The following is a 112,251-nucleotide window of genomic DNA, read 5'->3' as shown; positions in this document are numbered from 1 at the left end:
TCGCGCAGCCAGCCCCGGCACTGGGTGGACGCCTGCGGGTGGGCGGCCACGCCGCGCACGTCGGCGAGCGTGGTGCCGGGCCGGGCGGCGAGCACGAACTCCACCGGCAGGACGACCTCGCGGGTGATCACCAACGGGTCGCCCTCGGCCAGCTCGTCGAGCGTCACGCCGACGGCGCCGCCGATGGAGTTCTCCAGCGGCACCAGGGCCGCATCCGCGTCGCCGGCGCGTACCGCGTCGAGCGCCTCGCCGACGCTGCGCGCCGGTGTGCGCTCCCCGCGTTCGGCGGCGGGCACCGTTCGCAGGGCCTGTTCGGCGAAGGTGCCCTCGGGGCCCAGGTAGACGAAGCGGGTCGGCGGTGTTCCCGGCATGCCGACCAGCCTACGCACCCGGCGTGCCGTCGCAGGCCAGGGTACGGATGCCGGGCGGCGCGAGGGTCCGCACCTCGACGCCGCACACGTCCGTCCCGGCCGTCACCAGCGTCGGCGTGCCGCTGCCGCCCCGGGTGACGACCTGCAGCTCCTCGTGTCCGGCGACCGCCAGCACGGTGTACTGCCACCCTTCGGCGCAGAGCGGACCGGTGGCCACTGTGACCCGGACGTCGCGGGGCAGCACTCCGGCGGACCCGCGCAGCAGCGCGACGATCCGGTCGCCGGACGGCCGGCCCCGGCACGGCGTCGCCGTCACCGGCGTGGACGGGGAGAGCACGGGCGCGGACGGTGTGACAGGTGCCACCGTCGTGGCGCTCGGGGTGGGCGTGGCGGACGTCGACGGGACCGGCGCGGGCGTGGCGACGGCGGGCGGCGTGCGCAGCTCGGGCGGCGCGCCGCAGGCGGCGAGGGCGAGCACCGCCAGCAGCGCCAGTGGGCGGTGCCGGCGACCGGGGTGGGGGGTGCGGAGCACGGTGGGCGTCCTCGGCATCGAGGGATGTCGTCGTACGGCGGGGGCCGAGCCCATCGTAGGAGGAGGCCGGGCCCGGGTGGAAGCGTGCCGGTCAGACCGCGGAGAGGAAGGTGAGCGAGCCGGCCACCACGCCGTCGGTGAGCACCGGGGTGGAGATCGCGTCGACCGTGCGGCCGGCGTCGGAGTTGGGCCCCTGCACGCGGAGCAGACCCCGGGCGAGTCGCCCGGAGTGCAGCGCGAGCAGCGGCGGGATCTTGTCGGTCTCCTGCTCGGTCAGCTCGCTCGGGCTGGCCGTGAAGTCCACCAGGCGCAGGCCGCCCTCCAGCAGCGGCAGGCCGATCACGTCCCCCGGCGCGCCCAGGCAGAGCAGCGCGCAGCCGGACGAGGAGATCGCCACGACCGTGGTGCCGGCGTCGATCAGCAGGCACGGCTCGGCGGCTCGGGAGACCATGCCGGACCACTGCCCGAAGTTGTCGGACTCCTGCTCGGTGGAGCCCGCCGGGGGCGCGAACACGTCCGAGAGTGAGAGTTCGACGTGGGCCACCGCGCCTCCTATGTACACCGACGGTCTGTCCACGCTAGCCGGTCGGTGCGGCGGGAGCATCGGCTGCCGGGCGGCCGGCGACGACGCGGACCGACGGAACCAGTCGGGGGCGGAGCCGGGGGCCGCGTGGCGTCGCCGGAGACGTTACCGGCGGGCGGCCCGCTTGTCAGCGGCCGTTCGGCCCTCGTCGTACCACCGGTAGTCGGCGGTTGGACGGTACGTGTCGTTGAACCACGTCGACGGCGCCTGGGCCACGCGGGACAGCTTCTCGGCGGTGGCCGGGCTGATCCGGTTCCCGCCGGCCACGAGCAGGCGGTCCAGCTCCCGGTGGGTGGCCATGAGGCAGTCCTTCGGCAGCCCGTAGACGCTGATCACGCCGGAGCCGACGAACGTCAGCACCGGCGTGACCGGGATCGGCAGGCCGACCGCGTCGGAGAGGGCCTTGCTGGCCCGCTTGGCGTCCCGGCGCGCCTCCGCCACGTACGGCGGGCGCTTGCCGTTGATCTGCACGACGTCACCGGCGACGAGCACGCGCGCGCGGCCGTGGTCGGCGATGGTGACCGCGAACAGGCCGCTCGGGCCGATGGCCAGGAACCCGGCCCGGTCGTCGCGGACGCGGTCGAGCAGCATGTCGGCCGGGTCCGTCCGGGGCCACTCGATGACGTGCCAGGCGGGCCCGAGGTGGTCGAGCTGGCCGAGGGCGCGGGCCCCGGCGGCTTCCAACCGGCGGGCCCCCCGCTCCGCCCGGCGACGCCGGGCCCACTCCAGTGGAGTCGGTCGGGCCGGTTCGAGCACCGACGTGGGCTCGACCCGGGTGTGCGGCACCGTGCGGGGCGGCAGTGCCCTGCTCGGTACGGCTCGACGAGCGGGAAAGACAGTCATCGCGACCTCCGGCAAAAGGTCTCTCGAAGTTATGTCTCCACTACCCTACGTTGCGCCCCCGGGGGCTCGGCAAGCCGGGGCGCCGGAGTGAGTGTGGATGAATGCCATATTCATCCACGCTTCTTTTCCGAATGGTGCGCAAGCCTGCCCTAGGCTGCGGGGGTGACCCACTATGTGGACAGCGAAGTCGCCCGGCTCGGGACGGTGTTGCTGCACCGCCCGGGACCGGAACTCGCCCGCCTCACCCCACGCAACAACGACTCGTTGCTGTTCGACGCCATCCCATGGGTGGGACGGGCGCAGGAGGAGCACGACGCGTTCGCGGCGGCGCTGCGGTCCCGCGGGGTCGAGGTGCTCTACCTGGCCGACCTGCTGGCCGAGGCGCTCGCCGTGCCGGACGCCCGGGCCGAGCTGACCGAGCAGGTGCTGCGGTCCCGCCGGCTCGGCCACACCCTGCGGCGCCGGGTCGCCGACCACCTGGCGTACCTGGACCCGGCCGGGCTGGCCGACGTGCTGATCGCCGGCCTCGCCCACGAGGAGCTGCGAATCGGCGGCGACCGACCCGGCGGTCTCGTGTGGACCCTGATGGACCGGCACGACTTCGTCATCGACCCGCTGCCCAACCTGCTGTTCACCCGCGACTCGTCGGTGTGGATCGGGGACCGGGTCGGTGTCACCAGCCTGGCCATGCCGGCGCGACGGCGGGAGACCACGCTCACCGACGCCATTTACCGCTACCACCCCCGGTTCGTCGGCACCGAGTTCGTCTACCACCCGCGGCTGGAGCATCTGGAGGGCGGCGACGTGCTGCTGCTCGCCCCGGGGGTGCTCGCCGTCGGCGTCGGCGAACGCACCACCCCGGCCGGCGCGGAGCGGCTGGCCCGGCAGGTGTTCGCCGCCGGCCTGGCGCACACCATCCTGGTGGTCCCGATCGCGCAGGAGCGCGCCACCATGCACCTGGACACGGTCTGCACGATGGTCGACACCGACGCCGTGCTGATGTACCCGAACATCGCCAACGAGCTGTCCGCGTACACGGTGATCGTCGGCGCGGACGGCGACGACCTGCGGGTCGACGGCCCGGCGCCGTTCCTGCGCGCCGCCGCCGACGCGATGGACCTCGATCAGCTCCGGGTGATCGACACCGGCCTCGACCCGGTCACCGCCGAACGCGAGCAGTGGGACGACGGCAACAACACGCTCGCGCTCGCGCCCCGGCTCTGCGTCGGGTACGAGCGCAACGTGGAGACCAACGCGCAACTGGAACGGGCCGGCATCGAGGTGATCGCGATCGCCGGATCGGAGCTGGGCTCCGGGCGCGGCGGCCCGCGCTGCATGTCCTGCCCGCTGGTGCGGGAGAAGGGCGGGGCCGCCTGACCCGGAACGTCAGCGCAGCGTCAGCTGGCGGCCGAGCAGCCCCTGCCGCGACCGGCGGCCGGCCGCGTCCAGCGGCGCCTGCTCGGCGACCGCCTCGGCGTAACGCTTGGCGAACTCCGCCAGCGGCGCCTCCCACTCGGCGGCCGGGGTGTCCTCCGGCAGGTCCCAGACCGGCGCGAGACGCCCGTGCGCCCGGAACATGCCGGCGAACTTCGTGTCGTCGCCGAGCGTCAGCGCGCCGGCCGCGCCGAGCCGGGACAGCGCGTCCAGCGCGGCGTCCTCGTCCTCCGGCAGGACCATCCGCACGTGGGCCTTCTCCGGCACCTGGCACCAGTACGCGGCCCGCGCGGCGGCCAGCTTCACGGTCGGGTAGATGGCCGAGTTGGCCCGCTCCAGGGACGCCTGCACGTTCGGGTCGTCGGCGGCGCCCGGGTCGAGCCAGAAGTCGAACCCGTCGTGCATGGTGATCTCCAGCGGGCCGTCCACCAGGATGTCCTGGAGGCGGGGGCCGGGCCCGGGCAGCGGCGGCACGCTCACCTGGCCGCCCGGCTCGGTGCGCAGCGCGGAGATCAGCGCGTCGGCCAGGTCCCGGGAGACGTCGCCGGACTGCTGGTGCCGCTGCAGACCGATGAAGACGCGCCCGTCCGGCTTGGTCATCGCCGGGGCGGCCATCGGCAGCACGGTGGCCAGCGTGACCGGGCGGTCGCCGTACTCCTCGATCAGTTCCGGGGTGAGCCGCAGCGGCGCGGACGCGGCCGGGACCAGCTCACGCAGGGCGATCCACTCCGGCTCGTCGACCAGGCCCTCGAACGGCCGGGGCACGAAGACGTCGCGCACCTTCTCCCGCTTGGGGGTGCTCTCGCCGACCCGCTGGTTCTTCCGACGCTTGCTCATGGCGAGACAGCCTAGATGCCGGGCCGCGCGGGTGGGGGCAGGACCCGCCTGCCCGTGCGTTCAGCCGGCCGCGACCAGGCCCGGCCGGTGCGCCGGGGCCGGATCGAACCGTGCCCAGACGCTCTGGCCCAGGCCGTCGCGCTCCACACCCCAGCCGCTGGCGAGCCCGGCGACGATGTGCAGGCCCCGCCCGTCGGCGGCGTCCGGCGAGGCGGCCCGCATGCACGGGCCGGCGCCGGAACCACCGTCGGTGACCCGGAGCTGGATGCTCGGCCCCTCCTCGGTGACGCGCAGCCGCCAGGCCACCCGGACCACGCCGCCGGGCAGCGCGTCGGCGTGCCGGACCGCGTTGCCGACCAGTTCGGCGAGGACCGCGACCAGGTCGGCCAGCAGAATCGGGGGTACGACGCCGGTCAGCTCGTCGGCGAGCCGGTGCCGGGCCAGACGCGCGCCGGTCGGGTCGTGGGGCACCACCACACACCACGACCGTTCGGGCGGACCAGTCGACACGTCGTTCCTTCCCCGTCTGCGAGCGCCGGGTCAACCCCGCGGCAGCCGCACCTCTGCGACCGTACCGCCACCGGCTCTGGGCCGGAGGGATACCCATCCATTCTGCTGTTCAACGATCTGGCGGACGAGATAGAGACCGAGTCCAGCGCCCGGATACCGCCGGCGGTCGCCGGACTCGCCCTGCCAGAACCGGTCGAAGGCCCGCTCCACGTGTTCCGGGCGGATGCCGATGCCCCGGTCGGCCACCCGGAACGAGACGGTCCGCTCGTTCGCCTCGGCGGTGACCTCGATCGGGGTGTCCGGCAGTGAGTACTTCCCGGCGTTCGTGCCCAGCTCGGTGAGCACTGTGGCGAGGCTGTGCCGGTCGCCGAGCGCCTTGGGCAGGTCGGCCGGCAGGTCGAGCACGACCCGGTGCCGGATGTCGGCCGGCAGGTCCGTCGCCGCCGCGCGCAGCGCGTCGACCAGGTCGAACGGCGCGGCCGGTTCCCCGCCGGGACGGTTCTCGGTGGCGGCGGTCAGCAGCCTGTCGACCAGGCGGGCCAGCTCGTTCGCGCGCTGGCCGATGATCCGCGCGGCCTGCCGGCGGTCGTCGTCGCTCAGCGAGTCCCAGTGGTCGGTGAGGGTGTCCGCGTACCCCTTGATCACGGTGACCGGGGTCCGCAGCTCGTGGCTGGTCACCGCCACGAAGAGATCGCGGTCGTGGTCGCGCCGCTGCTGGTCGGTGACGTCGCGGAAGGTGACCACGCGCAGCGCGTTCGGGCCGGGCAGCTCGCCGGAGGTGATCCGCAGCCAGCGCCCGTCCGGCATCCGGTGGTCGAGCACCTGGCCCGGCGGCGGCAGCGGGAACGGCAGCGGGCGGCTCAGCGCCTCCTCCGCCGGACGGCCGGTCACCTGGACCGCCGCCGGGTTCCAGAGCCGGATCCGCCCGTCGCGGTCCACCACGGCCAGCCCGTCGGCGAGCGCCGCCACCACCGGGCCGTCCCCGTGCACCGGCAGGCCGGTCTGGTCGCCGTACATGTGCGCGACGCACGCGGCCACGTAGCCGATCACGGCGCGTTGCGCGGCATCCGGCGGCTCGCCCAGCGGGTAGAGCGCGTGCAGGCTGCCGACGGTGAGACCGCCGATCTCGGCACGCGCCACGATCATCCGGCTGAGCCCCCGGCCGGCCACCTCGTCGGCGAGCGCGCCCGGGATCGCGTCGACCCGGACCTCCCGCACCGGCGGCCCGGCGAGCAGGCAGACGGTGGCCGGGTCGGTGGCGGGCAGCGGTCGGCCGAGCACGAACTCGGCGCGGCCGGTCGCCGCGATCACCCGTCCGCCGGCCGGGGTGAACTCCACGAAGACCAGACCGGCCGCGCCCACCGCCGGTCCGACCTCGTGGAGCAGGCGGTTGAGCACTGCGGGACCGGACTCGCCCGCGTTGATCATGTTGATCACAGTCGTGTGGCCGGCGATGAGGGCGGGGTAGTCGGTTCGCTCCGGCATGTCCCGAGTGTGCCGCGCGGCAGCCCTCCCGGACACCCCCGGCCGGTCGACTGTGGCCGATACCGATCGACCGGACTCACCGGCCCAACCGGGCCAGCGCACGGGCCGGCCGGTCCGTGATCACCCCGTCCACGCCGGCTTCCAGCACGAGTTCCAGATCCTCCGGCTCATTGACGGTCCACACGTACACCGAGTGGCCGGCCGCGCGCAGCGAGGGAACCAGGCGCGGGCGGGCCCGGACCAGGTCCACGCCGGGACCGGCGATCCGGGCGCCGAACGGCAGCCGGCCCAGCGGCAGCAGCCGCGGCAGCACCTCCAGCAGCAGCACCGTGGGCAGCGCCGGGGCGAGTTCCCGCATCCGGCGTACGGCCAGCGGCGAGAACGACATCACAGTCACCTGGACCCGATGGCCCGGGCGGGGCTCGTCCAGCCCGTACCGGCGCAGCAGCGTGACCAGGCGGCGCTCGACCTCGCCCCGGTAACGCGAGGGGTGCTTGGTCTCGATCAGCAGCCGGACCGGCCGCCCGGCGTCGAGCACCGCGTCGAGCAGCCGCTCCAGCGTGAGCAGCCGGGTGTGCGACTCGTCCAGCGGCTCGTCGTCCTCGGCGAGCGTCGCGGCCCGGTGCCAGGAGCCGAAGTCGAGCGCGTCCAGTTCGGCGAGCGTACGCGCGCTGACCAGCCCGTGCCCGTTGCTGGTGCGGTCCAGCCGGCGGTCGTGCACGCAGACCAGGTGCCCGTCACGGGTCAGCCGGACGTCGCACTCCAGCCCGTCCGCGCCCTCCTCGATGGCACGGAGGTAGGCCGCGAGCGTGTGCTCCGGCAGGTCGTACGAGGCGCCGCGGTGGGCGAAGACCAGGGGGACGGTCATGACCGCCTCAGGCGACCCGGCCCGGCTGCCCGTCGTCGGTGACCACCGGGCGGCCGGCGGCGGCCCAGTCGCCCATCCCGCCCTCGACGTTGCGCACCTGGTCCCAGCCGTTACGCAGCAGATAGCCGACGACCTGGGCGGAGCGGCCGCCGGAGCGGCAGATCACCGCCACGTCGCGGTCCTGCGGGATCTCGGCCAGCCGGGCGGGCAGCTCGGTCATCGGCAGGTGACGGGCGGCCGGCGCGTGGCCGGCGGCCCACTCGTCGTCCTCGCGGACGTCGAGCAGGTAGACGTCGTCGGGCACGGCCGACGCGGGGACGCTTGGTAGTGAGGCTCCGAACACGGTCACCAAGCCTAGCCGCCCGGACCGCTCACAGCCGGTTGACCCAGCGCGGATTCGCGCCGGCCCACTGCGGCATCCGGGTGTCGCGCAGCGCGGTGAACAGACCGCCGCCGCCGTTGTCCAGCACCACGTACGAGACGCCGTCGATGGTCTGCGGGTACGAGGGCACCTGGACGCCGCGCAGGGCGTCCGCCGGTAGCCCGCGCAACGCGAACAGCAGCTCGTCCAGGGGTACGCCGTTGGTGTCCACGGTCAGCGCTCCGCCGGCCGCGCGCAGCACCCGGTCGAGCTTCACCGGATCGGTGCGCAGGTGGGTCTCGCCCGCCCGGTCGAGCACCGCCCGGAGCATCTGCTGCTGGTGGCGCTGCCTGTCGTAGTCGCCGCCGGGCAGGTCGTAGCGCTGGCGGACGTAGTCGAGCGTCCGGGCGCCGTCCATCTGCTGGCAGCCGGCGTCGAACTGGTGCTTCGTGTGGATCGAGCGCACCGGCGTGTCCACGCACATCCGGATGCCGCCGAGCTCGTCGATCACCTGTTTGAAACCGGAGAAGTCGACGAGCGCGGCGCCGTCGAAGCGGATGCCGGTGAGCCGGGTCAGCGTGGTGCTGAGCAGCCGGGCGCCGCCCTCGCCCCCGCCGCCGTGCTCGTACGCGGCGTTGACCTTGTCCTGGCCGCCGGGGAAGCCGGGCGCCGCCGGGAGCGCCACCAGCAGGTCGCGCGGCACGGAGATCAGGTACGCCTGCCGCATGCCGGCCGGCACGTGCACGATCAGGATGCTGTCGGAGCGCTGGTCCTCGGGGTTCGCGCCGGGCCGGTGGTCCGAGCCGATCAGGAGGTAGTTGAGCGCGCCGTCCAGGTCTGTCCGCTTGTTCCGGGCGGCCGGGTCGAGCAGTTGCTCCTTGGCCACAGTGCGGTCGTAGCGGTGGGTGAGCCAGTTCAGCCCGGCCACGCCGAGCGCGGCGAGCAGGACCAGGACGAGTCCGGTGCCGAGCAGGAACCGGGCCCAGCGGGCGGGTGCGCCCCGCCCGCGTCGGTTCCGTGCTGGCCTGGACGTGACGATCCCCCCGTAGCCGCGACATGAGACCCGCTCACGTCAGGCTACGGGGGGATCGGCCGACCGATGGCGCTTTCGCGCAGGTCAGCAGGTCATTTACGGGTGGAGAGGACGTCCGGGTTGCTCACCACGAAGTCGGCCAGCTTGTCGTTCTTGACCGCCTGGAACATGTCCATGGTCGTCTCGTTGAACGTCTCCCGGCCGTTGCTGTTGCCGGCGAACGTGCCGCCGTTGGTCCGCAGGGTGACCAGGTCGTTCCCGTTGAGGTTCTTGAGCGTGAAGATGAAGTCCGCGATCGGCACGCCGCCGGTGTCCAGGACGAACGCCTTGCCGGCGGCCTTCATCAGCGAGTTCAGCTTGATCGGGTTGGTCAGCATGCCGCCCTCGGTGGCCTTCTTGGCCATCGCCTTGATCAGCTGCTGCTGGTTCTGCTGCCGGTCGTAGTCGCTGTTCGGCAGGCCGTAGCGCTGGCGGGAGTAGTCGAGCGCCTCCCAGCCCTGCATCTCCCGGCAGCCCTTCTTGTGCACCACTGCCTTGTACGGCTTGCCGGTCTTCTTCGCGTCGGCGTTCCACATCGGCTTGCCGTCGACGTACGACATGTGGTGCGACTTGACCTCGTGGCTCACGCAGATGCGTACCGAGCCGAGCGCGTCGATCACGCTCTTGAAGCCGCCGAAGTTGATGATCGCGGCGCCGTCGAAGCCGATTCCGGTCATCGACTTGATCGTCTTGGCCATCAGCTGGGCGCCGCCCTCCCAGCCGCCGCCGTTCTGGGCGCCGTGGAAGAAGGCCGCGTTGATCTTGTCGGTGCCGCCCTTGTAGCCGCTCTTCTCGAACGCCGGAATACGCGCCTCGGTGTCCCGGGGGATCGAGATCAGGTACGCCTGGTCGTGGCTGGCCGGGATGTGCAGGATGATGATCGTGTCCGACCGGACGTCGTCGGCGGCCCAGCGCTCGCGGGCGTCCACGCCGAGCAGCAGCATGTCGATCGGGCCCTCGAGGCTGTTGCCGCCCTCGGCCTCGCTCTTGCCCGCCCCGCCGAGCAGGTTGCGCTGGGCGATGTTGTCGGTGGCCTGACCGATGACCGCCTTGCTGCCGACGATCGCGACACCGCTGGTCACCATCAGCACCGCGCCGAGCACAAGTGTGAGCTTCGCCCAGAGCGGGTCCTTGCGCTTGGTGCGCTTCTTCTTGCCACCACCGGGACCGCGACCGCCGGAACCGGGTTGTGTGGGGATGACCGGAGGGACCCGCCCGGATGATCCGGGTGCCGGTGACTGCGGGCGACGGCTGGTCTGGACCGACATGCGTGCTCCAGCTCGGTGATCGGGGGCGGGACCACTTTACGTATCTGTTCCCGTATTCGCGACCTCGTAGGCTCGCAATTCCCGTCAATACCGGCCTACATCCTCGGGTTGTGGCCGAACGGGCAGGGGTAAGGAGCCGGTCGGCGGTTGGCCTCCGTGGTGGTGACGTCCTAGCGCTCGTTCCCGGTCATGTCGTGCCGGCGTCAGCCGCCCGTGTCGTCGCCCGAACCCTTCTGGTTGGCCTGCATCCACTCGGCCATCCGGTCCGCGGCGATGGCCTTGTACATCGCCAGCGCCTTCTCCCGGTCGGAGACCACCACCGACTGGCCGTCGATGGTCTGGCCGCCCAGGTGCGGGCTGGTGACGAACGTCAGGTTCTCGCCCCGCAGGCTGCGGAACTGCACTGCCATGTCGGTCAACGAGAATCCCTGGTCGACCGTGACGGCGGCGGTCACCGCCTTGAGGAAGTCGTTCAGCTTCTTCGGGTTCGTGAGCGTCCCGGTGCTCGCCGCCTTGTCCATCAGCGCCTTCAGGAACTCCTGCTGGTGCCGCATCCGGGCGAAGTCGCCGTCCGGGAACTGCTTGCGCTGCCGGACCCAGTCCAGCGCCTCGGCGCCGTTCATGTGGTTCACGCCCTTGGTGAACGTCCGGTACGGCTTGTGGATCGACGTGATGGTCCGCTCCACCTTCAGGTCGACCCCGCCCAGGGCGTCGGTGACCTCCTTGAAGCCGCCGAAGTCGATGGCCATCACGTGGTCGATCCGTACGTCGGTGAAGCACTCCACGGTCTTCACCGCGAGCGGCAGGCCGCCGAACGCGAACGCTGCGTTGATCTTGTTGCGGGAGCCGGAGTCGCAGGACGCGCCCGCGCTCTCCGGGATCGGCACGTACAGGTCACGCGGCACCGAGACCAGGTAGGCGCGCTTGTGGTCGGCCGGGATGTGCATGACGATCAGGGTGTCCGCGCGCCACTTGCCGGAGCCGTCGACCGGAGCGTCCGGATCCCGCGAGTCGCTGCCCACGAGCAGGATGTTGAACGCGCCGTCGACCTGCTTGGCCGGGCGCCCGCCGGTGATCCCGGCGAACGGGTCCGTGCGGGCCAGGTCGTCGTCGAGGTTGCGGGCGTAGAACCAGGCGCCGAGGCCGCCGAGCAGCGCCAGCACCAGCACCGCGACGCCGGCCACCAGGCCGATGCGTCCCCAGCGCGGTCGCGGGCCGCGCCGGCCCGGACCGCCCGGACCGCCGTCGCCCGGGCCGCCGGGTCCGGTCGGCCCCACCGGACCGCCGGTACGCCCCGAGCGGGGCGCCTCGTCGTGCGGGGGATACCAGCGGGCATCCGAGGTGCGGGCGCGCCCGGTGGCGCCCCGGCCGGAGCCGGGAACCGAAGCGCGGCCCGCGTCCCGGTTCAGGGGGTGCGGGAACGGAGAGCCGGCAGACGAGGTCGCTGACATGTAACCGAGGGTAGGTCGGCCGGGCCACCGACGCCCTCGTACGCGCGCCGATGTCAGCCGCGTCCCGGGCGGGTTCAGTACCCGAGCCGCCCGCGGAAGTACTCGATCGTGCGCCGGAGTCCGTCTTCGGGCGTGACGCTCGGCTCATATCCGAGCAGTTCGCGGGCGAGGGTCAGGTCCGGGCGGCGCATCTCCGGGTCGTCCGAAGCGCGAGTGATGTAGCTCACCTCGGACGTGCTTCCGGTGAGTGACACGATCGTCTCGGCCAGTTGCCGCATCGACATCTCGTGCTCGGTGCCGCAGTTGATCGGACCGGTCTGCGTCGAGTCGAGCAGCAGCAGGATTCCGCGCACCAGATCGTCGACGTAACAGATCGAGCGGGTCTGGTTGCCGGTGCCGTGCACGGTGATCGGCTCGCCGCGCAGCGCCTGGGAGATGAACGTCGGGATGGCCCGGCCGTCGTCCGGGCGCATCCGCGGGCCGTACGTGTTGAAGATCCGCACGATCGCGGTGTCGGTGCCCCGGCTGCGGTGGTAGGCCATGGTGGCCGCCTCGGAGAAGCGCTTCGCCTCGTCGTAGACGCTCCGGATGCCGATCGGGTTGACGTTGCCCCAGTACGTCTCCCGCTGCGGGTGCTCCTTCGGGTCGCCGTACGCCTCGGAGGTGGAGGCCATCAGGAATCGCGCGCCGTCGTCGGTGGCCCGCTCCAGCAGCGCCAGCGTGGCCACCGAGCCCACCCGGAGGATCTCCACCGGCAGCTTCTCGAAGTCGGTGGGACTGGCCGGGGACGCCATGTGCAGGATCGCGTCGAACCGCTCGGTCATCGCCGGGTGGTGCGGCAGGCCGTCGGAGATGTCCGCCTCGACCAGCGTGAAGGTCGGCTTGTCCAGCAGGTGGGCCACGTTCTCCTTGGACCCGGTGACGAAGTTGTCCAGCACCACTACCGTGCAGCCGCGCTCGACGAGCCGGTCGACCAGGTGGGACGGGACGAAACCGGCGCCGCCGGTGACCAGGATGCGGTGTCCGCTACCGAAGCGGGGAGCGACCTTCATGGCGGTCAGCCTATACACGCGAGGCGGGGCCCCCGCGTACGGCAGGGGCCCCGCTCGACGTGCCGATCAGTGCGCGCCGGCTCCGGTGAGCGAGCGCACCTCCAGCTCCGCGTACTTCTCCTCGTCGCTCTCCTTGGACAGGATCGTGCCGAGCCAGCCGCACAGGAAGCCGAACGGGATCGAGATGATGCCCGGGTTCGACAGCGGGAACCAGTGCCAGTCGTGGTCGGGGAACATCGCCGTCGGCGCGCCGGAGACGACCGGCGAGAAGAAGACGAGCAGCACGGCGGAGAGCAGGCCGCCGTAGATCGCCCAGACCGCGCCCGAGGTGTTGAACCGCTTCCAGAACAGGCTGTAGAGGATCGCCGGCAGGTTGCCCGAGGCGGCCACCGCGAACGCCAGCGCGACCAGGAACGCCACGTTCAGGTTCTGCGCGAAGATGGACAGGACGATCGAGACCGCGCCGATCACCAGCGCGGAGATCCGGGCGACGTTCACCTCCTGCCGCTCCGACGCCTCACCCTTCTTCACCACGTTGGCGTAGAAGTCGTGCGCCAGGCTGGACGACGACGCCAACGTCAACCCGGCGACCACGGCGAGGATCGTGGCGAACGCGACCGCCGCGATGATCGCCAGCAGTGTCGCCCCGCCCAGGTTCCCGCCGAGGAAGTCCACGCCGAGCGCCTCGGCCAGCTGTGGCGCGGCCGTGTTGCCGGCCTTGTCCTGCTCGGTGATCGCCTGCCCGCCGACGATCGCCGCCGCGCCGAAGCCGAGGGCCAGGGTGAGCAGGTAGAACGCACCGATGATGCCGATCGCCCAGAGCACGCTCTTGCGGGCCGCCCGCGCGGTCGGCACGGTGTAGAAGCGGATCAGGATGTGCGGCAGGCCGGCCGTGCCGAGGACCAGCGCGATGCCCAGCGAGAGCAGGTCCATCTTGCTGTAGAACGTCTTCAGCGCGTCGCCGGGTGTCTCCACGCCGTAGCGCAGCCCGGGTTCGAGGAACGCCGCTCCCTTGCCCGAGGCGCTGGCCGCGTCGCCGAGCAGCGAGGACAGGTTGAACTTGTACTTGGCGAGCACCAGCAGCGTCATCACCAGCGCGCCGCCCATGAGCAGGAACGCCTTGACGATCTGCACGTACGTGGTGCCCTTCATGCCGCCGACCGTCACGTAGATGATCATCAGGGCGCCGACCATGATGATCGTGGCGACCTTGGCGGTGTCGGCGTCCATGCCGAGGAAGGTGGTGCCCGGCTTGATGCCGAGCAGCAGCGCGACGAGCGCGCCGGCGCCGACCATCTGGGCCAGCAGGTAGAAGATCGACACGGTGATGGTGGAGACCGCCGCCGCGGTCCGGACCGGCCGCTGCCGCATCCGGAACGCCAGCACGTCCGCCATCGTGTACCGGCCGGAGTTGCGCAGCAGTTCCGCCACCAGCAGCAACGCCACCAGCCAGGCGACCAGGAAGCCGATCGAGTAGAGGAAGCCGTCGTAGCCGTAGAGCGCGATGATGCCGGCGATGCCCAGGAAGGACGCCGCCGACATGTAGTCGCCGCCGATCGCCATGCCGTTCTGGAAACCGGAGAACGACCGGCCGCCGGCGTAGAAGTCGGTGGCGGTCTTGGTCTGCCGGCTGGCCCAGACGGTGATCGCCAGCGTGATCGCCACGAAGACCAGGAACAGCGTGATGGTGAGGTTCCGGGCGGTGGTGCTGCCCGCCTCAGCCGCGAGGACCGTGTTCATGGGTCACCTCCCCGATCTCGTCGCGGATCCGGTCGGCGACCGGGTCGATCCGGCGGTTGGCGAACCGGGAGTAGAGCCAGGCGATGACGAACGTGGAGACGAACTGGAGCAGGCCGAAGACCAGGGCGACGTTGATGTTGCCGATCAGCTTCGTGCCCATGAATCCCCGCGCGTACGCGGAGAGGATGACGTAGAGCGCGTACCACAGGAAGAACGCGACGGTCATCGGGAAGATGAAGCCGCGCAGCGCGCGCCGCAACCCGGCGAACTCGTCGGACCGCTGGACGGCGAGGTACCGTTCCGCCGCCGACTCGGCGGGCGCGGACGCGGGTGTGTCCGTGGACATCTGTGGATCACCACCTTCGCAGGCGTGGGGGGAGTTTCGCGCACGGTAGAGAGCGCGCTCCCCGCCCGGGAAGGCTCCGCCGCCCGGCGGCGAACGGCTGCGCCGAACGGCGCCCCGGCTGCGCCGAGTGACCCACGTCACTCCGCTAACCGGTCACCCCGACCGCCGGGTGGGTCAGTCGGTCAGCTCGCGGTAGCGGCCGCGGTAGTGCAGCAGGGGGAGGGTGTCCTCGGGGAGGTCGACCGACTCGATGGTCGCCTCGACCAGCAGGCCCCAGCCGTACTCGCGGGCGGTGTCGAGCCGGCACCCCGCCCACCCGCCGGCGTCCGCCGGCACCGGCCCGTACGGCGTCTCGGTCCAGGCGTCCAGCGCGAACAGGCCGCCGGGCGACGGGAACAGGCCGGCGAAGCGGTCGGCGAGCTGCCGGTGCTGCGGGCCCAGCGGGACCACCGCGAACCGCCCCGCCTCCTCGATGGCCGCCCACAGGTCCGACTCCGCGTCGACCAGGCCGAGTAGCCGGTCCGGCTCGCCCTCGGCGACCAGCGTGGACGAGACGGTCAGCCCGGCCGGGCCGGGTGCGGTCCAGAGCGTCACCGGGGCCGCCAGCCGGCCGCGCAGCCGGCGTGCCGGCGAGCGTTGCCCGGCCGGCGCCGCGAACGGGTCGGTGGAATGGATCTGCGCGCCCGGCTCTGGATTCACGTGAAACATTGTGCCGCCCGCTGCCGGGCGGGGTTCGACGCAACGCCATACCCTGCCGGGCATGAGTCTCATCCCCCCGCAGCAACTCGCCCAGGAACGGGTCGTCGCCGCCGACGCCGTCCTCGGCGGTCAGGTCGACCTGCGTGCCTATCCACACCGGCACCTGCTGGTCCGGGCGAACAACACCTGGGGCCGCCGGGCGTTCCAGCCGCTGATGGAAGCGGTCGAGCACCTGTCCAACTACGGCTGGGAGCTGGTCACCATGACGAGCGTCGGCGACGGCCACCACGTTTACGCGGCGATGCGCCGCACCGCGTAACCGGGATCAGCCGTCGGCGAGCAGGCGGCGGGCGGCGGCCAGCACCTCCGGGTCCGCGCATCCGGCCGCGTACCCGGCGATCCGGCGGCGGATGTCGCGTCCGAGCAGCCACACCCCGATCCGCTCGGCCACCGGGCGCAGGAACGCCGGGCGGCAGCGGAAGTTGTATCGCCAGGTCGCGATCGTGGTGCCGGCCTCGGGGCCGGGCGCGAAGCGCCAGCCGCCGCCGAACCGCTCGAAGAACCACGGCCCGCGCACCATCTTCATGCCGACGTTCGTCGGCGGTGACCAGGAGACGTACTCGCTGACCATGACCAGGCCGTGCCGGGAGCGGGTGTACGTGCGCACGCCCCGGCCGGGCGCCGTCGCGCCGTCGACGAAGTGCTGCTCACGGACGAACGGATCCCAGCGGTAGCGGACCGGCGCGACCGTCTGGGAGACCGCGAACGCCAGCTCCGGCGGGATCGGGACCGTGGTGACCGCCTCGACGACCGGCATCAGCGCCTCGGCGTGACGGTGGCCAGCAGCTCCGGCTGCCGACGGTCCAGTGTGTCCCCCGCGAGGTACGCGCCGAGCAGCGCCGCGCCCACCCCGTACGCCAGTCCGATCGGCAGCGCCAGCCACAGCCACACGTCGCCGAGCAGCGCGGCGGCCACCACGAACGGCACCGCCACCACCGCGGAGGCGACCATGGAAACCAGCGTGAGCAGGCCCTTGGTGAACCCCGCGCCGCTGTTCATGGCGAACGGGTTGCTCGACTCGGGCAGCGAGTAGGCGCCGAGCACCGACACGAACCCGTTGATCGCCAGCCCGCAGCCGTACGCGGCGGCCAACGCGCCACCCATCACGCCGAGCCAAGCGGGACGCCCCAGGAAGAGCGCCAGCGCGACCGCGATCACGACGAGCATCGGCACCACGTAGATCGAGAACGCGGTCATCCGGGCCCGCAGCTCGACCCGCCCGGGCACTCCGGCGACCAGGTTCGCGGCGTACGAGCTGCCGTCGAAGCCGAACTGGTTGGCCAGCGTCAGCGACGCGAGCACCCCGACGAAGATCATGGAAAGGCTGACCAGCGCCGGTGAGGAGTCGCCGCCACCGAACTCCGCCCCGCCCTCGGTGGAGAACGAGACGCCGCCGAGGTTGACCATCACCGGTACGAACACACCGACCACGGCGACCGTGATGAGGTTGGCCCGCCGCCGCGCGTCCCGCCACCAGTAGCGGCACTCGCGGGCGACGAGCGCCCCGAACCGGTCCCGCCGCGCCCAGCCCACCGCGCGGGGGAACAACTGCGTGACCGCGCCGCCGGCCACGCCGCGCGGCGCGCGCGAAGGGCCGGCGCTCGCCGCGCCCACCATCGCCGACTCCAGCGACCGCGACCACCAGAACAGGAGTACGCCGAGCGTCGCGACCGCGATCAGCAGCTTCGCGACCGCCGCGCCGGGCCGGCCCTCGGCCACGTCGACGCCGACCGTCCACGGCGCGCCGAACGGCGTCCAGCCGACCACCCGGGCCACCCCGTCCAGCCGGTCCCAGTCGGTCTGCTGCACCGCGGCGAGCACCAGCAACTGCAACGGCCCGAGCAGGGCGGCCAGGACGGCGAGCAGCACCGCCGCCAGGTCGCGTACCCGGCGGGACCGCAGCATCGTGGCGAACGCGCTGGTCAGCGCGCGGGCCCCGGCCAGGCAGACCAGCAGCCCGGCGACCACGCCGAGCGCGCCGACCACTGCGGCTGACCAGCCGCCCAGCAGCCCGGCGGTGACCACCAGACCGGCCGCGGTGAGCGCCGTCGCCAGCGCGGGCACGCTCACCAGGGCGGCGGCGAGCAGGCCGGTGACCAGGGTGCGGCGGGACAACGGCAGCAGCGCGAACCGGGCCGGGTCGAGCGTCTCGTCCACGCCGAAGAAGACGAGCGGCAGGAGCAGCCAGCCGAGCGTGAGCAGACCACCGCCGAAGGCGGCCACCATCAGGGCGTACCGGGGCTCGTCGGCCAGGCCCGGCGTGGCGAGCAGGAAGAACCCGACGGCGGCGAACCAGAGCCCGAGCAGCAGGCCCAGCACGAACAGCGCGATCCGCCACTTCTGGCCCCGGAAGTTGTTGCCGAGCACCCGCAGCTTGAGCCGGACGAAGTGCCGGGACGACACGCGCCGGGCCGGCCGCTCGGGGACGGTCACCGGGACAGCCACGACAGCTCCTCCCCGGTGGCGGTCCGGCCGCCCACGACCTCCACGAACACGTCCTCCAGTGACCGGTCGCCGCGCACCTCGGTGAGCGTGCCGACCCGCTTGATCCGGCCCTCGGCCAGGATCGCCACGTGCGAGCAGAGCCGCTCGACCACCTCCATCACGTGACTGGAGAAGATCACCGTGCCGCCGCCGCTGACGTACCGGTGCAGGATGTCCCGGATCAGCGCGGCCGAGACCGGGTCGACCGCCTCGAACGGCTCGTCCAGCACCAGCAGGCGCGGGCCGTGCAGCAACGCGCAGGCCAGGCCGATCTTCTTCTTCATGCCGGCCGAGTAGTCGACGACGAGCGTGCGCCCGGCGTCGGAGAGCGCCAGCACGTCGAGCAGCTCCGCCGCCCGCTGGTCGACCACCGCCGGGTCCATGCCGCGCAACAGACCGTGGTACGCGAGCAGCTCCGCCCCGCTCAGCCTGTCGAAGAGGCGTACGCCGTCCGGCATCACGCCGAGCAGGCTCTTGGCGCGTACCGGGTCGGCCCAGACGTCGTACCCGAGCACCCGCGCCTCACCGGCGTCGGGCCGCAGCAGGCCGACGGCCATGGAGAGCGTGGTGGTCTTGCCGGCCCCGTTCGGTCCTAGCAGGCCGTAGAACGAGCCGGTCGGCACGGCGAGGTCGACGCCCGCCACCGCGATCTTGGTGTCGAAGCGCTTGGCCAGGCCACGAAGGGAGAGCGCGGGGTGCTGGTCGGTCATGGTCCGACCGTATCGGTCCCCGCCCAACGGCTGCTCGGACGGCAGGATGATCTCGCCTCATCCCTGAGAGGTACGAGTCGGATCGCCGACGGCGTGCAACCGCCCACCACGGCGGGGGGTGTCAGGCGTACGAACGGCAGCGGGGAGAGAGATGGATCCGGACAGTGGGTTCGAGGAGTTCTACCGGAACAGCAGACAACGCGTGGTGACAGTGCTGTACGCGCTCGGCGGCGACCGGAGCGAGGCGCAGGACGCCGCCCAGGAGGCGTACGCGCGGGCCTGGCAGCGCTGGTCCCAGGTCGGCACGTACGACGACCCGGAGGCGTGGGTGCGCACCGTCGGGCACCGCCTGCTGGTCAACCGGTGGCGCAAGGTCCGCAACAGCGTGGTCGCCTACCGGCGGCACGGACCACCACCTCCGGTCCGGCCACCCTCCGAGAACACTGTCGCGCTGGTCAGCGCGTTGCGGCAGTTGTCGGCGGACCAGCGGCAGGCGATCGTCCTCTACCACCTGGCCGACCTGTCGGTCGCGGAGATCGCGGCGCAGATCGGCGTGCCGAGCGGCACCGTCAAGGCCCGCCTGGCCCGGGGCCGCAAGGCTCTCGCCGCCCTGCTCGACGTGAACTTCCCGGAGGAGGTCCGCAATGCCTGACCCGATCTTCTCCGACCTCTACCAGGACACCGAGGACCTGATCTGGGCGCCAACCGAGCAGGTGCGCCGCCGAGGGCGGCAGCGTACCCGGCGTACCCAGCTCGCCGCCGGCCTGGCCGCCGCGGTCGCCGTCGCGGTCGTGGCGACCGGTGTGGTGCTGGCCCGTCCGGACGCCGCACCGCCGCCGGTGCCCCCGGCGACAGTCGAACCGATCACGCCGACGCCGGCGCCCACGCCGAGCACCACGCCGTCGGCCGAGCCGTCGGCGAGCGGGGCGCCGACGCCGAGTCGCACCGCGGGAGAGCCGGCCGCCAGCATCGGCGGCGGGCCGACCAGCCGTACGCCGAGCCGGACGATTCCGGCGGCGGCGACGCTCCAGCTCGCCGACCTGCCGACGGGCTTCACGATGCAGACGGGAAAGGTGGACGGTGACTGGTCCCTGGAGTTCATGTCCTCCTTCTGCGTGAACGAGTCGCCGACGCTGTCCGACGGGGAGGTGGCCGCCCGGTCGGTGGCGTTCAACTCGCCCACCGACTGGATCGTCCAGCGGGTGACCCGGCACTCGGGCACGTCCGCCACCACGGTGATGAAGAATCTCCGCAAGCTGGTCACGGGCTGCGAGATGGAGCAGCCAGGCGACTCGCTGTCGATCATGGCGGAGTCGCTCGGCGGTGACGACGGCGTGCTGGTGGGCAGCGACGTCGGAGGGCGGCCCGGTCGCTGGCTCGTCGTCCGGCAGGGCGATCTGGTGGCGCAGCTCCGCCTCGACTCCCAGACCACGCCCACCGAGGCCCGCCGTACCGCCCGGTCGGTGGCGAACCGGCTGTGTGCCGGCACGGACACCTGCTGACGGGTGCGCGGAGGTGAGGTGGGGCCGAGCGAGCGCGGCCCCGCCTCACAGGCGCAGCGACTCCGGGGTGTGCAGGCGGAGCATGGTGGCGCCGACGTCACGCGGGAGACGCCGCCGGCTGGCCATGGAGACGAGCACCATCACCGCGAACGCCAGCGGCACCGTCCACGCGGCCGGCTGCGTGGTGAGCGTCGCCGGCCATCCGGTCAGCGGCGGGCCGAGCACGGTGAGCAGGACCGCGCCGACCGCCGCGCCGCCGCCGACCAGCACCCCGGCGGCGGCGCCCAGGTCGGTCAGGCCGCGCCACCAGATGCCGAGCACCAGCAGCGGACAGAAACTCGACGCGGCCACCGCGAACGCCAGCCCCACCACCTGCGAGACGTCCAGCCCGGAGACGTTCAGCGAGAGCAACGCCGGCACCCCGCCGGCGATCACCGTGGCGAGCCGGAAGCCGCGTACCGAGCCGCGGCCCAGCACATCCGTGGAGATCACCCCGGCGACGCTGGTGAGCAGGCCGGACGAGGTGGACAGGAACGCCGCGAACGCGCCGGCCGCGACCAGCGCGGCGAGCAGCCGGCCGGTGGTGCCGTCGCCGAGCGCCGCCCCGGGCAGCAGCACCACCACCGCGTCGGTCTGGCCGCTGACAAGCAGTTGCGGCGTGTAGATGCGGCCCAGCACGCCATAGACGGTGGGCAGCAGGTAGAAGACGCCGACGAGCGCCAGCACCACGAGCGTGGTGCGGCGGGCGGCGGCGCCGTCGGGGTTGGTGTAGAAGCGGACCAGCACGTGCGGCAGGCCCATGGTGCCGAGGAACGTGGCCAGGATCAGCGAGTACGTGGCGAACAGCCCTCTGTCGTTCTCCCCCGCCGTGTCCGGCAGCAGCCACTCGGCGGGGCCGGTCGCCGCGCCGGACACCTCCGGCACCGGGTCACCGGCGGCGAATTCGAGGCGGTCGCCGGGGCGTACCTCCCGGATGTCGCCGTCGGGCAGCGTGAGCGTCGCGCGGTGCTCGACCACGACGGTGGTCGCGGTCCGGAACGTCGGCCCGTCGGGCGGGGTCACCGCCGGGCGGGCGTCGGCCTGCCACTGCAACGCCAGGAAGATCGCGGGTACGGCGAGCGCAGTGAGCTTCAGCCAGTACTGGAACGCCTGCACGAAGGTGATCGCCCGCATGCCGCCCAGCGCCACGTTCGCGGTCACCACCACGGCGACCAGCAGCGCGCCGAGCGGGTACGGCGAGCCGGTGAGCGTGGCCAGGGTCAGCCCGGCGCCCTGCAACTGCGGCACCAGGTAGAGCCAGCCGATGAAGATCACGAAGACGGTGGCGAGCGTCCGCAGCCGCCGGGAGCCGAGCCGTACCTCGCAGAAGTCGGGCAGCGTGAACGCGCCGGAGCGGCGCAGCGGCGCGGCCACGAACAGCAGCAGCGCGAGGTATCCGGCGGCGAAGCCGACCGGGTACCAGAGCACGTCCACGCCGTACTTGAGGATCAGCCCGGCGACGCCGAGGAAGCTCGCGGCCGACAGGTACTCGCCGCCGATCGCGGCGGCGTTCCAGGTCGGGCTGATCGCCCGGGACGCGACCAGGAAGTCCGACGTGGTCCGGGCCAGCCGCAGCCCGTAGAAACCGATGCCGACGGTGACCAGCGTGACGGCGACGATCGCCGGGACCACGTACCCGTTGGACATCAGCGTTCCGGCCGTCGGATCAGGTCGACGAAGTCCTGCTCGTTGCGTTCGGCCAGCCGCACGTACGCCCACCCGACCACGATCAGGAACGGGAAGGACACGACGCCGAGCAGCAGCCACGGCAGGTTGACCCCGAGCACCGTGACCCGGCCGACCGAGGGCGCGATGGCGAACAGCCACGGCAGGCCGCCGAGCCCGATCATCACCAGCAGGCTGAGCCGCAACGCGAGCGAGAGCTGGGCCCGCATCAGTCCCTGCACCAGCGTCTCGCCCACAGGGGTCTGCTGGGCCAGTTCGGAGCGGGTGCGGTCGGCCGGGCTGCCGGCCCGGGAGACCTCGGCCAGCACGATCCGGGTCCGCTGCGGGGTGGCGGCCGGCTGCGGGCTCTCCGGCTGCCGGGGGGCGGGCGCCGGCGACGCGCGCGGGCCGGGCACCGGGGCGGTCTCGACGGGCCGCCCCGGTGGATGCTGTTCCTCGGCTCCGGTCACCCCCGGCAGTCTCGCCCGCTGAGCCGAATTGTCAAGACCGCGCCGTTGCGCCCTGTGCACAACCTGTGGATAACGCTTCACCCCTGTGGATAACCCGGTGGACGGCGCGGAGTCGTTGTGGACGACCGGGCGGGGTGTCAGGGTGAGCCGGTAGAGAGGAGGTGTGACAGTGACCAGCCCGGCACGACCCGGCACCGGCGACGTCTGGACGGTGGACGACCTCCAGGACCTCCCCGAGGACGGCCAGGACTACGAGATCTTCGACGGGAGCCTGCTCGTGTCCCCACACGCCGACGTCCGGCACGGCGCGATCGCCAACCGTCTCCGCCGGCTCCTCGACCGGCAGGCTCCGGCCGGTCTGCTCGTCGGGCAGGACGTCGGCGTCAGCGCGAAGCGCTCCTCCTACTTCGTGCCGGACGTCTTCGTCGCCCGCGAGGAGGCACTGGAGCGGGGTGGCCCGGCCCTCGCCCCGGCCGACGTGCTGCTCGTGGTCGAGGTCGTCTCGCCGGGCAACGCCGGTCGTGACCTGGTCCTCAAGCGCCACGAGTACGGCGTGGCCGGCATCGCGCGTTACTGGCTCGTCGAGCCGCGCAAGGAGACCCTGACCGTGCTGGAGAACGTCGACGGCCGCTACCGCGAGGCGGCGGTGCTCTCCACCGCCGACGTGTGCCGCGCCGACCAGCCGTTCCCGCTCGTCCTGCCGGTCGCCGAGATCTTCTGAGCGCCCTGATCCCGCCTGGGCGTCAGCCGAGTCCCATCCGTACCGGGTTCGCGGTCGCCGAGCCCAGCCAGGTGTGCGGGTTGCCGAACCAGCACCACCCGAGCTTCGGCGCGCCCTGACTGATCCAGAGCGCGGGCACCCGCCGGTCACCGCAGCGCGAGCCCACCAGCGAGAAGCACCTGTTGCTCGCCAGCGCCGCCGGGTACAGCGTGACGAACGCCAGACCCTCGTCGATGGTGATGGGGAGCCGGTCCTTCGCGGTCATGTCCTCCAGCGCGGCCGACGGCGCCACGTTGCGGTACTCCTCGCCCCGATCCACGTCGAAGAGCAGGTACGCGGGACCGGCCGGCACCTCCAGCTCCTTGATCGGGTGGAAGGTGGGCAGGTCGTCGGCGGGGAAGTTCCGGTCGAGGATGCCGGTCTTGCGCTTGCCGGCGAGCGTGGTGAGCGCGATCCGCTCCGGCACCGGCACCAGTTCCCGCGTGGTCACCAGCAGGAACGGCACCCGCCCCTCGGTGGGGCCGCGCAGCCCGGCGGAACCGGTGACCGCCGCGTCGCGCAGCGGGCTGAGCAGGGCGCGGAACGTCTCCTCGGTCTGCCCGGCCAGCGCCGGATAGCCGAGTTGAACGAGGCGGTCGAGCTGGCTGTCGAATTCTGCGGCGGCGTCGAAGCGGTCGTCGGACATGCGGTCCCCCACCCTGTCGTACGGTCTGCCGTACATTGTACGCCAGGGTTTGCGGTGACCCCTCCCTCAGCGACTCCAGTCCTGCTTCGCGGCACGGACCAGCTTGTCCTTCAGCTCCCGGGTGTGCCGGCGGCTGACCGGCAGCTCGGATCCGTCGATCACCACCACGTAGCCGGAGTTGACCAGCCGCAACTCGGCGATGAGCCGCAACTGCACCAGGTACGAACGGTGGATCCGGACGAACCCGGCATCGGCCCAGCGCTCGGCCAGCGTCGCCAGCGAGACCCGGACCAGGTGCGACCCGTCCGCCGTGTGCAGGCGCGCGTAGTCGCCCTGCGCCTCCACCCACCGCACCGCCGAACGGGGCAGCATCCGGGTGGTGCCCGCCAGCTCGATCGGGATGGTCGGATCCTCCTCCGCCCGGGCCAGCGCGGCCGGGTGCGACGGCACCACCCGGGAGCCGATCACCCGGCGCAGCGACTCGGCCAGCCGCTCGGCGCGTACCGGCTTGCGGACGTAGTCGGTGGCGCCCAGGTCGAACGCGTCCACCGCGCCGTCGTCGTACGCGGTGACGAACACGATCGCCGGCGGACGGGCGAACCGGCGCAGCACCCGGGCCAGTTCCATGCCGTCCAGCCCCGGCATCCGGATGTCGAGGAACACCACGTCCACGTCGTCGTCGCGGAGCACCCGCAGCGCCTCGGTCGCGTCCCCCGCCGTGTGCAGCCGGGCCACCCGGGGATCGGCGCGCAGGTGGTACGCCAGCTCGTCCAGCGCGGGCGGCTCGTCGTCCACCGCCAGCACCCGAAGGAACCCCGTCACGAGGAAACCCGTACGCCGGGGTGGAACTTCGGCACCCGCATGCTCACCTTCGTACCCGAGCCGAGGCCGGTCTCGACGACCAGGCCGAACCCGTCCCCGAAGACCGACCGGAGCCGTTCGTCGACGTTCGAGAGGCCGACGTGCTGCCCCGGGTCGTCGGCCGGGTCGCTGCCCGCCCCGGACAGCTCGGCGATCCCGGCGGTCAGCGTCGTCGGATCCATCCCCACCCCGTCGTCCTCCACCGTGATGTGACACTCCGCGCCCGCGTCCCGGGCCTCGATGCTCACCATGCCGGTGCCCGGCTTGCGGGACAACCCGTGGCGGACCGCGTTCTCCACGAGCGGCTGCAGGCAGAGGAACGGCAGCGTCACCGGCAGCACCTCGGGGGCGATCTGCAGGCGCACCTGGAGCCGCTCGCCGAACCGCGCCCGCTCGATGGTCAGGTAGCGGTCGATCGAGCGCAGCTCCTCGGCGAGCGTGGTGAACTCGCCGTGCGCCCGGAACGAGTAGCGGGTGAACTCGGCGAACTCCAGGATCAGCTCCCGGGCCCGCTCCGGGTCGGTACGCACGAACGAACCGATCGCGGTCAGCGCGTTGTAGATGAAGTGCGGGCTGATCTGGGCGCGCAACGCGCGCACCTCGGCCCGGGCGAGCCGCTCCCGCGACGACTCCAGCTCGGCCAGGGCGAGCTGGTCGCCCGCCCAGTGCGCGGTCTCCAGCGTGGCCTGCACCAGACCCGGAGCCGGCCGCTCGCCGGCCACCGCCACCAGCGCGCCGACCACCCGGCCGTCCGCGCGCAGCGGCGCCACCACCGCGCCGCGGACCGGGCAGTCGACCAGGTCGCAGCGCAGCTCCGACTCGCCCAGCACGGTGGAACGCCCGCTGCCGACCGCGCGCCGGGCCGCCGCGACCAGTTGATCGCCGTGGTGCGCGCCCTGCCCGTCGACGGCGAGCAGCGTGTCCCGGTCCGTCAGCGCCAGCCCGGCCGCGCCCACCAGGGCCCGCAGATGGCGTACGGCCTTCGCCGCGTCCGCGGCGGTCAGCCCGGCGCGCAGCGGCTCGGCGGCGAGCCCGGCGGTGTGCAGCACCTCGTACGTGGCGCGCTGCGTCGCCGTGGCGATGCCCCGTCGGCCACGCAGCCGCAGCACCGCCCAGAGCGCCGCCGCCAACGCGGTCACGAGCGAGACGACGGCGAAGACGGCGGAGAGGTTGCCACCCACGCAGCGATCCTGCCGGGTGCCGGCCCGGTAGCGCTAGTACGCGCCCTTGCGGGCCAGCACCACGCCCACGGTCCGCCACAGGATGCTCAGGTCGTACGCCAGCGACCAGTTGTCGACGTAGTAGAGGTCGAGCCGGACCGCCTCGTCCCAGGACAGGTCGGAGCGGCCGGACACCTGCCACAGCCCGGTCATGCCCGGCCGGACCAGCAGCCGGCGGCGTACGTCGCCGAGGAAGTCGCCGTCGTCGGCGGGCAGCGGGCGCGGGCCGACGAGCGACATCTCGCCCCACAGCACGTTGATCAGCTGGGGCAGCTCGTCCAGCGACGTGGCCCGCAGGAAGCGGCCCACCGGGAAGACCCGGGGGTCCTGCTTCATCTTGAACAGCATGCCGTCGGTCTCGTTCCGGTCGACCAGACCGGCGAGCCGCTCCTCGGCGTCGACGTACATGGTCCGGAACTTCCAGACCCGGAACGTCCGCCCCTCGTGCCCGACGCGGGGCTGGCGGAAGAAGACCGGCCCGGGGTCCGAGATCCGGATGGCCAGGGCGATGGCGGCGAAGAGCGGGACCAGCATCAGCAGGCCCAGGCCGGCGGCCACCCGGTCCATCAGGTTCTTGACCAGCAGCGCCGGCCCGGACAGGGTCGGCTCCTCGACGTGCAGCAGCGGCAGGCCCTCGATCGGGCGGATGTGCACCCGGGGACCGGCGATGTCGGTGAGCTGGGGCGCGACCACCAGGTCGACGCCGGAGCCCTCCAGCTGCCAGGCCAGGCGGCGCAGCTCGCCCGGCTCGGCGCTGGCCGAGCCGCAGACCGCGATGGTGTCGCCGCCGACCTCACGTACCAGGGCGAGCACGTCGCGGCCCGCGTACACCGGCACCGGGGTCTCCAGGCCGCGGGCGGCGGCGTACCCGTCGGTGAGGTGGATGGCCACCGGGATCAGGCCGACCGACGGGTGCCGGGTGACCGTGGTGTAGACCTCCAGGCACTCGGGCAGCGTGCCGACGAGCACCATCCGGTGCCCGGCGTGCCCGAACCGGCGGCGCAGCCCGTGCAGGGCGGCCCGGGCGATCATGCGGCCGAGCACGATCAGCAACATCGCGCCGAGCAGCGCGAAGCCGACCGTCCACCGGGACAGGGAGTAGGTCTTCGTGGCGAAGGCGATGAACGAGACCGCCGCCGCCACCGCCACGCCGGCCCGGATCACCCGCTTGAATTCGTCCGGGCCGAGCCCCAGGTAGCGCCGGTCGTAGGCCCGGTTGCCCCAGAGGAAGAGCAGCCAGCCGAGCGGCAGGAGCACGAACGCCACGGTGTAGAACCAGGCTTGCGGGGAGTTGCGGAAGCCCGAGTCGGCCTGCTCGAAGATCTGCACGGCCAGGAAGCTGGCCAGAGCCGCCGCGCCGAAGTCGAGCAGCAGCAGGAACAGGATGTAGGGCCGGTGCCACCGGGAGACCCGGCGCCGGGCGCGGGCCCACGCCGACCGGGGTACGCCGTTGTGCGACGGCGGAGTCGGCGGCTGGATCTCAAAGCTGTCGACGTGCCGCACGCTCTTGCTCCGGCCTCTGTCGGTTACCGGGCGCTGGAGGCTTGTCGTCACCTCAACCCATGTCCTCCCGCATGACCCGCACCCTCACTCGCCGTGAGGATCCGGGTCGCTCACCGTCCCAGTCTCCCACGCGGGCCCGGCCCGGACCGGCCCCCGCGAAGAAGCCGTGCCGCTGGTGCTCGGTGAGATCTGGCCGGCTCCGAATCAGTTGTGAAGCCGGGGACCGAGCCACTATACCGATGGATGACCACTCGGGTAGAGGGGCGGACCCGGACCTTCGGTGATCCCGGGTCGATTCCACTCAGTAATCGCCGGGTGCGGTTACTCACCGTACGAGACGGGACAACCTTCGGTCAGCCAGCGGCTTCCCGCCGGTCTGACATGTGGGGCAGTACTGGAGGCTCGAATCGGCGAACGAGACCTCACGCACCGTGTCGCCGCAGACCGGACACGGCAGGCCCTTGCGGGCGTGCACCTTGAGCCCGGAGCGCTTCTCGCCCTTCAGCTCCGCCGCCCGCTGGCCCATCGACCGGCGTACCGCGTCGCCGAGGACCGTGCGCGTCGCCGCGTGCAGGCCGGCGAGCTGGTCGTCGGTGAGCCGGTCGGTGATCGCGAACGGCGACAGCCGCGCCGCGTGCAGGATCTCGTCGGAGTACGCGTTACCCACCCCGGCGAGCACCGACTGGTCGGTCAGCACGCCCTTCACCTGGCCCCGGCGACTGCGCAGCCGCTCGGCGAAGGTCGGCAGATCCGCCTCCAGCGCGTCCGGCCCGAGCTTCGCCACACCCGGCACCAGCGCCGGGTCGGTGACCAGATAGGCGGCCAGCTTCTTCTGGGTGCCCGCCTCGGTCAGGTCGAAGCCGGAGCCGTCGTCGAGGCGTACCCGCACCGCGATCGGGCCCTTGCCGGGCCGCAGCGGGGTCGCCGCCGGGAACGCCTCCCGGTAGTGCAGCCAGCCTGCCCGGGCCAGGTGGACCACCAGGTGCAGTCCCTCGTCGAACCGGACATCGAGGAACTTGCCGTACCGGCCGGCACCGGTGACCGTACGGCCGGCGACAGTGCTCGGCGGCGGGTCGTACGTCTTGAGCGCGCTGATCGCGGCGACCTCGAACCGCTCCACGCGGCGGCCCACCGCACGCTCGCGCAGGTAACCGGCGAGCGCTTCCACCTCCGGAAGTTCGGGCATCGTCCAACGGTAGCCTTCTTTCCCGTGAGAATCGTGGTGGCGCACAACCGGTACCGGGAAGCCCAGCCCTCCGGCGAGAACACCATCGTCGACGCGGAGATCGCCCAGCTCACCGCCGCCGGCGTGGAGGTGCTGCCGTTCCTGCGCAGCTCCGACGAGATCCCGTCGATGTCCAAGCCGGCCAAGGCGCTGCTGCCGATCTCGCCGATCTGGGCCCCGAAGGCCCAGCACGACCTCGACCGCCTGCTCACCGAGCACCGGCCGGACGTGCTGCACCTGCACAACCCGTACCCTCTGCTCTCGCCGTGGGTGGTGCGGACCGCGCACAAGCGCGGGGTGCCGGTGGTGCAGACGGTGCACAACTACCGGCAGGTCTGCTCCTCCGGGCTGTACTTCCGTGACGGCGTGATCTGCCAGGACTGCCGGGGCCGGGCGCTGGGCGTGCCGGCGATCGTGCACCGTTGCTACCGCAACTCGCGGGCGCAGAGCGCGCTGATGGCGACCACGCTCGCCGTGCACCGCCCGACCTGGAAGTCGGTGGACCGGTACATCGCGCTCACCACGGCTGTGGCTGATCATCTGCGCGACTACGGCATCCCGGACGAGCGGATCGTGGTCAAGCCGAACGCGGTACCCGACCCGGGCACACCGGCGCCGGTCGGGAACGGCTTCCTCTTCATGGGGCGGCTCAGCCCGGAGAAGGGGCTGGACCTGCTGCTCGCCGCGTGGCGGCGGCATCCGGTGGGTGCGCTCGGCCCGCTGCGCATCGCCGGTGACGGCGAGCTGCGCCCGCTCGCCGAGGCGGCCGCCGCGGAGCGGCCCGACGTGCTCTACCTGGGCCAGCTCGACCGCTCCGGGGTACGCGCGGCGCTGGCCGACAGCTCCGTGGTGCTGGCCACCTCCACCTGGCACGACGTGCTGCCCACCGTGATCATCGAGGCGCTGGCGTCCGGGCGGCCGGTGCTCGGCACCGCGCTGGGCGGCATCCCGTACCTGGTGGGCGCGGACGGCCCGCGCGAGCCCGCCGGCACCGGCCCGGCCGAGGTGGCCACCGCCGCGCCCGGCGACGGGCTGGTCGCGTTGCCGGTCGGGGTGCAGCGCGGCGAGGCGGGTTGGGTGGTGGCGCCGGAGGCGGACGCGCTGGCCGCCGCGCTGCCGCTGGCCGCCGCCGAGGCGGGGATGCTCGCCGGTCCGGCCCGATCCCGCTACGAGCGCACGTTCCACCCCGACGTGATCACCAAGCGCCTGATCGACATCTACGCCGGCCTGGCCGCCCCCGGAGGCCGCCCCGCGCGCTGAGCCCAGGTGTGCTGAGCCCAGGTGTGCTGAGCCCGGGTGTTAGGAAGGGCCCCTTTTTATGCACGAGGCGTTAAGAAGGGGCCCTTCCTTACCGCAGGGAGGCGCGGGCGGAGAAGGCGATGCTCGCCAGCAGGAAGCCACCGTTGACGATCGTGAACGCGACCATCACCCAGAACGCCAGCGCGGGCGCGAAGGCCAGCACCAGACCGGCCACGAAGATCACCGCACCGTAGTCGCGGACCAGCTTCACCAGGCGTACCGGGAGCGACGTCGAGGTGACCATGCTGGCCGCGTTCGGCCCGGACTGCATCACCGACGTCACCAGGTTGACCATCCAGGTGCCGGCGAACACCGCCACCAGCCACACCGGCGTGGACGGGCGCTGCGCCACCGCCGTCGCGCCGATGGCCGCGACCAGCGCGATCTGGGCGGCCACGTCGCAGAGCACGTCGATCCGGGCGCCGGCCGCGCTGCCCTGCCCGGTCACCCGGGCGAGCTGCCCGTCGGCGCAGTCCAGCGCGTACGCGATCTGCCACGCGACCAGCGCGAACAGCCCGACCGCCCAGGCCGCAACGGTGCCGGCGGCGACGTCGTCGGCGAGCGCCACCACGGTGACCGAGGCAGCCAGCCCCAGCACCAGGTTGGCCAGCGTCAGCGCGGTCGGGCGCAACCCCAGGCGCTGGGCGGCAAGCGCGAAGGCCGCCCCGATCCACTGACTGATCGACTCGCTGAACAAGCCGCCTCCCCGGTTGACCCGGTGGAAGTCGGCGACTGTGGGACGGGGCTCAGCCAATGTGGTCGCGGAGGGCACCGGCGTAGTCTGCCAGCCGCTCCCGCGTCTCGGTAGCGGACATCGCGAGGTGTTCGAGGATGGTGTAACGGTCCGGCCGGGTGGCCGGCGCGAACTGCACCGCCTCCACGAACTGGTCGTCGGTCAGCTCGACCTCGGCAGGCAGCCGGGGCAGCCCGTGCCGGGTCAGGCAGGCCGTCATCTCGGCGAACCGGCGCTCGTCGCCGCGCAGGTACGTGCAGAACAGCGCGCCGAGCCCGGCCAGCTCGCCGTGCGAGGCGGTGCCGGGGAAGAGCGCGTCGATCGCGTGCATGATCTCGTGGCAGCCGCCGCTGCACGGCCGGCTGGTGCCCTCGATCGCCATCGCCAGGCCACTGGAGATCAGCGCGTCGGCGAGCACCGTGACGAAGCCGTCGTCGTTCATGTCACCCGGGTGGTTGAGCACCGCCTCGGCGCCCGCGCGCGACAGCGAGGCGGCCAGCCCGTCGACCCGCTCACCGCGGACCCGCCGGGCCAGTTCCCAGTCCGCCAGCGCGCTGATGTTGCTGACCACGTCGCCGATGCCGGCCCGGTTGTGCCGCTCCGGCCCGGCCTCCACGAAGTCCAGGTCCACGATCACCGCGATCGGGATGTGCACCCCGTAGGACCCCTTCAGGCCCTCGGTGATCAGGCTCGCCACCGGGGAGGCGATGCCGTCGTTGGCGAGACTCGTCGCCACCGACACCATCGGCAGACCGCGCCGGGTCGCCGCGTACTTGGCCACGTCGATCGTCTTGCCGCCGCCGATGCCGACCACCGCGTCGTACGACCGGGCGCGCAGCTTCGTCCCCAGGTCGTCGGCGGCGTCCAGCGTCCCCCCGGCCACGGTGAACACGTCGGCCGAGCGCAACGACGGCCGGATCAGCTCGGCGATCCGTTCGCCCTGCCCCGGCCCGACCACCACGGCGACGTCGCCGCCGGCGGAGATCCGCCCGTCGGAGAGGATCGCCGCCAGGTCGGCCACCGCGCCCCGCCGCACGTCGATGTGCAGCGGGGTGAGGACGCTGCGGGCTAGTAGCGGCACGCGATCTCCCGCGCCCGGGCCAGATCGGCGTGGTTGTCGACCTCGACCCAGGAGACGTCACCGATCGGGGCCGCCCGCACCTCGCCGCCGCGCTCGGCGAACTCCTGGTAGCCGTCCTCGTAGTAGAGGTTCGGGTCGCGCCGCCAGGTCGCCTCCAGCGCGTCCGCGAGCGGCTCGGCCACCTGCGGCTCGATCAGCGTCGCGCCGATGTACTCGCCGTACGCCTCGCCCGGGTCCATCAGCTTGGTGATGCGGGTGAGCTGGCCGGCGGCGTCGAAGGTGGTCTTCATCTCCTCCTCGGCCAGCGGCTTGAGCGTGTCCACGGCGAGCAGGATGCCCGGCCCGCGCTCGGCCAGCAGCGTCTTCTCCACGCTCACCGGGTGCACGGTGTCGCCGTTGACGAGCAACACGCCCCGGGAGAAGTACTCGCGCGCCAGCCAGAGCGAGTACGCGTTGTTCCACTCCTCGGCCTTGTCGTTGTGGACCAGGGTGATCGTGACGCCGTACTTCTCCTCCAGGGCGGCCTGGCGCTGCCGCACCGCGTCGGCCGCGTAGCCGACCACGATCACGACCTCGTTCAGCCCCACCTCGGCGAGGTTGCGCAGCGCGATGTCGAGGATGGTGGTCTCCCCGTCGACCGGCACCAGGGCCTTGGGCAGGGTGTCGGTGTACGGCCGCAGCCGGCGCCCCGCTCCCGCGGCGAGCACCATCCCGATCATGCCGACACGCTCCTCTTCTCGACCCGATTCCACCCGGCGAGGATATCGCCGGGCGCCGACCGGCAGTGGTTCAGCCCGTCAGCCCGATCGAACGCAGCGCGGCGAAGCCGTCCTCGGCGATCCGCCGGATCAGCCCGTCGTTGACGTCCCGGTGCTCGTCGAGCAGGTCGACGTCCGACTCCGCCAGCCAGCGGAACTCGGTGTGCTTGCCGGCCTCCAGCCGAGGGCGGCTCAGATCGCCGTCCACCCGTACCAGGAAGTCGGTCTCCACCCGGGTCAGCCCGTCGTCGGCGGTGTAACGGTATTCGCCGACCAGGCCGAGCACGTGCGACACGGACCAGCCGGTCTCCTCGGTGACCTCCCGGCGCAGCGCGTCGTCGATCTCCTCGCCCGGTTCGAGGTGGCCGCCGACGATGTCCCAGCAGTTCGGGAAGAGGCGTCGGTCGGGGGATCGGCGTTGGATGAAGATGCGGCCGTCGTCGTCGACGATCAGCGCGCCGGCGCAGCGCAGGGGCTCGGTGGGCACCCTCCGACAGTAGCCATCCGCGCCGCCTCCGGCGATGCCCGTCCTTGTCCCGGTACGCATAGAGGGCCCACCATGTCCGTACTCAGTCGCCGTCCCACAGGGGTGATGTGTGATGCAGGTACGCGAAGCGATGTCCAGCGAGGTACTCGTGGTCGGGCCGGAGCACACGCTCCGGCAGGCGGCCCGGATGATGTCGGCCCGCGGTGTCGGGTCGGCGGTCGTGATCGACCCGGACTCCGAAGGGGTCGGGATCATGACCGAACGCGACGTGCTGAAGGCGATCGGTGCCGGGCTCGACCCGGATGTCGAGCGCACCGGCGCGCACCTGACCTGGGACGTCGTCTACGCCGGCCCGGACTGGACGGTCGAGGAGGCCGCCGCGGCGATGGCCCGGGGCGGTTTCCGGCACCTGGTCGTGCTCGACGGGCGTGAGGTGGCTGGAGTGATCTCGGTACGGGATCTGATGCGGGTCTGGGCGGGGCAGCACGCGCCGACCCGGAGCTGAACCGGGCCGGCGCGACGGGCGCCGGAGAAGGGCGATGGCCCGGCCGATACCGGCCGGGCCATCGTCGTGTGTGTTCTGTTTCGGTCGTGCCGCCCGTCAGGGGCCGACGAAGACCGAGGTGCCGCGCCAGTCCACGTCGTCGACGCTTGGACCGCTGCGCACCGTGGCGGTACCGGTCGGCACGCCGCCCGACCACGCCATCGAGGCGAGGTTGCCGGTGCTCCGGGAGACGACGTAGAGCGTGTCGCCGTCCAGGAACAGGCCGCCCGCGTCGGCGAAGCCGGTGGTGCCGGTGACCGTGTTGCGCTCGGCGCCGACGGTGCCGGTGTCCGGCGCGAACCCGCGCCAGAACAGCGTGCTCTGACCGGCCAGCGAGTAGTAGACCCGGCCCTTGGAGTAGAACATCGCGGTCACGTTCGGCAGTTCGGCGGAGAAGTTGCCGGTCATGCCGGCGTAGGTGGAGCCCTCCGGCGCGGAGCCGGTGACGACCAGGTCCCACTTCGCGTCGTGGTACGGGTCCAGCTTCTTCGCGGTGCCGAACTCGGTGCCGTCGAACGAGCGCTTGTAGAGGTCGCCGCCGACGCCGTAGAACAGGTCACCGCCGACCCAGAACGCGCCCTTGATGTTCGACCAGCCGGTGTTGTCGCCGTTCGGCACCGACATCGCGTTGCCGACCGAGGACGCGCCGTCGTACGTCCGCTTGGTGATGCTGTCCACCGTGGTGGACGGCGGCACCGGCGGCAGCTTGACGATCTCGATGGCCTGCACCAGCGGGTTCTCCAGGACGCGACCGAAGTCGATGTCGATGTTGCCGTCACTGGTGACCGGGAACGCCCGCATGGTGCCCCGGTTGGTTGCGCCGATCGCCGTGATCGGGTCGAAGTTGCTCAGCTTGACGACGCCGTCGATGCTGACGTTGAACTTGCGCTTGCCGGCGGTGGCGGTACCGGCGTAGCGGTTCGCCAGGTAGAGGCGCACCTGCACCGGCGTGCCGGCCGGAACCGGGAAGTCCCACTGCATGTCCGGCGCGGTCGACTCGTCCCACCGCTCCGAGTTGAACAGCTCCACCGGCGTGCCGGCCGGCACGGTGGCGTCGAGCGCGGCGTTGGTGGTGTAGCTGGTCACCTGGCTGCCGGTGTTGTGGTAGGTGCTCGGCGCGGCGGCGGTGTCCGCAGCCCAGGCCGGCCCGCTCGGCGCGGCCATCTGGTCGCCACCGGCGTTGACCCGGTAGAGCACGTCCGAGGCGTCCGGGGTGGGCGCGGTCTTGACGATCTCGATGCCGTGGACCAGCGGGTTCTGGACCACCCGGCCGAAGTCGATGTCGACCACGCCGTCGCTGACCAGGGAGATCGACTGCATCGTGCCGCGGTCGGTGCCACCGGCGGCCACGACCGGGTCGAAGTCGTTCAGCTTGAGCACGCCGTCGACGCTGACGTCGAACTTGCGGTTACCCGGCTTGCTCGTGCCGGACCAGCGGTTGGCCATGTAGATCCGGACGTCGATCCGGGTGCCGGCCGCGACCGGGATGTCCCACTGCATGTCCGGCGCGGTCGACTCGTCCCACCGCTCCGAGTTGAACAGCGTGGCCGGCGTGCTCGCCGGCACGGTGGCGTCGAACGTGGCGTTCGTCGGGTACGTGGTCACGCTGTTGCCGGTGTTGTGGTACGGGCTCGGCGAGGCCTCGCTGTCGGCGGCCCAGTCCGGCCCGCCGTCGGTGGCCGGGATGGCCGGACCGCCGGCGTTGACCCGGTAGAGCACCTCGGTCTGCGCCGCGCGACCGGCCTGGTAGACGTTGCCCGGCAGGCCCTTGGTGCTGGTCGAGTGCGGGGCGTTGCCACCGGCCAGCGGGAAGAACGCGAGCCGCTTGCGCTGGTAGTCGAAGTCGCCGATGTACTCCTGGTCGCTGCCCAGCCAGAGCCCCTCCGGGGTCACCAGCATCTCGGTTACGCCGTAGCCGCGCGGGTGGCGGCCCGGGTTCCAGGACAGCGGCAGGCCGCTGACCGGGTCGAGGGCGGCGATGCTGGCACGCGGCACCGCGCCCGGTCCGGCCTTGTCCCGGGCGAGCGGGTTGTTCGACCAGCGGAAGTGGCCGCCGACGTAGATGGCCTTCTCGCTGATGCCGACGGAGAGGAAGGTGTCGCCGCCGCTGAAGTTCGTCCAGGTCGGCTTCTGGCCGGCGCCGGTGGCGTCGGTCTCCCAGCGGGCTGCGGAGTCACAGAGCGTGCCGGGGTAGGACGCGCCGGTGGTGACCACCACGAAGTACTTGCTGTCCGGGGAGAACTGGACGTCGCGCACCCACGAGTCGAACGCGGTGTACTTGCAGGCCGCGGCGTAGCTGTCGGTGTTCCAGTCGGCGATGGTCGCGGAGTTCTCACCGAGGTTGATCCGCACGATCTGGTCGTGCACGACGCCGTCGGCCTTCTTGAAGTTGCCGATGACCACGAGGTGCTTGCCGTCCGGCGAGACGGTGAACTTCTCCACGCCCACACCGGCCGAGGCCCCGTTGTTGGTCGGGGTCCAGTTGTGGTTCTCGGTCAGCGCCACGGTGAGGTAGTCGTCCACCGCGCCGGTGGTCGGGTTCAGCGAGGCCAGCCCGTTGCGGTTGGTCGTCGCGGTGACGGTGGTGAAGATGCCGCCGACGAGCAGGTGGCCGTCGACGAGCGCGATGTCGCTGACGGTGCCGTTGAACGCCGGGCCCTTGAACCCTTCGACGGGGGTGCCGTCGGCGACGTTCAGCAGCGCCAGCTTGCGGAAGTTCTTGTCGCCGACCTTGTTGAACTTGCCGGCCACGTAGACGGTGCCCGGGGTCGGGCCGGCGATGATGGCGGTGACGTCGTTGTCCAGCACCGGCGCGAACGCATTGTCGATCTTGCCGGTGGCCTTGTCGAAGGCGAGCAGCCCGCGCCGGTCGACCGGAGTGGGTGAGGAACCCCGGTTCTGCGCGTTGGTGAACGAGCCGCCGACGATCACCTTGCTGCCGGCGTCGTGGATGGCCACCACGTTGCCGTCGTTGATGTTCGGCGTCTTGTCCGACGGCACCTCGCCGACCATCGTGCTGTGGTCGGGCGCGGGCGCGGTGGTCGGCGCGGCGAGCGCCGGCACCGGTGTGAACAGGGTGGCGATGCCGAGTACGGCAGCGCCGAAGGCGGACACCGAGCGGTGTCTCAGGATCGAGGAAGCCACAGGCTACTCCGGGGGGAATACGTCGGAGGCGCTGCGATCGTGGCCGGTGCCGACTTGAGGCGGGGCGTCACTCGACCGACCGCAGACGTGAGAGCAATACCTTCTCGCATTCGCCGGTCGCGCGTCCACCCGGGATCGGCCTTTTTGGCCGAGGAAACGGCCCGGGTCGCACGAAAAGACGAGCGACTATCACTCGCCGGACACGGAGGGTGTCCCTGAGGGGACGCTCAGGTCGGGCATCGGCGGCTGGAAGTACGGATCCGTCGCCATCTCCCGGAAGACCTTCTCGCTTTCCGGGTCGTCGCCGAACGTGCTGTCGTAAATCGGCTTCTGCGTCTGCTTCGCCGCGAAGTAGACCGCCGCCTTGATCTGCGGGTGCTTCTTCAGGTACGGCCCGACCTCGCGCATCCAGTCGGCCCGCTGGCCCGGACGCCCGTCCTGGGTCAGGCCGAACTCGCCGATGACGACAGGCCGCGGGTGCTTCTTGGCGAACGCCATGAAGTGGTCCATGCGATTGGAGAAGCTGTTCCACTCCGGGCTGGGATAGACGTCGGCGCAGAGCCAGTCGACCTGGTCGTCGCCGGGGTAGTAGGCGGCGGCCCGGCGCTGCGGCTCGGCGAAGCCGTCCGCGTGCGGGCACCACACCCAGGCCGCGTTGGTGACGCCCATCTCCGTGAAGATGCCGCGGACGTGCTTCCACGCGGCGACGTAGTCCTCCGGCGAGTGCATGCTCGCGGCCAGGTTCGGCCGGTCCATCTCCCACCGGTAGCGCAGCAGCACCGGAACGCCGAACTCCTTGACGTCGCGCGCGCGTTCCCGGATCAGCGTGTCGTAGATGCCGCTGACCGTGGAGCGGGTGTCGGTGCCCTGCCAGGAGATCATCTGGAGCCTGCCCCGGGCCTGGAACGCCCGCTCGCTGGCGCCCGGGAACGGCTCGTTCCACTCGTGGAACATGTGCGCGATGGCGAGTGTGCCGCCGGCGGCCCGGTTGAACTCGTCGAACGCGGCGGCCCGCCCGGTGGCGGTGTGGTACTGCGGCTTGACCCAGGTGCCGAGCCAGGCGCCCTGCTCCGGCGGCTCCGGCCCGCGGCCGGTGGTGCGGACCGGCGCGGTCCGCGGCGTCACGGTCGGTGGAGGCGGCGCCGCCGTGGTCCCCTCGTCGGACCGTTCGGAGCCGATCTCACAGGCCGTCACGGCCGGTGCCAGCAAGGCCAGGCCCAGCACGGCAGCCATCGTCAGTCGTAACCGTCGTACCACCGCAACCTCTCCCCAGGACGGTCGCCGGCCACGGTGGGGCCCTGACGGATCCGCGTGAGCGGAGAGGCACGCCGGGCCGGGCGGGCGACCCCTGGCACTCTACCCGGGGAGGAGCGCTCAGGCGGGGTAGCCGAGCTCGGTCAGCAGCGGTCCGGCCTGCGCCAGCACATCGGCCAGATCCTTTTCGGTCAGTCGCTGCCGCCAGCGCCCCACCGAGCCCGGCCGGGCCTTGGCGAAGCGGGCGTGCAACGCCGCCCGGCCGGCCGGGTCGCGTACCTCCAGGAAGTCGGCGACCACCTCGGCGGCCTCCGCCGGCCGGGTGACGACCTCCTCGTAGCGCAGGTGCCGCACCCGGTCCGCGGGCAGCTCGGCGAGCTGGGTGAGCGCGCTGCTGGTGAAGCGCCGCCACATCCAGGCCGACCGGCCCAGGTCGGAGACCTGCGTGAACTCGTCGCGCCGCTCCGGCTCCACCCAGAACCGCGGCGCGGCGCCCCAGGGCGTACCGCCCCGGCCGCTGCGACCGGTGCCGGTGGACGCGGCGTTCAGCCAGGGCTGCTCGGCGTGCGACACCGCCACGTCCCGGCCGTCCCGGTAGACGTGCAGGAAGACCGCGTCCGGGAAGACCTCGGTCAGGAACGGCACGATGAAGCAGTTCTCCGGGTCCTTCTCGGCGAAGCGCAGTCCACCGTGCCCGGACGCGGCGAGCAGCGCGCCGTAGTAGCCCCGGAAGTAGCGGGCCGCCCGCTGCGGCGTCCAGCTTCCCTCGTAGACACAGCGGGCGACCGCCTTGGTCAGGCGCGGCTCGAAGTGGTACGACACGTCCGGCAGCGCGCCGACGCAACTGCCCAGGAACGTGGTGCCGGAACGCGGGGCCCCCAGGATGAAGATCGGGCGCTCCACCTTCAGCGTGAGGCGGCGGTTGCCCGCCTCCACCGGCCGTTCCAGCTCGCGGCGTTCCTTGCGGTCCGCCAGCAGGCCGACCGCGGCGAGCTTCGCGGCCTTCACGGTGGACAGCCCGGAGTGCGGGGCGAGGGGGGAGTCGCTGGTCATCGAAGGTCCCATCGGTGCGCAGGATCGGTCAGGACTGGGCGGCCGGGTCCGACCCGGCGCGGTTGCGGCCGCGGCGAAGGGACCGCAGCGCGTCGAGGTTCAGCGTGCGCCGCCAGCGCCAGACACCCGCCGCGTACGCGGCCAGGCCGACGGCGCTCACCAGCGCGAGCACCGGCGGCGTGGCGTCGAGCAGGCTCGCCGCGCCCAGCGGCAGGCCCAGCGCCACGACGGCGAGCGCCATCGCGGTACGGGTGCCGGCGCCGAACGGGTGCAGCCGCATCGACCACCAGAGCTGGGTCAGCGGCACCAGGTTGGTGACCAGGATCGAGATCGTCCAGGCCAGAGCCGCGCCGAGGATGCCGAACCGCGGGATGAGCAGCAGGTTGCCGACCACGTTGAGCACGGTGCCGGTCATCGCGTTGTAGAACGTCCACGCGGTGCGCCCGGCCATGTTGAGCACCATGTCGACCATGCCGCATCCGGTGGCCAGCAGCATGGTCAGCGCCAGCAGCACCACGACCCGGCGGCCGTCGGCGTAACCGGCGCCGAAGAGCGCCAGCATCGGCGTCGCGAAGGCCGCGAAGATCAGGTACGCGGGCCAGGAGAGGATCACCAGCCAGCCGGTGGCGACCTGGTAGAGCTGGCCCGCCTCGGCCCGGTCGTTGCGGGCGAACGCGGCGGCCAGCCGGTGCTGCACCGAGCTGGACAGCGCGACGCTGGAGAGCTGGCCCAGCGCCAGGAACCGGGTCGCCGCCGTGTAGATGGCCGCCTCGGCCGGCCCGCGCAGCGCGCTGAGCAGCACGATGTCCAGCCGCTGCACCACGATCGCGGCCAGGCTGCTGACCGCGCGCGGTCCGGTGAAGCGCCAGAACGGCCCGGCCAGCTCACGCGCCGGCACCGGCCGGGTCACCTGCCGCCCGGCCCGGCCGACGAGCCGGCTCAGCCAGAACAGCGCGACCACCGCGGCGAGCAGGTACGGCACCACCCAGGCCAGCGGCAGCGCGACGGTGGCGGACAGCCCGAGCCAGGCGGCCACCGCCACGGCCAGGAACTGCACCAGCGTGCGGCCGAGTCGCTCCACTGTCAGCAGCGGGCGCATCTGGCCGAAGCCCCGGCAGGCGGCGAGCGCGTAGTCGTTGAGCGCGGCCAGCGGCACGAACGCCAGCAGGATGCGCAGCGCGGTCACCGCCTCCGGCCCGGCCTCCGGCATGGTGGCCCGGGCCAGCGCCGGCGCGGCCAGCCAGCCGGCGAGGCCGAGCAGCGCGCCGACCGCGAGCACCGGCAGCAACCCGACCAGGATCGTGCCCCGGATCTGGTCGCGGCGGTCCAGCGTGCGCTGGCGGCTGACGAAGTAGACGGTGCCGACGTCGGTGCCGAGCCGGGCCGCCGACGCGGCGATCATGAACGCGCTGGTGGCCGCGAAGAACATGCCGGCCTCGCGGACGGACCAGCCCCGGGCGATGACGATGTTGAGCCCGAACCCGGCCACCGCGGCCAGGCCGACACCGACCAGGTTCGCGAAGCCCTGCCGGGCCGCGCCGCCGAGCCCCGCGCCCGGCCCGGGCGGCGGTGCGGTGAGCGTCGGGGTGCCGCCGGCGTCCGGCCGGGTCACCGCCGCCACGACGGCACGCGTCCCCACCACGCCGCCAGCCGCTCGTCGTACGGGGCGAAGTGGTCCTCCAGCCGGGCCCGCAGCTCCGCCGACATGGGCGAACGGGACCGCGAGTTGTGCTTGCCGAACGCGATGTCCGCCCAGCGGGGCAGCCCGAGGAAGTCGCAGACCGCGTCGAAGGACGGGCGCGGGTCGGCGAAGAAGTCGTCGCTGTCGATGACGTGCATCCGCTCCCGCCCGACGAGCGCCTCCAGCCGCTCCAGCTGCTCGATGTAGCGGCCCCGGGCCAGGTACGCGTTGTGCTGCAGGTGCTCGCTCGCGTACGCGGCCGAGCGGATCATCCGCTCCCGCTCGCCCGCGGTCCGCTGCTCCTCCAGCGCCAGCGCCCGCTCGAAGTCAGACTCGGTCTCGTAGCCCCGCGCCAGCTCGTGCGAGTGCGCCGAGTACGCCCGCTCTACCGGGTCACGCAGCAGCACCAGCAGCTTCACCGAGGGCAGGTCCTTGGCGATGCGCTGCCCGGCCAGGGGGTGGAACATGTAGTACGGGCTGGACTCGCCGGTGATCCCGCGTACCCCGATCTGGGCCTTGACCGCCTCGGCCTTGGCCGTGGTGGGGAAGTGCCCGAGGTACCAGTTCATCCCCCGGTGGTAGTCCATGTCGAAGTAGTGCACGCCCTTGTGGTACGCGGGCGGCAGCACGCCGGGGTGCTGCGAGAGCGTCTTGAAGAGCGAGGTGGTGCCGCAGCGCTGCGCCCCCACGATCAGGAATCCCGGCACCATCCGTGAACCGGCGGTCAACCGACCGACCGTCCGGCTCACCGACTTCACCGCGCGGAGCGCCTGCTCCCTGGCCACCGTCACGTCCCCACTCCTCACTCTCACCGGGCCCGGCGGGCCAGGTGTTCCTCCACGGCGGGCAGCAGCCAGGTGTCGACGTGCCCCAGTCGCGCACCCGCCTCCGCCTGCCGGTCGCGCAGGTAGCGCGCAGCCAGCTCCACCAGGTAGAGCACGGCGACCAGATCGGCGCCCCCACCGGTCTGGTCGAACGGTGCCAGGGTTGCCCCGGAGCCGGCGATCAGCGCACGCGCGGCCTCGACCGGTTCCACCCCGTCGTGGCTCATCGCGCCCTGCACCGCCAGGTGCAGCGCGTCGTACCCGGCCGGCACGTCCGCCTCGAACCGCTCCCAGTCCCAGACCAGCACCCGGCCGTCGGCGAGCACCGCGCTGTTGCCGCCGTTCCAGTCCCCGTGCCACGCGCCGAAGGCGACCACCGGGTCGGCGTCCGCGACGGACTTCAGCACCGCGCGCAGCCGCCCGGCCTCCGGCCGGGGTCCGAGCGCGTCCACCGCGGCGGTGAGCCGGGCCGCGTGCCCGCTGGCCGCCCACGACTCCCGGCGTACGCCGAGACAGCCGGCGACCGCCACCATGGCCGCGCGTTCGGCCGCCTGCGCGGCGGCCGGGGCGGCCCGGGGCAGCCGCACCGGCAGCGCCTCCTGCACGAGCAGCGCGTGCCCGTGCCAGTCGCCGTGGTGGCGTACCCCGGCCAGGACCACCGGGCCGAGCGGCACCTCGGCGAGGCGGCGCAGCGCGTCCGCCTCCGCGTGCACGAGCGCGCGGGTCAGCGGGTCGACGCCGAGTTTCGCGTACCCGAGGGCCCGGCCGTCCGGGGCGAGCAGTTGCAGCACCGGCTTGCGGTTCGCGCGGGCCGGCCCGATGTGCAGGCTGACCAGCGCCGGCTCACCCAGCACCTCGGCCAGGTGCGCGTCCAGCCCGCCGCCGTCGACGACCAGCCGGTCGCGGAAGACGAGCGGCCCGAGACCGAGCCGGAACGCGGTGGCGAGGCCCTGCCGGACCAGCTTGGCCTTGCGGCCGACGGCCTCGGTGGAGTGCCGGACCGCGCTCGCCGCCGCCCGGCCGGAGCCGGTGGGCACGAGCAGCCGGGGGCGGGCCGCCGAGGGCACCACCACCCAGCCGGCGCCGCCGCGGCGCAGGCTGGGCTCGGCCGGCGCGGGCCAGATCAGCCCGGCCAGTTCACCGAGGTACGCGGCACGGCCGTCGCCGTCCGGGGGTACGCGGAACACCATCAGCGGTCACCGGTCGCTTCCAGCCGGGCCCGTAGCCCGGCGATCGTGCCCTGCGGTGGCGCGGGCGCGAGCGACCGGCGGATCCGGTCGTTGCGGGCCAGCAGGGCGACAGTGATCAGGGCGTAGGCGAGGGTTGCTTCCATCGCACCGTAGGTGAACTGGAAGAAGAGCATGAGGATGAGCACGAGCGTGCCGGCGATCCCGATGGCGCTGTGGTCGCGCCGGTAGCGCCAGATGCAGTAGATGAAGAACGCGTTGTAGCAGATCGCGCCGACCCAGCCCTGCCCGACGAGCAGCGCCCAGACCTGGCCGTTGCTGCCCAGCTCCCGGTTGCCGCACTGCTTGCAGTCCTCGGACTTGCCGATGGCGATCGACCGGTTGCTGCCGATCAGCGCCCGGTTGCCGCCGTAGCCGAGGATCGGCGACTGGTTGGCCGCCCGGACCGCGCCCTGCGACAGGGTGGTGCGGATGTCGTCGCTGTGCCCGTTCTGCAGGCGTTCGTCGAAGGTGCGGCCGAGCGGGGTCGCGACGATCAGCACGCCGATCAGTCCGACCGCCAGGGCGAGCCCGCCGAGCACCACCATCCGGCCGCGCAGCGCGAGCCGCAGCGCCACGTACGCGGCGGCGATGCCGAGGCCGATCCAGAGTCCGCGGTTGAGGGAGTAGACGATCGGGAAGATCGCCGCCAGCGCGATGGCCACGCCGGCGGTACGGCGCAGCGGCTTGCCCAGCACCACCCAGCCGACGATCAGCCAGACCAGCAGGATCGCGGTGTTCTGGCCCCACGAGTTCGTGTAGGTGAACGGCGCGGACGGGCGGGGCGAGCTGGCCTCCCCCTCGATCACCTGCTGCACCTGGGCGAACTTGATCTCCATGAGCGAGGTGACGTACGGGTGGCCGGCGATCGACTGCGGCAGCACGAACCGCAGCGGCGCGACGAACCTGAGGTTCGGGAAGAGCGAGCCGATCCAGCCGCCGAGCACCACGACCACGCCCATGAACCCGAACAGCCGCACCATCCGCCGCTGGGACAGCTCCCGTTCGCGCAGGTTGTAGACGTAGAGCATGGTCACTGTCATCGCGACGTAGTTGGCCAGCCGGATGCCCCAGCCGATGTACTTGCCGCTGCCGCCGGGCGGCAGCGTGTTCGGCGCGGTGAGGTCGAGGGTGAGCACGGACAGGAACACCCAGAGCAGCAGGACCATCCAGATCCCGAAGCCGGGCGGCACCCGGACCGGGCCGCGTTTGCGCATCTGCGCCACCATCGGCACCGCGAAGATGACGAACACGAAGCTCGACACGCCGAGCACCCACCACAGCGGGTACAGCAGGAAGACCGCGATCAGCGGCCATGCCGTCGGCAGCCGCCACGACCAGCCCTCCGGCCGTACCCGCACCGGGCGGAGGCGGTTCCCGCCGGGCGACACCGCGGCGAGCGGAACCGACCCGCGCGCGGTACGGGGCGGGGTGGCGGTGCTCATTTCACGGAGACCTTGGCGGTGGTCGGCGCGTAGATGACCCACGCGTTGCCGGGCTGGGGGCGCAGCAGGTCGCCGCCGGTGTCGGCGAGCGTGCAGAGCAGGGGCAGGCCGGGCTTGCGCCACCGGCCCTTGGCGCTGTTCGGCCCGGACACGGCGAGCACCGCGCCCTCACCGAAGACGTTCGCCGAGGGCAGCGAGCGTGGGGACGGGTTGCGTACGTCGAGTGTGCGGTACTCCATCGTCAGCACGATGACGGAGGCGGCGGTCACGGTGACCTTGCCGATCTTGCCGGCCCAGACGGACTTCGCCTGGTCGTACCGCCAGACCATCGGCGGACCGCCGGAGACGGTGACGGTGAGTTCGGTGGCGGGCGCGAGGTCGCGGGTGGCGAGCGCCTCGCCGTCGGTGGCGTGGTCGATCGGCGCAGGGGGCGGCTGGCCCCCCTTCGGGGCGGCCTTGAGCAGCGCGGCGGTCGACGTGTAGTCGCCGGAGAACACCTTGCTGTCGTCGTCGGGCGTGACGCCGTTGAGGTCGGAGTTCTCGAACTGGGTGAGGAAGCCGGTGGGGCCGCCGTTGTAGCCGACGAACGGGCGCAGCACCGTGAGCGACCGGATGTCGACCGGCCGGATCTCGGTGACCGGGCCGATCTTGGTGGCGTCCTTGGAGTGGAACACCGCGGTCAGGTGCAGCGTGTCCGACTCGGCGAACTCGGCGTAGACCAGGTCGGCGGCGTCCAGGCCGGCCGGTGTGGTCGCGGGGCTCACCCGCAGCGGCACCGCGACCGCCTGGCGGGTCGTCGCGGCCGGGGTGCTGACCGGAGCGCCGGTCAGCGGGCCCTTGGGCAGGGTCGGCGAGGCGCTGGCCGCGGACGGCGAGGCGGTGACGTCGCCCGGGTCCACCACCTGGACCTTGCCCGGCTTGGGCTCGGGCTCACTGCACCCGGTCCCGACGCCGAGGACGACGGCGGGGGCGATGGCGGCGCGGAGCATCTGCCGACGGTTCACCCCAGGTCCTCGCCGGAGTCGAGGGCGTAGCTGCGGCCGTCGCCGTCACCCCGGGAGCGGTAGGTGCCGCCGGTGCCGTTGAGCGGCACCGGCTTGCCTCCAGCGGCGGGCGGGGTGGCCTTGCCGGGCATCTGCGGCGCCGGAGCGGCCGGCTTCGCCGGGGCGGGCCGGGACGACTGCATGCGCGGCAGCACCATGGTCGACTCGGCGGACGGGCCGGGGCTGGGCCGGGGCTTGGGCCGGTTGGCCGGGGCAGCCGGGGCGCTCGACGCGTTCGACCCACCGGACGTCGCCGGGCGGGTGGCGCCGGCGGGCGGTTCGGGCAGGCGCGGAGCCAGCACGGCGCCGATCACCGGCGCGTTCACCTGCTCGAACTGCTGGAGGGCGGCGGTGATCTCACCGCTACGGGTCTTGCCCGCCTCGGCCACCATGATCACCGCGTCGACGTACCGGCCCAGGGCCTGGGCCTCCACGGCGAACGTGGGCTGCGGGGTTTCGATGATCACGTGGTCGAAGCGCGCGGACAGCTCGTGCAGGATCTCCAGCAGCCCGGCGACCGGCAGTTCGACATCGGCGTCCAAGTCGCCCGGCACCAGCACCCGGAGCTGGCCCAGCCCCGGCACCGGCGCGAGCGCCTTGAGCGGGGGCACGTCGCGGCGCAGCACCGAGGCGAGGCTGTGCCGCCCCTCGGCCACGCCGGTGATGGCGCCCACCGCCGAGTCGGGCTTGGTGGTGATCAGCGCGACCTGCTGGCCGGTACGGGCGTACGAGGCGGCGAGGTTGGCGGCGACGAACCCGGCGGCGGCGCCGGACGAGGCCTCACAGAGCAGCAGTTGGCGCCCGCGCCCGCCCTGTGCCGCTTCGGGCACCGCGGAGAGCAGCACGTTGCGCAGCCGGCCCAGCTCGCGGGAGGCCCGGTGGGTGGCCGGCAGGACTGCGAGCGACAGCGCGCGCGAGGGCAGTTCCACCAGCAGCGGCAGGCCGACCCGGTCGGAGATGTCGCGTCCGCGGCGGATCCGGGTGTCGAGCCGGTCCAGCACCAGCGCCAGCACGATGCCGAGCAGCAGGCCCGCGCCCATGCCGCTGGCGAGGTTGAGCGTGCGGTTCGGCGAGCTGGGCCGCTCCGGCAGCCGGGCGTCGGAGATGATCTCGCCGGGGTCGGAGCCGGCCGCGGTCAGCGGGTTGAGCCGGTTGTACAGCTGGCCGATCTGGTTGGTGACGAGCTGGCGGTCGGCGTCGGCCCGCTCGCGCTCGGGCGAGTTGGACGGCGCCGCCGCGATCCGCCCGGCGATCGCGCTCAACTGCTTCTGCAGGTCGGCGATCTGCTGCTTGAGCGCGTTGGTCTCGTTCTCCAGCGACTTCTGCGCGGTGGCCTTGCGCAGGTCCAGGTAGGCCTGGGCGAACGCGTGCGAGCCCGACTGGGCGCCCTCGGGGCTGTTCGCCTCGTACGCCACCTGGAGGATCTGGCTGTTCGGCGGGACCTTGACGGTCACCGACTTGACGAGCTGGTCGGCCCCGGTGTCGACCTTCATCAGCGCCTTGGCCCGCTCGGCCACCACGAGCGAGCGGACCACCTGGGCCTCGGTGTCGAGGTTGACCTTGGCGTTGGGGTTGTTCTCCGCGCCCGAGCCGAGCGGGCGCACCAGCAGCGAGGTGGTCGAGGTGTAGCGCGCCTCCTGGATCTGGCTCAGCGCCACCCCTCCGCCCAGGCCGAGGACCGCGGCGAGCAGCAGGATCCACCAACGGCGGCGCAGCCAGCCCAGGTAGGCCATCAGGGCAAGACCGTCGGCGTCGCTCTCGGCCAAATGGGGTGAGGGCATCAGAGTCTGTCGCTCCCTTTCGACCGAGCCGGGCAGTCCACGGCACAGCTGGACCTGACCGTGGCCTTGAGTGTCCCCGATCCGAACGACGAGGGAAAGTCTGCTCACGTTCCGGTAAGCCTGCCCGGGTGTGGGCAGCCCGCGTAGAAATGGCCGATCGGCGCTGACCATTCGGCGGGTTTCCCGGTGCCGGGCCCGACTTGCCCCCGGTAAGCCGGCGTCGTCGCCGGCTCTCGCGCGGAGCGGTGACGGAATCCTGACACATCTCACTTCGTCCGGGTGTCCCGGCCCGTGGTCCGGGCGCGGCCGGGCTGACCTGCCCGACGGCCGGTCGACGCGCATCCCGTTGACGGGAATCGCGAGGTGAGCCGACCGGCGAGCCAGGATCCGTCCAATGGCCCCTTCAGTTGCCCACGGGCCCGCCAGTAGGTTGTCAGGACGCGTCCGAGGGGCATTCACAAAAATCCGGACGCGTCATCCGCGTACGGGAGGACGTTTGTGGTGAGCGGGTCAACCGAGGACTCGGGACAGGTCCTGCTGGTGGGTTCCAGTGGCGGGCACCTGGCCCAGCTCCTGGCCCTGGAACCGTGGTACCGGGATCGGCGCCGCGCATGGGTAACCTTCGACACCCCGGACGCGCGCTCGCTGCTCGCCGGCGAGGACGTGGTCTGGGCGCACCACCCCACCACACGCAACGTCAAGAACCTGGTACGCAACGCGTTCCTCGCGCTGAAGGTCATCCGCCGGCGCCAGGTCGACGCGGTCGTCACCACCGGCGCCGGGGTCGCCCTGCCGTTCGTGGTGGCGGCCCGCATGCGCAAGATCCCCACGGTCTACATCGAGGTGTACGACCGGATCGACAGCGCGACGCTCACCGCCCGGCTCTGCCGTCCCTTCCTCTCCGCGATGCTCGTGCAGTGGGAGGAGCAGCGCCGGATGTACCCGGAGGCGACCGTCGTGGGGAACCTCCTCTGATGGCGCACATTCCCCAGCAGCGGGACCGGCGGTCCAGGCCGTTCGTGCTGGTCGTGGTCGGCACCGACGTGCACCGCTTCGACCGGCTGGTCGGCTGGCTGGAACGCTGGCACGCCGCCCGGCCCGAGGTCCGGCTGGTCCTCCAGTACGGCCACAGCCGCACCCCGGCCCTGCCCGAGGCCACCCCGTTCCTCGGCCACGAGGAACTCCAGCAGGCGATGGCGGAGTCCACGCTCGTGGTCAGCCACGGCGGCCCGGCCACCATCACCGAGGCCCGGCGCACCGGCCACCTGCCGATCGTGGTGCCCCGCGACCCGGCCCACGACGAGCACGTCGACAACCACCAGCAGCTGTTCTCCCGCCGCCTGGGCGCGGCCGGCATGGTGCGGCTGTGCGAGTCCGAGGCCGAGCTGGTCGCCGCGCTGGACGAGGGCCTGGCCGACCCGAGCCGGTTCGTCCTGGCCGCCGACCCGGGCCGTCCGGACCCGCGCGCCGAGGCGGTCGCCCGGGTCGGCGCGGTGATCGACGGCCTGGTCGCCGGCCGGGTACGCCAGCGGACCGCCGGGCGGCGCGGATGAGCGGCCCGGACCCGGCTGCGCCGCGGGTCCTCTTCGTCGGCGGCCTCGGCCGCAGCGGCTCCACGCTGCTGGAGCTGCTGCTCGCGCAGAGCGCCGACGTGTGCGCCGTCGGTGAGGTCGTGCACCTGTGGGAGCGGGCGCTCGGGGCCGACGAGCGGTGCGGCTGCGGCGAGCGGTTCACCGGCTGCCCGTTCTGGCGGCAGGTCGGCGACCAGGCGTTCGGCGGCTGGGACGCGGTCGACCGGGACGACGTGCTGGCGCTCAAGGACCGGGTCGACCGGACCCGGCACATCCCCCGGCTCGCCAAGGAGGCGCTCCCGCCGGAGCAGCTCGCCGACGTGCGCCGCTACGCCGACCTGTACACCCGGATCTACCGGGCCGCGCTCGCGGTGACCGGCGCCCGGGTCGTGGTGGACTCCAGCAAGCACGCCTCGCTCGCGTTCGCGCTGCGCTGGGCCGAAGGGCTCGACCTGCGGGTCCTGCACCTGGTCCGGGACAGCCGGGCGGTGGCGTACTCGTGGGGCAAGCAGGTGCGCCGCCCCGAGGTGGTCGACGGCGAGGACTTCATGCCGACCTTCTCGCCGTTCGAGGTGAGCAAGCTGTGGACCGCGCAGAACGCGGCGTTCCACCTGCTCGCCTCCCGGGCCAAGGTGCTGCGGCTGCGGTACGAGGACTTCACCGCCGACCCGGCCGGCACCGTAAGCCGGGTGCGGGACTTCGCCGGCCTGCCGGACGACCCGGCCGCGCTGCGGATCCTCTCGGCGGACGCGGCCGACGCGGCGAGCGAGCCGGCCGCGCCGTTCCGCGCGCACAGCGTCGCCGGCAACCCGTTGCGGTTCAGCGGCGGGCCGTTGACAGTGCGCCGCGACGAGGCATGGCGCGACCGCCTGCCGCGACGCAGCCGTGCCGTGGTCAGCCTGGCCACGCTTCCCCTGCGGGTCCGTTACGGCTATCTGGGCCCGCGGGGATCCGACGAGTCCGTGGAGAGAGCATGAGTGGGCCGAGCATCTCGGTGGTCGTACCGACGCGGGACCGTCCGGAGCTGCTGCGCGCGGCGCTCGACGCGATCCTCAGCCAGGCGCACCCGGGCCTGATCGAGGCGATCGTGGTCTACGACCAGTCCGAGCCGGACCGGTCGCTGGAGACCGACCGGGGTGACCGGCGGATCCGGGTGATCACCAACACCCGTACCGCCGGGCTGGCCGGGGCGCGCAACACCGGCATCGAGGCGGCCACCGGCGACTGGGTGGCGTTCTGCGACGACGACGACGAGTGGCTGCCCGGCAAGCTCGCCGCCCAGTTCGGGGCGCTCGACGCGCACCCGGACGGCGCGCTGGTGAGCTGCGGCATCCGGGTCAGCTACGACGACCGTACGGTGGACCGCTCGCTGGACCGCGCCCGGATCTCGCTGGAGGCGCTGCTGCGCGACCGGCTCACCGAGCTGCACCCGTCCACGTTCCTGATCCGCCGGGCCGCGCTGCTCGACGCGATCGGCCTGGTCGACGAGCAGATCCCGGGCAGCTACGCGGAGGACTACGAGTTCCTGCTCCGCGCCGCCCGGTACGCGCCGCTGGTGAACGTGGAAAGCCCGTACGTGCTGGTCCGCTGGCACAAGCGGTCCTACTTCGCGCAGCGCTGGGAGACCATCTCGACCGCGTTGCAGTGGCTTCTGCGCCGCTACCCGGAGTTCGCCACCGTGCCGCACGGCGAGGCTCGGGTGGCCGGTCAGATCGCGTTCGCGCAGGCCGCCATGGGTAACCGGCGGGACGCGGTCCGCTGGGCGCGGCGCACGCTGGCCCGCAACCCGAAGGAGCCGCGTGCCTACCTGGCGCTGGCGGTGGCGAGCCGGGCGGTGCAGGCCGACCGGGTGCTGCGCACGCTGCACAAGCGCGGCCGGGGCATCTGACGCGTACGCGGAACGGGCGGGCGACCGAGGTCGCCCGCCCGTTCTCGTCCGGTCATCAGGTCAGGCCGTGCAGAAGGACTTCCACGCCTGAATGCTCGGCTGGTCGAGCAGCCGGAAGTCGCCCTGGCTGACGGTCTGGTTGTAGTACGCGACGAATTCCGGCCGCTGGCCGTTGAGGAAGTTCGTCATCGACCGGATCCAGGCCGCCCGGCCGGTGCCCGGGTCACCCGGCACCAGGTCGCTGCCGGTCTCCGCGACGCCCCACGGCTTGCCCAGCGCCTTCGACTTGCTGATCATCGGGCCGTAGATCTCCTGCGGCGGGGCGTACCGCTTCCACTTCTTGCCCCAGTTGTAGCAGTCCCAGCCGAGTGTCTCGATCACGTCGGAGCCGGGGTAGAACGCGTCGAAGCTGCGGCCGGACTTCGGGTCGAGCGTCCAGCACATCAGGATCAGCGTGTTGATCAGCTTGGGGTTGTTCGCCCGGTCGGCCAGCCCGGCCACCCGCTTCCACGCGGTCCGGTACGCCTCGGTGGTGAAGGCGCCGCGCTCGACGTCGTCCTCCGGCTCGTGGAAGTACGACCAGTAGACGTTGTGCTCGCGCGGGATCGAGGCGAACCAGGAGGTCAGGCGGGAGTCGAACTTGCCGGTGTTGATCTCCTGCGGCGCCGCCTTGAAGGACACCACAACGGTCCGGTCCACCACGTCGGCCCGGCTGCCGGACCAGGCCGGCGGCAGGCCGGGGAAGAAGATCCGGGCCATCCGCAGCTTGCCGAACGTCCGGTCGGAGCGGGCCAGCGCCTGACCGAAGGTCTCCCCGTTCTGCACGCCGATCGAGGCGCCGGGCAGCGTCAGCCGCGTACCGCCGAAGGCCGGGCCCGCGTTCTCGGAGGCCGACGGGCGGGCCGAGGGTTTGCCACCGAGGCCCTGGTCGGCGCTCGGGGACGCACCCGGCGTAGCCGGCGCGCCCGGGCCCATCGAGGTCGCCGGGCCGACCGATCCGGGCGCCTCGCCTGCTTGCGGGTTCGCGGAGTCGGGCCGCAGCGCGGCCACCGCGACCCCGCCGCCGGCCACTGCCAGCGCCAGCGCCGCCGCGACCGCCACGCGCCAGCGTCGCCGGGCGCCGCCGGGCGGCGGAGTCGTCCCCGGTGCGAGCGGCGGAGCGGGCGGGCGGCCCGGCCCGCCGGTGGCCGGATCGTGCGGGGCGTCCACCGGAGGCGGCCCGGTCAGGGTGGCGGTCGCCGCCGCGCCCGCACCCCGTACCGCGTCGCCTGCCGGACCCGGCCCGGCCCAGTTGGCGTCGTCGTGCGGCGCCCAGCCGGGGTCACCGTGGACCGTCGGCTCGTCCTGCGGCCAGGCGGCGTCCCGGTGGCCGGCGTCCGGCCGTTCCGGCCACGGCAGGTCGCCGCCGCCGGTCCGGGCCGGTGGCGGCGGAGACGAGGTGACCTCAGCCTCCGGCCAGGGCAGCGACGGGCCGCCTGCCTGGCGTGGAATGTCCTGACCCGGCCACAGGCCGGTCGGCTGCCCGAAGGCGTTGTGCGGCTCTCGATCGGCCGGCATGACCCTCCCTGGCTGTCGGCGGCCCGTGTCCGGGCTCAGATCGCCACGCATACCTGCCCGACGATAACCCTCATTCACCTGGCCGTATGTACCGTGACACTCAGCCGAACGCCTGACCGGGGGTGTCGGTGACGGTCGAAGCGGGCATCTCGACCCCGGTCCGCGCGATCGCGTCGAGCAACTGGTCGGCCAGCTCCGGCCGGCAGACCAGCAGATCGGGCAGGCGCGGGTCGGCGCGGTTGTAGCGCAGCGGCGAACCGTCGATCCGGGACGCGTGCATGCCCGCGCCGAGCGCCACCGCGACCGGGGCGGCACTGTCCCACTCGTACTGGCCGCCCGCGTGGACGTACGCGTCGACCTCGCCGGTCACCACGGCGCAGACCTTCACACCGGCCGAGCCCATCGGTACGGCGGTCGCACCGAGCATCTCGACCAGCTCGCCCACGAACGCGGGCGGGCGGCTGCGGCTCACCGCGATCCGGATCGGCCCGTCGGTCGGCTTCGGCGGCGGGCAGGTGGTGCCGAGCACGAGCGGCGTACCGTCCACAGTGGTCCGCGCCGGCATGCCGACGGCACCGGCGACCAGGGCGCCGTCGGGCGCGGCCGAGCGCTGCCAGAGCGCCACGTGCACCGCCCAGTCGTCCCGCCCCTCCTCGGAGAACTCACGGGTGCCGTCCAGCGGGTCGATGATCCAGACCCGGTCCGCCTCGTGCCGGGGCGCGCGCTCGCCGTCCGCCCATGCGCGGCGGGCGTCGGCCTCCTCTTCGGAAAGCACCGCGTCGGCCGGCCGCAGGCGGGCCAGGGCCGCCGTCATCAGCTCGTGCGACGCGCGGTCGCCGGCGTCCTTGAGCGCCTTCGGGTCGGCGAAGCCCTGCCGGTCCCGCAGCGCGGTGAGCGCCTTGCCGGCCTCGGTCGCCAGCCACTGCGCGAACCGCTGGTCGTCGAGCCGTCCCGCCTCGTCCTCGGTCACGAGCCTCATCCCTTGTTCTCCCGGGTCTGCCGCGACCCGTCATCCTTCGGCGTCCGGTCGGACCGGCGCCAGCGTCCGTCGGATCGTAGACAGTCGCGAGGTGCCCTCGGATCCCCCGGACGCACCCGGTGCCCCGCCCGGCCGCCCGCATGTTGAACTTCGCGTGTATCGCGGTCGGACCCGCCGGGCCAGGCCCTAGGCTCTGCGCATGACCGCCGAGCAGCTGATCTCGTTCGCCCGTGGCGCGCCTTCGCTGGACATCGTCGATGTCGAAGGGCTCAAGGCCGCCGCTGTCCGCGCCTTCGACGCCGACCCCGCCGGGGTCACCGCGTACGGCACCTCCGTCGGCTACCCGCCCCTGCGGAAGTGGATCGCCGAGAAGCACGGCGTCGAGGCCGATCAGGTGCTGATCACCAACGGCTCGCTGCAGGCCGACGCGTTCCTCTTCGACCACCTGGTCCGCCGGGGCGACGCGGTGGTGGTCGAGCGCCCGACGTACGACCGCACGCTGCTCAACCTCCAGCAGATGGGCGGCGAGGTGCACGGCGTGACGATCCAGCCGGACGGCCTGGACACCGCCGAGCTGCGCAAGCTGCTGGAGTCCGGGGTACGGCCGCGGCTGGCGCACGTGATCCCCAACTACCAGAACCCGGCCGGTGTGACCCTCTCCCTGGAGAAGCGCCGTGAGCTGCTCGACCTGGCCGCCGAGTACGGGTTCACGATCTTCGAGGACGACCCGTACGCGGACATCCGGTTCCGGGGCGAGCCGCTGCCGTCGATGCTGTCGATGGACACCCGTGGCGTGGTGGTGCACGCGTCCAGCTTCACCAAGACGGTCTGCCCGGGGGTGCGGGTCGGCTACCTGGTCGGCCCGGCCGAGCTGATCGCGACGATCGCGAAGCGCGCCACCAACCTCTACATCTCGCCGGGCATGGTGGCCCAGGCGATCGTGCACCAGTTCTGCGTCTCCGGCGCGATCGAGGAGTCGATCCGGACGGTCCGTACGGCGCTCGGCGAGCGGTCGGCGGTACTGGCCGAGTCGCTGCGCCGGCACATCCCGGAGGCCCGGTTCGTGGAGCCGGACGGCGGCTACTTCCTCTGGGTCGAGCTGCCGGAGGACGTCGAGGTCGACCGGCTCGCGCCGGCCGCCGCCGAGCGTGGCGTGGCGGTGGTGAAGGGCAGCGACTTCATGGTCGACGGCGGCCGGCACGCGCTGCGGCTGGCGTACTCGGCGGTGACCGCGGACCGGATCGACGAGGGCGTCCGGCGTCTCGCGGAGGCGATGGCCGCCGTACGCGGCTGATTTTCTGTCGGGTTTCTGACAAAAAGGCCCCGCTGGCCGGTTCGGCACTCCCGCTGGACCGGCCAGCAGCCCACAATGCTGCGAGTGCCGTTCACCTTTTCGGTGGCCGGGCCGCTCCGGCCAGGGCCGACGGCACGCCCAGCATCACTCCCGCCCCCAAGGGGTGCCGGGTGGGCCGTGTCGCCCCTCACCCCCCTGACGCGGCCCGGCCCGCCCGGCGCCGGGGCGTGACGCCCGTCGCACCGCCCGTCCCGCTCCCGCGCTGCGCCTGCCGCCGGTCGGCGTAACCTGCAAGCCGCAGCTCTAGGGAGAGGGGGCGAGAGATGACGGACCGGGTGGCACGCGACCGAACCGCCGGCGCCGACGGCGGCAGCCGGGCACTGCGCCCCCGCGCCTGGGCGGCCCCGGTACGCGCGATGTCCCGCATCCTCAACGCCGACGGCTCCCCCCGTGCCGCCCAGCCGGCCGGCCCGGAGCGCAGCGGGATCGTCGACTGCGGGCTGTACGTCGACGGCGAGCGCCGCCCCGGCCGCCCCCAGTACGCCGAGGCCCTGGCCGCCGCCCGGCAGGAGCGGGACGGCTTCGTCTGGCTCGGCCTGCACGAGCCCGACCTGACCGAGATGACCGAGATCGCCGCCACCTTCGGCCTGCACGAGCTGGCGGTGGAGGACGCGGTGAAGGCCCAGCAGCGCCCGAAGCTGGAGCACTTCGGCGAGATCGTCTTCCTGGTGCTGCGGACCGCCCGCTACTGCGAGCACGCGGAGCTGACCGAGAACTCCGAGGTGGTGGAGACCGGCCAGGTGATGCTCTTCATCGGGCCGCACTTCGTGATCAGCGTGCGTCACGGCGACGCCTGCCGGCTGGCGCCGGTCCGCGCCGACCTGGAGGCTAAGCGGGACCTGCTGCGGCACGGCCCGTGGGCGGTCGCGTACGCGATCACCGACCGCGTGGTCGACCTCTACCTGGAGGTCGCCGACCGGCTGGAGGACGACCTCGACGTGCTGGAGGCGGACGTCTTCGACCGGCAGAGCAGCGGCCGGATCCAGCGGATCTACCAGATGAAGCGGGAGCTGGTCGAGTTCAAGCGGGCGGTGGCGCCGCTGCAGCGCCCGCTGATGACGCTCACCTCGCAGGTCAACCGCGCGGTGCCGCAGGAGGTCCGGCGCTACTTCCGGGACGTGCAGGACCACCTCAGCCGCACGGTCGAGCAGGTGAACTCCTACGACGACCTGCTGAACTCGATCCTCCAGGCCCGGCTGGCCCAGGTCACCGTCGACCAGAACAACGACATGCGCAAGATCGCCGCCTGGGCCGCGATCGGTGCGGTGTGGACGGCGATCGCCGGCATCTACGGCATGAACTTCGACAACATGCCCGAGCTGAAATGGACGTACGGCTATCCGGGCGTGTGGGCGCTGATGCTCGCGGCGTCCTTCACGCTGTACCGCCTGTTCCGCCGCAACGGCTGGCTGTAGCCGCCCCGTACACGCGGAAGCGCCGGCCACGCGGGTCGCCCCGCGTGCCGGCGCTGATCCGACGGTACGAGGTCAGCGGCGACCGCCGGCCTTCGCGGCGTTCTTACCGGCCTGCACGGCCTTGGTGATGTCGTCGGCCGGACGGCCGGAGACGTCCCGGGCGCCCTCGGCGACGGCGGGGACCTGGTCGTTCGGGTGGATCACCGGCTGGCTGCCGGAGGTGGCGGTCGACGCGCTGCTGCCCTTGGCCACGGCCGAGGAGCCGGCGCCGGTCGGGCCGGCCTGCGTCACCTTCGCGCTCGCGTCCGGGGTCTCCACCACGATCGTGTCCACGTCCTCCCGCATCGGCTCCAGCTTGTCCCGGCCGGTCGCGCCGAGCGTGCCCGTCGTGCCGAGCGTGCCGGTCGGGTCGTACTCGGCCCACTCCTGCTGCTCGCGGCGGCGGCGCATGGCCATCGCCCCGGCCAGGCCGGCGACGGTGCCGGCCACCAGCAGGCCCGCGGTCATGCCCCGCGACCTGCGCTGCTTCTTCTTTCCGGCCTTCATGCTCTTCGCCTTCTTCGTCATCGCGGACTGCTTCGCGGCCATCGCCTTGCGGCCGCCCGACGCCTTGCCGGCGGCCTCGACCCGGGCGTTGCGCACGGCCAGCAGCACCGGCGCGAGCGCCGCGGCGGTCGACGCGAACCCGCTGGACGCCCGGTCCCGGACCATGACCGCGGTCGGCGCGACGGCGCCCCGGGCTGCCTGGACCCGCGGGCCGACAGTGGCGCCGGCACCCTTCGCCGCGTGCGTCGCGGCTTGCCTCAGGTGACCGATGCCCTGGTTCAGCTCCACCTTGGCGAGCTGGCCCTGGGTCTTTCGCCGCCCGATTCCAAACACGGTCCCACCTCCTGGGAGTTGTTCCTTCGTCATCCTCCACCTTCGGATGCCTCCGCATGGCCAGATCGGGCACATGGGAGGATCCGCAAGGAACTGACCAACGAGTGAGGAGTACCCGTGGCCGAGGCTGTCTACGCCACCTTGCACACCAACGCCGGCCCGATCCGGCTGGAGCTCTTCCCGAACCACGCGCCGAAGACCGTCCGCAACTTCGTGGAGCTGGCCGAGGGCACCCGGGAGTACATCGACCCGCGTACCGGTCAGCCGGGCAGCGGGCCGTACTACGACGGCACCGTCTCGCACCGCGTGATCAGCGGTTTCATGATTCAGATGGGCGACCCGACCGGCACCGGACGCGGTGGCCCGGGCTACAAGTTCGGCGACGAGTTCCACCCCGAGCTGCGCTTCGACCGGCCGTACCTGCTGGCCATGGCGAACGCCGGGCCGGGCACCAACGGCTCGCAGTTCTTCATCACGGTGTCGCCCACGCCACACCTGAACAACCGGCACACCATCTTCGGCCAGGTCGCCGACGAGCAGTCCGCCAAGGTCGTCGACTCGATCGCCAACACCCCGACCGGCCCGAGCGACCGGCCGCTGCAGGACGTGGTGATCGAGCGGGTCGAGATCGAGCACAAGCAGGCCTGAGCGACACGCGGGTACCTTTGCTCGCATGACTGAGCGCTCCGGCCAGCCCGGCGACACCACCGGGGACCCGGTGCCGACCACTCCGGTCTGCTACCGGCACCCCGGCCGGGAGACGTACATCCGCTGCTCTCGATGCGACCGGCCGATCTGCACCGAGTGCATGCGGGACGCCTCCGTCGGCCACCAGTGCCCGGAGTGTGTCGCCGAGGGACGCCGCAGCGTGCGGCCGGCGCGTACCGCCTTCGGTGGCGGTGCCGCCGGCCGCCAGGGCAACGTCACGAAGGCGCTGATCGCGCTGAACGTGCTGATGATGCTGGTCTCCATCGCATCGGCCCGCAGCGGCAACGCGGTGGCCGGCGGTGGCCTGGGCGGCCTGATGGGCGACCGCACCCCGCTGACCGACTGGGGCTCGGTGCTGGGGCTGGCCGCCTTCCCCGACGGCACCATCGGCGGAGTGGCCGACGGCCAGTGGTACCGGCTGGTCACCGCCATGTTCCTGCACTTCGGCGTGCTGCACCTGCTGCTGAACATGTGGGCGCTCTGGGTGCTCGGCCGGACGCTGGAGGCGGTGCTCGGGCCGCTGCGTTTCCTGGCGCTCTACCTGCTCGCCGGGCTCGGTGGCAACGTCGCGGCGTACGTGTTCACCGCGCCGAACCGCACCACGGCCGGCGCCTCGACGGCGGTCTTCGGCCTGTTCGCCGCGATCTTCGTGATCATGCGGCGGCTGGGCCGGGACACCTCGGCGATCGTCCCGATCCTGGTGATCAACCTGATCTTCACGTTCACCGTGCCGAGCATCTCGGTGGCCGGGCACCTCGGCGGTCTGGCGGCCGGCGCGGTGGTGTCGCTGATCCTGGCGTACGCCCCCCGGTCACGCCGGACCGCGTTCCAGGTGGCGGGCTGCGCGATCGTGCTGGTCGCGATGATCGGCCTGACCCTGGTCCGTACCGCCGCCCTGCTCGGCTGAGCCTCAGCCCGCGGCGGGGCGGGCCTCGTCCAGCGCCGCCGCCACCTCGTCCAGCGGCGCGTCCAGGTCGCGGCGGCCGAACAGGTGCAGCGACTCCCCGGCGTCGATCTCCAGCGTCTCGGCGGTGATTCCGCGCCGGGCGCGCCGCTCCAGGCGGATCGCCTCCACCGCGTCCCACGGCAGCCGGCGTCGTCCGGCGAACCCCCGCAGCACCGTCAGCCCATCCCTGTCGACGGCGAGGCGGACCGGCGCGACCAGGTCGCGCAGCGCCCAGAGGAGCAGGCCGGCCGCCGCCAGCCCGGCCAGCCCCGGGCGGACCGGGTCACCGCCGGCGAAGAGCAGCCCCAGGGCCAGCAGCGCGAGCGCGCCGAGCGCCTTGAGCACCGGCGCCTCCCGGGGCACCCGCCACTGCCGGACCGGTGGCGACTGTGGATCCATCCGACCAGCATGCCAGCCGTGCCGTCCGCACGCCGGGGGAGGACGGCCGGTCCGGTCAGCACGTACTATCGGGGCAAGCGAGGTTACCCGGGAGTAGACATGAGTGACGCGGTCATCGTCGGCGCGGTACGGACCCCGGTCGGGCGGCGCAAGGGCAGCCTCGCCGGAGTGCACCCGGTCGACCTCTCGGCGCACGTGCTGCGTGCGCTCGCCGAGCGCACCGGCATCGACCCCGGTCTGGTCGACGACGTGATCTGGGGCTGTGTGTCGCAGGTCGGCGAGCAGTCCTGGAACGTGGCCCGCAACGCGGTGCTGGCCGCCGGCTGGCCGGAGTCGGTCCCGGGCACCACGCTCGACCGTCAGTGCGGGTCGAGCCAGCAGGCGCTGCACTTCGCCGCCGCCACTGTTCTCTCCGGCCAGGCCGACCTGGTGGTGGCCGGTGGCGTCGAGTCGATGACCCGGGTGCCGATGGGGTCCAGCGTCGCCGGCGGGATGCCGTTCAGCGCGGCGATCCTGGAGCGCTACCGGGGTGTCGACGGCGTCGCGGCGGATTCTCCGCTGCCGTTCAACCAGGGCGTCGGGGCCGAGCTGATCGCCCAGCGGTGGCGCTTCTCGCGTACCCAGCTGGACGAGTTCGCGCTGGCCAGCCACGAGAAGGCGGCAGCCGCGCAGGACGCGGGCGCGTTCGAGGCCGAGCTGGCGCCGGTGGCGCTCGCCGACGGCGGCAAGTTCTCCGCCGACGAGGGCATCCGCCGTGACACCTCGCTGGCCAAGCTGGGCGAGCTGGCCACCCCGTTCCGCGCCGACGGCGTGGTCACCGCCGGGTCCGCGTCGCAGATCTCCGACGGCGCCGCCGCGCTCGCGGTCACCACCGCCGAGTGGGCCAGCCGGCACGGCCTGCGCCCGCTGGCCCGGGTGCACACCGCAGTGGTCGCCGCCGACGACCCGGTCACCATGCTCACCGCGCCCATCCCGGCCACCGCGAAGGCGCTGCGCCGCGCGGGGCTGGGCATCGAGGAGATCGGCGTGTACGAGGTGAACGAGGCGTTCGCCCCGGTGCCGCTGGCCTGGCTGGCCGAGACCGAGGCGGACCCGGAGCGGCTCAACCCCCGGGGCGGGGCGATCGCGCTCGGTCACCCGCTCGGCGGGTCCGGCGCGCGGATCATGACCACGATGCTCCAGCACATGCGGGACAACGGCATCCGCTACGGCCTGCAGACCATGTGCGAAGGCGGCGGCATGGCCAACGCCACCATCGTCGAGTTGCTCTGAGCCGACCGGCCGCCGGTGTCGCACCTCAGGTGCGACTTGCACGTGTGGAAGTTCCAGAAATCGGGCGTGACCCATATCACCCCTGGTCATCGCGTCGTTGGACCGGGCATGGACGTGTTCTCGCGAACGTTCCTTCCGGCCGCCGCCGAGACCGGCCTGGCGACCCAGACCGTCACCCGGCACATGCCGGTGTTCCGCCGGTGCGTCGGCTCCGGCGACGCCACCATCCTGGTCACCCGGTGCAGCCGCCCGGACGACCCGGTCGGCGGCGACTACCTGATGCTGCTCACCCACCGCCGCCTGGTGGTCACCCGGCAGACCCGGGTGCTGCACCGGCTGCGCCTGCACCTCAACACGGAGCTGCGCGAGCTGAGCAACGTGACGTGGAGCCCCGACCCCCGTGCGCACAGTGTGGAGCTGGCAGCGACCGCCATCGACGGGGCGCGGGAGCGTTTCGTCATCCGTACCCACCACCCGAAGCAGGTGTGGCAGCTCGACACGCTGCTCAACCACGCCTTCCGTACCCGGCTGCGGGCTCCGGCCGAGCGGGTCGTCGCCACGATCGGCGAGCCGCCGGCGAGCGCCCGGCCCACAGTGCTCCGGCCGGCGCCGGCCCGCTGACGCCTTCCTTACCGGATCCGAACATTTCCTGACCGGCCGGGCGGTCGACCGTCGGTCATCATGGGCCGGTGACCACCGCCGCCCCGCCCGGGCTCGTCCTCGTGGTGGAGGACGAGCCCGCCATCGCCGACCTGGTCCGGCTCTACCTGACCCGGGACGGGTTCGGCGTACACCTGGAACGTGACGGCGAGGCCGGGCTGGCCGCCGCGCGGCGGCTGCGCCCGGTGGCCTGCGTGCTCGACATCGCGCTGCCCGGCCTGGCCGGCACCGAGATCTGCCGTCGGCTGCGCGCGGCCGGCGACTGGACGCCGGTCATCTTCCTCACCGCCCGCGACGACGAGGTGGACCGCGTCGTCGGGCTGGAACTGGGCGCCGACGACTACGTCACCAAGCCGTTCAGCCCGCGCGAGCTGCTCGCCCGGCTGCGGGCGGTGCTGCGCCGCACGTCCGGCGTGTCCGCCGAGCAGCCCCGCACGCTCGGCGCCGTCACGCTCGACCCGGCCCGCCGCACGGTGACCGCCGCCGGTACGCCGGTGCAGCTCACCTCCACCGAGTTCGACCTGCTCGCGCACCTGATGGCCCGTCCGGGCCGGGTGTTCACCAGGGAGGAACTGCTGGCCGGCGTGTGGGGGTACGCGGCGCACGCCGGCACCCGGACCGTCGACGTGCACGTGGCGCAGGTCCGGGCCAAACTCGGCCCGGACAGCGTGATCCGCACCCACCGGGGCGTCGGGTACGCCGCCGATGCCTGAGCAGCCGGCCGGACCGATGCCACGCCGCCCCGGGCGGACGCTCACCGCCCGCGCGGTAGTGGCCACCTGCGCGGTGGCGCTCGTGTCGGTGCTCGTCACCGCGCTGGTGGCGGTGCCCCTGGCGGTACGCGGCGCGGAGCGCCGGGACCAGGAGGCGCTGGCCGCCCAGGCCCGGCTCGCCGCCGACGTGCTCCGGGTGCGGGCGGTACGCCAGCGCGACGGCGCCGGGGACCGGCTCATCCGCCAACTGGGTCAGCAGCGGATCGAGGTGTACCTGATCCGGGACGGGCAGGCCGACCGGCCGGGCCTGCCCCGACCGCTCGTGACACGGGTGGCCGGCGGCGACAACGTCTCCGGCCGGCGGCTGGTCGACGGGGAACGCCGGCTGGTCGAGGCGCGGGCGCTGCCCGGCGGGGACGGTGTGGTGCTGACCCGCGCCCGCAGCGCCGCGCCCTGGCGGCAGGTGCTGCGCGGCCTCTGGCTGCCGCTGCTCGCCGGACTCGCCGCCGGGGCGGCCGCCGGACTGCTGCTCGCCCGCCGGCTGGCCCGGCCGATCCGTACCGCCGCCACCGCCGCCGCGCGGCTCCGGGCCGGGGACCGGACGGTCCGGGTGCCGGTCGAGCCACCCGACGAGGTGGCCGACCTGGCGTACGCGCTCAACGGCCTCGCCGCCGCGCTGGCCACGAGCGAGGGTCGGCAGCGCGAGTTCCTGCTCTCCGTCTCGCACGAGTTGCGGACCCCGCTGACCGCGATCCGTGGCTACGCCGAGGCGCTGGCCGACGGGGTGATCGAGGCCGACGCGGTTCCGGCGACCGGCCGGACCGTGCTCGCCGAGGCCGAACACCTGGACCGGCTGGTCCGCGACCTGCTGGCGCTGGCCCGGTTGGAGGCGGTCGACTTCCCGCTGGAACCGGTGCCGGTCGACCTGACCCGGCTCGCCGCCGACGCGGAGCGCGCCTGGTCCGGCCGGTGTGCGGCGCTCGGGGTGCCGTTCCGGCTGGAGACGCCGGACGCGCCGGTGCCGGCGTACACCGATCCGGGCCGGATCCGGCAGGTGGTGGACGGGCTGCTGGAGAACGCGCTGCGGGTCGTACCGCCGGGGGCGCCGGTGGTGCTCGCGGTCCGGGCCGCCGGTCCGGCGGGCGGTGGGACGCTGGAGGTCCGGGACGGCGGACCCGGCCTCACCGACGACGACCTGGACGTGGCGTTCGAGCGGGGCGCGCTGCACCAGCGGTACCGGGGGGTGCGCAAGGTGGGCAGCGGTCTGGGCCTGGCGCTGGCCGCCGGGCTGGTCCGCCGGCTCGGCGGCGACATCACCGCCGGGCACGCCCCGGAGGGCGGGGCCGCCTTCACCGTCGTGGTGCCCCCGGATCCTTACCGGGCTCGAACATCGGCTTGACCGTTCCCTCGTGTCGGTGCGGAACGCTCGGGGTCGTCACCGCGAGGAAAGGACCACAGATGGCACGTCAGCGAATCGTCACCGGCGCCACCGCGCTGCTCGCCGCCGCCGCGCTCGGACTCGCCGGGTGCGGCGCGAGCCGGCCCGGCGCGGAACCCGACCGGGCGGTCGAGGTGAGCGCCGCCCTGGGCGTGGAGGGCCAGGCGCTCGCCGCGCTCGGCCTCGACGCCGGTGACCTGGACGTGGAACCGGTAGCCGCACCGGCGTCCACCGGTACGCCGCAGGCCGGGCCGGACGGCAAGGGCGAGCGGGCGGAGGGGAACAAGCGCCACCGGGCCCGGGTGCTGCTGCGGCGCAACACGCTGCACGGCGAGGCGGTGGTGCGGACCAGGGACGGCGGCACCAGGACGGTGGCGGTCCAGCGCGGCGAGGTGACCGCGATCGACGAACGGTCGATGACCGTGAAATCCACCGACGGTTTCACAGCGACCTGGACGTTCGGCGACAAACTGCGGGTGGTCGAGCGCCGGACCGCGATCCGATCGAACGACATCAAGATCGGCACGACTGTCGCGGTGGCCGGAGCGAAGGACGACGGCGGGAACGTGGCCCGGCTCGTGGTGGTGCCGATTCGCCAGGAATAGGTGCCTGGGCTGTCGTGACGGAAGCAATGTGCCAGGCTACGCTATGCCCCGACCCGACATCGCCTCCGTGGAGAATCCGTGAAGCTCTCGATCCTCATGCCGGTCTACAACGAGGAAGAACGTATCGCGGATGCCCTCAAGCAGGCATTGGCGGTCGACTACCCGTGCGAGATCGAGCTTGTCGTCGTGGACGACGGCAGCCGGGACGGCACCGGCGAGATTCTGGGCCGGGTCGACGACGCGCGCCTCCGGGTGATCACCCACCAGCGCAACGCCGGCAAGGGCGCGGCCATCAAGACCGCCGTCGACAGCGCCGAGGGCGAGTACATGGTCATCCTCGACGCCGACCTCGAGTACGACCCGCAGGACATCCCGCGTCTGCTGGAGCCGGTGCTCGACGGTCGGGCGACAGTCGTCTACGGCAATCGGACCTTCGGCAGCCACAGCTCGTACAGCTTCTGGTACGTGATGGGCAACAAGGGCGTCACGCTCGCCGCGAACGTGCTCTACAACTCCTACATCGGCGACCTGGAGACCTGCTTCAAGCTGATGCCGCTGGAGCTGTACCGCTCGCTGCAGGTCCGCTCCCGGGGCTTCGGCATGGAGGCGGAGGTCACCGGCAAGCTGCTCCGCCAGCGCATTCGCCCCTACGAGGTGCCGATCAGCTACCGCGCGCGGGGCCGCGAGGAGGGCAAGAAGATCACCTGGAAGGACGGCGTCGAGGCGATCTGGATCCTGGCCCGCGAGCGCGCCCGCCGCCGCCCGGCCACTCCCGCCGCCGCGCACTGAGCCCGCACCGCCGCAACCCCGCGATCCCGGCACGAGCCGAGGTCGCGGGGTTGCGTCGTGTCCGGGGCGCTCAGCCGAGGAACGTGTCCACCGAGCGGCGCAGCCCGGCGGCGTCCAGGCCGTGCCAGCGTTCATGGTCCTCGGCGCTGCCGTAGCGGCGCAGGTCCTCGCGGCCCACCCCCAGCGACAGCAGCCGGTGCGGCCGGTCGGCCAGCGCCTCCGACACCACCCGCGCCGAGGTGCCCGCCAGGTACGGCTCGACCACCATCACCTCGGTTCCGGCCAGCGCCCGCAGCCCGGCCGTGTCGAACGGGCGCGGCCGGTGGGTGTAGGCCACGGTCACCGCCCGGTCGGCGGTCGCGGCCAGCGCCGCGTCCAGCACCGGCCCGACCGCCACCAGCAGCGCCGCGCCCGGCCCGGCGTCGCGCACCACCCGCAGGTCACCCGCCTCCGGGTACGCCCGCGCGTTGGCCCGGATCGACAACCGCAGGTACGCCGAGTCCTGCCCGCACACGACGTCGCGCAGCAGCGGCCGGACCTCGTCCGGGTGCCCCGGCACGTGCACGGTCCAGCCGTGGAGCGTGTCGAACAGCGCCACGTCGGCCGGACCGAGGTGGGTGCGTCCCGCCTCCGCCCGGTCGTACGAGCCGCCGATGCCGACGAGCACCGCGCCGACGCCCTGGTGGTCGAGGTCCAGCTTGATCTGCTCGTACGCCCGCTCGACCAGGAACGGGGCGTAGCTGTGCACGATCGGCCGCTGCCCGGTCAGCGCCAGCCCACCGGCGACCCCGACCATCAACTGCTCCCGGATTCCGACGTTGATCACCCGGTCCGGGTACCGGGCGGCGGCCGGCTCGAACGCGGCGGCGGAGATGTCGGCGAGCACGACTGTCGTACGCGGATCGGCGAGCACCTCCTCGGTGCTGGTGACGAACGCGTCCCGCATGGTGCTGCTCATGCTCACTCTCCGTCCGTGACGACCGCGACGACGACGTGCGGCCGGTGATCGTCGTGCCCGGTGAGGGCGGCGTGCAGGGCGTCGTGGTCGCGCCCGTCGACGGTGGCGGCGCTCCACCCGTTCACCGCGAACCGGCTCGCCGCGCCACCCGGCCAGCCGTACGTGGCCGAGCGGTTGTCCAGCACGATCGCGGTCAGGTTGCCCAGCCCGGTCGCGCCCGCGTACGCGATCGCCTCGTGGTTGGAGCCCTCGTCCAGTTCGGCGTCGCCGAGCAGCACGTACACCCGGGGTTCGGTGCGGCCCTGGGCCCGCAGCCCGAGCGCGGTGCCCACGCCCAGCCCGAGGCCGTGGCCGAGCGAACCGGAACCGATCTCGACGCCCGGCACGAGCGTGCGGTCCGGGTGGTCGCCGAGGCGGCTCGCCGGGCCGCCCTGGTCGTCCAGCCACTCGGGCGGTACGAAGCCGCGGGCGGCGAGCAGCGCGTAGTAGCCGGCGACCGCGTGCCCCTTGGAGAGCAGGAAGCGGTCCCGGTCCGGGTCGTCCACGGTGGCCGGGGTGATCCGGAGCACCCGGTCGTAGAGCACCTGGAGCACGTCCAGCGTCGAGTACACGTTGGCGCCGAACTCGCGGCCGGCGCGCACCCGGTCCAGCAGCGCGCCCAGCTCGGTGGCGGTGGTCGTCGTCATACCGATAGCCTCGGACTTGAAGCGAACTTCAACTCAAGGCCGTGTGATGCACGAAGCAACACTGACCATCGGGCAGCTCGCCGAACGCAGTGGCGTCGCCCCCTCGGCGCTGCGCTACTACGAGCGGCTCGGCCTGATCCACGCCGCCCGCACCGGCGGGAACCAGCGCCGCTACGCCCGCACCGAGCTGCGCCGGGTCGCGTTCATCCGGATCTCCCAGCAGGTAGGTGTCTCGCTGGAGGAGATCCGCGCGGCGCTCGACTCGCTGCCGTCGGGGCGTACCCCCACGCCCGACGACTGGGCCGCGCTGTCCCGCGCCTGGCGGGACCGGCTGGACGAGCGGATCCGGCTGCTCGGCAAGCTCCGCGACGACCTGGACGGCTGCATCGGCTGCGGCTGCCTGTCGTTGCAGCGCTGCACGCTCTACAACCCCGGCGACTCGCTCGCCGACGAGGGCCCCGGCCCGCGCCTCATGCTCCCGCGCCCCGGCCAGGGCTGACCGTCACCGGACCAGCAGCACCTTGCCCAGGTGGTCGTTGGTCTCGACCAGGCGGTGCGCGGCGGCGGCGTCGGCCATGTCCACCCGGGCGTGCACCACCGGCCGGACCCGGCCCGCCTCCACCAGCGGCCACACCTGATCGCGTACGCCCCGGACGATCGCCGCCTTCTGCTCGTCCGGACGGGACCGCAGCGCTGTCGCGTGCACCGCCGCCCGCTTCGCCAGCAGCATCCCCAGGTCGAGTTCGCCCTTGCGGCCGCCCTGCATGCCGATCACCACGAGCCGCCCGCCGGTCGCCAGCGCCGCCACGTTCCGGGGCAGGTAGGACGCGCCCATGATGTCCAGGATCACGTCCGCGCCCCGGCCGTCGGTCACCCGGCGTACCTCGTCCACGAAGTCCTGCTCCCGGTAGTCGATCGTGTGCGCGGCGCCCAGCTCCCGCAGCCGGTCGTGCTTCGCCGAGCGGGCGGTCACCACCACTGTCGCGCCGAGCGCCACGCCGAGCTGGATCGCGAACGTGCCGATCCCGCTGCCGCCGCCGTGCACCAGCAGCGTGTCACCCTCGGCCAGCCGGGCCAGGTCCACCACGTTCGACCAGACCGTGCAGGCCACCTCCGGCAGCGCCGCCGCGTCGACCAGCTCCACCCCGGCCGGCACCGGCAGCAACTGCCCGGCCGGCACCGCGACCTGCTCGGCGTAGCCGCCGCCGGCGAGCAGCGCGCAGACCTCCTGACCCACCGACCAGCCGGTCACGCCGGGACCGAGCGCACGCACCGTCCCCGAACACTCCAGACCGGGGTACGCGGACGCGCCCGGCGGCGGCGGGTAGTGCCCCTGCCGCTGCAACAGGTCGGCCCGGTTCACCGCGCTGGCCCGTACCTCCACGACCACCTCGCCGGGGCCGGGCTCCGGGTCCGGCACGTGGGTCCAGACGAGCGCCTCGGGTCCGCCGGGTTCCGTGATCGTGATCGCGCGCATGACTCAGTCTTACCCGATCTGCCCGTCGGTCCACGCGCGGGCGAGGATCTCGGCCACCGTCTCGTCCGGCGTCTGGTCGGACGTGTCCAGCCAGAGCCCGATCCGGGGCGTGTCGGCCCGGAACCCGGCGTCCAGGTCCGCCACCGGCCAGTCCCCGTACCCCGTCTTGGGCCGGTCCCGCTCGCGGGCCGCGACCACCTCGGCGCGGGGCGCGAGCACCACCACGGCGAGCGGCCGGTGCCGGATCCGGCCGACCATGGCCGGCAGGTCCGCGCCGAGGACCACATCCTGGAGTACGACGGTGAAGCCCGCCGCTGCGTACCGGTCGGCGGTCGAGGCGGCCAGGTCGTAGCGCAGCCGGAGCTGCCGCAGCGCCTCGTCGCTCGGCTCGGCGGTCATGTCGGCCCGCCCGTTGACGATCACGCGGCGGAACACGTCGCCGCGCAGATGCACCGAGCGGGGCAGCCGCCGGGCCAGCCCTTCGGCCACTGTGGACTTGCCTGCGGCCATGATTCCGCTGATCAGCACCACTGCCGGACTCTCCCACACGCACACATTCTCGCAACGGAGGTGGGACGGCGGCTTGCCCGGTACGGGGTTCGTGGCAGACTGGGTCCCGGTCGCGCACCCCCCGGGGGCGTGCCGGGAGGGTTCGCCTAGTGGCCGATGGCGCTGGTCTTGAAAACCGGTAAGGCAGCGATGTCTTCGTGGGTTCGAATCCCACACCCTCCGCCAACTCCCACCCCGCCTCGCCTCGGTCTGCCGCGCGTGCGGACACATGGGCGTGTCGCCCCGGAAGTAACCATCGCCTCTGCGGCTTATGACTGCTCTCTTCTTCGGCGACCCCCACGGCGAGTCTCGGCCGCACCGGATGTGCCTGATACCGAGCGAGTTGCCGGAATCGGGGGAACGCGATGAGACGGGACGACGCTGACCGGCGGGGCGGCGGAACAGCGGGAGCGCCGGGCGCGGCCGTAGGCTGCGGGACACGGATACGGCGGGAGGGCCTGGTGGCGGAGACGACGACGGTGGCCGAGGTGACGGCCGAGCTGGCCGCGCTCGACGACCCGAAGATCCGCGCGGTCAACGAGCGGCACGGCGACGACCACGGGGTCAACCTGGGCAAGCTGCGGGCGGTAGCGAAGCGGCTGAAGACGCAGCAGGACCTCGCGCGGGAGCTGTGGGCGACCGGCGACAGCGCGGCGCGGCTGCTGGCGCTGCTGATCTGCCGGCCGAAGGCGTACGGACGGGACGAGCTGGACGCGATGCTGCGCGAGGCGCGTACGCCGAAGGTGCACGACTGGCTCGTCAACTACGTGGTGAAGAAGAGCCCGCACGCGGAGCCGCTGCGCCTGGCCTGGTCGGCCGATCCCGATCCGGTGGTGGCGAGCGCCGGCTGGGCGCTGACCACCGAGCGGGTGGCGCGGAACCCGGACGGGCTGGACCTGGCCGGTCTGCTCGACGAGATCGAGGCGCAGATGGCCGGCGCGCCGGAGCGCCTCCAGTGGGCGATGAACCACTGCCTCGCGCAGATCGGGATCGAACATCCGGTGTACCGGGAACGCGCGATCGGCATCGGCGAGCGGCTCGGGGTGCTCAAGGACTACCCCACGCCGCCGGGCTGCACGTCGCCGTACGCGCCGGTCTGGATCAACGAGATGGTGCGCCGACAGCACGGCGGCCCGGACAACGGGGTATGAAGGGGCGCAGGACATTCGCGTACCCGGAAGGACCGTTTCGATGACCCTGGAACGACCGATCGCCCCGGACCCGTACGAGCTGTTGCCGACGGTGCCGTCGTTCGACCTGACGAGCGAGGACGTGCACAACGGCGAGCCGATGGACGCGCGGTACGCGCACGGCAGCACCGGCGGCGAGAACGTCTCCCCGCAGCTGTCCTGGTCGGGCTTCCCGGCCGAGACCAAGAGCTTCGTGGTCACGTGCTTCGACCCGGACGCCCCGACCGGCAGCGGCTTCTGGCACTGGGTGCTGGTGAACGTGCCCGCGTCCGTCACCGAGCTGCCCAGCGGCGTTGACGAGGGCGACCTGGGCGGCGCGTTCAGCGTCCGCAACGACTACGGCGACACCGGCTACGGCGGCGCCGCGCCGCCCGCCGGGGACCGCCCGCACCGGTACGTGTTCGCGGTGCACGCCGTGGACGTGGACCGCCTCGACATTCCCGCCGGGGCGAGCCCGGCCTTCGTCGGCTTCAACCTGGCGTTCCACACCCTGGCCCGGGCGGTCATCCGCCCGACGTACCAGATCAAGGAGTGAGGTGTAAGGAAGGGCCCCTTGTTAACAGACGTCTGTTAACAAGGGGCCCTTCCTTACACGCGGGCGACAGCGAAGACGGACTGGCCGAACGGCGGGCGGACGCGCTGCTCGGCGGCCTTGGTGACGGGGAGCACGAGCGTGTCGTACACCTTCACCATCGGGCCCTCCTTCGGCATCAGCCGGAAGACCTTGGTGGCCATGAAGTAGCCGATCAGGCCGAGCGCGTTGGCGTAGTGGATCCGCTCCACGGTGAGGCCGGCCTCGGTCATGGCCGCGGCGAGCGTCTTCTTGGTGTAGCGGCGCACGTGGCCGGTGGCGATGTCGGCGGGGCTCATGGCGAACTGGAACGCCGGCACGATGATCACCACCGCGCCGCCGGGGCGGACCAGGTCGCGCATGCTGCGCAGCGCGCCCACGTGGTCGTCGATGTGCTCCAGCACGTTGTACGAGACGGCCGCGCTGTAGTCGCCACGCTCGTGGTGCGGGAGCAGCATCTGCCGGACCTCGACGCCCGGGTGGTCGGCCAGCCGCTCCTTGAGCTGGACCAGCCGGTCCGGGTCCGCCTCGGTGGCGGTGATCCGGGGCACCTGCTCGGCCCACGCGGAGGCGTAGTCGCCCAGGCCGCTGCCGATTTCGATCGGGTTGTCACCGAGGTAGGGCACCGCCAGCTCGACGAACCACTGCCGGTGGTTGACAGCGGTCGCGAGGCCTTCGAGCACCTCGGACTGGACGCGCTGGTCCCCAGTGATTTCTGCCATGCGTCGATTCCTCACGATATGACTGACCCGCGCCTGGACCGTCAGAGTCAACCATCTGGATGGCTGAGGGGGAAATCGGGGGACGGAGGGGGGCCGAATTGTGATGCGGAGGGGTGCCTGATCGGCGGTCGGCGAACTCGGCACATAGTACGTGAGTCTGCGGAACATTGCACCTGCCGGTCATACCCTGACTACGCTCTGAAATGTCATGACTACTCCGGAATCAGCGGCGGACCCGGCGAAAACGGGGCACGGCAGGCGGATCGATGTGCTCGCCGTGCTCAGCTTCGTGCTGCTCGCGCTCTGGGTCACCGCCCGCTTGTGGGTGGACCCCCGCAACGGGATCCGGGACAATCGGACAGATCAGGCGCAATTCGAATGGATGATGGCGCATGGTGCGCGCGTCGTCACCGATTTCGCCTATCCGTTCACCTCGGACCGGATGAATGTGCCGGATGTCGTCAATCTCATGGCCAATACGTCCGTATTATCTGTTTCATTGCCGCTGACCCCGATCACGCTCTGGGCGGGTCCGCGCTGGTCATTCCTGATTTTCCTCACCCTTGGGCTCGCCGCCACCGGCGTGTCCTGGTATTTCCTTCTCTCCCGAGTTGTCGTGCGGTCTCGCGGTCCGGCCTGGCTGGGTGCCGCCTTCTGTGCGTTCGCGCCGGCGATGATCTCGCACGCCAACTCGCACCCCAACATCGTCAGCCAGTTCGTGGTGCCGCTGATCATCTGGCGGACGCTGCGCCTGGCCGAGCCCGGCCGGTGGCTGCGCAACGGCGTACTGCTCGCCCTGGTGATCGTCTGGCAGGCGTTCCTCAACCTGGAGATCCTGCTGATGACCGCCATCGGCCTCGGCGTGGTGGTGCTGGCGCTCGTACTCGGCCGTCCCGCGCTGCGCTCGGCGGCCCGCCCGTTCGCCGCCGGCCTCGCTGTGGCCGCGGTGGTCGCCGGGGCGCTGCTCGCGTACCCGCTCTGGGTCCAGTTCTTCGGTCCCGGCGCGTACAGCGGGCTCTCCACGCTGATCCGGGGCTACTCCACCGACCTCGCCGCGTACGTCGCCTGGTCCCGGGAGTCGGTGGCCGGTGACGCCCGGGGCAGTGAACCGCTGGTCAAGAACGCCACCGAGGAGAACGCGTTCTTCGGCTGGCCGCTGGTGATCCTGGTGGCCGCGCTGGTCTGGTGGATGCGCCGCAACGCGGTGGTGCTCGGCCTGGCCGCGGTCGGCCTCGTGTTCGCGCTCTTCTCGCTCGGCCGGGAGATCCGCTACGACGGACGCGACACCGGCATCCCCGGCCCGTGGGCCGCGCTGGAGAACCTGCCGGTCCTGCACTCGGTGGTGCCCACCCGCTGGTCGCTCGCGCTCACTCCGATCATCGGCGTGCTGCTCGCGCTCGGCGCCGAGCGGGTCCGCCGGCTGGCCGCCCGGCATCCGGACGCGCGCGGGCAGATCCGGTTCGCCACCGTCACCGTGCTCGCGATGGCGCTGCTGCCGATCCTGCCCACCCCGCTGCCGGCCAAGCGCCTCGAACCGACCCCGGCGTTCGTCACCTCCGGCGCCTGGCGCCCCTACGTCGCCGACGGACGCAGCATCGTCACGCTGCCGCTGCCCGACACCACGTACGCGGTTCCGCTGCGCTGGTCCGCCGAGACCCGGCTGGACATGCCGCTGGCCCGCGGCTACTTCCTCTATCCGGACACCCGCCCCGGCGGGGACCGGATCGCGCTGTTCACCGCGCCGCCGCGTCCCACCAGCACGTTCTTCGAGACGGTACGGCGCACCGACGCGGTTCCGCCGATCACGCCGCAGGATCGGGTGGCCGCCGTCGACGACCTGCGCTACTGGCGGGCCGGCGCGGTGATCCTCGACCCCCGGCTGCCGCAGGCCGACGCGCTGCGCCGGGCGATGACGGAGCTGAGCGGGATCACGCCCACCCGTACCGGCGGGGTGTGGTTGTGGGACGTCCGGCCGCTGGCCGAGTGACCCGTCAGCCCTGGCGGACGCAGCAGCCCTGGCACACCTTGGGCCGGGGCAGCGTGAACGCCAGGCAGCAGGTGCGCCGCTGCACTGTCGGCTCGCCGACCGGGCCGGGCACCAGTTCGACCAGGTCGTTCAGGTCGAGCGCGCCGAGCAGCGTGCCGACGGTCGCCACGGACGAGCCGGGCAGCGCGTCCGCCGCGCGCAGGATGCCGTGCGCGATGCCGGAGGCCACCGAGCCGAGCAGCGTACGGGTGCCGATCCGCACCTCGCCCTGGATGGCGGCGATCAGCGGGGCGAAGTGCGCGTCGAGCAGGGACGCGCGCAGCGCGCCGAGCAGCGCGGCCTCGTCCGGCACCACGACCACACCGGGCGCGCCGGCCAGCGCCAGCGGGTCACCGGGCAGCACCGCCACCGGGGTGGACGCGCGCAGCCCCAGCGTGAGCAGCTGGTGGTGGTCCTCGAAGTGCACGAGGACGTCGGCCGGGTCGAGCAGCGGCACCCGCCGGGCCGACGCCCAGCCGAGCACCGCTGGGAGCGCCGTCCAGTAGCTGTAGGACTTCCACGCGAGCGCGGCACAGGCGTGCGGGGTGCCGCCCCAGCGGCGGCCGGCGCGGGTCAGGAACTCGGGAAGCAGCGTGCCGTCGATCAGCCGGGCGGCCGGGGACCAGCGGTCCAGCTCGTCGCGGACCAGCAGGCCGGGCGCGAGCCCGGGCAGGTCGTCGGTGCCGAACATGGCGCGCAGGGTCGCGGTCACCGGGGCGTACGGGGTGGCGGCGTCGCGCCCCGGCATCACCGCAGTCACCTGGCCGTCCCCTGTCTGGTCGCCCTGTCGGCCGGCGCGTGCCGTCGACCGAAGCTAAGGCTAGCCTAACCACTCCCTCGGCGGGAGGGGAAGTGACGTCGCGGTGTCGCGGGGAGGTCCCGGTCACTCCGGCGCCGGTCGCGTACTACCCGGCCCGGAAGACGAAAAACGCCGCCGGAAACGGCGACGCACGGTGTAAGGATCGATGCGCTCCGTTCAGATGTCAAGGTGTATGTCGAATATGAGGCAGTTTCCGTACACGTTCGGCCACCCAACGTGAAAATGGGCTTCCCGCCACGAGGAAGCTGATGACGACCTCACCGATCGAGCGTGCCGCGGACTCGTTCGCGGCGGAACTTGCCCGGCACCGGACCGGCCGAGGGCTGTCCAAGAAGCAGTTGGCGACGCTGATGGGCTTCGACCCGTCCTACGTCAGCCACGTCGAAGGGCGCCGGCACCGGCCCACCGAGGACTTCGCCCGCCGCGCCGAGGCCGTCCTGGAGGCCAGCGGCGCGATCTGGCAGCGCTTCCGGGAGTACGACGAGCTGCGGCACGGCCGCGCCGGCGGAGCGCACCGCGACCCGCCGGTCCCCGGGCAGTGGCTGCCGCCCGGCACCGGCCTCGTGGTCGAGCGCGAGGTGGCCACGCTCACCCACATCGGCGACGGCTACCACTGCGCGATCCGGCGGGAGCTGTACAACGCGGGCACCGAACCGGTCACCCGCTACCTGGTCCGGGTCGCCGTCGACCGCTACCCGAACGACCCGGGCCGCTCCAACCGGCACCACCGGGAACACCCGCTCACCTTCGCCGAGCTGCAACTGACCGCGTACCGGGACGACGGCAACGGACGCGAGCCGATGCACTGGCGGGCCAAGCACGACCGGGACGCGTTCAAGGAGATCTGGCTGCTCTTCGAGAACGACGAGGGACGCTTCCCGCTCTACCCGGGCGACCGGGTCACCATCGAGTACGCGTACCGCGTCGGCCAGGACAAGTGGGGCCCCTGGTTCCAGCGGGCCGTACGCCTGCCCACCCGGCACCTGGCGGTGCGGCTCGACCTGCCCGCGGACCTCGACCCCAAGGTGTGGGGCGCGGAGACCTCGCTGTCGGCCGAGGAAGGACCGCTGCGTACGCCGATCCAGCGTGCCTCCGACGGCGACCGGGTGATCTTCGACTGGGGGACCGACGACCCGCCGCTCAACGCCCGCTACCGGATGCAGTGGCGGTTCCGCAGCCCGCAGGCGGACGCCGAGCCGGACAGCGCGCCCACCGGCGGCGCCCGGGTTCGGGCCAGCGACCGGATGCGTGCCGTGGGCATCGTGCAGCGCGGCGACGACCTGCTGCGGCAGCCGGCCCGCCAGTTCGACCTGCCGGCCGAGGAACGGCACGCCCGGCAGGTCATCGACCGGCTCGCCGCGATGCTGGCCCGGCTGGACGAGCTGCACCCGTTCAGCAAGGGCGTCGGCCTCGCCGCGCCCCAGCTCGGCATCGGCTGGTCCGCCGCGCTGGTCCGGCCCGCCGACCGCGCGGCCGAACCGGTGGTGCTGCTCAACCCGCGCGTCGTGGACACCGCCGCCGAGACCGACGAGCAGTACGAGGGGTGCCTCTCCTTCTTCGACCACCGCGGCCTGGTGCCCCGGCCGCTGCGGATCGACGTGGAACACGCGCTCTGGGACGGCAGCCGGGTGATCACCTCGTTCGAGTACGCGATGGCGCGGCTGGTCGCGCACGAGATCGACCACCTGGACGGGCGGCTCTACGTCGACCGGATGGCGCCCGGCGTGCCGCTCGTGCCGGTGGAGGAGTACCGCGAGACCGGCACCCCCTGGCGCTACTGAAACGGGGGCCGGGTCGCGTGCCCCAGGGGGCGGGGGCACGCGACCCGGCTCGGGGGGAGCAAGGTTCAGAGGTTGCCGAACGTGTCGTACCGGATGTGGTCCGGCGGGACGTCGTCGGCGGCGAGCGCCCGCAGGGTGGCCCGGACCATCGCGGCCGAGCCGGAGACGTAACAGTCGTGCGTGGTCCACGGCCCGTACCGGGTGACCACCTCGGACACGTCACCGAGTTCGCCGCCGAAGTCCGGGTCCTCGCTGCACGACGGCGTCACCGACAACCACGGGTGGGTCGCGACCAGGTCCTCCAGGCCGGCCAGCCCGTACAGCTCGTCCGGGCGGCGCGCGCCGTAGAAGACGTGCACCCAGCGGGTGCGGTTGACCCGGGTCAGCTCCTCCACCAGCGCCTTGATCGGCGCCAGCCCGACCCCGCCGGCCACGCAGAGGACGTCCCGGGTGGACTCCGGATCAAGCGTCATCGAGCCCATCGGCGCGGCCACCCGCAGCAGGTCACCCGGCTTGGTGCGGCGCACCAGCGCCCCGGACACCCAGCCGGCCGCGCCGGGCGGCGTACGCACGTGGAACTCCAGCACGTTCTCCTCGTTCGGCGCGTTCGCCACCGAGTACGTCCGCCACACCCGCGGGTGGTAGCGGGGCACCTCCACGCTGACGTACTGCCCCGCCTGCCAGGGCAGCGGGTGCTGGAGCGCGCGTACGGTCAGCACCGCCGTGTCCGGGCCGTGCCGCTCGTGGGTGAGCACCTCGGCGTGCCAGTACGGCGGGTTTCCGTCGGCCTCCGCGCCGGCCAGCATCCGCGCGCTGATGCTCGCGTACGCCTCCCGCCACGCCTGGTCGTACTCCAGGTTCCAGCCGTCCCCGGCGGTGCTGCGCAGCGCGTCGAGCAGCGCGACACCCATGGTCGCGTAGTGCTCGGCCGTCACGTGGTACTTCCGGTGGTCCCGGCCCAGCGCCCGCAGGTACTCGTCGAAGCTCTCCGGGTCGCCCACGGTCTGGGTGGCGGTGACGATCGCCTCCAGGATCCGGTCGCCCTGCCCGTTCATCTGCACCGGGAAGAGCTTGCGCAGCTCCGGGTCGAGGAGGAACAGCCGGGCGTAGAAGTGACCGCTGAGCCGCTCCCGGTCCTCCTCGACCAGGGCCCAGCTCTCCTTCAGCAGCCGCGCGAAGTTCTCCACAGGGGCACGCTCCTTCTCCGTACGGGCGGATCGGCAGCCATAGAATCTCCACGGAGCGTGTACGTCGGTCGCACAGACTGTGCGATCGCCGGGCCGGGACGCCGAAGTGATTTCATGGTCCGGTGACGGTTGACGAGCTGGCCCGCCCGGTCTCCCGCCGGATGCTGGGCACCGAGACGCTGCTCGTGCTCGGTCTGTCCCTCGGCCAGTCGGCCGTGTACGCGCTGGTGTCGCTGATCGCGAAGCTCACCGCTACCGGTGGGCTGTCCAAGCAGACCGCCGCGCTGAACACCTCAGCGTCCGCCCGGCCCTACCTCGACCTGACGTACCAGCTGCTCGGGATCGTCTTCGCGCTGCTGCCGGTACTGCTCGCCGTACACCTGCTGGCGCGCGACCCCGGCGACCCGGCGCGGACGCTCGGCGTCGACTTCCGGCGGCCCGGCTCGGACCTGGCCCGGGGCGCGGGCCTGACCGCGCTCATCGGCCTGCCCGGGCTGGCGCTGTTCTGGGCGGCGGCGCAGCTCGGCCTCAACGCCACGCTCGTCCCGGCCGCGCTGCCCGACCTCTGGTGGACGGTGCCGGTGCTGATCCTCGCCGCCGTGCAGAACGCCGTGCTGGAGGAGGTGATCGTGGTCGGCTACCTGATCACCCGGCTGCGGCAGCTCAACTGGCGCATCGGCGCGGTGCTGGCCACGAGCGCCCTGCTGCGCGGCTCCTACCACCTCTACCAGGGCTTCGGCGCGTTCGTCGGCAACGCCGTCATGGGTGTGATCTTCGGGCTGTTCTACCTGCGCACCCGCCGGGTCGCCCCGCTGATCGTCGCGCACACGCTGCTCGACATCTTCGCGTTCGTCGGGTACGCGATGCTGCCCAAGTCCTGGTTCGACTGGCTCTGATCCCGGCTGCCGGCCTGATGGCTTCGCCGGGTCGGCGAGGTGGCGGTGTCGCGGCCCGACGGACCCCGCCACCTCGCCGAACCGGCGTCGATCAGGTACGGCCGGGCCGGTACCGGGCGACCGCCCGCGCGGCCACCCGCTCGGCCGTCGCCGTACCGCCGATCGCCGCCGCCAGCGCCGCCGCACCCGGCAGGCGCCGGGCGGCCAGCCGCAGCCCGAGCCACCCGCCCGCCTGCGCCGCCACCGGCGTCGCCAGCCGCCACGCCGCCTCCGCCACCCGCCCCCACGGCCCGTCCGCCGGCTCGTCGGCCGCGCGAGCCGCCGCCAGCGCCGCCCGGGCGGTGCCCTCGTCCGGGTGCACCAACGTCAGCACCAGCAGCTCGGCCGCCCGATCCGGATGCGCCGGATCCCGCCCGTACGCGGCGGCCAGGTGCAGCACCAGGTTCGCCTGCGTCCACAGCACCGCTGCCAGCTCCGCGACCGGCGCGAACATCCCGGCGCCGGCCGCCAGCGCCCCACCCGTACCGGCCATCCGGACGAACCGCCGCGTCGCCAGCCGGGCCACCCCGTCGGCGTCCGCCTCCGGGTAGGCCCGCCGGACCTGCGCCACCCATTCCCGGGCGCGCGGCCCGAGCGCGTCCACCGCCGCCAGCGCCAGCAGCTCCGGCGCGAACCCGGGGTGGTCGCGCAGCTGCGGCCCCACCGCCCGCCAGCCCTTTTCCGGGGTACGCGCAGCGTGCCGGACGTCGACGGTGACTGGCAGGGTCTCGGGCTTGTCGTACGGCTGCGCTTCTACCGGCGGGTCCAGGGCGGGCGGTTCGGTCTTGCGACTCTCGTCGACGGCGGGTTGATCGACGGCCAGGGCTTGATCGCCGGCTGCGGCTGCGGGCTCGGCGGGGTCGACCGCTGACGCGGGTGTCTCCGGTGCCGGAGTGGTCGCCGTGACGGCGGTGGCGTCCGTGGCCGCCGTCGAGGCCTCCGTGGTCGTGGGGGTCTTGGCGCTCTTGACGGTCCGGGTTGCCTTCTTGACGGCGGGAGCGGCCTTCTTGACCGGGGGAGCGGCCTTCTTCGGGACGGCCTTCTTCGCGGCGGGCGCACGGCGGGTCCGCTTCGGCGTCTCGTCCTCGCTCGGCGGCTCGGTCGGCACCGACTCCTTGGCCGGACGGCGTGTTCGCGCGATCGGCTTGGCGGAAGGCGTACTCGCTTCGGCCTCCGCGGGCACGGGGTCGGGCTGCGCGGCGGCAGGCGTACCCGGATCGTTTGTCGAAGGCTCGGCGGCCGGGCGTGGTCGCGGTGCCGGCGCTGCGGCGTCGGCCGCCGTCGGCGGCTGGAAGACGACGTTCGGCGCGGCCCGGCGCGGACGCCGGGGTGGCGGTGTGTCGCTCGTCGCGCTCCCGGCGGGAGGCTCCGGCGTGGGTGGCGGGCTGAAAGTCGGTCGGGGGGAGCGGGTCCGCCGGGCCTTCGCGGCAGGCTCGCGACGGGGCGGATCGCTCGGCGGCTGCTCCTGCATATCGATGGAGCGTAGCCGTGGACGTGATCTGGCACACGACGGAAACGCGGTCGTGAGGGCCGGTCCCGGCATCCGCTTTGCCCCGGGCGGGTGCGGGCCTGTATCCTCGGGCGCGTTGACCTCAGGGTCACCAGGGAGACTTCGCCTAGTCTGGTCTATGGCGCCGCACTGCTAATGCGGTTGGGGTCTTAAAGCCCCTCCCGGGTTCGAATCCCGGAGTCTCCGCGCGAAAGCCGGTTGTGTAGACTGGCCGAGCACAAGCGCCCGTAGCTCAACGGATAGAGCATCTGACTACGGATCAGAAGGTTAGGGGTTCGAGTCCCTTCGGGCGCACAGCAGTTGAGGGGCCGCTTCGGGAAACCGGGGCGGCCCTTTTTCGTGCGCTCCGCCGGCGGTCATGCCGCCTCGCGTCGCCCAGCCACCGAGCGATGGCAACTGATGGGTCCGGATGCGCAGCGACTGGCTGGGAGTCGATCCTTCCGGAAAACTTCCGGAAAATCATTGACCTGTTCGAAACGCCGCTGCAATACTCCGAACACTGCGACATCAGCATGCGTCGATTGAAGCCATGCGTCGTCAGGTGTCACTCGTCCCAAGGAGGACCTGCGCATGTACGCCAGCATCCGCGGCTCCCGCCGCCCGTCCACTCCCCGAAAATCGCGTCTCACCTTCCGGTTGGCAGTGCTCGCCTCCACTGTGGCGCTGGGCGCCGCCGGCCTTGCGGTCGCCGCCACTCCGTCCAGCGCCGCCACCTGCAACGGGTACGTCGGCCTCACCTTCGACGACGGGCCGACCGGCAGCACCAGCGCGCTGCTGTCCGTGCTGCGCGCGAACAACGTACGGGCGACCATGTTCAACGTCGGCCAGAACGTGCAGAACAACCAGTCCGCCGCGCGGGCCCAGGTCGACGCGGGCATGTGGGTGGCCAACCACAGTTGGAACCACGCGCACATGACCTCGATGAACCAGAGCCAGATGCAGTCGGACCTCTCCCAGACCAACTCGGCGATCCAGTCGGCGACCGGCGTCCGGCCGCAGTTGTTCCGCCCGCCCTACGGGGAGACGAACTCGACCCTCCAGTCGGTCGCCTCGTCGCTCGGCCTGCGCCAGGTGATCTGGGACGTCGACTCCCAGGACTGGAACGGCGCCAGCGTCAGCCAGATCGTCTCCAACGCCAGCCGCCTCCAGGACGGCCAGGTGATCCTGATGCACGACGGCATTCAGAACACCCGCGACGCGATTCCGCAGATCATGGCCAACCTGACCAGCCGCAACCTCTGCCCGGGCATGATCTCACCGAGCACCGGCCGAGCGGTGGCCCCGGACGGAACTCCGCCGCCGACCACTCCGCCGCCGACCGGCACGCCGACCACTCCGCCGCCGACCACTCCGCCTCCCAGCGGCGGGTGCACAGCGACGGCGACGACCCCCAACGTCTGGGGTGACCGGTACAACACCTCGGTGACGGTTCAGGGGGCCAGCAACTGGACCGTGGTCGTGGCTCTGACCCCGCCGCAGCGGGTCTCCACCACCTGGAACGGCTCCCCCAGTTGGGACAGCACCGGTTACGTGATGACGATGCGGTCCAACGGCAGCGGCAACACCTTCGGCTTCACCACGATGATGAACGGCAACAGCGGCGCCAGACCGCAGATCCGTTCCTGCACCGCGGGCTGATCCCGGTGGCCCACCCAGGTCACCGGAAACGGCTCGGGTGAGCGCGGTCGACCAGGTGCCCCTACGGTCCAGCTGACCCTGGACCGTAGGGGCACGGTTCGCTTCTACGCGAGCGTTTCGGTTCTGATGTAGAGCACCATTCCGACCAGAGCCAGCACGTCCACCGCCAAGAGACCGAGGTGCGCACGCCGGTAGCGGCGCACCATCGTGCCGGCTACGGGCGTCGCCGGCGTGTGGTCCAGGAGCGCCGCGATCTTGTTCAAGCGCGTCTGGTACCCGCCCGGACGCACCCGGTGATGGCCACCCACGCTGGGGGTCAGGGCGGCAAGCGGAACAGGCGGGTGCCCGGAGACTCGCAGCTCGATGTCGAACCCGTCGAGCCGTACTCCGTCGACCAGTGACCGTGGAACGCTGTATCTGACGAGTGGGTTGCCCACGACGACATGCGTGCGGGTCACCGCCACGAAGGCAGCCGGCCCCGCGAGGTACATGAGCAGTACGCACGTGCCGAGCGGCGTGAGAACCATCAGCAGCAACTGCTGGGTGTCGACGATGCGGGAGGGCGTTACGAGGCCGAAAGCGCCGGCCGCCGTGCACATGACGATCGTCATCAGAGCGAGCGGGTCGTTCCGCCGGATCACGGTCTCAACTCCCCAACAGGTCGTGACCTTGGCAAGGCAGGATCATGATGTACGCGGCAAGGCCCTCGCTATCGCCGTAGCCTTGCCTGGCTGATTGCGAGACCATGCCTCCCATGCCTTCGGAAGACGTTCGCTGGTCAGAGCTCGTCTGCTTCGTCGGGCGATCCAGTCACATTCCAGCCGCGCTTGCCGACCTCTCATCCCCCGATGAACAGGTCCGCCTGAACGCGTTCAGGCTGCTGGTGCAAGACCTTGCCTGGAACGAGAACGTCTTCGAAGCAACACCGTACGCAATTTGCGATGTTGTCGAACGCCTGGAGCGGCGTGACGTCCCGCATCCGAACGAGGCGTTCGCGTTGCTCAGGACCCTCGGGAACGGGGAAGCGGCCCATCCAGAGCTGATCAACTGGCATGGGCGGGCAGTTGATCTGTTGTCGCTGTGCCGAGAACTCGTGGAAAGCAGCCTCACGCTCTATCTGAGTTACCTCTCCGATCCGGGCGCACGCCTCGGTGCGCTGGAAGTCATCAGCGGCTTTCGAGGTAGGACGGCCGAGGCGCTAGCCGAACTGGGCCGGGCTGCCGATTCCGCGGCATCGACCGAGGAGCGCACGGAAATCCTGACGGCGATCGGCGACCTCCGCGAGTGGAACGAGACCGAGGCGGATGAACCCAGTTGCGGTGTGCCGGACGAGCTTCTCAACAGGAAGGTCTCAGAAAGCAGGGTGGCGATGATCCGCATCGGTCGAGGTGAGCGTCCACCACGGTGGGGCAAAGTTGGTCCGCTCCTGTCTGCGCGTCAGTACCTGATTCGACTCGTCATGCGTTTCCTCGAGCGGTCGAACTGACCACGCGACCCTGGTCCGTCCACCCGTGTGCCGGACAGTTGCGAAAGGTCAGGGCACCGAGCGAGGCCCCGAGGGCGGTGCTACGGCACGCGGACGAGTGACGCGTGGGCGGCGCGCCCCTCGGCCGCCTGGTCCGGCTCGATCGAGACGTAGACCTTCTTGGGCCAGGGCGCGCGCACGCTGAGGCTTACGCGCTCCGGCTCGTCACTGCAGGGCACCCGCGCCTCGGCGGCGTCGGGAGGGATGGGGGCCGGATTGCCGGCCTCGTCCGCCCCCGAGGTCGCGGCCCAGAACCGCGTCCGGAGCGTCCCTTCCCCGACGCACAGGACGTCGAGCACGTAGATGCCGGTCTTGTTCTCGTTGTACCCGGTGCCACTGATGCCGCCGCGCCGGGCGGGCTCGGAGCCGATCATGAGGATGGGCCCTTTTCCCTCACGTCTGCGCTGCTTGTTGTCCACGGAGGTGATCCCGAGCGCGGCGGCTGCTGTGGCGGCCATGCGGTCGAGTTGTTCGGCTGGCAGTTCCGACGGGGACGGCGACGGGCTCGGTGCCGCAGGCGGGGTGGCGGATCGCTCGCTGGTGGCCAGGTGGGTCACGGCGAAGCCACCCGCCACCACGATCCCGACGCCGGCGGCGAGGGCGGCGATTCCGGTGCGGCGCCGGTTTCGTACGGTCCGCTGCGCCGCCGCGGTTCCCGGTGGGCGGATGTGTGTCAGAGTCTCCGCGCGCATGAGGGCGAAAGCGTTCCGGGTCTGCTCCTCGGTGATGTCCTCAGGCATGCGACTTCTCCATGTGTTCGGGGCCGAGCCGGGCGGCGAGCGTGGCCCGACCGCGATGCAGCCATGACCTGACGGTGCCTTCGGGCACCCCCTCGCGGTCGGCGATCTCCGCGACCGGCAGGTCGGCGAGATAGCGAAGCACCATTGCCCGCCGCTGCGCGGCAGGCAGCGAGGCCAGGGCCTCGACCAGCGCGACGTGGTCCGGTTCCGGTCCCGCGACGACCGGCTCGCCGCGCTGGCGTCGGTGGAACGCCCGCATCACGCGCAGTCTCCGCCAGCGGCTGGTCGCGAGGTTCCAGGCGACCCGCCGGACCCAGGCGGCGGGGTCGTCGTAGCCGGAGACCTGCCGCCATCGGGCGAGCGCCCGGCAGAACGCCTCCTGAACGACGTCCTGGGCCTCGTGCAGGTCGCCGAAGTAGGCGTACACCTGCACCGTCAGGTCCGCGTAGCTCGCCGCGTAAAAGTCGTCGAAGTCCCTCATCGGCGACTACACGCGCGGCCTGATCGCAACGTTGCGGGCGTCCATCAGATTTCACCGATCCCCTCGACCACGCGGCAACCCGCGGCCGGCGGAAATCCGCCGACCGCGGCCCCGGGTCGCTGTCCGGTGATGCTGCCTGCCCCATCTCACTCCGCGACGGCGGTCGCCTCCAGCTCCACGAGCACGTCGGGCTCGAAGAGGGACTCGACGCCGATCAGCGACGCCGGCGGAAGCGGCTGGGGCAGCCCGAGTTCCTCGGCGACCGACTCGATGCCGGCCATGAACGGCCCGATCTTGTCCGGCGTCCAATCGGTGACGTAGAAGGTCAGCCGGACCACGTCCTGGAACGAGGCGTCCGCGCCGGCGAGGGCGCGCCCGGTGTTGCGCAGCACCTGCGCGACCTGCCCACCGAGGTCGCCCGGTGCGACAGGGGTGCCGTCGCCCAGTCGCGCGACCTGGCCGCTGACGTGGATGTGACGGGCGCCGGTGCCCACCGCCACGTGGTGGTACGGCGTGTGCGGCTGAAGACCGGCAGGGCTGAAGCGGGTGACGGACATCGTGTCTCCTCCATGGGGACCTAGGTGGTTTACCATTGATACCTAGTTGACGAAGGACACTTCAAGGAGACCTGGTTTCATGGGCGATACCGCAGGCGCCCGCGCCGACGAGCTGCGCATCGACGCCCCGCACCGCGAGCTGCTCGATCAGGTGCTGGACAAGTGGTCGCTGAGCGTCCTCAACGAGCTGTGCGAACGCCCTTGTCGCTTCAACGAGCTGCGCCGCGCGATCCCGGCGGTGACACAGAAGTCGCTCACGGCGACGCTGCGACGGCTCGAACGCAACGGCATCGTCGAACGCCACGTGGTGGCGACCCGGCCGGTCGCGGTCGAGTACCGGATCACGCGGCTGGGCAAGACCCTGCGTGCGCCGATCGACGTCCTGCTCGACTGGGCCGACGCGTACCTGCCCCAGATCGAGCAGGCCCGCCGGAGCTTCGACGCCGAGCTGGGGTGACGAGTACGGCCGGACTCAGGAGTCCGGCTCGTCGCGCGTCGGCGTCGTCCGCAGGCGTACCCGGGTGATGGCCCGGCCCGTCACCTCCGCCACCTCGGCGCTCAGGCCGGGCAGCTCGACCGTCTCGCCGGGGGCCTTCGGGATGTGGCCGAGATGCGCCAGGACCAGGCCGGCCACCGTCGTGTAGTCCCCGGCTTCGAGGGTGGCCTCGTCGAGGTCGATGCCCACGTCGACCAGGTCGTGCAGCGGGAACCCGCCGGGCATCAGCAGCGCGCCGTCCGCCTCCCGTACGACGGCCTGCACGTCCCTGTCGGTCTCGTCGTAGATCTCCCCGACGATCTCCTCGACCAGGTCCTCCATCGTGACGATGCCGTCGATGGACCCGCGCTCGTCGACCACGAGCGCGAACTGCTGCCGTTGGGCGCGCAGCTCCCGGATCGCCTCGGTCACCTTCAGCGTCTCCGGCAGGTACACCGCCGGGCTGGCGTGGTCGGCGACCGGCCCTTCCTGGTCGAGCAGGTCCCGCATGTGCACCACGCCGACGGTGTCGTCCAGTCCGCCGCGACCCACGACCGGGGCGCGTGTCTGCCCCGACCTGCCCAGCTCGCGCAGCGCCTGCGGCGCGGACAGATCCGCCGACAACGTGACGACGTCGCGGCGCGGGACGAGGATCTCCCGCAGGATCCGCTCGGCCACCTCGAACGCGCCCGAGATGATCGTGCGGTGCTCCGGGGTGAGGTTGCGCTGCGCGGCGACCATGTCCCGCAGCTCCTCGGTGGTGACCTCCTCCCGGCGCGCCCGGGGGTCGCCGCCGGCCAGGCGTACGACGGCGTCGCTCGACCTGCTCAGGAGCCACACCGCCGGGCGGGAGAACGTCGACAGCGCGTCGATCGGGCGGGCCACCAGCAGCGCCCAGCCCTCGGCACGCTGCATCGCGATCCGCTTCGGCGCCAGCTCGCCGAGCACCAGCGTGACGAAGGTCAGGATGATGGTGACGACGACGACCGAGACCGGCTCGGCGGCCGACCCGAGGAATCCCAGCGGGCTCACCAGCGGCGCCGCGAGGGACACCGCGGCGGCGGCCGAGGCGAGGAAACCGGCCAGCGTGATGCCGATCTGAATGGTGGCCAGGAAGCGGTTCGGATCCCGCGCCAGCTTCGCCAGCACCCGGCCGCCCCGGGAGGTCCGCTCCAGGCGCTGCAGTTGGCTCTCCCGCAGCGACACCAACGCCATCTCGCTGCCCGCGAACACCGCGTTCACCAACACCAACACGAACACGAGCGTGACCTGCACGCCATAGCCGTCCACGGCCAGTTCGACGCCTCCTCGGCCGGACCCTCCGGCAGCGTCAACCGTAGCCACCGCGGCTGGGCGGGGCGGGCCGGGTTGCGAGCAATCAGCGCGTTTCCGCCGGTGATTCCGGAATCAGCCGGCCAGCCGCCGTCAGCCGCTCGAGCACGGCCCGGTGCGGAACCGCGTGACTGGTACGGCCACCCACGCCCGTGGTGGTGACCGCGGTGAACAGCGAGTTCAGCAGCGCCTCCTCGACCGCGTCCAGCACGGCCGCGAACACCGGGTCGATCTCCCCGTCCGGGATCGGCTGCTGATCCGACGTGGTGAACCCGATCGCGTAGTCGCCGCTGGTGCCGCTGAAGGACGCGCCGACCCGGGCCATGGCGAACACCGCCCGGCGGGCGACCCGCCCGAGCTGTCGCGCGTCCAGCGGTACGTCGGTGGCCACCACGATCATGCACGAGTTGCCGGGCGGCTCGGCCCGGTCGGCGGCGGGGACCAGTTCTTCGGCCGGCATCGGCACGCCGAGCACTCTGAGGACGCCGCCGAAGTTGGACTGGACCAGCGCGCCGACAGTCCCCGTACGGCCGGCGGCCCGCACGGTCCGGGACGAGGTGCCGATGCCGCCCTTGAAGCCCAGCGCGGTGGTGCCGGCGCCGGCACCGACGCAGCCCTCGGCGGGCGGCCCGTCGGTCGCCTGAGCGATGGCGGCCAGGACGTGGTCCTCGGTGATCGGGCGGCGGCGGATGTCGGACAGGTGCCCGTCGTTCGTCTCGCCGACCAGGGGGTTGAACGACACCCCGTCCGGCCGGCGCTCCATCAACCAGCCGAGCAGCGCGTCCGCCGCCCGGAACACCGACAGCGTCGCGGTCAGCACGACCGGGGATTCCAGTACGCCGAGTTCGTCCACCTGGGTCGAGCCGACGAGTTTCCCGTGCCCGTTGCCGGAGAACACCGCCGCCGGCAGCGTCCACCGTCCGGGGCCGAGCCCGCTCGGCACGATCGCTGTGACGCCGGTGTGCAGGTCGCCGCCGTCGTCCACGGTGGTGTGCCCCACCAGGACGCCGGGGACGTCGGTGATCGCGTTGTGGCGTCCGGTGGGCAGCGTTCCGACGACGACGCCGAGGTCACGGGAGCGCCGGCCGGTCCGGCTCAGGGCAGCGCCGCCCGGATCGCCTGCACGATGCCGGTCGGTGAGTAGTCGTCGGGAACGCCCTCGACCAGGATGATGTCGCCCTCGATGTGCCGGGAGCGCAGGGGCGCGATCTCCTGGTACGCGGGCGAGTCCCACCACGCGCGCGCCTCGGCGATCCCGGGGAAGCCGAGCATCACGACCGCGCCGGGCCAGGCGCCCTCCTTCACCTCGTGCGGCGTGGCGTGCACGAGGAACCGGCCGCCGTGCGGGGCGAGGGTGGCCGGGAGGCGCTCGATGTACTCGGCGATGTCCGGGTGCGGGGCGGCGTCCTGGAGGTGGGCGATCGCGTACGCGGGCATGGTGTCCTTCCGGCCGTCGAACTCCGAACGCCGATCCTGGCACAGCGGACGGCAGACGTTCGCGCCCATTTTCCCGGCGCCGACGACGGCGCGCGCTCAGGCGCCGGACGCCACGGCCGCGACGGCGGCGTGCGTGCGGTGGGTCTCGTCGTACAGGCGTGTCAGGCGTTCGACCTCGGCGAACCCGGCCTGCCGCAGCCGCGCGGAGAACTCGTCCACCGGCCAGCGGTACGCGGTGGCGACCTTGTGGTCGAAGGCGCTCACCTCGTCACCGACGAAGATGCCGACCACGAGCGGTCCACCGGGCACGATCGCGCGCCGGAACCCGGCCAGCACGCCGTCGAGATCCGGTGGCGGGAGGTGGATCAGCGAGTACCAGGCGAGGATGCCGTCGACGGAGTGGTCCGGGACGGCGAGGTCATCCAGCGACCCGAGCCGGTACGCGCCGCCCGGATGGGTGGCCCGCGCGTGCGCGACGAACTCGGGAACCATGTCGATCCCGGTGGCGTCGACGCCCCGCGACCGGAGGTGGTCGGTGAGGTGCCCCGGTCCGCACCCGAGGTCGAGCACCGGGCCGGTCCGGCCGGCCAGGTGCCGCCCGATGAGGGCGAGGTCGTCCGGGTGCACCGCGGCGGTGCTGCCGAACAGTTCGATGTAGAGCTCCGCGACCGCCCCGTACGCCTGCCGTACCCGTGTGTCGTCCACCGCTCGACCATAGGGGTCCGACGCCTTGGCCGCATTTAGCAGATGAATGAGATGAATGAATGGAAAAGTCGTCGCAAAGCAGCCGCCCGGTGCGGAATCGATAGCTTTCCGTCACTGAAGTTTCTATCCTTGAAGAATCCCGATCGCCAGCAGCGGAAGGGGCGGCATGCCGCGCCGTTCGAGCCTCAGCTATCGAGATGCGTTGAAGCTGCTGGCCCCGGGCAGCACGCGCATCACCGAGACCGACAAGGTCGTCAGCGCGGGGATCCTCGGCGCCGGGGCGCTCACCCAGGGCGCGGCGCTCGCTCTGCTCGGCCCGAAGAACGCGCTCATGCAACTCGTCCGGGACGCCACCGGAAACCAGGCCGGCCGCATCCGCACGACCGGCGGAAAATCGTATTACAAGCTGCTGGAGGCCAGCCATACCGTGCTGGCGCTCTCCGCGTTCTTCGACGGTTTCCGGGACGAGGTCGGGCCGGGTTTCGACCGGCTGGAGCTGACCGACGCCGAAAAGGTGGGCATGGTGGCGGCCGACCGTCGCCAGCACACGCTGCCGAAGGAGATCGACGGCGGATACTTCCCGCTGCCGTCCTCGGTCCACGGCATGGACGACACCCGGCGCGACGTCGAGGCCGCCTACGTCAAGCTGTACGACGCCACCATCGCGTTCTGCGAGGGCCTCGCCGCCTGGCCGTCGGTGCGGCGTGGGCTCGACCTCACGTCGCTGCGGTCCCGGGTGGTGGGCCGCGCCATGTGGCACTACGAGGACCGTTTCGACCGGCTCGCCGCGGACCTCCCCGAGTTCGGGTTCCGGATGCTCCGGCAGGCGATCGAGCACAACCTGATCGACAACCGGAACCTGACCACCGAGGTCTCGGCCCGGCTGGACGCGCTGGCGCAGCTGTACCGCAATCTCGCCGAGCTGTCCGGCCCGGCCCCGGCCGACCGACCCGACCTGCTCCGGGAGTCGCTCGACCGGCTCACCGGCTCGCTGGCCGCGGTGTTCCGGCAGCCGCTGCTGCGGATCAAGGACGTCGACTTCCACCTGCGTCTGCCCACGGTGGAGGAGGGGTTCATCAGCCCGGACTTCCGGGCCGCCGAGTACGGCAAGCACACGTCCCCGGAGCGGGATGCCTGGTGGGACGACCAGCCGCGCCGGGGCGACCTGGTCGGTTTCCTCTCCGAATACCTGACCGATCCGGCGAGCCTGCACCGTCCGCTGCTGCTCCTCGGTCAGCCGGGCGCCGGCAAGACGTTGCTGACCCGGGTCATCGCGGCCCGGCTGCCGGCGAGCCGGTTCACCGCGATAGTGGTGCCGCTGCGCCGGATGTCCGGGGACTCGTCGCCGACCGAGCAGATCGAAGCAGCGATCGAGCAGGTGATGGACGAGCGCATCCGCTGGGCGGACCTGCGCCGGGCCACCGAGCACACCACGGTTGTGGTGATCTTCGACGGGTTCGACGAACTCGTCCAGGTCACCGGCACCGCCCACTCCCAGTACATCGACCGGGTGGCCGAGTTCCAGGAGACCCAGTGGGACCTGGGCTACTCCGTCATCCCGATCATCACGTCCCGGATGCTGGTGATGGACCGCGCCAGCGTGCCGCAGGGCACCGCGCTGGTGCGGCTGGAAGACCTGACCGACGCCCAGGTGACGGCCTGGTTGGCCGCCGTCAACGCGGCAAACGAGGACCGGCCCGGCTACCGTCGTCTCTCCGCCCGCGAGCTGCTGTGGCACGGCGAGCTGGCCCGCCAGCCCTTGCTGCTCACACTGCTCGCCATCTACTACAACGAGCACTGGGCCGACCGCCGTCCCGGCGCCATGTCATCGTCCGACCTGTTCACCGGCCTGCTCACCGCGTTCATCAGACGGCAGGTGAGCGAGAAGGCGCCGACCGCCCTCCCGACGCACGAGCGGGAGGCCCGCGAACACCAACTGCGGCGCGATCTCGCGATCACCGCGTTCGCCATGTTCAACCGCAACCGGGAACTGGTGAACCGGGCCGCGCTCCGCGCCGACCTCGACTGTTTCGGGCCCGGGGCCGGCGACGGCTCCCGGTTCGAACTCGGCGACGTGCTCGGCCCGGAGCAACTGGTCACCGCCGCCTTCTTCGTCGTGTACGGCCCGGACGACGTGCAGGGCGAGGACGCCCGGCGCACGTACGAGTTCCTGCACACCACCATCGGCGACTTCCTGATCGCCGAGTACGTCATCGGGGCGCTGCGGAGTCTGGCCGAGCTGCGGCGGCGCACCCGCAGCCCGGCCGGGTTCGGCTATCAGCTGGACACCGGCCAGTTCCGGGCGCTTCTCTCGCACCAGCCGCTGGTCAAGCGGGAGGCGGTGGTGGGCTTCGCGCGGGAACTCGCCTTCCGGCACCCACGGGACCGGGACGCGATCGTGGAGACGGTCGCCGGACTGCTGGCCGAGGCCCGGCAGCGGACCAACCTGGCCGGTGTGGACGGCTACCGGCCCGCGCCGTACGACCCGGTGCGGTTGCTCGCCGCGTACACCGCGAACCTGGTCGCGCTGGCCGCGCTCGTGTCACCGGACGGGGTGCGCCACAGCGACCTGATGGACGACGAGACCTGGGTGTCCACGGTGCGGCTGTGGCGGGCGGGCCTGGACGAGAAGGGCCAGCTCGCGATGATCAGTTGGCTGCGCCGGGACGCCGACGGCCGGATCGTCGCCGGGCTGCGGCGGGAACGGCGGGGGGAGAAGGTGAACGTGGCGGCCGAGGAGGCCCGGCTGCTCGGCGACGTCACCACCTACGGCCAGTTGCAGGCCGGCGCGCGGACGTGGCGCGGCCAGGCGCCGACCAGCTTCGAGGCGGCCCGGTTCCACGCCGACCTGGTGGAGCTGGCCACCCGCCGCTGGCCGGTGCCGTCACTGCACCAGCTGATCCTGTACGACGAGCGCAGCTACCGGCGACTGTGGGCGCGTGCCGTCGAGTTCCCGGAGGCGGTGTCCAGCACGAGCGCCACGGTCCTGCTGGAATGCCTCGCCGAGGACGGCGCGCAGTTGCCACGCGAGGTGGTGTGCGGGCTGACCCGGGTGGCGCTGAGCCGCTTGCCCAGCTCACCGACAGCGCCGCCGGAGCTGATCATCTCGTGTCCGTACCTGATCGACGAGTTCCCCGAGCTGGTCGACTCGCTCGGCACGACCGACGACCACGCGGTCCTGCACGCGCTCATCCTGCGGCACGGGCTCGACCGGCTGCCGCAGCGGTACGTGGCCCGGGTGCGGGAGGTGCTCACCGACATCGAGGGGCGGCTCGCGGAGCTGCCGCTGGAGGACGGCGTGGTCTCGGCCGAGATGGCCGAGCAGTTCGCGGCCGCGCGGGTCGACAACCGCACCGCGCTGTGGCTGCTCATGGCGTTGACCGAGTACGGCGACCTGGCCTGGCGGAAGATACCGCCCCGGACGATGGCCGAGCTGCTGGCGCACCGGCTGCCGGACGAGTTCCTCGACGAGGCGAGCCTGTGCCGGCTGCTCGTGGACTACCTGCGGGCGCACGACCGGGCGCCGGCCGAGGTCTCGCTGGTGTCCGCCCTCGACACGCTGCGCGTCCTCGCAGCGACCGACCCCACCGACCAGCCCAACCAGCCCGACCAGGTCCCGGCCGCCGAGGCGGTCTGACCACGCCACCCGTACCGCCACCACCCGTTCGGAGGCCCCGATTGGCACACTCGCCCCGGCATCGAGAGCACATCGTCCGAACAGGAAGGAGGGATCTGGCGGTCGAGATCGCCGGGGCGGAACGCGGCTGGCCCGTGTTCCTGATGCACGGCACACCCGGCAGCCGGAACGGTCCACGACCACGCTCGATCGTGCTCCACCGCCTCGGCGTACGCCTGATCTCCTACGACCGGCCGGGTTATGGCGGTTCCAGCCGGCTGCCCGGCCGCCGGGTCGCGGACGCCGCCGCCGACGTCGCGGCCATCGCCGACGACCTGGGCCTGGACGGGTTCTCGGTGGTCGGCCGGTCCGGCGGCGGCCCGCACGCCCTGGCCTGCGCCGCGCTGCTGCCGGAGCGGGTACGGCGTACCGCCGTCCTGGTCGGTCTCGCCCCGGCGGGGGCGGCCGGGCTGGACTGGTTCGGCGGCATGACCGACGCCAACGTCCGTGACTACGGTGCCGCCGAGCGCGCCGTGCCGGTGCTCGCCGAGCAGTTGCGGCTGCGGGCCGAGCGCACGATGGACGATCCGGGCTCGCTGCTCGCGCTGCTGGTCGAGCAGATGACCGAGGCCGACCGCCGGGTGGTGGCCGGGGTGCCGATCCGCCGACAGCTCACCGACGCCTACGCCGAGGCGCTGCGCCAGGGGCCGGACGGCTGGATCGACGACGTGCTGGCGCTGCGCGCCGACTGGGGCGTCACGCTGGCCGGGATCCGGATGCCGGTCCGGCTCTGGCACGGCGCCGACGACAACTTCGCCCCGGCCAGCCACACCCGGTGGCTGGCCGAGCAGATCCCCGGCGCGCAACTGCACGTGCAGCCGCGCAGCGCGCACTTCGGCGCGGTCGAGGTGCTGCCGGAGATCCTCGCCTGGCTGGCCGACCCGGTGGAGCGGGCCACCGTCAGATCGGATGCGGGTCGATGATGCGCCGCTGCAACCGGCTCTCCCGGACGGCCTCGACGGCCGGGTGGTTCTCGCCCAGCCGGTAGGTCAGCTCACGGGTGACCGCCTCCAGCTCCGCGCGCCGGCCGCTCTCCACCCGCTCCTGCATCACCACCAGGTTCGCCTGGCAGCGCAGCGTGTTCGTGTGGTCGCGGCCGAGGATCCGGACCAACCCGTCGTACGCGCGCCGCAGCAGGCTCAGCGCCTCCACGTCGGCGGCCTCCCGACCTTCCGGCGGGTCGGGCTGTTCGGCGATGCAGATGCCCTGGTTCATCCAGCCGGAGAGCGGGTACGGGTGCCCGCTGCCCAGCACGCCGGCGAGCGCGTCGGCGGACCGGCCGGCGAGCTGCCGGGCCTCGGCGAAGTCCCCGGCGCGGCGGGCCACCATGGCGAGGTTGACCATGCAGACCAGCGTCAGCGGGTGCGCCGGGCCGAGGTTGCGCTGGTAGATGCGGTGCACCTCGGTCAGTTCCCGGCTGGCGCGCTGGAACAGGTCGACGGTGAGCAGGTTGATCGACAGGCTCAGCCGGCAGGTGAGCGTCTCCGGGTTGTCCGGCCCGAACCGCTCGTTCAGCAGCTCGTAGGCGGCTTCGAGGAGCTTGCCCGCCTCGACCGCGTGCCCGGCCGCGCGCAGCGACACCGCCAGGTTCGTCTGCGTCCGCAGGGTGATCAGGTGTTCGGCTCCGGCCGTGTTCAGCAGTTCCCGGTGGACGCTGCGCAGGCGGGTGACCGACTGCTCGAAGTCGCCGGCGTCGCGCATGTCGATGCCGACGTACGCGGAGGAGGCGAGCGTGTCCGGGTGGTTCTCCCCGAGGATCGCGCGGCGCCCGGCCAGCACCATCTCGTCGTTCTTGCGGGCCTCCCGGAAGTCGCCCATCAGGCGTTGGGTGCTGGCGAGGTTGTTGAGCGCGGCGAGCGTACGCGGGTGCTCCTCGGTGAAGTTCCGCTTCCACGCGTTGAACGTGATCTCGTCGAGACGCAGCGCCTCGTTGTACATGCCCATGCCGCGCAGGTCGCGGGCGAGCCCGCCGGCGGTCATCAGCGTGTGCGGGTGGTCCTCGCCGAGCAGTTCCCGTTGGGCTGCCAGCACCTCCTCGTCCAGCGCCCGGGACTCGGTGAACTGGCCGAGGAAGGCGAGGATGTTGGCGAGGTTGAACTGGAGGTGCAGCAACTGCCGGCGCAGGTCGTCGCGAGCCCGCGGGTCGGTCTCCTCGGCGAGCATCTGCTCCCAGGTCTGCGCGACCTCCTGCCCGAGCCGCCGGCCGGTCTCCAGGTCGCCGCGCAACTGCAGGTAGCGGACCCGGTCGATCATCAGCGCCCGCACCTCAACCTTGCTGCTCAGCGGCGCCTTGGACGCCTCCAGGTGCGGCCAGATGACCCGGAACCGCGGCCACCCGTCGGGGTCGTCGACCTCGCCCTCGGGCCGGGCGGCGGCGAGCACGAGGTGGACCTGCCGGCGGGCCTCGTCGAGTTCCCCCTCCGTCATCCGGGACCGGACGGCGTGCTGGAGCAGGCGGTGCATGAGCACCAGGCCGCCCCGGCCCCGCTCGCCGCCCGCCGGGTTCTCGGCCCGCAGGTCGACGCGCACCAGGGCGAGCCGGTTGGCCTGCTGCACCAGTTGCTGGCGGACCAGCCGTTCCTTGGCCTGCGGGTGGAACGGCACCAGCGCTTCGGCGAACTCGTCGCTGTAGACCAGGTCGGCGGAGATCTCCGGCGCGAACACCGAGCAGAGTTGCAGCACCCGGTAGGCCGCCGGGTTACGGGTGCGCAGGTGGTTGAGCGACAGCTCCCAGGTGGCCTCCACCGAGACGTTGCTGTTCGGCTCCATCACCGCGCCCGGACCGAACTTGGCGATCTCGGTGAGGTAGCTGTCGACGGAGTGGCCGGTGTCGGCGAGCCAGGCCGCGGCGGCGGTGACAGCGATCGGCAGGTCGCCGAGCAGGGCGGCGATCCGGTCGGCCTGGTCGACGCGCATGTTCGGCACCCGCTCGGTGAGGTGCTGGATGCTCTCCGCGCGCTTGAACACGTCGACCTGGACGGTGGTGGCCCGCTCGACCCACTGGAGGTTCCGGGACGTGATCAGGACGTGGCCCTTGCCGTCCGGCACGTACGGCAGCACGCCCTCGATCTCGTCCGCGTTGTCCATGATCAGCAACCAGCGCAGGTCGGTGCGGCGCAGCGCCTGGAGCACCAGACGGGCGTTCTCCCGGTTCGATTCCGACGACGGCACGCCCAGGTAGGGCGCGAGGTCGCCGATGGCCGACTCGATGAACGGCACCTGGTCGGCGTCGATCCACCACACCATGTCGTACGCGGCGCGGTAACGGTGGGCGTACTCCAGCGCGAGCTGGCTCTTGCCGATGCCGCCCATGCCCTGCAACGCCACCGGCCCGGTGCCGGAGAGCACCACCTTCGGGCTGCTGCGCAGCAGCGTCCGCAGCTCGCGCAGGTCCGCCTCGCGGCCGGTGAAGCGCTTGTTGCGGCCCGGCACCTCGAACACGGTGTTGTCCCGGCCGGGGAACCGGGGACCGGTGGGCAGCTCCAGGTCGGCCGGCACCCCCTCGCGGCCGACCAGGCGCAGGATCCGCGCGGCGGCGGTCCGCGCCTCCAGGCCGGCCACCGAGACGGTGTGCGCCGCGGGCACGTTCGCCAGGCGCCGTACGTCCGCCACGTAGACGACGAGCGGCACCTGGTCGGGCGAGCGGTCCGGCGCGGCGAGCACCGCCTCCTCGTTGGCGTTGGACTCGGAGACGATGATCAGCTCCCGGGCGGTCCGGGGCACCTCGTCGTCGGTGAACCACGGGTCGGTCACCCGGACGTCGGCCGAGACCAGCAGGTGGCCGATCCACTCCGCCCACACCCGGTCGTACGGGGCGTGCCGGAGCACGATCTCGCTCTCCACCGACGTGGAGGTACGGGTGAACCGGGCGTTCACCCGCTCGCGTACCGCGCTGCTCATCGGCGGCAGCGACTCCACCTCGCCCCGGGTGATCTCGCGGGCCAGCACCTCGTACGCGGACAGCAGCGACCCGTTGACTCCGGGCTGGTCGGCGAACGTGGCGAGCAGCTCCTCGTACGCATAGAACGCCTGGTAGGGCACCTGCATCCGGGCCCAGTACCGGTCCCGGTCGGCCTCGCTCATCCCGCTCGGCAGCCCGCTGAAGCGCTGCCGCGCCACCGCACGCCCGGTGTCCGCCTTGACCTTCTCCGCCGGGTCGATCCGCATCGGCACGGGCAGCACCCGGATCCGCCGCGACCCGTAGCGGTGCTCGACCAGCCGCGCCACCTTCGCCGCGCCGGTGATGCCCTGCTCGCTGAGGGTGAAGCAGGTGACCAGCACGTCCGGCAGTTGGATGGTGCAGATGTCGGCGACGTCGGAGAACCCGGTACGGCTGTCGATGAGCACGTAGTCGTAGTTGCGTTTCATGTCGGCGCGCAGCGCGTCGAAGAAGTAGCCGCCGCCCTGCCGCTCGTAGAACTCGTCCCAGTTCATCCCGGCGAGCGCGCCCGCGTAGTCGTTGTTCTGCTGGCCGGCGCCGAGGAAGTCCAGCGTCCCGTCCCCGGGGAAGTTGGACCAGTTCAGCGAGAACGAATACTTGTGCACGCGGGCGTACTGCTCGTGCCAGCGGTCGTCGCCCTTGTCCTGCTTGGTGGTGGTCGCCCACTCGTACTCGCGGATCAGGTCGATCACCCCGCCGGTGCTCTCCAGCGCGTCCCGGTCGATGAACGGCGCGAAGAAGCGCGACAGGCCGGGGGACTCCAGGTCCCAGTCGACGGCGAGCACCCGCTTGCCGTTGGCGGCGAGGATCCAGGCGACGTTGGCCAGCGCCATCGTCCGGCCGGTGCCGCCCTTGTAGGAGTAGAAGGTGACGACCTGTCCCTCGCGTCGGGTCATGTGTCCACTCCCTCGTCGGGCGGCGGGTTCTCCCAGAGCCGGGGTTTGCTGATCGGCCGTCCTGGCGGCGGGTAGGCCGGTCTCGCCTCCAGGTAGCGGCGGCGCATCCGGTCGACCAGGCCGTGGATCCCGGCCCGCCAGTCGTCGTACGTGGTGATCGCCAGGGGGCGTGCCGCGGCCGGGAAGATCGCGATGGCCCGGTCGAGCAGCACCGTCGCCTGGGAGCGACGGCCGGGTGCCGGGTCCTCGATGATGACCACGACGCCCACCCAGCGGTGCAGCGAGGCGGCGGCCGCGCGGACGGCCTCCGCACCGTCCGGCGTCTCGACCACCCGAGGATCGATCATGAGTACGCCCGGGCAGCCCCGGAACAGCCCGGCATCGGGTACGAAGTCGCGGACGTCGATCGGCATCCGCAGCCGCTGCACCGCGTCGGTCACGTCGTCGACCACGGGAGGCCGGCCGTGGAACGGGCGCCACCGGCCGGCGTGCGTGTCGGACCGTCCGTTGAGCCGGCCCGGCTCGTGCGGTTGCTCGGGCGCGATCACCACCGCCCGGAACGGCACCTCGCTGGTCGGCGACGACGGCAGGTCGGTCGGGCCGGTCGGCGGCTCGGCCGCCTGCAGCGGGGTCTGCTCGGCGGTGTCGACGATGTGCTGCGCGAGCCGGCCCAGCACCTCCTTGTAGGCGTGCTGGAACTTCTGCAGCCGGCAGAGCGCGCTCATGCCGTTCGCCGCGTACGCGTCCACGTCGGCGGCCATCGCCACCGCGCGGGCCTGGTCCGGCGCGTGCACGGCGGCGGGCGACGGGATCCACAGGACCGGCAGGATGTTGTCGCCGTCGGGCGGGCGGCCGGCCCGGATCAGCCGTTGCCGGAACCACTCCCGTTCCCGGCGCGAGTCGTCCCGGTTGAGATAGTCCGGCGAGTACAGCGGCACGAACACCTCGGCCTCGGCGAGCGCGGTGCGTTTTCGTTCCGTCCGGTCCTCCGGCGGCCGCACGATGAAGTCGGCGAAACCCTGCCGGCGTAACCGGTCGCCGGGCCGGCCGTCGATGGCCAGGTTGAGATCGTGGTAGAAGCGGCGGACCCAGTGGTCGCCCGGGGTGCGGTCGTTGTGCGTCGGCGGGGGGACGTAGCTGAGGAAGAAATAGGGCGGGCCCGGCAGCGCGGGCCGCTCAGAGGTCACGGCGACACGACCGTTCCACGGGTAGTGCGCCTGACCCCCAACCGTCAATGATCACGCGCTGCTCCCCGGTCGACACGATACGGCGTCTATCGATCAGGGTAGAGAGGTTGCGCTCGGGTTACCAGGCCCTCACCGTCCGATGTGGGCGTCCATCCACGCGACCGTGGCGCGTACCGCCGCGGCTATCGGCAGCAGCCGTGCCGGGGCGCTCCCGACCGTGCCGCGCCGGGTGAACGGCTCCCTGTCGAGTTCCACTCCGACCTCGGCGAACGGGCTCGCGTCGAGGTGCGGCGCCTCGAAGTCCAGCCGTTCCCGGCGACCGTCGCGCAGCACATAGCAGCGGTACGAACGCCGCTGCAGCGGGCGGCGCAACCGGTACTCGGCGAGGTGCAACGCGGTACATGTCGAATAGCCGACACCGAGCAGCAGGGTCCAGGCCCCGGCGGCCTCCAGCGCGGCCAGCGGCGAGCGCTCGCCGAGATGCGAGTCCAGGTCGTGGACGCGCATCAGCTCCTCCGCCCGGGGGCCCCAGGCGCTGAATGACGTCTGCGGGTGCGGGCTGCGTACCGCGCCGGGCAACCGGCGTACGTGCTCGGCGAACGCGCCCACGCCGAACGACGGCGTGACGGCCGGGTCGAAGCCGGGCATCCGGTCCTCGTACGCCCGGCGTTCCTCGTCGGTGAGTCCGGCGGTCGCGGCGTGGTACGCGGGGCTGCTCACCGAGTTGTCGGGGGTCTGCGCCGGGACGACGACGGTGCCGGACGGCCCGACGACGGCCCGCAGCGCGTCGGCCAGCGTGGCCGGCCCGCCGGCCACCGGTCCGAGGGCACGCAGGGAGCAGTGCACGAGCACCACGTCACCGCTGCCGAGCCCGAGCGCCCGCAGGTCGGCGGCGAGCGTGTCGACCCGGTGCGCGGGCGGGACGGCGGTGGTCACGACGGCCATCCGGACATCGAGCGGGCCACCTGCCGGACCAGCCGTGAGCCGGCCGGGGTGAGCGCGTCCGCCCGTTGCAGCGCGCCGATCGCCTCGGCCGTCCAGTCCCGGTACTGCCGGTAGACCGCCTGCGCGCCGTCGACCTGGCGGTCCGCCCGGACGCGCCAGATGTCGGCCACCGCCGCGTGCGCGTAGATGCCGTGCAGGACGGCCTCCGCCGGACGCGGGTCGGGCCGCCAGCCCACAGTGATGTCGATCGGCCCGGTGCCGTCGACCAGGTCGCAGACGTCCAGCAGCGCGTTCATCTTGCTGTGCTGGAACTCGTGCACGAGCAGCACCGCCAGCGACCCGGCGTCGGTCTCCGTGGCCGCGACACCGCCGAACGCCTGCCGGGCGGTCGACGCCTCGCTGACCCCGTCGCCGCTGCGCCGCAGCGGCACCACCGCCCGCAGCCCGGTACGCAGTTCCTCGGCGTGGCCCGGCACCTCGTCCCGGATCACCTGCCACGCCGCCGCGAACGTCTCCGCCCAGCGCACGGCGCCCGCGTCGTCGAGCCGGTCATCGGCGGGCAGCCGGTGGCAGTCGCGGTGCGGGTCGCCGTCCTCCAGCAGCACCGACACGTCCGGTGCGACGAGACGGCGGGTCGGCCACCAGCGGGGCCCGCCCGCCGCGCCCGGACTCACGGCCACCGTCACGTCCCCGGCCCGCACCCGCAGCGAGCCCGGGCCGGTCTCGACCCGTGCGGTGCCGTCACCCACCTCGGGCAGCAGCACCGTGCCGACCGTCGGCAGGTGCAGGCGGCCGGATCGCACCGGCACGTCGAGGCGTACCGGAACGCCTGCGTCGAGCGCGGCGGCGGCGGCGAGCGCGCTCAGGTAGCCCGACCCCTGGCGGGCGCCGGTGCCGGTGCCGGCGAGGCAGTCGACAGCCCACGCGCGCACGTACGGATGGGCCGCGATCCGGGCCACTGATTCCGGCGCGCTGCGGTCGAGCGCGGTCAGCGCCTCCCAGCCGTCGGCTCCGGCCCCGCCGGCCGGCAGGCGGTCGGCCACCTCGGCGAGCAGCGCGCGGACGATGGCGATCTGTGCCTCGACGAGCCGGCCGATGGCGACCCGGTCGCCGGTCGGCGCCGCGAGGCGGTCGATGAAGTCGTCGGGCAGGCCGGCGTCGAGCCGGAAGGGTTCCGGTGGGTTCTCGTTCACGTGCACGATCAGCTCTTTCAGATCGGCGCAGTAGACACTCGGATGGTCGAAGTGCCCGGCGCCGTACCGGTGGGCGAAGAGTCCGCCGCCGCACTGGTCGACCACCGGGCACCGCCGGCACTCGTCGCTGAGACCGGCCCGGCCGGAGCGGCGGCGGGCCAGGAGCGGGCTGGCCGCCACGTCGTCGGCCGCGTGCGAGAAGACGGTCATGCCGGTGGCCGGCGCGCCGTCGTACGCGGTCTTGAGCGAGTCCGCCTGCTCCCACTCGCCGTCCGTCTCGATCACCGCCAGGTCGACCGGGTCGAGGCCCAGCCATTCGGTGCCGCTGGGCCCGCCGCGTGCGGTGGACAGGAGCGAGTCGAACAGGCGCACCGGGACCGGTCGGCCGTCCGCGCGCCAGCGGTCGTGGACGGCGCGCAGCCAGCGGGCGTACGTGGTGTCGCCCGCGGCCGGCCGCCACGGCGGGTCGTCCCAGGTGGCGTGCGGGAGCAGGAAGTCGATCCGCGAGGGCTCCTGGGCGAGCAGGGCCTCGTACACCGCTATCGGGTCGTTGCGCACGTCCACCGTGCAGAGCAGGCCGGACCAGAGCCGCCGGTACGCCGGGCGGCGCAGCAGGGCGAGCGCGCGCAGCACCTGGTCGTAGCTGCTGGCGCCGGACCGGTAGATCCGGTGCCTGTCGTTGGCGGCCCGGTCGCCGTCGAGCGATACGCCGACCGCCACGTCGTGTTCGGCGAGTACGTCGCAGAACCGCTCGGAGAGCAGCACGCCGTTTGTCTGCATGCCGATCCGGAGCCGGGTGACCGGCCCGATGACGCGCCGCAGTTCGGCGAGCACCTGGCCCAGCCCGTCGGGGCCGAGCAGCAGCGGCTCCCCGCCGTGCAGGACGACTGTGACGTCCGGCAGCCCGTGGGCCGCCGCGTGCTCGGCGATCCGTCCGGCCGCGGCCCGGAGCACGTCCGGCGTCATCCGTACCGGGCGGCGGCGCCAGCTCTGGTCGGCGTGTTCGTAGACGTAGCAGTGGTCGCACGCCAGGTCACACCTGGCGTGCACCTTGAGGACGAACTCGGTGAGCGCCGCGCGGGCGGGCCCCGGGGCCATCGCGGATCAGATGAACGACGAGAACTTCGCCGCCGGGATCCGGGTCTGATCGAGGTGAGCCGCCATCACCCGGCGCACGATGGGGGAGATGTCCGCGGCGGAAAGCCGGTCGAGCGGCTCCGCGCGGACCCTGACCAGCGAGACCGGGGGCTCATCCTGGCGCAAGGGTGCGGTCGTCATGAGTGTTCCTTAGGTTTGTGAATGCCGGCCGAGCACAGCGGCGACGGCCAACCTAGTGGCTTTAGGGATCCAGCGCCATCGACCCACCGGTGGGAGACGGTTCTTTTTGGACGGTTCGCCGGCCGGCGTCGTCGTCGCCCCGAGGGAGCGAGCGTAAGGGATCAATTATGCGCCTTTTTACCGATCTAGGCCACGAATCGAAAGTTCAGACTTTGCCAGAAATCGTCCACCCCAATCCCCTGGTCAGGCGAGGGATCGGGGTGGACGAGCGGCTCAGGCGGTGGGGCCGCTCCCGGACGGCGTGCCGAGGTGGATGTCGACGTCGGCCGGCTCGGTCATCTGGTCGTACGCCCTGGTCCGCAGCCGGTTGGTCTGCACCTCGCCGTCGAGCAGCGCCGCCCGCAGCGCCTCCGCGTCGCTGATCTCCTTGGCGGTCACCTCGTCGGCCGCCGTGGTGGCGCCCTGCACCACCTCCAGGTGGGTGCCGTCGGTGGGCATCAACTCGGTCCACTTCGCCAGGCAGTACACCCGCTCCGGCACGTCCTGGCACTCGGTGGTCAGCTCGGGCATCTCGTCGCCGGTGCCGAGATGGCCGGCCCGGTACGCCGTCAGCTCGTCCACGAACGCCTTCAGCTCGTGCTCCACCTGCGGCGAGAGGCTGGTCGCCACCACCTTGCCGAAGATCCACCGCAGCGCGGTCAGCTCCATGCCGGCCCGCACCGGCAGGTAGAGCTTCGCCCAGCTGGCGTTGACGAAGTCGCCGGGGTCGCGCTCCGGGGCGCGGGCGTCGCCGCCGGACCACCACCCGGGGTACGCCACGAACGACGCGCGCTCCCAGTCGAAGACCCGGTGCCAGAAGTCGATCTCCCACGCCTCGTCCCGCACGCTGGCCGGGAAGTGCGCCTCCACGATCTGCGAGACCATCTCGTTGACCGGGGAGAAGCCGGCCCGCAGCCGCGCCTCGAACTCGTCCCCCGCCGTCTCCGCCGCCGCCAGCGCCGCGTCGCGCCGGTCCTGCCACTCCTGAAGATCGGTCAGGTAGCCCGCGACCAGTGCGTTGTACGCCGCGTCGTCGGCGGTCTGGTCCACCACCGTCGGGGTACGCCGGAACCCGGCCGCGATCTGGGCCTGCGCGCCGGGACCGCCCAGCCAGCTGGCCGCGCCCACATGGATGCGGACGCGCAGGACCGGTCGGCCGTCCGCCTCCGTCACCACCGGCACACCGACGACCTGGGCCGCGATGGCGGTCGGCGGGCGGCGGGTGATCAGGTTGAGGTTCTGCCGGATCGTGTCGACGTTGCCGTCCCACTCCCAGCCGGCGTCGAGGGTGACGTCGATGTCGTAGTCGGCGCTCATGTCGCCGGTGAATCCCCACTTGTCGAGCGTGACCACGGCGGAGTACACGACGCGCGTCTCCACCGCTGCGGGAGCGCCGCGCGGCGGGCGCTCCGGCTTCACCGGCATCGGGGGCAGCGCGGCGACCGCGTTGTCGCGGATCCGCTGCCGCCCGCCGGTGATCTTCTGGGCGAAGGCGAGCGCCGGGTCCTTGATCGTGGGGGCCCAGCAGACCCGTGCGCCGTACCGCTCATGGGCCAGCTCCAGCCGTTGCAGCACCTTGAAGTAGTGCAGCGTGATCGGCGTGGCCCGGTTCGGGTTGCGGACGGTGCGCTTCGAGGACGACTCCGTACCCGTCTCGGTGACGAGCTTGAAATCGGTCTTGTGCTGGGTGCGGTAGCGCGCCGCGACCTTCGAGGTGGCGGTCCGGCTGTCCTTGACCGCGCGGCGGCTCGTCTCCTGGCTCGCCGCGGTGACGCTGGTGGCGAAGCCGATGGTGTGGCTGGCGTTGAAGGTGCCCCAGATGCCGGTCGGGCTGGTGTACTGGCCGGTGTGGCTCGCGTTGAGCCCCCAGGTGTCGGTGAGCGACTTCTGCCGCTCGAAGCCCTCCTGGAGTTCGGTGGTGAGCGCGCTGGTCAGCTCGACGTCGGTCTGCTGTTCCGACTCGTTCTGCTCCTCCAGGGTCAGCTCGCGCTTGGTGTAGGTGCGCTGCTCCAGCACGGCCTCCTCACCGGGGGCGAGCGCCAGCGCGTAGACGTGCTCGCCGAGCGCGAAGCCCACCGGCCGGATCCGGGTGCGGTCGAGGAACGCGATGCCGACGTCGGACTGGAGCAGGCCGGCGAGGAACTCCGCCTGCTGGTCGCCGAGGAGCGTCTGGCGTCGCGCCGGCGGCTCCCGGTACGACATGCCCGAGTCGGCGCCGGGCAGCGCCTCGGTGGCGGCGTCCATCTCGTTGGCCTTCCACAGGTCGTAGAGGCCGAGTTGTTTGAGCAGGTGCGGCAGCCGGTCGCCGTCGAGCCCGCCGTAGCGGATCGCCTCGATCAGCGCCTGCTTGACGTAGAACGGCAGGATGGGCGTCTCGCCACCGCCGAACGTGAGCCGGACCGGTACGAAGTAGTTGGAGTAGACGTACCTGTCGGAATGCGCGGTGCTGAAACCAAGCGTCGCCGGATCGGCGTCGGCGACGACGACTCTGCCCATCGGTGCTCCTCTACAGCGGCAGTGTGAACAGGGAGTGCAGCCCCTGGTACGTCATCTCGTGCGAGGTGACGAAGAATCCGGGGAACAACTGGCTGAGGGCGGCCTGGCGGACGACCGTCTCGCGTACGGCGTGCGCGGTCAGCTCTTCGAGACCGGCGACGACCTCCGCCGGCACCCCGCCCTTGGCGGCCCGCTGGTACGCCTCCGCGATCGCCTCCCAGCGACCGTCGAACGTCTCCCCGAGGTCGTCGGCGACGGTGCCCCAGGTCTTCTCGAAGCGCTCCAGTTTGGTCGAGGAGGTCCAGTCGACGTTCGTGACGCGGGCCGCCTCGGGGTCGACGAGCAGCAGGTCGGAGCGGAGGTCCCCGACGGTGGTGGAGGCCTTCCACCGGAACCGCTCGGCGAGGTGGCCGGCGAGGGCCTTCTCCGCCCCGGTCGCGGCCGGGTTGCCGGTGAAGCCGACGAGGCGCAGCAGCAGATCCCGGTCCGGGTGGCCGAGCAGCATCTGGGCGACGGTCTGGCGCAGCACCGCGTCGGAGCCGCGCAGCGCGGGTGCCAGCTCCGGGTGGGCCGTGCGGACCGCCTCGACCACTGTCGCCAGTGACTTCTCCGCGAACGCCTCCAGGCCCGGTGACCGGCCGACGAGCTGGGCGACCTCGGCGGCCATCCGCCGGTGCACCTGCTGGCCGAGCCGCCACGGTTGCGCCTGCCCGGCCTTGCGCAGCGCGCGGAACTCCTCGTACGCGGCGGTCTGGAGCGCCCTGTTGAACGCGGTGGTCAGCCGCTGCTCCAGTTGCCGGGCGATGGCCGCGCGCACGACGGCGGCCTGGACGTCCCGGGGTGTCTTCGGCGGCTTCAGCTCGCGCAGGTCCTCGACCCGCTTGATGATCTCGTCCAGCGCCTCGCTCAGCTCGGCCCGGGTCGCCGCCCGGCCGGCCGACGACACCGTCTCCGACATGCTCGCCATCAGCACCGGCCGACCGTCGAGGCTGACCAGCGCGCCGAGCCGGGTGCCCGCGCCGGCGCCGGCGAACGCCTCGGCGTGCGCCGCCTGGTTGAACACGCTCAACGTCAGCTCGGCGTCGGCGAGCAGCACCCGGCCCTGCCGGAACAGCGCGTCGAGCACCTTCGGCGGGAAGAGCGTGCGCAGGACGGCCAGCCCCACCCGGGGCGTGGCGGCGATCGCGGCCCGGCCGATCGCCACCAGCAGCGCGGCCATCTGGGCGGTCAGCAGGCGCGCCTCGCGGGCGCCCGCGAGCAGCAGCGGCACGTACCGGACGGCGGCGCGCACCGCGACGCCGCCGAGCAGCCGGGCGAGGTGCACCAGGCCGGTGAGCACCTGGTACAGGTCGCCGGCGACGCGGCCGAGCAGCCGGCCGGCGGCGAACGGGTCGAGGTTCTCCAGGTGGCGGGTGAACTCGGCCGCCCAGCCGCGCCACAGCGCCAGCAGCCGATCCGGGACGGTGGTCGGGTCCAGCGCGGCCACGATCCCGGCCAGCGCCTGGCGTACGACGGTGGCCTGGTCGGCGATGCGTTGCACACCGGCGCGGGGGTCGACCGTCAGCACGATGAGCGTGGTGAACTGTTCCTGCTGAAGGCGGCCGATCAACTGCACGAGCTTGCCGAGGTCGACCACCACCGTCGCGACGGATTCCCCGACGCCGACGGCGAACCCGTCGAGGAACAGCTTCGGGTTGATCCCGTTCCAGGCCGCGTAGTGCCGCATCGCGTCGAGCAGCGCGGGGTCGAGGCCGAGCAGGAGACGGCGGAACGCGCCGTCGGTGTCGACGTCCGAGGCGGCCAGGTCGAAGAACGCCTCGGCCAGCCGCAGTCTCGCCAGCATCGCGACCAGGTCCCAGACGTTGTCGGCGGTGATGCGCCCGCTCATCGCGGTCAGGACCCGCTCGCGGGTCATCGACCGGGTGGCGTGTGCGTCCAGCCAGTACTTGACGGTCAGCGCGACGAACTCCACCCGCGGGTCCTGGGTGCGTACGCCGAAGATCGCGGCCCGGTCCTCGGCGGACACCCGCGGCACGCTGAACCAGTCCCGGATCATGACGGATTCGTTCGCCGGCTGCCCCAATTCCCCCACCCCCTCCAGCCGTGTGCACTGTCGAGCCGTGGTGCGGGCAGCGGTAGTGCTGGGTCGAGAAGCTGACATGGGCCGGTAGCGTCACGCGCCCGCCTTCCATCGACTATTACGACTTGACGAACGGCGTGTTATCGCTCACAGTCGATGGCACAGGGCGGCGGGAGCGATGGGTCGCCGAGCGGGCGCGGACGGCCGCGTGGCAGGCCGGGTGTGGGGTCAGTGCGCCAGCGCTAATTGTTAGCGCTCACAAGTGTGATCTGAGGGAGGAACATGTTTGCTTTTGGTAGATCCCCATCGACGGTGTCGCCCCCGCGACGGCGCGGATGGCTGCCGCGAGTCGTCGCGACCGGCGCTGCCGCGGTCCTCGTCGGCGCCGCCGCCGTGGCGGCCGTGTCCGCGCCCGCCGCCGCCGCGAGCGTCGACACGAACGCCTGGTACGTCCTGGTCAACCGCAACAGCGGCAAGGCGCTCGACGTCTACAACCTGGCCACCAACGACGGCGCGCGGATCACCCAGTGGACGCGCAACAACGGCAACCAGCAGCAGTGGCAGTTCGTCGACTCCGGCGGCGGCTACTACCGGCTGAAGTCCCGGCTGTCCGGCAAGGTGCTCGACGTCTACAACTGGTCGACCGCCAACGGCGGCAGCATCGTGCAGTGGTCCGACCTGAACGGCACCAACCAGCAGTTCCGGCTGGCCGACTCCGACAGCGGCTACATCCGGCTGATCAACCGCAACAGCAACAAGGTGGTGGAGGTGCAGGGCGCCTCGACCGCCGACGGCGGAAACATCGTCCAGTACGACGACTGGAACGGCGCCAACCAGCAGTGGCAGCTCGTCCGCGTCGACGGTGGTGGCGGCAACCCCACCACGCCGCCTCCCACCACGCCGCCGCCGGGTGGCACGTGCAACCTGCCGTCGTCGTACCGGTGGTCGTCGACGGGCGCGTTGGCGCAGCCGCGTTCGGGTTGGGTGTCGTTGAAGGACTTCACGGTGGTGCCGTACAACGGGCAGCACCTGGTCTACGCGACGACGCACGACACCGGGTCGTCGTGGGGGTCGATGAACTTCGGTCTGTTCTCGAACTGGTCGCAGATGGCGTCGGCCAGCCAGAACGCGATGTCGTCGGGGACTGTGGCGCCGACGTTGTTCTACTTCGCGCCGCGCAACATCTGGGTCCTGGCGTACCAGTGGGGGCCGACCGCGTTCTCCTACCGCACCTCCAACGACCCCACCAACCCCAACGGGTGGTCGTCGGCGCAGCCGCTGTTCACCGGCAGCATCTCCGGCTCCGGCACCGGCCCGATCGACCAGACCCTGATCGCCGACGACCAGAACATGTACCTGTTCTTCGCCGGTGACAACGGCAAGATCTACCGCTCCAGCATGCCGATCGGAAACTTCCCCGGCAGCTTCGGCTCCAACTACACCACCATCATGTCCGACAGCACGAACAACCTGTTCGAAGCCGTGCAGGTCTACAAGCTGCAGGGCCAGACCCGCTACCTGATGATCGTCGAGGCCATCGGCTCCCAGGGCCGCTACTTCCGCTCGTTCACCGCCACCAGCCTGAACGGCTCCTGGACCCCGCAGGCGGCCACCGAGTCCAACCCGTTCGCCGGCAAGGCCAACAGCGGCGCCACCTGGACCAACGACATCAGCCACGGTGAACTGATCCGCACCACCGCGGACCAGACCTTCACCGTCGACCCCTGCAACCTCCAACTGCTCTACCAGGGCCGCTCCCCCAACTCCGGCGGCGACTACGGCCTCCTGCCCTACCGCCCCGGACTGCTCACGCTTCAGCGCTGAGCGCGTACCCCGAGGTGTGGAGAGCCCGGCCCGCGACCACGCGGGCCGGGCTCTCCGGCGTCTCGCCCGATCGTTGTCCTGGAGGCAACGACGGTGGCCCGGTCCGTCGTTGATCGGACCCGCGCCGCCCGGGAGGGTGGAGTTGTCACCACCTCCCGGACGAAGGGTTGAGCAGATGTCCTTCCAGGCATACCTCGACGCGATCGAGGACAAGACCGGCAAGACCCCGCGAGCCCTGGTCGCCCAGGCCCGGGAGCGTGGCTACGACGCCGCCGACGTGAAGGCCGGCGTGATCGTCGGCTGGCTCAAGGACGAGTACGGCCTCGGCCGGGGACACGCGATGGCCCTGGTCCACGTGATCAGGAACGGGCCGAAGATCAGCGCCAAGCACGTCGGCTCCACCGGCTCGCACCGCGACGACAGCGACACGCTGTGGCTGGACGGCAAGGCCGCCCGCGCCGCCGCGTAGCGGGGCGTGGACAGCGACGCCTATCGTTCGCGGCATGGGAGCGATCAAGCCGTGGCACCTGTTCATCCTGACGCTCTGCTGCCTGCTGCCGCTCATCGCTGCGGTGGCGGGGGTGGTGTGGACGCGGCGACGCCGCCGCTGACCCGGCACCGGCCGGCGACGAACTCCTCCACCGCCGTGCAGACCCGCCCCAGCGCCTCGGCCGAGGCCGCCAACGGCCCGGGCACCATCATCGAGTGGTCGGCGTCGGCGACCTCCACCACGTACGGGGTGAGCCGGCGCGCCACCGCCCCGTCCCAGACCGGGTCGGCGGTGCCGCCGGCCAGCAGGAACGGCGCGGTGGCCCGGGCCAGCGGCTCCCGTACCGCGGGGTCGGTCAGCAACGGCGTCAGCCAGACCGCCGGAATGCCCCGGTCAGCGGCGAGCGGCGCGGCGAAACTACCGAGCGACTTGCCCACGAGCAGATCCACCCCGGCGTCGAGGACCGGATCCAACTGCTCGGCGACCCACTCCGGCGCGGCGTCGTGGCGCAGATCGCCGATCGACCGCCAGGTCACCTCGTGCACCTCGAAACCGCGCCGGCGCAACGCCTCCCCGAGGTAGACGAACAGCGGCCCCCGGGTGTCGTAGCCCCGTCCCGGAGCGAGTACCGCGCGTCGATCCGCCATGGCCGCCTACCTCTCGTTCGATCGATGCGTCACGCTAGCCGCCGCACGGGCTTCCGGTGGCCCCGCGGCCTCACAACCGTTCCGGGGTACGGATGCCGAGCAGGTCCAGGCCCTGCCGCAGCACCCGCCCGGTCAGCTCGCACAACACGAGCCGGCTCTCCCGCAGCGGTCCCTCCGCCCGCAGCACCGGGCAGCGCTCGTAGAACGCGCTGAACGCGACAGCCAGCCGGTGCAGATACGCGGTCAGGCGGTGGAACTCCAGGCTGCCCGCCACCTCCTCGACCACAGCGGCGAAACCGACCAGTTCCATCGCGAGCGCCCGCTCGGCCGGCTCGGCGAGCGAGACCTCCGCGTCCGGCCGCGCCGCCGCGCCGGCCCGCCGGAAGATCGACCGGACCCGGGAGTACGCGTACTGGAGGTACGGCGCGGTGTTCCCGTCCAGCGACAGCATCCGCTCCCAGTCCAGCACGTAGTCCTTGTGCCGGTCCCCGGACAGGTCGGCGTACTTGATCGCGCCGATGCCCACCGCGCGCCCCACCTCGGCTGCCTCCGCCTCGCCCAGCTCCGGGTTGCGTTCCCGGGCCAGCGCGGTGGCCCGCTCCACAGCCTCGGTGAGCAGCCCGACCAGCTTCACCGACCCGCCGGCCCGGCTGCGCAGCATCCGCCCGTCCGGGCCGAGGATCGAGCCGAACCCGACGTGCTCGGCCCGCACCGGCGCGGCCAGCCAGCCGGCCTGCGCGCCGACCGCGAACACCATCTCGAAGTGCCGCCGTTGCGGCAGCCCGACCACGTAGAGCAGCCGGGTCGCGCCGAGCGTGCCGGTCCGGTGCCGCAGCGCGGCCAGATCGGTGGCCGGATAGCCGAACCCGCCGTCGGACTTGCGCACGATCAGCGGCAACGGCTCGCCGTCACGGCCCACCGATCCGGGCGGGAACACGCAGTCCGCGCCCTCGCTGCGCCGCAGCAGGCCGAGCCGGTCCAGTTCCTCGACAGTCGGCGCGAGCTGGTCGTGGTAGCTGCTCTCGCCCTGGAAGTCATCGCCGGTCAGCGTCACGTCGAGCAGGTCGTACACGGTCAGGAAGTAGCTCTCCGACTGCGCCACCAGCAGCCGCCACAGCCGCAGCGTCGCCGGGTCACCGCCCTGCAACGCCACCACCCGCCGCCGCGACCGTTCCCGGAACGCCTCGTCGTCGTCGAACTTCGCCCGCGCCGCCTTGTAGAACCCGTCCAGGTCACCCATCGACAGCTCCTGCGCCGCCCCGGCCTCGCCCAGGTCGAGCAGGTGCTCGATGAGCATGCCGAACGGCGTGCCCCAGTCGCCGAGGTGGTTGGCGCGCAGCACCCGGTGCCCGAGCCACTCCAGCGTGCGGGCCGCCGCGTCCCCGATCACCGTCGACCGCAGGTGTCCGACGTGCATCTCCTTCGCCACGTTCGGCGCCGAGTAGTCGACCACCACCGTCTCCGGTTCGGCCACCGGCGGCACGCCGAGCCGCGGGTCGGCGGCCAGCGCGGACACCAGCCCGCCGAGCGCGTGGTCGGCCACCGTCAGGTTCAGGAAACCCGGACCGGACACCTCGACCGACGCGCAGACGTCGGCCAGCGCCGCGCGCTCCCGTACCTCCGCGGCGATCTCCCGCGGCGGCCGGCTGAGCCGCCGGGCCAGGCCCAGCGCCGCGTCGGACTGGAAGTCCGCGTGCTGGGAGCGCCGCACGGCCGGGTCAACCGGCACGCCGGCCACCGCCGCGAACGCCGGCGCCAGCCGGTCGGTGAGCAACCTTTCAAGATCCATGGGTACGCCGATCTCGCTGTGGATCCGCCGCGCGGATCACCTGACGGGAACGCGACGGCGGAGCGAGAACGGTCGATGACGACCGGCGGCTCGATCCGCCGGTCGCAGGAGGGAAGGCTCAGCGCAGGCGGTCGCGGGACCGCCGGCGTCGCAGCGCGCCGAGCCGGACGTCGGAGGACGTCATCGGGTACGCGTGCGAACTGGCCATGTCGGCAGCGTAACCGGCCGGCCCGGGGCGTGCGCAAGCGCGTACCCCGGGCCGGTCTGTCGTCAGGCCGAGGTGGCGACGGCCTTGCGGTAGCGCTCGGCCCGGCGCCGCACCTGGGCGTACGCGCTGCTCAGGCCCATCGCCCGGCGGACCTCGACGAGCGTGCGGCGCACCTCGACGCGGGTCCGCTCGGTGCCGGTGACGATCAGCTCGTCGACCAGGCCGGGCTGCGCCTCGAAGCGGGCCCGGCGCTCCCGGATCGGGTCGAGGAACCGGTTGAGCGCCGTCGCCAGCGCCTCCTTGACCTCGACGTCACCGACCCGCCCGGCCCGGTAGCGGTCCTTGAACTCCGCCACCTGCGCCCGGTCCGGGTTGAAGATGTCGTGGTACTCGAAGACCGGGTTCCCCTCGACGGTGCCGGGCACGTCGGCGCGGACCCGGTTCGGGTCGGTGTACATCCCCATCACCTTGCGGCGCACCGTCGCCGCGTCGTCGGAGAGCGCGATCGCGTTCCCCTTGCTCTTGCTCATCTTCCCGGCGCCGTCCGTGCCGACCAGCGTGGGCGTCTCCGACATCAACATGTCGGGCACCGGGAAGACCTCGCCGTAGAGATGGTTGAACCGCCGGGCGATCTCCCGCGTCACCTCGACGTGCGCGGCGTTGTCCTTCCCGACCGGCACGACCTGCCCCTTCACGCAGAGGATGTCGGCGGCCTGGAGGACGGGGTAGCCGAGCAGGCCGTACGGCATTTCGTCCTTGCCGGCGTCCCGGGTCATCTCCTTCAGCGACGGCACCCGTTCCAGCCGGGGCACCGTGATCAGGTTCTGGAACAGCGTGTTCAGGTCGCCGACCTCGGGGATCGCCGACTGGAGGTAGAACGTGGCCCGCTCCGGCTCCACCCCGGCGGCCAGGATGTCGGTGACCATCTCGCGGGCGTTGTGCGCCACCTGCTCGATGTCCGCGCGGCTGTTGCGAGTGGTGAGCATGTGCAGGTCGGCGATGATGAAGAAGCTCTCGTAGCGCTGGTGCAGCCGCACCCGGTTGGCGATGCTGCCCACGTAGTGGCCGAGGTGCAGCCGCCCGGTCGGGCGGTCTCCGGTGAGCATGCGTGCAGAGGACATGGTCGTACGCCTTTCGTGCTGGTCGCTGGCGGGGAGAAGCGACCCGGGTGTCACCCGGGTCGGTGGAGCGGGCTCGTCAGAACGAGCGCCGCCATCGCCCGCCGGCGCGGAATCGGAGTCCGCCGGCACGGAGTACGTCGAGGATCTGCTCCCGGCCGTCGACAGCGTGGCCCGGAAGACCGCTACGGGTCTCCGGGAGGCAGCTGCGCGGCCGGACCATGCCTGACACGGTAACCGCTCACCGGCCCGCGCCGCTGCCTCCTGCCGCGCTTACTGCTGTCGATAGCTCTCGGAGTAGTAGCTGCCGACCCGCTCCCGGTACTCCGGGTGCGCGAAGTGGTCGCTGTCGAACGCGGGCGACTCCTTCACCTGGTCGCGGGTGCGGTCCACGTGCACCACGCGGTCCAGGTGGTCGACCCGGGCCACGGTGCCGGCCGGCAGCAGCACCTTCTTCCCGAAGATCCACGGCCCGGTGTCCACCACCAGGTAGCGCGCGTCGGCGTCCTCGTTCGCCTCGTCGATCGACCCGATCCGGCCGTCAGTCGCCTCCACCCGGTAGCCGGTGAGGTCGAGCGGCGTACCGGGACCGGGGGCGTCGAGCTGGTCGTCGGTGTCCGCGGCGCGCTGCCGCGGTACGTCTCCGGGCCGGGTCTGGTCGTACCCACCCGCCAGGGCGGACGGGTCCCGCCAGGCCCAGGGGTTGAACGGCTGCATAGGTGGCACCTCCCGCGCATCGGCTCGACGCCGGGAACAGTGCCCCGGCGGCCACGCCGGAAACACGCGTCGCCGTCCCCGACGCCCTGACCTGCAGGTACGGCCCGCTGGCATACTGGCCGACCATGGTCCTGTCACGTGGTTGGTCACTGTTCCTGGTCGCCGTCGGAGTGTGGACCTGGGCGATCTGGCCGAGGTTCGCGGTCGCCATCTGGAACGACGAGCGCGCCTGGTCTGCCGGCGTCGTCGGCGAGGGCAGTCCGACGGGTTTCCTCTGGGTGCACGCCCTGCTGATCGGCGCCT

General features: G+C 72.4%; 105 protein-coding genes and 3 tRNA genes (2 of these 108 only partly in view). 38 read left to right on the top strand and 70 right to left on the bottom strand.

Going from position 1 to position 112,251, the window contains the following annotated elements; translation table 11 throughout:
• The 4 genes from pheA to PVK74_RS20650 form a co-directional block, all read right to left on the bottom strand.
• Positions 1-371: the 5' portion of a prephenate dehydratase gene (gene pheA / locus PVK74_RS20665; RefSeq protein ID WP_043327728.1), read on the bottom strand. Its footprint begins 586 nt before the window's first position; only the first 371 of its 957 coding nucleotides appear in the window; its start codon is at positions 369-371; the stop codon falls past the left edge of the window.
• Between the two features lie 10 nt (positions 372-381).
• Complete coding sequence (locus tag PVK74_RS20660; protein WP_064448084.1) at positions 382-921, bottom strand: hypothetical protein; 540 nt, start codon at positions 919-921, stop codon at positions 382-384.
• A gap of 73 nt (positions 922-994) precedes the next feature.
• Positions 995-1,447, bottom strand: a complete 453-nt coding sequence (locus PVK74_RS20655; RefSeq protein ID WP_030499431.1) for a hypothetical protein — start codon at positions 1,445-1,447, stop codon at positions 995-997.
• 144 nt (positions 1,448-1,591) lie between these two features.
• On the bottom strand, positions 1,592-2,329 hold the full coding sequence (locus PVK74_RS20650; protein WP_274477031.1) for a hypothetical protein: 738 nt from the start codon (positions 2,327-2,329) through the stop codon (positions 1,592-1,594).
• 162 nt (positions 2,330-2,491) lie between these two features.
• On the opposite strand from PVK74_RS20650, the gene PVK74_RS20645 reads away from it, so the two are divergent.
• On the top strand, positions 2,492-3,706 hold the full coding sequence (locus PVK74_RS20645) for an arginine deiminase (RefSeq protein ID WP_274477030.1): 1,215 nt from the start codon (positions 2,492-2,494) through the stop codon (positions 3,704-3,706).
• Between the two features lie 9 nt (positions 3,707-3,715).
• On the opposite strand, the gene PVK74_RS20640 is transcribed toward PVK74_RS20645, so the two are convergent.
• The 12 genes from PVK74_RS20640 to PVK74_RS20585 all read right to left on the bottom strand — a co-directional run bounded on the left by PVK74_RS20640 (position 3,716) and on the right by PVK74_RS20585 (position 15,524).
• Entirely contained in the window at positions 3,716-4,600 is an 885-nt protein-coding gene (locus tag PVK74_RS20640; protein ID WP_166456775.1) for a DUF5926 family protein, read from the bottom strand.
• Between the two features lie 60 nt (positions 4,601-4,660).
• Positions 4,661-5,077 carry an ATP-binding protein gene (locus PVK74_RS20635; protein ID WP_176722903.1) on the bottom strand — a complete coding sequence of 139 codons (417 nt, stop codon included), beginning with the start codon at positions 5,075-5,077 and terminating at the stop codon, positions 4,661-4,663.
• A gap of 63 nt (positions 5,078-5,140) precedes the next feature.
• Entirely contained in the window at positions 5,141-6,595 is a 1,455-nt protein-coding gene (locus PVK74_RS20630; protein ID WP_043327733.1) for an ATP-binding protein, read from the bottom strand.
• Positions 6,596-6,671: 76 nt separating this feature from the next.
• The gene (locus PVK74_RS20625) at positions 6,672-7,463 is read right to left on the bottom strand and encodes a glycerophosphodiester phosphodiesterase (RefSeq protein ID WP_043327734.1); all 792 of its coding nucleotides are present in this window, start codon (positions 7,461-7,463) and stop codon (positions 6,672-6,674) included.
• Between the two features lie 7 nt (positions 7,464-7,470).
• Positions 7,471-7,806 carry a rhodanese-like domain-containing protein gene (locus tag PVK74_RS20620; RefSeq protein WP_030499424.1) on the bottom strand — a complete coding sequence of 112 codons (336 nt, stop codon included), beginning with the start codon at positions 7,804-7,806 and terminating at the stop codon, positions 7,471-7,473.
• 28 nt (positions 7,807-7,834) lie between these two features.
• Positions 7,835-8,752, bottom strand: coding sequence for an LCP family protein (locus PVK74_RS20615; RefSeq protein WP_233607736.1), 918 nt, complete (start codon positions 8,750-8,752; stop codon positions 7,835-7,837).
• Between the two features lie 197 nt (positions 8,753-8,949).
• Complete coding sequence (locus PVK74_RS20610; RefSeq protein WP_043327735.1) at positions 8,950-10,164, bottom strand: LCP family protein; 1,215 nt, start codon at positions 10,162-10,164, stop codon at positions 8,950-8,952.
• A gap of 203 nt (positions 10,165-10,367) precedes the next feature.
• Positions 10,368-11,615, bottom strand: coding sequence for an LCP family protein (locus PVK74_RS20605; RefSeq protein ID WP_274477029.1), 1,248 nt, complete (start codon positions 11,613-11,615; stop codon positions 10,368-10,370).
• A 74-nt stretch (positions 11,616-11,689) separates the two neighbouring features.
• On the bottom strand, positions 11,690-12,667 hold the full coding sequence (locus PVK74_RS20600) for an NAD-dependent epimerase/dehydratase family protein (RefSeq protein WP_043327737.1): 978 nt from the start codon (positions 12,665-12,667) through the stop codon (positions 11,690-11,692).
• A 66-nt stretch (positions 12,668-12,733) separates the two neighbouring features.
• On the bottom strand, positions 12,734-14,407 hold the full coding sequence (locus PVK74_RS20595; RefSeq protein ID WP_043327738.1) for a solute symporter family protein: 1,674 nt from the start codon (positions 14,405-14,407) through the stop codon (positions 12,734-12,736).
• Positions 14,385-14,753 carry a DUF485 domain-containing protein gene (locus tag PVK74_RS20590; RefSeq protein ID WP_030499418.1) on the bottom strand — a complete coding sequence of 123 codons (369 nt, stop codon included), beginning with the start codon at positions 14,751-14,753 and terminating at the stop codon, positions 14,385-14,387. Before PVK74_RS20590 ends, PVK74_RS20595 begins: the two co-directional genes overlap by 23 nt.
• Before the next feature lie 174 nt (positions 14,754-14,927).
• Positions 14,928-15,524: a flavin reductase family protein gene (locus tag PVK74_RS20585; protein ID WP_312246625.1), complete on the bottom strand. Its 597-nt coding sequence runs from the start codon at positions 15,522-15,524 to the stop codon at positions 14,928-14,930.
• On the opposite strand from PVK74_RS20585, the gene PVK74_RS20580 reads away from it, so the two are divergent.
• Positions 15,514-15,771, top strand: a complete 258-nt coding sequence (locus tag PVK74_RS20580; RefSeq protein ID WP_043327741.1) for a hypothetical protein — start codon at positions 15,514-15,516, stop codon at positions 15,769-15,771. The two genes, PVK74_RS20585 and PVK74_RS20580, sit on opposite strands and share 11 nt — an antisense overlap.
• 6 nt (positions 15,772-15,777) lie before the next feature.
• Here the strand turns inward: PVK74_RS20580 and PVK74_RS20575 are convergent, their stop codons facing one another.
• Genes PVK74_RS20575 through PVK74_RS20565 form a run of 3 tightly spaced genes read right to left on the bottom strand, consistent with a single transcriptional unit; the run spans position 15,778 to position 18,706 of the window.
• Positions 15,778-16,269 (bottom strand): SRPBCC family protein, encoded by a 492-nt coding sequence (locus tag PVK74_RS20575; RefSeq protein WP_043327742.1) that lies wholly within the window; start codon positions 16,267-16,269, stop codon positions 15,778-15,780.
• The gene (locus tag PVK74_RS20570) at positions 16,269-17,957 is read right to left on the bottom strand and encodes an ABC transporter permease (RefSeq protein WP_274477028.1); all 1,689 of its coding nucleotides are present in this window, start codon (positions 17,955-17,957) and stop codon (positions 16,269-16,271) included. The genes PVK74_RS20575 and PVK74_RS20570 overlap by 1 nt, the downstream gene beginning before the upstream one ends.
• Positions 17,942-18,706 carry an ABC transporter ATP-binding protein gene (locus PVK74_RS20565; RefSeq protein ID WP_043327744.1) on the bottom strand — a complete coding sequence of 255 codons (765 nt, stop codon included), beginning with the start codon at positions 18,704-18,706 and terminating at the stop codon, positions 17,942-17,944. Before PVK74_RS20565 ends, PVK74_RS20570 begins: the two co-directional genes overlap by 16 nt.
• Positions 18,707-18,857: 151 nt before the next feature.
• Between PVK74_RS20565 and PVK74_RS20560 the strand changes: the two genes are divergently transcribed.
• Positions 18,858-19,358 carry a SigE family RNA polymerase sigma factor gene (locus PVK74_RS20560; protein ID WP_043327745.1) on the top strand — a complete coding sequence of 167 codons (501 nt, stop codon included), beginning with the start codon at positions 18,858-18,860 and terminating at the stop codon, positions 19,356-19,358.
• Entirely contained in the window at positions 19,351-20,208 is an 858-nt protein-coding gene (locus tag PVK74_RS20555; RefSeq protein ID WP_274477027.1) for a hypothetical protein, read from the top strand. The genes PVK74_RS20560 and PVK74_RS20555 overlap by 8 nt, the downstream gene beginning before the upstream one ends.
• Before the next feature lie 45 nt (positions 20,209-20,253).
• On the opposite strand, the gene PVK74_RS20550 is transcribed toward PVK74_RS20555, so the two are convergent.
• Positions 20,254-21,894, bottom strand: coding sequence for a sodium/solute symporter (locus PVK74_RS20550; RefSeq protein ID WP_274477026.1), 1,641 nt, complete (start codon positions 21,892-21,894; stop codon positions 20,254-20,256).
• Positions 21,894-22,244, bottom strand: coding sequence for a hypothetical protein (locus PVK74_RS20545; RefSeq protein WP_051611565.1), 351 nt, complete (start codon positions 22,242-22,244; stop codon positions 21,894-21,896). Before PVK74_RS20545 ends, PVK74_RS20550 begins: the two co-directional genes overlap by 1 nt.
• A 307-nt stretch (positions 22,245-22,551) precedes the next feature.
• Here PVK74_RS20545 and PVK74_RS20540 point away from each other — a divergent pair, with 307 nt between their 5' ends.
• Complete coding sequence (locus PVK74_RS20540) at positions 22,552-23,103, top strand: Uma2 family endonuclease (protein WP_187692711.1); 552 nt, start codon at positions 22,552-22,554, stop codon at positions 23,101-23,103.
• A 22-nt stretch (positions 23,104-23,125) separates the two neighbouring features.
• On the opposite strand, the gene PVK74_RS20535 is transcribed toward PVK74_RS20540, so the two are convergent.
• The 5 genes from PVK74_RS20535 to PVK74_RS20515 form a co-directional block, all read right to left on the bottom strand.
• Entirely contained in the window at positions 23,126-23,788 is a 663-nt protein-coding gene (locus tag PVK74_RS20535; RefSeq protein ID WP_274477025.1) for a DUF5701 family protein, read from the bottom strand.
• A 66-nt stretch (positions 23,789-23,854) separates the two neighbouring features.
• On the bottom strand, positions 23,855-24,610 hold the full coding sequence (locus PVK74_RS20530) for a LytR/AlgR family response regulator transcription factor (protein ID WP_043327751.1): 756 nt from the start codon (positions 24,608-24,610) through the stop codon (positions 23,855-23,857).
• Positions 24,607-25,830 (bottom strand): histidine kinase, encoded by a 1,224-nt coding sequence (locus tag PVK74_RS20525; RefSeq protein WP_064448098.1) that lies wholly within the window; start codon positions 25,828-25,830, stop codon positions 24,607-24,609. The genes PVK74_RS20530 and PVK74_RS20525 overlap by 4 nt, the downstream gene beginning before the upstream one ends.
• A gap of 33 nt (positions 25,831-25,863) precedes the next feature.
• A complete protein-coding gene (locus PVK74_RS20520; protein WP_064448099.1) occupies positions 25,864-27,372 on the bottom strand; it encodes a sugar transferase in 1,509 nt (502 codons plus the stop codon).
• Positions 27,373-27,697: 325 nt separating this feature from the next.
• Positions 27,698-28,558 carry an Fpg/Nei family DNA glycosylase gene (locus PVK74_RS20515; protein ID WP_030499405.1) on the bottom strand — a complete coding sequence of 287 codons (861 nt, stop codon included), beginning with the start codon at positions 28,556-28,558 and terminating at the stop codon, positions 27,698-27,700.
• Positions 28,559-28,582: 24 nt separating this feature from the next.
• Here PVK74_RS20515 and PVK74_RS20510 point away from each other — a divergent pair, with 24 nt between their 5' ends.
• On the top strand, positions 28,583-29,857 hold the full coding sequence (locus tag PVK74_RS20510) for a glycosyltransferase family 4 protein (protein WP_274477023.1): 1,275 nt from the start codon (positions 28,583-28,585) through the stop codon (positions 29,855-29,857).
• A gap of 88 nt (positions 29,858-29,945) precedes the next feature.
• Here the strand turns inward: PVK74_RS20510 and PVK74_RS20505 are convergent, their stop codons facing one another.
• From PVK74_RS20505 to PVK74_RS20490, 4 genes are all read right to left on the bottom strand, one after another.
• A complete protein-coding gene (locus PVK74_RS20505) occupies positions 29,946-30,668 on the bottom strand; it encodes a CDP-alcohol phosphatidyltransferase family protein (RefSeq protein WP_113974514.1) in 723 nt (240 codons plus the stop codon).
• Positions 30,643-31,710 carry an iron-containing alcohol dehydrogenase family protein gene (locus PVK74_RS20500; RefSeq protein WP_166456769.1) on the bottom strand — a complete coding sequence of 356 codons (1,068 nt, stop codon included), beginning with the start codon at positions 31,708-31,710 and terminating at the stop codon, positions 30,643-30,645. The genes PVK74_RS20505 and PVK74_RS20500 overlap by 26 nt, the downstream gene beginning before the upstream one ends.
• Entirely contained in the window at positions 31,698-32,429 is a 732-nt protein-coding gene (locus PVK74_RS20495; protein WP_274479297.1) for a phosphocholine cytidylyltransferase family protein, read from the bottom strand. The genes PVK74_RS20500 and PVK74_RS20495 overlap by 13 nt, the downstream gene beginning before the upstream one ends.
• Before the next feature lie 70 nt (positions 32,430-32,499).
• Entirely contained in the window at positions 32,500-32,955 is a 456-nt protein-coding gene (locus PVK74_RS20490) for an NUDIX domain-containing protein (RefSeq protein ID WP_231915615.1), read from the bottom strand.
• Positions 32,956-33,067: 112 nt separating this feature from the next.
• Between PVK74_RS20490 and PVK74_RS20485 the strand changes: the two genes are divergently transcribed.
• On the top strand, positions 33,068-33,460 hold the full coding sequence (locus PVK74_RS20485; RefSeq protein WP_030499400.1) for a CBS domain-containing protein: 393 nt from the start codon (positions 33,068-33,070) through the stop codon (positions 33,458-33,460).
• 96 nt (positions 33,461-33,556) lie between these two features.
• Here PVK74_RS20485 and PVK74_RS20480 read toward each other — a convergent pair whose 3' ends face one another.
• The 9 genes from PVK74_RS20480 to PVK74_RS20440 all read right to left on the bottom strand — a co-directional run bounded on the left by PVK74_RS20480 (position 33,557) and on the right by PVK74_RS20440 (position 46,950).
• Entirely contained in the window at positions 33,557-36,643 is a 3,087-nt protein-coding gene (locus tag PVK74_RS20480) for a malectin domain-containing carbohydrate-binding protein (protein ID WP_113974516.1), read from the bottom strand.
• A gap of 189 nt (positions 36,644-36,832) precedes the next feature.
• Positions 36,833-37,876: a glycoside hydrolase family 26 protein gene (locus PVK74_RS20475; RefSeq protein WP_043327759.1), complete on the bottom strand. Its 1,044-nt coding sequence runs from the start codon at positions 37,874-37,876 to the stop codon at positions 36,833-36,835.
• Positions 37,877-38,017: 141 nt separating this feature from the next.
• Complete coding sequence (locus tag PVK74_RS20470) at positions 38,018-38,950, bottom strand: sulfotransferase family protein (protein ID WP_043327760.1); 933 nt, start codon at positions 38,948-38,950, stop codon at positions 38,018-38,020.
• Positions 38,951-38,978: 28 nt separating this feature from the next.
• Complete coding sequence (locus tag PVK74_RS20465) at positions 38,979-40,592, bottom strand: oligosaccharide flippase family protein (protein ID WP_043327761.1); 1,614 nt, start codon at positions 40,590-40,592, stop codon at positions 38,979-38,981.
• Positions 40,559-41,422 (bottom strand): sulfotransferase family protein, encoded by an 864-nt coding sequence (locus tag PVK74_RS20460; protein ID WP_043327762.1) that lies wholly within the window; start codon positions 41,420-41,422, stop codon positions 40,559-40,561. Before PVK74_RS20460 ends, PVK74_RS20465 begins: the two co-directional genes overlap by 34 nt.
• Positions 41,423-41,439: 17 nt before the next feature.
• Positions 41,440-42,645: a hypothetical protein gene (locus PVK74_RS20455; protein WP_210883899.1), complete on the bottom strand. Its 1,206-nt coding sequence runs from the start codon at positions 42,643-42,645 to the stop codon at positions 41,440-41,442.
• Positions 42,645-44,126, bottom strand: a complete 1,482-nt coding sequence (locus PVK74_RS20450) for an O-antigen ligase family protein (protein WP_069089222.1) — start codon at positions 44,124-44,126, stop codon at positions 42,645-42,647. Before PVK74_RS20450 ends, PVK74_RS20455 begins: the two co-directional genes overlap by 1 nt.
• Positions 44,123-45,130: a DUF3048 domain-containing protein gene (locus PVK74_RS20445; RefSeq protein WP_064448109.1), complete on the bottom strand. Its 1,008-nt coding sequence runs from the start codon at positions 45,128-45,130 to the stop codon at positions 44,123-44,125. The genes PVK74_RS20450 and PVK74_RS20445 overlap by 4 nt, the downstream gene beginning before the upstream one ends.
• Positions 45,127-46,950, bottom strand: coding sequence for a Wzz/FepE/Etk N-terminal domain-containing protein (locus tag PVK74_RS20440; RefSeq protein ID WP_113974518.1), 1,824 nt, complete (start codon positions 46,948-46,950; stop codon positions 45,127-45,129). Before PVK74_RS20440 ends, PVK74_RS20445 begins: the two co-directional genes overlap by 4 nt.
• Before the next feature lie 498 nt (positions 46,951-47,448).
• Here PVK74_RS20440 and PVK74_RS20435 point away from each other — a divergent pair, with 498 nt between their 5' ends.
• Genes PVK74_RS20435 through PVK74_RS20420 form a run of 4 tightly spaced genes read left to right on the top strand, consistent with a single transcriptional unit; the run spans position 47,449 to position 50,409 of the window.
• Positions 47,449-47,925 carry a glycosyltransferase family protein gene (locus tag PVK74_RS20435; RefSeq protein WP_030499390.1) on the top strand — a complete coding sequence of 159 codons (477 nt, stop codon included), beginning with the start codon at positions 47,449-47,451 and terminating at the stop codon, positions 47,923-47,925.
• Complete coding sequence (locus PVK74_RS20430) at positions 47,925-48,503, top strand: glycosyltransferase (protein WP_043327766.1); 579 nt, start codon at positions 47,925-47,927, stop codon at positions 48,501-48,503. The genes PVK74_RS20435 and PVK74_RS20430 overlap by 1 nt, the downstream gene beginning before the upstream one ends.
• Positions 48,500-49,498 carry a sulfotransferase family protein gene (locus tag PVK74_RS20425; RefSeq protein ID WP_274477022.1) on the top strand — a complete coding sequence of 333 codons (999 nt, stop codon included), beginning with the start codon at positions 48,500-48,502 and terminating at the stop codon, positions 49,496-49,498. The genes PVK74_RS20430 and PVK74_RS20425 overlap by 4 nt, the downstream gene beginning before the upstream one ends.
• Positions 49,495-50,409, top strand: coding sequence for a glycosyltransferase family 2 protein (locus PVK74_RS20420; protein ID WP_013289266.1), 915 nt, complete (start codon positions 49,495-49,497; stop codon positions 50,407-50,409). The genes PVK74_RS20425 and PVK74_RS20420 overlap by 4 nt, the downstream gene beginning before the upstream one ends.
• Positions 50,410-50,469: 60 nt before the next feature.
• Here the strand turns inward: PVK74_RS20420 and PVK74_RS20415 are convergent, their stop codons facing one another.
• Both PVK74_RS20415 and PVK74_RS20410 read right to left on the bottom strand, forming a co-directional pair.
• The gene (locus PVK74_RS20415) at positions 50,470-51,966 is read right to left on the bottom strand and encodes a hypothetical protein (RefSeq protein ID WP_274477021.1); all 1,497 of its coding nucleotides are present in this window, start codon (positions 51,964-51,966) and stop codon (positions 50,470-50,472) included.
• A gap of 100 nt (positions 51,967-52,066) precedes the next feature.
• Complete coding sequence (locus PVK74_RS20410) at positions 52,067-52,945, bottom strand: 3'(2'),5'-bisphosphate nucleotidase CysQ (RefSeq protein WP_043327770.1); 879 nt, start codon at positions 52,943-52,945, stop codon at positions 52,067-52,069.
• Positions 52,946-53,144: 199 nt separating this feature from the next.
• On the opposite strand from PVK74_RS20410, the gene PVK74_RS20405 reads away from it, so the two are divergent.
• A complete protein-coding gene (locus PVK74_RS20405; protein ID WP_030499384.1) occupies positions 53,145-54,239 on the top strand; it encodes an aminotransferase-like domain-containing protein in 1,095 nt (364 codons plus the stop codon).
• A gap of 323 nt (positions 54,240-54,562) precedes the next feature.
• Positions 54,563-55,714, top strand: a complete 1,152-nt coding sequence (gene corA, locus PVK74_RS20400) for a magnesium/cobalt transporter CorA (RefSeq protein WP_043327771.1) — start codon at positions 54,563-54,565, stop codon at positions 55,712-55,714.
• A gap of 72 nt (positions 55,715-55,786) precedes the next feature.
• Here corA and PVK74_RS20395 read toward each other — a convergent pair whose 3' ends face one another.
• Entirely contained in the window at positions 55,787-56,626 is an 840-nt protein-coding gene (locus tag PVK74_RS20395; protein ID WP_043327772.1) for a hypothetical protein, read from the bottom strand.
• 84 nt (positions 56,627-56,710) lie between these two features.
• On the opposite strand from PVK74_RS20395, the gene PVK74_RS20390 reads away from it, so the two are divergent.
• On the top strand, positions 56,711-57,241 hold the full coding sequence (locus PVK74_RS20390) for a peptidylprolyl isomerase (protein WP_030499381.1): 531 nt from the start codon (positions 56,711-56,713) through the stop codon (positions 57,239-57,241).
• A 25-nt stretch (positions 57,242-57,266) separates the two neighbouring features.
• Positions 57,267-58,208, top strand: a complete 942-nt coding sequence (locus PVK74_RS20385; protein WP_069089219.1) for a rhomboid family intramembrane serine protease — start codon at positions 57,267-57,269, stop codon at positions 58,206-58,208.
• A 3-nt stretch (positions 58,209-58,211) separates the two neighbouring features.
• Here PVK74_RS20385 and PVK74_RS20380 read toward each other — a convergent pair whose 3' ends face one another.
• On the bottom strand, positions 58,212-58,646 hold the full coding sequence (locus tag PVK74_RS20380; protein ID WP_210869376.1) for a PH domain-containing protein: 435 nt from the start codon (positions 58,644-58,646) through the stop codon (positions 58,212-58,214).
• Positions 58,647-58,745: 99 nt separating this feature from the next.
• Between PVK74_RS20380 and PVK74_RS20375 the strand changes: the two genes are divergently transcribed.
• The 6 genes from PVK74_RS20375 (at position 58,746) to PVK74_RS20350 (ending at position 64,123) form a co-directional block, all read left to right on the top strand.
• Positions 58,746-59,918: a thiolase family protein gene (locus PVK74_RS20375; protein WP_113974523.1), complete on the top strand. Its 1,173-nt coding sequence runs from the start codon at positions 58,746-58,748 to the stop codon at positions 59,916-59,918.
• A 108-nt stretch (positions 59,919-60,026) separates the two neighbouring features.
• Positions 60,027-60,539: a hypothetical protein gene (locus PVK74_RS20370; protein WP_064448114.1), complete on the top strand. Its 513-nt coding sequence runs from the start codon at positions 60,027-60,029 to the stop codon at positions 60,537-60,539.
• Between the two features lie 68 nt (positions 60,540-60,607).
• On the top strand, positions 60,608-61,291 hold the full coding sequence (locus PVK74_RS20365) for a response regulator transcription factor (protein ID WP_064448115.1): 684 nt from the start codon (positions 60,608-60,610) through the stop codon (positions 61,289-61,291).
• Complete coding sequence (locus PVK74_RS20360; RefSeq protein ID WP_069089217.1) at positions 61,284-62,690, top strand: sensor histidine kinase; 1,407 nt, start codon at positions 61,284-61,286, stop codon at positions 62,688-62,690. The genes PVK74_RS20365 and PVK74_RS20360 overlap by 8 nt, the downstream gene beginning before the upstream one ends.
• A 59-nt stretch (positions 62,691-62,749) precedes the next feature.
• Complete coding sequence (locus PVK74_RS20355; protein ID WP_274477020.1) at positions 62,750-63,334, top strand: hypothetical protein; 585 nt, start codon at positions 62,750-62,752, stop codon at positions 63,332-63,334.
• Between the two features lie 78 nt (positions 63,335-63,412).
• A complete protein-coding gene (locus tag PVK74_RS20350; protein ID WP_043327778.1) occupies positions 63,413-64,123 on the top strand; it encodes a glycosyltransferase family 2 protein in 711 nt (236 codons plus the stop codon).
• Positions 64,124-64,193: 70 nt separating this feature from the next.
• Here PVK74_RS20350 and PVK74_RS20345 read toward each other — a convergent pair whose 3' ends face one another.
• The gene (locus PVK74_RS20345) at positions 64,194-65,069 is read right to left on the bottom strand and encodes a transketolase family protein (protein ID WP_274479296.1); all 876 of its coding nucleotides are present in this window, start codon (positions 65,067-65,069) and stop codon (positions 64,194-64,196) included.
• Between the two features lie 14 nt (positions 65,070-65,083).
• On the bottom strand, positions 65,084-65,767 hold the full coding sequence (locus PVK74_RS20340; protein WP_064448118.1) for a transketolase: 684 nt from the start codon (positions 65,765-65,767) through the stop codon (positions 65,084-65,086).
• 46 nt (positions 65,768-65,813) lie between these two features.
• Here PVK74_RS20340 and soxR point away from each other — a divergent pair, with 46 nt between their 5' ends.
• On the top strand, positions 65,814-66,266 hold the full coding sequence (gene soxR, locus PVK74_RS20335) for a redox-sensitive transcriptional activator SoxR (protein ID WP_174535741.1): 453 nt from the start codon (positions 65,814-65,816) through the stop codon (positions 66,264-66,266).
• 3 nt (positions 66,267-66,269) lie between these two features.
• Here soxR and PVK74_RS20330 read toward each other — a convergent pair whose 3' ends face one another.
• Together PVK74_RS20330 and PVK74_RS20325 are read right to left on the bottom strand one after the other, a co-directional pair.
• Positions 66,270-67,244, bottom strand: coding sequence for an NAD(P)H-quinone oxidoreductase (locus tag PVK74_RS20330; RefSeq protein ID WP_043327780.1), 975 nt, complete (start codon positions 67,242-67,244; stop codon positions 66,270-66,272).
• Between the two features lie 9 nt (positions 67,245-67,253).
• Positions 67,254-67,793: an AAA family ATPase gene (locus tag PVK74_RS20325; RefSeq protein WP_043327781.1), complete on the bottom strand. Its 540-nt coding sequence runs from the start codon at positions 67,791-67,793 to the stop codon at positions 67,254-67,256.
• A gap of 96 nt (positions 67,794-67,889) precedes the next feature.
• Between PVK74_RS20325 and PVK74_RS20320 the strand changes: the two genes are divergently transcribed.
• The 3 genes from PVK74_RS20320 (at position 67,890) to PVK74_RS20310 (ending at position 69,518) form a co-directional block, all read left to right on the top strand.
• Positions 67,890-67,979: transfer RNA gene (locus PVK74_RS20320), tRNA-Ser, on the top strand.
• Between the two features lie 275 nt (positions 67,980-68,254).
• Positions 68,255-68,944 (top strand): DNA alkylation repair protein, encoded by a 690-nt coding sequence (locus tag PVK74_RS20315; protein WP_104115613.1) that lies wholly within the window; start codon positions 68,255-68,257, stop codon positions 68,942-68,944.
• Positions 68,945-68,984: 40 nt separating this feature from the next.
• A complete protein-coding gene (locus PVK74_RS20310; RefSeq protein ID WP_064448841.1) occupies positions 68,985-69,518 on the top strand; it encodes a YbhB/YbcL family Raf kinase inhibitor-like protein in 534 nt (177 codons plus the stop codon).
• 53 nt (positions 69,519-69,571) lie between these two features.
• Here the strand turns inward: PVK74_RS20310 and PVK74_RS20305 are convergent, their stop codons facing one another.
• On the bottom strand, positions 69,572-70,276 hold the full coding sequence (locus tag PVK74_RS20305; protein ID WP_043327784.1) for a class I SAM-dependent methyltransferase: 705 nt from the start codon (positions 70,274-70,276) through the stop codon (positions 69,572-69,574).
• 208 nt (positions 70,277-70,484) lie between these two features.
• Here PVK74_RS20305 and PVK74_RS20300 point away from each other — a divergent pair, with 208 nt between their 5' ends.
• Complete coding sequence (locus PVK74_RS20300) at positions 70,485-72,263, top strand: DUF6311 domain-containing protein (protein ID WP_274477018.1); 1,779 nt, start codon at positions 70,485-70,487, stop codon at positions 72,261-72,263.
• Between the two features lie 4 nt (positions 72,264-72,267).
• On the opposite strand, the gene PVK74_RS20295 is transcribed toward PVK74_RS20300, so the two are convergent.
• Entirely contained in the window at positions 72,268-73,050 is a 783-nt protein-coding gene (locus PVK74_RS20295) for a hypothetical protein (RefSeq protein WP_274479295.1), read from the bottom strand.
• A 320-nt stretch (positions 73,051-73,370) separates the two neighbouring features.
• On the opposite strand from PVK74_RS20295, the gene PVK74_RS20290 reads away from it, so the two are divergent.
• A complete protein-coding gene (locus PVK74_RS20290) occupies positions 73,371-74,903 on the top strand; it encodes a peptide deformylase (protein WP_064448840.1) in 1,533 nt (510 codons plus the stop codon).
• Between the two features lie 65 nt (positions 74,904-74,968).
• On the opposite strand, the gene PVK74_RS20285 is transcribed toward PVK74_RS20290, so the two are convergent.
• Entirely contained in the window at positions 74,969-76,090 is a 1,122-nt protein-coding gene (locus PVK74_RS20285) for a globin domain-containing protein (RefSeq protein ID WP_043327787.1), read from the bottom strand.
• Positions 76,091-76,212: 122 nt separating this feature from the next.
• Here PVK74_RS20285 and PVK74_RS20280 point away from each other — a divergent pair, with 122 nt between their 5' ends.
• The gene (locus tag PVK74_RS20280) at positions 76,213-76,986 is read left to right on the top strand and encodes a CPBP family intramembrane glutamic endopeptidase (RefSeq protein WP_030499361.1); all 774 of its coding nucleotides are present in this window, start codon (positions 76,213-76,215) and stop codon (positions 76,984-76,986) included.
• 91 nt (positions 76,987-77,077) lie between these two features.
• On the opposite strand, the gene PVK74_RS20275 is transcribed toward PVK74_RS20280, so the two are convergent.
• Positions 77,078-78,133 (bottom strand): hypothetical protein, encoded by a 1,056-nt coding sequence (locus tag PVK74_RS20275; RefSeq protein WP_274477017.1) that lies wholly within the window; start codon positions 78,131-78,133, stop codon positions 77,078-77,080.
• A 497-nt stretch (positions 78,134-78,630) separates the two neighbouring features.
• On the opposite strand from PVK74_RS20275, the gene PVK74_RS20270 reads away from it, so the two are divergent.
• The 3 genes from PVK74_RS20270 to PVK74_RS20260 all read left to right on the top strand — a co-directional run bounded on the left by PVK74_RS20270 (position 78,631) and on the right by PVK74_RS20260 (position 80,173).
• Positions 78,631-78,721 (top strand) — tRNA-Ser (locus PVK74_RS20270).
• Positions 78,722-78,756: 35 nt separating this feature from the next.
• A tRNA-Arg gene (locus PVK74_RS20265) sits at positions 78,757-78,829 on the top strand.
• Positions 78,830-79,105: 276 nt separating this feature from the next.
• Entirely contained in the window at positions 79,106-80,173 is a 1,068-nt protein-coding gene (locus PVK74_RS20260; protein ID WP_064448839.1) for a polysaccharide deacetylase family protein, read from the top strand.
• A gap of 104 nt (positions 80,174-80,277) precedes the next feature.
• Here the strand turns inward: PVK74_RS20260 and PVK74_RS20255 are convergent, their stop codons facing one another.
• Positions 80,278-80,784 (bottom strand): hypothetical protein, encoded by a 507-nt coding sequence (locus tag PVK74_RS20255; protein ID WP_274477016.1) that lies wholly within the window; start codon positions 80,782-80,784, stop codon positions 80,278-80,280.
• A gap of 143 nt (positions 80,785-80,927) precedes the next feature.
• Between PVK74_RS20255 and PVK74_RS20250 the strand changes: the two genes are divergently transcribed.
• On the top strand, positions 80,928-81,659 hold the full coding sequence (locus tag PVK74_RS20250; RefSeq protein ID WP_166456756.1) for a hypothetical protein: 732 nt from the start codon (positions 80,928-80,930) through the stop codon (positions 81,657-81,659).
• Positions 81,660-81,739: 80 nt separating this feature from the next.
• On the opposite strand, the gene PVK74_RS20245 is transcribed toward PVK74_RS20250, so the two are convergent.
• The 3 genes from PVK74_RS20245 to PVK74_RS20235 all read right to left on the bottom strand — a co-directional run bounded on the left by PVK74_RS20245 (position 81,740) and on the right by PVK74_RS20235 (position 83,476).
• Positions 81,740-82,438, bottom strand: a complete 699-nt coding sequence (locus PVK74_RS20245) for a hypothetical protein (protein WP_274477015.1) — start codon at positions 82,436-82,438, stop codon at positions 81,740-81,742.
• Complete coding sequence (locus PVK74_RS20240) at positions 82,431-82,919, bottom strand: SigE family RNA polymerase sigma factor (protein WP_064448837.1); 489 nt, start codon at positions 82,917-82,919, stop codon at positions 82,431-82,433. Before PVK74_RS20240 ends, PVK74_RS20245 begins: the two co-directional genes overlap by 8 nt.
• 146 nt (positions 82,920-83,065) lie before the next feature.
• A complete protein-coding gene (locus PVK74_RS20235; protein ID WP_043327791.1) occupies positions 83,066-83,476 on the bottom strand; it encodes a RidA family protein in 411 nt (136 codons plus the stop codon).
• Positions 83,477-83,555: 79 nt separating this feature from the next.
• On the opposite strand from PVK74_RS20235, the gene PVK74_RS20230 reads away from it, so the two are divergent.
• Positions 83,556-83,933: a winged helix-turn-helix transcriptional regulator gene (locus PVK74_RS20230; RefSeq protein ID WP_043327792.1), complete on the top strand. Its 378-nt coding sequence runs from the start codon at positions 83,556-83,558 to the stop codon at positions 83,931-83,933.
• A gap of 15 nt (positions 83,934-83,948) precedes the next feature.
• Here the strand turns inward: PVK74_RS20230 and PVK74_RS20225 are convergent, their stop codons facing one another.
• From PVK74_RS20225 to PVK74_RS20210, 4 genes are all read right to left on the bottom strand, one after another.
• Positions 83,949-85,241 carry a hemolysin family protein gene (locus tag PVK74_RS20225; protein ID WP_210883853.1) on the bottom strand — a complete coding sequence of 431 codons (1,293 nt, stop codon included), beginning with the start codon at positions 85,239-85,241 and terminating at the stop codon, positions 83,949-83,951.
• A gap of 88 nt (positions 85,242-85,329) precedes the next feature.
• On the bottom strand, positions 85,330-86,283 hold the full coding sequence (locus PVK74_RS20220; protein WP_043327794.1) for a P1 family peptidase: 954 nt from the start codon (positions 86,281-86,283) through the stop codon (positions 85,330-85,332).
• Positions 86,284-86,378: 95 nt separating this feature from the next.
• Positions 86,379-86,720 (bottom strand): DUF1330 domain-containing protein, encoded by a 342-nt coding sequence (locus tag PVK74_RS20215; protein WP_166456752.1) that lies wholly within the window; start codon positions 86,718-86,720, stop codon positions 86,379-86,381.
• Positions 86,721-86,816: 96 nt separating this feature from the next.
• Positions 86,817-87,425 carry a class I SAM-dependent DNA methyltransferase gene (locus PVK74_RS20210; protein WP_274477014.1) on the bottom strand — a complete coding sequence of 203 codons (609 nt, stop codon included), beginning with the start codon at positions 87,423-87,425 and terminating at the stop codon, positions 86,817-86,819.
• Between the two features lie 166 nt (positions 87,426-87,591).
• On the opposite strand from PVK74_RS20210, the gene PVK74_RS20205 reads away from it, so the two are divergent.
• The gene (locus PVK74_RS20205; protein ID WP_274477013.1) at positions 87,592-91,062 is read left to right on the top strand and encodes an NACHT domain-containing protein; all 3,471 of its coding nucleotides are present in this window, start codon (positions 87,592-87,594) and stop codon (positions 91,060-91,062) included.
• A gap of 41 nt (positions 91,063-91,103) precedes the next feature.
• Positions 91,104-92,024 carry an alpha/beta fold hydrolase gene (locus PVK74_RS20200; RefSeq protein ID WP_069089295.1) on the top strand — a complete coding sequence of 307 codons (921 nt, stop codon included), beginning with the start codon at positions 91,104-91,106 and terminating at the stop codon, positions 92,022-92,024.
• Here PVK74_RS20200 and fxsT read toward each other — a convergent pair.
• The 7 genes from fxsT to PVK74_RS20165 all read right to left on the bottom strand — a co-directional run bounded on the left by fxsT (position 92,002) and on the right by PVK74_RS20165 (position 105,131).
• Positions 92,002-95,937, bottom strand: a complete 3,936-nt coding sequence (gene fxsT, locus PVK74_RS20195; RefSeq protein WP_274477012.1) for an FxSxx-COOH system tetratricopeptide repeat protein — start codon at positions 95,935-95,937, stop codon at positions 92,002-92,004. The genes PVK74_RS20200 and fxsT overlap by 23 nt on opposite strands.
• A complete protein-coding gene (locus tag PVK74_RS20190) occupies positions 95,934-97,124 on the bottom strand; it encodes a TIR-like protein FxsC (RefSeq protein ID WP_064448829.1) in 1,191 nt (396 codons plus the stop codon). The genes fxsT and PVK74_RS20190 overlap by 4 nt, the downstream gene beginning before the upstream one ends.
• Positions 97,125-97,253: 129 nt before the next feature.
• Positions 97,254-98,069, bottom strand: coding sequence for an AAC(3) family N-acetyltransferase (locus PVK74_RS20185; protein ID WP_274477011.1), 816 nt, complete (start codon positions 98,067-98,069; stop codon positions 97,254-97,256).
• The gene (locus tag PVK74_RS20180; protein WP_274477010.1) at positions 98,057-100,360 is read right to left on the bottom strand and encodes an FxsB family cyclophane-forming radical SAM/SPASM peptide maturase; all 2,304 of its coding nucleotides are present in this window, start codon (positions 100,358-100,360) and stop codon (positions 98,057-98,059) included. Before PVK74_RS20180 ends, PVK74_RS20185 begins: the two co-directional genes overlap by 13 nt.
• Positions 100,361-100,366: 6 nt before the next feature.
• Positions 100,367-100,540 carry a hypothetical protein gene (locus PVK74_RS20175; protein WP_166456745.1) on the bottom strand — a complete coding sequence of 58 codons (174 nt, stop codon included), beginning with the start codon at positions 100,538-100,540 and terminating at the stop codon, positions 100,367-100,369.
• Between the two features lie 273 nt (positions 100,541-100,813).
• Positions 100,814-103,075 carry a hypothetical protein gene (locus PVK74_RS20170; RefSeq protein ID WP_274477009.1) on the bottom strand — a complete coding sequence of 754 codons (2,262 nt, stop codon included), beginning with the start codon at positions 103,073-103,075 and terminating at the stop codon, positions 100,814-100,816.
• A 10-nt stretch (positions 103,076-103,085) separates the two neighbouring features.
• On the bottom strand, positions 103,086-105,131 hold the full coding sequence (locus PVK74_RS20165) for a hypothetical protein (RefSeq protein WP_274477008.1): 2,046 nt from the start codon (positions 105,129-105,131) through the stop codon (positions 103,086-103,088).
• 306 nt (positions 105,132-105,437) lie between these two features.
• Here PVK74_RS20165 and PVK74_RS20160 point away from each other — a divergent pair, with 306 nt between their 5' ends.
• On the top strand, positions 105,438-106,979 hold the full coding sequence (locus PVK74_RS20160) for a non-reducing end alpha-L-arabinofuranosidase family hydrolase (RefSeq protein WP_209963658.1): 1,542 nt from the start codon (positions 105,438-105,440) through the stop codon (positions 106,977-106,979).
• A gap of 175 nt (positions 106,980-107,154) precedes the next feature.
• On the top strand, positions 107,155-107,448 hold the full coding sequence (locus tag PVK74_RS20155; RefSeq protein WP_043327806.1) for a DUF4287 domain-containing protein: 294 nt from the start codon (positions 107,155-107,157) through the stop codon (positions 107,446-107,448).
• Between the two features lie 92 nt (positions 107,449-107,540).
• On the opposite strand, the gene PVK74_RS20150 is transcribed toward PVK74_RS20155, so the two are convergent.
• The 4 genes from PVK74_RS20150 to PVK74_RS20135 all read right to left on the bottom strand — a co-directional run bounded on the left by PVK74_RS20150 (position 107,541) and on the right by PVK74_RS20135 (position 111,948).
• A complete protein-coding gene (locus PVK74_RS20150) occupies positions 107,541-108,116 on the bottom strand; it encodes an alpha/beta hydrolase (protein ID WP_274477007.1) in 576 nt (191 codons plus the stop codon).
• 70 nt (positions 108,117-108,186) lie between these two features.
• Positions 108,187-109,905 carry an arginine--tRNA ligase gene (argS, locus tag PVK74_RS20145; RefSeq protein WP_274477006.1) on the bottom strand — a complete coding sequence of 573 codons (1,719 nt, stop codon included), beginning with the start codon at positions 109,903-109,905 and terminating at the stop codon, positions 108,187-108,189.
• Between the two features lie 270 nt (positions 109,906-110,175).
• Positions 110,176-111,234 carry a tryptophan--tRNA ligase gene (trpS, locus tag PVK74_RS20140; protein WP_064448821.1) on the bottom strand — a complete coding sequence of 353 codons (1,059 nt, stop codon included), beginning with the start codon at positions 111,232-111,234 and terminating at the stop codon, positions 110,176-110,178.
• A gap of 270 nt (positions 111,235-111,504) precedes the next feature.
• Positions 111,505-111,948 carry a PRC-barrel domain-containing protein gene (locus PVK74_RS20135; RefSeq protein WP_064448820.1) on the bottom strand — a complete coding sequence of 148 codons (444 nt, stop codon included), beginning with the start codon at positions 111,946-111,948 and terminating at the stop codon, positions 111,505-111,507.
• A gap of 125 nt (positions 111,949-112,073) precedes the next feature.
• Between PVK74_RS20135 and PVK74_RS20130 the strand changes: the two genes are divergently transcribed.
• Positions 112,074-112,251 carry the 5' portion of an SCO4848 family membrane protein gene (locus tag PVK74_RS20130; protein WP_064448843.1) on the top strand. Its footprint extends 86 nt past the window's final position, so 178 of the gene's 264 nt are visible here — the first part of the coding sequence; its start codon is at positions 112,074-112,076; its stop codon lies beyond the right edge, outside the window.

Source organism: Micromonospora chalcea, assembly GCF_028768405.1.
GTDB lineage: Bacteria > Actinomycetota > Actinomycetes > Mycobacteriales > Micromonosporaceae > Micromonospora > Micromonospora chalcea.
This window is presented reverse-complemented; position numbering and strand designations above follow the sequence as displayed.

Excerpts from the sequence above, each read along its gene's own strand:
- PVK74_RS20370 (WP_064448114.1), top strand. The coding sequence starts at position 60,027 with ATGGACGTGTTCTCGCGAACGTTCCTTCCGGCCGCCGCCGAGACCGGC.
- PVK74_RS20215 (WP_166456752.1), bottom strand. The coding sequence starts at position 86,720 with ATGCCCGCGTACGCGATCGCCCACCTCCAGGACGCCGCCCCGCACCCG.
- PVK74_RS20360 (WP_069089217.1), top strand. The coding sequence starts at position 61,284 with ATGCCTGAGCAGCCGGCCGGACCGATGCCACGCCGCCCCGGGCGGACG.
- argS (WP_274477006.1), bottom strand. The coding sequence starts at position 109,905 with ATGGATCTTGAAAGGTTGCTCACCGACCGGCTGGCGCCGGCGTTCGCG.
- PVK74_RS20560 (WP_043327745.1), top strand. The coding sequence starts at position 18,858 with ATGGATCCGGACAGTGGGTTCGAGGAGTTCTACCGGAACAGCAGACAA.
- PVK74_RS20165 (WP_274477008.1), bottom strand. The coding sequence starts at position 105,131 with ATGATCCGGGACTGGTTCAGCGTGCCGCGGGTGTCCGCCGAGGACCGG.
- PVK74_RS20595 (WP_043327738.1), bottom strand. The coding sequence starts at position 14,407 with ATGAACACGGTCCTCGCGGCTGAGGCGGGCAGCACCACCGCCCGGAAC.
- PVK74_RS20600 (WP_043327737.1), bottom strand. The coding sequence starts at position 12,667 with ATGAAGGTCGCTCCCCGCTTCGGTAGCGGACACCGCATCCTGGTCACC.
- PVK74_RS20660 (WP_064448084.1), bottom strand. The coding sequence starts at position 921 with ATGCCGAGGACGCCCACCGTGCTCCGCACCCCCCACCCCGGTCGCCGG.
- PVK74_RS20355 (WP_274477020.1), top strand. The coding sequence starts at position 62,750 with ATGGCACGTCAGCGAATCGTCACCGGCGCCACCGCGCTGCTCGCCGCC.
- PVK74_RS20395 (WP_043327772.1), bottom strand. The coding sequence starts at position 56,626 with ATGACGAAGGAACAACTCCCAGGAGGTGGGACCGTGTTTGGAATCGGG.
- PVK74_RS20345 (WP_274479296.1), bottom strand. The coding sequence starts at position 65,069 with ATGCGGGACGCGTTCGTCACCAGCACCGAGGAGGTGCTCGCCGATCCG.
- PVK74_RS20135 (WP_064448820.1), bottom strand. The coding sequence starts at position 111,948 with ATGCAGCCGTTCAACCCCTGGGCCTGGCGGGACCCGTCCGCCCTGGCG.
- PVK74_RS20240 (WP_064448837.1), bottom strand. The coding sequence starts at position 82,919 with ATGAGGGACTTCGACGACTTTTACGCGGCGAGCTACGCGGACCTGACG.
- PVK74_RS20450 (WP_069089222.1), bottom strand. The coding sequence starts at position 44,126 with ATGAGCACCGCCACCCCGCCCCGTACCGCGCGCGGGTCGGTTCCGCTC.
- PVK74_RS20585 (WP_312246625.1), bottom strand. The coding sequence starts at position 15,524 with ATGAGACTCATGCCCGGCAGGGTATGGCGTTGCGTCGAACCCCGCCCG.
- PVK74_RS20150 (WP_274477007.1), bottom strand. The coding sequence starts at position 108,116 with ATGGCGGATCGACGCGCGGTACTCGCTCCGGGACGGGGCTACGACACC.
- PVK74_RS20475 (WP_043327759.1), bottom strand. The coding sequence starts at position 37,876 with ATGGCTGCCGTGCTGGGCCTGGCCTTGCTGGCACCGGCCGTGACGGCC.
- PVK74_RS20340 (WP_064448118.1), bottom strand. The coding sequence starts at position 65,767 with ATGACGACGACCACCGCCACCGAGCTGGGCGCGCTGCTGGACCGGGTG.
- PVK74_RS20310 (WP_064448841.1), top strand. The coding sequence starts at position 68,985 with ATGACCCTGGAACGACCGATCGCCCCGGACCCGTACGAGCTGTTGCCG.
- PVK74_RS20565 (WP_043327744.1), bottom strand. The coding sequence starts at position 18,706 with ATGACCGACCAGCACCCCGCGCTCTCCCTTCGTGGCCTGGCCAAGCGC.
- PVK74_RS20555 (WP_274477027.1), top strand. The coding sequence starts at position 19,351 with ATGCCTGACCCGATCTTCTCCGACCTCTACCAGGACACCGAGGACCTG.
- soxR (WP_174535741.1), top strand. The coding sequence starts at position 65,814 with ATGCACGAAGCAACACTGACCATCGGGCAGCTCGCCGAACGCAGTGGC.
- PVK74_RS20295 (WP_274479295.1), bottom strand. The coding sequence starts at position 73,050 with ATGCCGGGGCGCGACGCCGCCACCCCGTACGCCCCGGTGACCGCGACC.
- PVK74_RS20235 (WP_043327791.1), bottom strand. The coding sequence starts at position 83,476 with ATGTCCGTCACCCGCTTCAGCCCTGCCGGTCTTCAGCCGCACACGCCG.
- PVK74_RS20375 (WP_113974523.1), top strand. The coding sequence starts at position 58,746 with ATGAGTGACGCGGTCATCGTCGGCGCGGTACGGACCCCGGTCGGGCGG.
- PVK74_RS20385 (WP_069089219.1), top strand. The coding sequence starts at position 57,267 with ATGACTGAGCGCTCCGGCCAGCCCGGCGACACCACCGGGGACCCGGTG.
- PVK74_RS20425 (WP_274477022.1), top strand. The coding sequence starts at position 48,500 with ATGAGCGGCCCGGACCCGGCTGCGCCGCGGGTCCTCTTCGTCGGCGGC.
- PVK74_RS20640 (WP_166456775.1), bottom strand. The coding sequence starts at position 4,600 with ATGAGCAAGCGTCGGAAGAACCAGCGGGTCGGCGAGAGCACCCCCAAG.
- PVK74_RS20625 (WP_043327734.1), bottom strand. The coding sequence starts at position 7,463 with ATGACCGTCCCCCTGGTCTTCGCCCACCGCGGCGCCTCGTACGACCTG.
- PVK74_RS20300 (WP_274477018.1), top strand. The coding sequence starts at position 70,485 with ATGACTACTCCGGAATCAGCGGCGGACCCGGCGAAAACGGGGCACGGC.
- PVK74_RS20605 (WP_274477029.1), bottom strand. The coding sequence starts at position 11,615 with ATGTCAGCGACCTCGTCTGCCGGCTCTCCGTTCCCGCACCCCCTGAAC.
- PVK74_RS20290 (WP_064448840.1), top strand. The coding sequence starts at position 73,371 with ATGACGACCTCACCGATCGAGCGTGCCGCGGACTCGTTCGCGGCGGAA.
- PVK74_RS20580 (WP_043327741.1), top strand. The coding sequence starts at position 15,514 with ATGAGTCTCATCCCCCCGCAGCAACTCGCCCAGGAACGGGTCGTCGCC.
- PVK74_RS20380 (WP_210869376.1), bottom strand. The coding sequence starts at position 58,646 with ATGGATCCACAGTCGCCACCGGTCCGGCAGTGGCGGGTGCCCCGGGAG.
- PVK74_RS20610 (WP_043327735.1), bottom strand. The coding sequence starts at position 10,164 with ATGTCGGTCCAGACCAGCCGTCGCCCGCAGTCACCGGCACCCGGATCA.
- PVK74_RS20245 (WP_274477015.1), bottom strand. The coding sequence starts at position 82,438 with ATGCCTGAGGACATCACCGAGGAGCAGACCCGGAACGCTTTCGCCCTC.
- PVK74_RS20255 (WP_274477016.1), bottom strand. The coding sequence starts at position 80,784 with ATGACGATCGTCATGTGCACGGCGGCCGGCGCTTTCGGCCTCGTAACG.
- PVK74_RS20420 (WP_013289266.1), top strand. The coding sequence starts at position 49,495 with ATGAGTGGGCCGAGCATCTCGGTGGTCGTACCGACGCGGGACCGTCCG.
- PVK74_RS20430 (WP_043327766.1), top strand. The coding sequence starts at position 47,925 with ATGGCGCACATTCCCCAGCAGCGGGACCGGCGGTCCAGGCCGTTCGTG.
- PVK74_RS20415 (WP_274477021.1), bottom strand. The coding sequence starts at position 51,966 with ATGCCGGCCGATCGAGAGCCGCACAACGCCTTCGGGCAGCCGACCGGC.
- PVK74_RS20575 (WP_043327742.1), bottom strand. The coding sequence starts at position 16,269 with ATGCCGGTCGTCGAGGCGGTCACCACGGTCCCGATCCCGCCGGAGCTG.
- PVK74_RS20485 (WP_030499400.1), top strand. The coding sequence starts at position 33,068 with ATGCAGGTACGCGAAGCGATGTCCAGCGAGGTACTCGTGGTCGGGCCG.
- corA (WP_043327771.1), top strand. The coding sequence starts at position 54,563 with ATGACGGACCGGGTGGCACGCGACCGAACCGCCGGCGCCGACGGCGGC.
- PVK74_RS20305 (WP_043327784.1), bottom strand. The coding sequence starts at position 70,276 with ATGGCAGAAATCACTGGGGACCAGCGCGTCCAGTCCGAGGTGCTCGAA.
- PVK74_RS20455 (WP_210883899.1), bottom strand. The coding sequence starts at position 42,645 with ATGGTGTTCCGCGTACCCCCGGACGGCGACGGCCGTGCCGCGTACCTC.
- PVK74_RS20650 (WP_274477031.1), bottom strand. The coding sequence starts at position 2,329 with ATGACTGTCTTTCCCGCTCGTCGAGCCGTACCGAGCAGGGCACTGCCG.
- PVK74_RS20180 (WP_274477010.1), bottom strand. The coding sequence starts at position 100,360 with ATGGCCCCGGGGCCCGCCCGCGCGGCGCTCACCGAGTTCGTCCTCAAG.
- PVK74_RS20590 (WP_030499418.1), bottom strand. The coding sequence starts at position 14,753 with ATGTCCACGGACACACCCGCGTCCGCGCCCGCCGAGTCGGCGGCGGAA.
- PVK74_RS20260 (WP_064448839.1), top strand. The coding sequence starts at position 79,106 with ATGTACGCCAGCATCCGCGGCTCCCGCCGCCCGTCCACTCCCCGAAAA.
- PVK74_RS20175 (WP_166456745.1), bottom strand. The coding sequence starts at position 100,540 with ATGACGACCGCACCCTTGCGCCAGGATGAGCCCCCGGTCTCGCTGGTC.
- PVK74_RS20515 (WP_030499405.1), bottom strand. The coding sequence starts at position 28,558 with ATGCCCGAACTTCCGGAGGTGGAAGCGCTCGCCGGTTACCTGCGCGAG.
- PVK74_RS20495 (WP_274479297.1), bottom strand. The coding sequence starts at position 32,429 with ATGATCGGGATGGTGCTCGCCGCGGGAGCGGGGCGCCGGCTGCGGCCG.
- PVK74_RS20405 (WP_030499384.1), top strand. The coding sequence starts at position 53,145 with ATGACCGCCGAGCAGCTGATCTCGTTCGCCCGTGGCGCGCCTTCGCTG.
- PVK74_RS20535 (WP_274477025.1), bottom strand. The coding sequence starts at position 23,788 with ATGTCCGACGACCGCTTCGACGCCGCCGCAGAATTCGACAGCCAGCTC.
- PVK74_RS20410 (WP_043327770.1), bottom strand. The coding sequence starts at position 52,945 with ATGAGGCTCGTGACCGAGGACGAGGCGGGACGGCTCGACGACCAGCGG.
- PVK74_RS20550 (WP_274477026.1), bottom strand. The coding sequence starts at position 21,894 with ATGTCCAACGGGTACGTGGTCCCGGCGATCGTCGCCGTCACGCTGGTC.
- PVK74_RS20250 (WP_166456756.1), top strand. The coding sequence starts at position 80,928 with ATGCCTTCGGAAGACGTTCGCTGGTCAGAGCTCGTCTGCTTCGTCGGG.
- PVK74_RS20440 (WP_113974518.1), bottom strand. The coding sequence starts at position 46,950 with ATGCCCTCACCCCATTTGGCCGAGAGCGACGCCGACGGTCTTGCCCTG.
- PVK74_RS20630 (WP_043327733.1), bottom strand. The coding sequence starts at position 6,595 with ATGCCGGAGCGAACCGACTACCCCGCCCTCATCGCCGGCCACACGACT.
- PVK74_RS20170 (WP_274477009.1), bottom strand. The coding sequence starts at position 103,075 with ATGGGCAGAGTCGTCGTCGCCGACGCCGATCCGGCGACGCTTGGTTTC.
- PVK74_RS20160 (WP_209963658.1), top strand. The coding sequence starts at position 105,438 with ATGTTTGCTTTTGGTAGATCCCCATCGACGGTGTCGCCCCCGCGACGG.
- PVK74_RS20470 (WP_043327760.1), bottom strand. The coding sequence starts at position 38,950 with ATGACCAGCGACTCCCCCCTCGCCCCGCACTCCGGGCTGTCCACCGTG.
- PVK74_RS20230 (WP_043327792.1), top strand. The coding sequence starts at position 83,556 with ATGGGCGATACCGCAGGCGCCCGCGCCGACGAGCTGCGCATCGACGCC.
- fxsT (WP_274477012.1), bottom strand. The coding sequence starts at position 95,937 with ATGACCCGACGCGAGGGACAGGTCGTCACCTTCTACTCCTACAAGGGC.
- PVK74_RS20155 (WP_043327806.1), top strand. The coding sequence starts at position 107,155 with ATGTCCTTCCAGGCATACCTCGACGCGATCGAGGACAAGACCGGCAAG.
- PVK74_RS20205 (WP_274477013.1), top strand. The coding sequence starts at position 87,592 with ATGCCGCGCCGTTCGAGCCTCAGCTATCGAGATGCGTTGAAGCTGCTG.
- PVK74_RS20185 (WP_274477011.1), bottom strand. The coding sequence starts at position 98,069 with ATGGCCGTCGTGACCACCGCCGTCCCGCCCGCGCACCGGGTCGACACG.
- PVK74_RS20330 (WP_043327780.1), bottom strand. The coding sequence starts at position 67,244 with ATGCGCGCGATCACGATCACGGAACCCGGCGGACCCGAGGCGCTCGTC.
- trpS (WP_064448821.1), bottom strand. The coding sequence starts at position 111,234 with ATGTCCTCTGCACGCATGCTCACCGGAGACCGCCCGACCGGGCGGCTG.